The sequence below is a fragment of the Arthrobacter sp. 001422645 genome (assembly GCF_059816125.1).
On the sequence record NZ_JCBANT010000001.1, the window covers coordinates 455,333 to 569,574 of the forward strand.

General features: G+C 67.8%; 100 protein-coding genes and 1 tRNA gene (2 of these 101 running past the window's edge). 39 read left to right on the forward strand and 62 right to left on the reverse strand.

The genetic code is table 11. From position 1 onward, the window contains the following. On the reverse strand, positions 1–10 hold the 5' end (the start) of the coding sequence (locus tag AC6EUH_RS02115) for an acyl-CoA thioesterase (RefSeq protein WP_056425029.1). 536 nt of this gene lie to the left of the window's left edge; 10 of the gene's 546 nt are visible here — the first part of the coding sequence; its start codon is at positions 8–10; its stop codon lies beyond the left edge, outside the window. A 137-nt stretch (positions 11–147) separates the two neighbouring features. On the opposite strand from AC6EUH_RS02115, the gene AC6EUH_RS02120 reads away from it, so the two are divergent. Beyond that, positions 148–636: a GNAT family N-acetyltransferase gene (locus AC6EUH_RS02120; protein ID WP_499737662.1), complete on the forward strand. Its 489-nt coding sequence runs from the start codon at positions 148–150 to the stop codon at positions 634–636. A gap of 28 nt (positions 637–664) precedes the next feature. Here the strand turns inward: AC6EUH_RS02120 and AC6EUH_RS02125 are convergent, their stop codons facing one another. The 4 genes from AC6EUH_RS02125 to AC6EUH_RS02140 all read right to left on the reverse strand — a co-directional run bounded on the left by AC6EUH_RS02125 (position 665) and on the right by AC6EUH_RS02140 (position 3,115). Continuing rightward, positions 665–1,069: a VOC family protein gene (locus AC6EUH_RS02125; RefSeq protein WP_499737663.1), complete on the reverse strand. Its 405-nt coding sequence runs from the start codon at positions 1,067–1,069 to the stop codon at positions 665–667. Positions 1,070–1,120: 51 nt separating this feature from the next. Next, positions 1,121–1,663, reverse strand: coding sequence for a GNAT family N-acetyltransferase (locus AC6EUH_RS02130; RefSeq protein ID WP_499737664.1), 543 nt, complete (start codon positions 1,661–1,663; stop codon positions 1,121–1,123). Between the two features lie 19 nt (positions 1,664–1,682). Further along, positions 1,683–2,306 carry a hypothetical protein gene (locus tag AC6EUH_RS02135; RefSeq protein WP_056425022.1) on the reverse strand — a complete coding sequence of 208 codons (624 nt, stop codon included), beginning with the start codon at positions 2,304–2,306 and terminating at the stop codon, positions 1,683–1,685. A gap of 77 nt (positions 2,307–2,383) precedes the next feature. Next, entirely contained in the window at positions 2,384–3,115 is a 732-nt protein-coding gene (locus tag AC6EUH_RS02140; protein ID WP_056425019.1) for an MgtC/SapB family protein, read from the reverse strand. 243 nt (positions 3,116–3,358) lie between these two features. Between AC6EUH_RS02140 and AC6EUH_RS02145 the strand changes: the two genes are divergently transcribed. After that, positions 3,359–3,988, forward strand: a complete 630-nt coding sequence (locus tag AC6EUH_RS02145; protein ID WP_156367472.1) for a GAF and ANTAR domain-containing protein — start codon at positions 3,359–3,361, stop codon at positions 3,986–3,988. A 33-nt stretch (positions 3,989–4,021) separates the two neighbouring features. Continuing rightward, positions 4,022–4,459, forward strand: a complete 438-nt coding sequence (locus tag AC6EUH_RS02150; RefSeq protein WP_499737665.1) for a DUF1810 domain-containing protein — start codon at positions 4,022–4,024, stop codon at positions 4,457–4,459. A gap of 5 nt (positions 4,460–4,464) precedes the next feature. Here AC6EUH_RS02150 and AC6EUH_RS02155 read toward each other — a convergent pair whose 3' ends face one another. Beyond that, positions 4,465–5,571, reverse strand: coding sequence for an EAL domain-containing protein (locus AC6EUH_RS02155; protein ID WP_499737666.1), 1,107 nt, complete (start codon positions 5,569–5,571; stop codon positions 4,465–4,467). Positions 5,572–5,615: 44 nt separating this feature from the next. Beyond that, positions 5,616–5,792 (reverse strand): DUF1059 domain-containing protein, encoded by a 177-nt coding sequence (locus AC6EUH_RS02160; RefSeq protein ID WP_082492518.1) that lies wholly within the window; start codon positions 5,790–5,792, stop codon positions 5,616–5,618. A gap of 121 nt (positions 5,793–5,913) precedes the next feature. Between AC6EUH_RS02160 and AC6EUH_RS02165 the strand changes: the two genes are divergently transcribed. Then, complete coding sequence (locus AC6EUH_RS02165) at positions 5,914–6,273, forward strand: VOC family protein (protein WP_499737667.1); 360 nt, start codon at positions 5,914–5,916, stop codon at positions 6,271–6,273. Positions 6,274–6,282: 9 nt separating this feature from the next. On the opposite strand, the gene AC6EUH_RS02170 is transcribed toward AC6EUH_RS02165, so the two are convergent. Together AC6EUH_RS02170 and AC6EUH_RS02175 are read right to left on the reverse strand one after the other, a co-directional pair. Continuing rightward, complete coding sequence (locus AC6EUH_RS02170; protein ID WP_056426551.1) at positions 6,283–6,876, reverse strand: DinB family protein; 594 nt, start codon at positions 6,874–6,876, stop codon at positions 6,283–6,285. A gap of 39 nt (positions 6,877–6,915) precedes the next feature. After that, on the reverse strand, positions 6,916–7,227 hold the full coding sequence (locus AC6EUH_RS02175) for a hypothetical protein (RefSeq protein ID WP_499737668.1): 312 nt from the start codon (positions 7,225–7,227) through the stop codon (positions 6,916–6,918). Positions 7,228–7,676: 449 nt separating this feature from the next. On the opposite strand from AC6EUH_RS02175, the gene AC6EUH_RS02180 reads away from it, so the two are divergent. The 3 genes from AC6EUH_RS02180 (at position 7,677) to AC6EUH_RS02190 (ending at position 8,839) form a co-directional block, all read left to right on the forward strand. Beyond that, positions 7,677–7,943, forward strand: coding sequence for a hypothetical protein (locus tag AC6EUH_RS02180; RefSeq protein ID WP_056424997.1), 267 nt, complete (start codon positions 7,677–7,679; stop codon positions 7,941–7,943). A 67-nt stretch (positions 7,944–8,010) separates the two neighbouring features. Then, positions 8,011–8,328, forward strand: a complete 318-nt coding sequence (locus AC6EUH_RS02185; protein ID WP_499737669.1) for an ArsR/SmtB family transcription factor — start codon at positions 8,011–8,013, stop codon at positions 8,326–8,328. A 13-nt stretch (positions 8,329–8,341) separates the two neighbouring features. After that, on the forward strand, positions 8,342–8,839 hold the full coding sequence (locus tag AC6EUH_RS02190; RefSeq protein WP_499737670.1) for an SRPBCC family protein: 498 nt from the start codon (positions 8,342–8,344) through the stop codon (positions 8,837–8,839). A 97-nt stretch (positions 8,840–8,936) separates the two neighbouring features. On the opposite strand, the gene AC6EUH_RS02195 is transcribed toward AC6EUH_RS02190, so the two are convergent. The 4 genes from AC6EUH_RS02195 to AC6EUH_RS02210 form a co-directional block, all read right to left on the reverse strand. Continuing rightward, positions 8,937–9,209 carry an SHOCT domain-containing protein gene (locus tag AC6EUH_RS02195; RefSeq protein ID WP_326951768.1) on the reverse strand — a complete coding sequence of 91 codons (273 nt, stop codon included), beginning with the start codon at positions 9,207–9,209 and terminating at the stop codon, positions 8,937–8,939. Between the two features lie 91 nt (positions 9,210–9,300). Continuing rightward, complete coding sequence (locus tag AC6EUH_RS02200) at positions 9,301–9,759, reverse strand: DUF6325 family protein (RefSeq protein WP_056424988.1); 459 nt, start codon at positions 9,757–9,759, stop codon at positions 9,301–9,303. 400 nt (positions 9,760–10,159) lie between these two features. After that, positions 10,160–10,241 (reverse strand) — tRNA-Tyr (locus AC6EUH_RS02205). A 160-nt stretch (positions 10,242–10,401) separates the two neighbouring features. Next, positions 10,402–10,656 carry a hypothetical protein gene (locus tag AC6EUH_RS02210; protein ID WP_056424958.1) on the reverse strand — a complete coding sequence of 85 codons (255 nt, stop codon included), beginning with the start codon at positions 10,654–10,656 and terminating at the stop codon, positions 10,402–10,404. A gap of 200 nt (positions 10,657–10,856) precedes the next feature. Between AC6EUH_RS02210 and AC6EUH_RS02215 the strand changes: the two genes are divergently transcribed. Further along, complete coding sequence (locus AC6EUH_RS02215) at positions 10,857–11,348, forward strand: YajQ family cyclic di-GMP-binding protein (RefSeq protein ID WP_056424955.1); 492 nt, start codon at positions 10,857–10,859, stop codon at positions 11,346–11,348. Positions 11,349–11,512: 164 nt separating this feature from the next. On the opposite strand, the gene htpX is transcribed toward AC6EUH_RS02215, so the two are convergent. Together htpX and AC6EUH_RS02225 are read right to left on the reverse strand one after the other, a co-directional pair. Then, complete coding sequence (htpX, locus tag AC6EUH_RS02220) at positions 11,513–12,385, reverse strand: zinc metalloprotease HtpX (protein WP_499737671.1); 873 nt, start codon at positions 12,383–12,385, stop codon at positions 11,513–11,515. Positions 12,386–12,436: 51 nt separating this feature from the next. Further along, entirely contained in the window at positions 12,437–13,708 is a 1,272-nt protein-coding gene (locus tag AC6EUH_RS02225; RefSeq protein ID WP_056424948.1) for an MFS transporter, read from the reverse strand. 139 nt (positions 13,709–13,847) lie between these two features. On the opposite strand from AC6EUH_RS02225, the gene AC6EUH_RS02230 reads away from it, so the two are divergent. From AC6EUH_RS02230 to AC6EUH_RS02250, 5 genes are all read left to right on the forward strand, one after another. Beyond that, the gene (locus AC6EUH_RS02230) at positions 13,848–14,315 is read left to right on the forward strand and encodes a Fur family transcriptional regulator (RefSeq protein WP_499737672.1); all 468 of its coding nucleotides are present in this window, start codon (positions 13,848–13,850) and stop codon (positions 14,313–14,315) included. Between the two features lie 24 nt (positions 14,316–14,339). Then, positions 14,340–15,839, forward strand: a complete 1,500-nt coding sequence (locus AC6EUH_RS02235; RefSeq protein WP_499737673.1) for a catalase — start codon at positions 14,340–14,342, stop codon at positions 15,837–15,839. 128 nt (positions 15,840–15,967) lie between these two features. Then, positions 15,968–17,173, forward strand: coding sequence for a polysaccharide pyruvyl transferase family protein (locus AC6EUH_RS02240; protein WP_499737674.1), 1,206 nt, complete (start codon positions 15,968–15,970; stop codon positions 17,171–17,173). A gap of 7 nt (positions 17,174–17,180) precedes the next feature. Beyond that, positions 17,181–19,208, forward strand: a complete 2,028-nt coding sequence (locus AC6EUH_RS02245) for a DUF6541 family protein (protein ID WP_499737675.1) — start codon at positions 17,181–17,183, stop codon at positions 19,206–19,208. A 140-nt stretch (positions 19,209–19,348) separates the two neighbouring features. Then, on the forward strand, positions 19,349–19,984 hold the full coding sequence (locus AC6EUH_RS02250; protein ID WP_499737676.1) for a DUF2461 domain-containing protein: 636 nt from the start codon (positions 19,349–19,351) through the stop codon (positions 19,982–19,984). Positions 19,985–20,027: 43 nt separating this feature from the next. On the opposite strand, the gene AC6EUH_RS02255 is transcribed toward AC6EUH_RS02250, so the two are convergent. From AC6EUH_RS02255 to AC6EUH_RS02285, 7 genes are all read right to left on the reverse strand, one after another. Then, positions 20,028–20,633 carry a TetR/AcrR family transcriptional regulator gene (locus tag AC6EUH_RS02255; RefSeq protein ID WP_056424928.1) on the reverse strand — a complete coding sequence of 202 codons (606 nt, stop codon included), beginning with the start codon at positions 20,631–20,633 and terminating at the stop codon, positions 20,028–20,030. Between the two features lie 154 nt (positions 20,634–20,787). After that, positions 20,788–22,380, reverse strand: a complete 1,593-nt coding sequence (locus AC6EUH_RS02260; protein ID WP_056424926.1) for an amino acid permease — start codon at positions 22,378–22,380, stop codon at positions 20,788–20,790. A gap of 197 nt (positions 22,381–22,577) precedes the next feature. Then, entirely contained in the window at positions 22,578–22,985 is a 408-nt protein-coding gene (locus AC6EUH_RS02265) for a DUF779 domain-containing protein (protein ID WP_056424923.1), read from the reverse strand. 16 nt (positions 22,986–23,001) lie between these two features. Then, a complete protein-coding gene (gene adhP, locus AC6EUH_RS02270) occupies positions 23,002–24,012 on the reverse strand; it encodes an alcohol dehydrogenase AdhP (RefSeq protein ID WP_056424920.1) in 1,011 nt (336 codons plus the stop codon). 163 nt (positions 24,013–24,175) lie between these two features. After that, positions 24,176–25,699, reverse strand: a complete 1,524-nt coding sequence (gene exaC / locus AC6EUH_RS02275) for an acetaldehyde dehydrogenase ExaC (protein ID WP_056424918.1) — start codon at positions 25,697–25,699, stop codon at positions 24,176–24,178. 134 nt (positions 25,700–25,833) lie between these two features. Next, positions 25,834–27,207 (reverse strand): GAF domain-containing protein, encoded by a 1,374-nt coding sequence (locus AC6EUH_RS02280; protein WP_056424915.1) that lies wholly within the window; start codon positions 27,205–27,207, stop codon positions 25,834–25,836. Positions 27,208–27,308: 101 nt separating this feature from the next. Next, positions 27,309–28,769 (reverse strand): FAD-dependent oxidoreductase, encoded by a 1,461-nt coding sequence (locus tag AC6EUH_RS02285; protein WP_056424911.1) that lies wholly within the window; start codon positions 28,767–28,769, stop codon positions 27,309–27,311. A 175-nt stretch (positions 28,770–28,944) separates the two neighbouring features. Here AC6EUH_RS02285 and rarD point away from each other — a divergent pair, with 175 nt between their 5' ends. Further along, a complete protein-coding gene (rarD, locus tag AC6EUH_RS02290) occupies positions 28,945–29,985 on the forward strand; it encodes an EamA family transporter RarD (RefSeq protein ID WP_499737677.1) in 1,041 nt (346 codons plus the stop codon). A gap of 27 nt (positions 29,986–30,012) precedes the next feature. Here rarD and AC6EUH_RS02295 read toward each other — a convergent pair whose 3' ends face one another. The 3 genes from AC6EUH_RS02295 to AC6EUH_RS02305 all read right to left on the reverse strand — a co-directional run bounded on the left by AC6EUH_RS02295 (position 30,013) and on the right by AC6EUH_RS02305 (position 34,073). After that, positions 30,013–30,885: a universal stress protein gene (locus tag AC6EUH_RS02295; protein ID WP_056424905.1), complete on the reverse strand. Its 873-nt coding sequence runs from the start codon at positions 30,883–30,885 to the stop codon at positions 30,013–30,015. 242 nt (positions 30,886–31,127) lie between these two features. Then, positions 31,128–32,492, reverse strand: coding sequence for a 4-aminobutyrate--2-oxoglutarate transaminase (gene gabT, locus AC6EUH_RS02300; RefSeq protein WP_056424902.1), 1,365 nt, complete (start codon positions 32,490–32,492; stop codon positions 31,128–31,130). Positions 32,493–32,642: 150 nt separating this feature from the next. Beyond that, positions 32,643–34,073, reverse strand: coding sequence for a gamma-aminobutyraldehyde dehydrogenase (locus tag AC6EUH_RS02305; protein WP_499737678.1), 1,431 nt, complete (start codon positions 34,071–34,073; stop codon positions 32,643–32,645). 145 nt (positions 34,074–34,218) lie between these two features. Between AC6EUH_RS02305 and AC6EUH_RS02310 the strand changes: the two genes are divergently transcribed. The 12 genes from AC6EUH_RS02310 to AC6EUH_RS02365 all read left to right on the forward strand — a co-directional run bounded on the left by AC6EUH_RS02310 (position 34,219) and on the right by AC6EUH_RS02365 (position 55,812). Next, a complete protein-coding gene (locus AC6EUH_RS02310; protein ID WP_499737679.1) occupies positions 34,219–35,661 on the forward strand; it encodes a PucR family transcriptional regulator in 1,443 nt (480 codons plus the stop codon). A 241-nt stretch (positions 35,662–35,902) separates the two neighbouring features. Further along, positions 35,903–36,736, forward strand: coding sequence for a polyphosphate kinase 2 (gene ppk2 / locus AC6EUH_RS02315; protein WP_499737680.1), 834 nt, complete (start codon positions 35,903–35,905; stop codon positions 36,734–36,736). A gap of 25 nt (positions 36,737–36,761) precedes the next feature. After that, positions 36,762–39,527 (forward strand): cation-translocating P-type ATPase, encoded by a 2,766-nt coding sequence (locus AC6EUH_RS02320; protein WP_499737681.1) that lies wholly within the window; start codon positions 36,762–36,764, stop codon positions 39,525–39,527. Between the two features lie 95 nt (positions 39,528–39,622). After that, positions 39,623–39,880 (forward strand): hypothetical protein, encoded by a 258-nt coding sequence (locus tag AC6EUH_RS02325; protein WP_499737682.1) that lies wholly within the window; start codon positions 39,623–39,625, stop codon positions 39,878–39,880. A 145-nt stretch (positions 39,881–40,025) separates the two neighbouring features. Continuing rightward, a complete protein-coding gene (locus tag AC6EUH_RS02330) occupies positions 40,026–50,717 on the forward strand; it encodes an amino acid adenylation domain-containing protein (protein ID WP_499737683.1) in 10,692 nt (3,563 codons plus the stop codon). 64 nt (positions 50,718–50,781) lie between these two features. Next, positions 50,782–50,994, forward strand: coding sequence for an MbtH family protein (locus AC6EUH_RS02335; protein WP_056424885.1), 213 nt, complete (start codon positions 50,782–50,784; stop codon positions 50,992–50,994). Further along, positions 50,991–51,989, forward strand: a complete 999-nt coding sequence (locus AC6EUH_RS02340) for an ATP-binding cassette domain-containing protein (protein WP_499737684.1) — start codon at positions 50,991–50,993, stop codon at positions 51,987–51,989. Before AC6EUH_RS02335 ends, AC6EUH_RS02340 begins: the two co-directional genes overlap by 4 nt. Further along, positions 51,986–52,786 (forward strand): ABC transporter permease, encoded by an 801-nt coding sequence (locus AC6EUH_RS02345; protein WP_499737685.1) that lies wholly within the window; start codon positions 51,986–51,988, stop codon positions 52,784–52,786. The genes AC6EUH_RS02340 and AC6EUH_RS02345 overlap by 4 nt, the downstream gene beginning before the upstream one ends. Positions 52,787–52,788: 2 nt before the next feature. Beyond that, positions 52,789–53,616: a 4'-phosphopantetheinyl transferase family protein gene (locus AC6EUH_RS02350; protein ID WP_499737686.1), complete on the forward strand. Its 828-nt coding sequence runs from the start codon at positions 52,789–52,791 to the stop codon at positions 53,614–53,616. 31 nt (positions 53,617–53,647) lie between these two features. Then, positions 53,648–54,952 (forward strand): MFS transporter, encoded by a 1,305-nt coding sequence (locus AC6EUH_RS02355; protein ID WP_082492514.1) that lies wholly within the window; start codon positions 53,648–53,650, stop codon positions 54,950–54,952. After that, complete coding sequence (locus AC6EUH_RS02360) at positions 54,949–55,629, forward strand: FadR/GntR family transcriptional regulator (RefSeq protein WP_499737687.1); 681 nt, start codon at positions 54,949–54,951, stop codon at positions 55,627–55,629. Before AC6EUH_RS02355 ends, AC6EUH_RS02360 begins: the two co-directional genes overlap by 4 nt. A gap of 57 nt (positions 55,630–55,686) precedes the next feature. Next, a complete protein-coding gene (locus AC6EUH_RS02365; RefSeq protein WP_268753729.1) occupies positions 55,687–55,812 on the forward strand; it encodes a hypothetical protein in 126 nt (41 codons plus the stop codon). A 117-nt stretch (positions 55,813–55,929) separates the two neighbouring features. Here AC6EUH_RS02365 and AC6EUH_RS02370 read toward each other — a convergent pair whose 3' ends face one another. After that, a complete protein-coding gene (locus tag AC6EUH_RS02370; RefSeq protein WP_499737688.1) occupies positions 55,930–56,466 on the reverse strand; it encodes a hypothetical protein in 537 nt (178 codons plus the stop codon). Between the two features lie 137 nt (positions 56,467–56,603). Between AC6EUH_RS02370 and AC6EUH_RS02375 the strand changes: the two genes are divergently transcribed. Continuing rightward, positions 56,604–57,446, forward strand: coding sequence for a DUF1206 domain-containing protein (locus AC6EUH_RS02375; protein ID WP_499737689.1), 843 nt, complete (start codon positions 56,604–56,606; stop codon positions 57,444–57,446). Positions 57,447–57,478: 32 nt separating this feature from the next. On the opposite strand, the gene AC6EUH_RS02380 is transcribed toward AC6EUH_RS02375, so the two are convergent. From AC6EUH_RS02380 to AC6EUH_RS02395, 4 genes are all read right to left on the reverse strand, one after another. Beyond that, positions 57,479–58,480, reverse strand: a complete 1,002-nt coding sequence (locus AC6EUH_RS02380; protein WP_499737690.1) for a DNA topoisomerase IB — start codon at positions 58,478–58,480, stop codon at positions 57,479–57,481. Positions 58,481–58,680: 200 nt separating this feature from the next. Continuing rightward, the gene (locus AC6EUH_RS02385) at positions 58,681–60,141 is read right to left on the reverse strand and encodes an FAD-dependent oxidoreductase (protein WP_499737691.1); all 1,461 of its coding nucleotides are present in this window, start codon (positions 60,139–60,141) and stop codon (positions 58,681–58,683) included. 89 nt (positions 60,142–60,230) lie between these two features. Then, the gene (cobA, locus tag AC6EUH_RS02390) at positions 60,231–61,526 is read right to left on the reverse strand and encodes a uroporphyrinogen-III C-methyltransferase (RefSeq protein ID WP_056424855.1); all 1,296 of its coding nucleotides are present in this window, start codon (positions 61,524–61,526) and stop codon (positions 60,231–60,233) included. A 119-nt stretch (positions 61,527–61,645) separates the two neighbouring features. Beyond that, complete coding sequence (locus tag AC6EUH_RS02395; protein ID WP_056424852.1) at positions 61,646–61,942, reverse strand: putative quinol monooxygenase; 297 nt, start codon at positions 61,940–61,942, stop codon at positions 61,646–61,648. Between the two features lie 284 nt (positions 61,943–62,226). On the opposite strand from AC6EUH_RS02395, the gene AC6EUH_RS02400 reads away from it, so the two are divergent. After that, entirely contained in the window at positions 62,227–64,251 is a 2,025-nt protein-coding gene (locus AC6EUH_RS02400) for an Rv1352/Rv1906c domain-containing protein (RefSeq protein ID WP_499737692.1), read from the forward strand. A 72-nt stretch (positions 64,252–64,323) separates the two neighbouring features. On the opposite strand, the gene AC6EUH_RS02405 is transcribed toward AC6EUH_RS02400, so the two are convergent. From AC6EUH_RS02405 to AC6EUH_RS02445, 9 genes are all read right to left on the reverse strand, one after another. Then, positions 64,324–65,259: an ABC transporter permease gene (locus AC6EUH_RS02405; protein ID WP_056424849.1), complete on the reverse strand. Its 936-nt coding sequence runs from the start codon at positions 65,257–65,259 to the stop codon at positions 64,324–64,326. Then, complete coding sequence (locus AC6EUH_RS02410; RefSeq protein ID WP_056426543.1) at positions 65,249–65,974, reverse strand: ABC transporter ATP-binding protein; 726 nt, start codon at positions 65,972–65,974, stop codon at positions 65,249–65,251. The genes AC6EUH_RS02405 and AC6EUH_RS02410 overlap by 11 nt, the downstream gene beginning before the upstream one ends. A 48-nt stretch (positions 65,975–66,022) precedes the next feature. Continuing rightward, complete coding sequence (locus tag AC6EUH_RS02415) at positions 66,023–67,198, reverse strand: ABC transporter substrate-binding protein (RefSeq protein WP_056426540.1); 1,176 nt, start codon at positions 67,196–67,198, stop codon at positions 66,023–66,025. A gap of 225 nt (positions 67,199–67,423) precedes the next feature. After that, positions 67,424–68,590, reverse strand: coding sequence for an RtcB family protein (locus tag AC6EUH_RS02420; RefSeq protein WP_499737795.1), 1,167 nt, complete (start codon positions 68,588–68,590; stop codon positions 67,424–67,426). Between the two features lie 152 nt (positions 68,591–68,742). Beyond that, positions 68,743–70,167 (reverse strand): sulfate adenylyltransferase subunit 1, encoded by a 1,425-nt coding sequence (locus tag AC6EUH_RS02425; RefSeq protein WP_499737693.1) that lies wholly within the window; start codon positions 70,165–70,167, stop codon positions 68,743–68,745. Further along, the gene (cysD, locus tag AC6EUH_RS02430) at positions 70,167–71,159 is read right to left on the reverse strand and encodes a sulfate adenylyltransferase subunit CysD (RefSeq protein WP_499737796.1); all 993 of its coding nucleotides are present in this window, start codon (positions 71,157–71,159) and stop codon (positions 70,167–70,169) included. The genes AC6EUH_RS02425 and cysD overlap by 1 nt, the downstream gene beginning before the upstream one ends. A gap of 92 nt (positions 71,160–71,251) precedes the next feature. Further along, complete coding sequence (locus tag AC6EUH_RS02435) at positions 71,252–71,983, reverse strand: phosphoadenylyl-sulfate reductase (RefSeq protein ID WP_499737694.1); 732 nt, start codon at positions 71,981–71,983, stop codon at positions 71,252–71,254. Beyond that, a complete protein-coding gene (locus AC6EUH_RS02440; RefSeq protein WP_499737695.1) occupies positions 71,980–73,728 on the reverse strand; it encodes a nitrite/sulfite reductase in 1,749 nt (582 codons plus the stop codon). The genes AC6EUH_RS02435 and AC6EUH_RS02440 overlap by 4 nt, the downstream gene beginning before the upstream one ends. Positions 73,729–73,860: 132 nt before the next feature. Beyond that, positions 73,861–74,595, reverse strand: a complete 735-nt coding sequence (locus AC6EUH_RS02445) for a sirohydrochlorin chelatase (protein WP_499737696.1) — start codon at positions 74,593–74,595, stop codon at positions 73,861–73,863. Positions 74,596–74,656: 61 nt separating this feature from the next. Between AC6EUH_RS02445 and AC6EUH_RS02450 the strand changes: the two genes are divergently transcribed. Continuing rightward, entirely contained in the window at positions 74,657–75,328 is a 672-nt protein-coding gene (locus AC6EUH_RS02450; protein ID WP_056424827.1) for a trimeric intracellular cation channel family protein, read from the forward strand. Between the two features lie 14 nt (positions 75,329–75,342). After that, positions 75,343–75,771: a hypothetical protein gene (locus tag AC6EUH_RS02455; RefSeq protein WP_056424825.1), complete on the forward strand. Its 429-nt coding sequence runs from the start codon at positions 75,343–75,345 to the stop codon at positions 75,769–75,771. 141 nt (positions 75,772–75,912) lie between these two features. On the opposite strand, the gene AC6EUH_RS02460 is transcribed toward AC6EUH_RS02455, so the two are convergent. The 4 genes from AC6EUH_RS02460 to AC6EUH_RS02475 all read right to left on the reverse strand — a co-directional run bounded on the left by AC6EUH_RS02460 (position 75,913) and on the right by AC6EUH_RS02475 (position 80,467). Further along, positions 75,913–76,749, reverse strand: coding sequence for a DUF559 domain-containing protein (locus tag AC6EUH_RS02460; protein WP_056424822.1), 837 nt, complete (start codon positions 76,747–76,749; stop codon positions 75,913–75,915). A 415-nt stretch (positions 76,750–77,164) separates the two neighbouring features. Beyond that, positions 77,165–78,265: a polyprenyl synthetase family protein gene (locus AC6EUH_RS02465; RefSeq protein ID WP_056424821.1), complete on the reverse strand. Its 1,101-nt coding sequence runs from the start codon at positions 78,263–78,265 to the stop codon at positions 77,165–77,167. Between the two features lie 9 nt (positions 78,266–78,274). Further along, a complete protein-coding gene (locus tag AC6EUH_RS02470; RefSeq protein ID WP_499737697.1) occupies positions 78,275–79,669 on the reverse strand; it encodes a geranylgeranyl reductase family protein in 1,395 nt (464 codons plus the stop codon). 12 nt (positions 79,670–79,681) lie between these two features. Beyond that, positions 79,682–80,467 carry a demethylmenaquinone methyltransferase gene (locus AC6EUH_RS02475; RefSeq protein ID WP_235500064.1) on the reverse strand — a complete coding sequence of 262 codons (786 nt, stop codon included), beginning with the start codon at positions 80,465–80,467 and terminating at the stop codon, positions 79,682–79,684. 87 nt (positions 80,468–80,554) lie between these two features. On the opposite strand from AC6EUH_RS02475, the gene AC6EUH_RS02480 reads away from it, so the two are divergent. The 4 genes from AC6EUH_RS02480 (at position 80,555) to AC6EUH_RS02495 (ending at position 84,708) form a co-directional block, all read left to right on the forward strand. Continuing rightward, positions 80,555–82,027 (forward strand): isochorismate synthase, encoded by a 1,473-nt coding sequence (locus AC6EUH_RS02480; RefSeq protein WP_499737698.1) that lies wholly within the window; start codon positions 80,555–80,557, stop codon positions 82,025–82,027. A 173-nt stretch (positions 82,028–82,200) separates the two neighbouring features. Then, on the forward strand, positions 82,201–83,004 hold the full coding sequence (locus AC6EUH_RS02485) for an ABC transporter substrate-binding protein (protein WP_056424812.1): 804 nt from the start codon (positions 82,201–82,203) through the stop codon (positions 83,002–83,004). Between the two features lie 97 nt (positions 83,005–83,101). Continuing rightward, positions 83,102–83,893, forward strand: a complete 792-nt coding sequence (locus AC6EUH_RS02490) for an amino acid ABC transporter permease (protein ID WP_056424810.1) — start codon at positions 83,102–83,104, stop codon at positions 83,891–83,893. 11 nt (positions 83,894–83,904) lie between these two features. Continuing rightward, positions 83,905–84,708 carry an amino acid ABC transporter ATP-binding protein gene (locus tag AC6EUH_RS02495; RefSeq protein ID WP_056424807.1) on the forward strand — a complete coding sequence of 268 codons (804 nt, stop codon included), beginning with the start codon at positions 83,905–83,907 and terminating at the stop codon, positions 84,706–84,708. Positions 84,709–84,822: 114 nt separating this feature from the next. Here AC6EUH_RS02495 and AC6EUH_RS02500 read toward each other — a convergent pair whose 3' ends face one another. From AC6EUH_RS02500 to AC6EUH_RS02525, 6 genes are all read right to left on the reverse strand, one after another. Beyond that, positions 84,823–85,776, reverse strand: coding sequence for a hypothetical protein (locus AC6EUH_RS02500; protein ID WP_499737699.1), 954 nt, complete (start codon positions 85,774–85,776; stop codon positions 84,823–84,825). 528 nt (positions 85,777–86,304) lie between these two features. After that, positions 86,305–88,026, reverse strand: a complete 1,722-nt coding sequence (gene menD / locus AC6EUH_RS02505; protein ID WP_499737700.1) for a 2-succinyl-5-enolpyruvyl-6-hydroxy-3-cyclohexene-1-carboxylic-acid synthase — start codon at positions 88,024–88,026, stop codon at positions 86,305–86,307. Next, positions 88,023–89,804 carry an arginine--tRNA ligase gene (argS, locus tag AC6EUH_RS02510; protein WP_499737701.1) on the reverse strand — a complete coding sequence of 594 codons (1,782 nt, stop codon included), beginning with the start codon at positions 89,802–89,804 and terminating at the stop codon, positions 88,023–88,025. Before argS ends, menD begins: the two co-directional genes overlap by 4 nt. A gap of 236 nt (positions 89,805–90,040) precedes the next feature. Next, a complete protein-coding gene (locus AC6EUH_RS02515; protein ID WP_056424797.1) occupies positions 90,041–92,125 on the reverse strand; it encodes a PhoX family protein in 2,085 nt (694 codons plus the stop codon). Positions 92,126–92,259: 134 nt separating this feature from the next. Further along, positions 92,260–93,318, reverse strand: a complete 1,059-nt coding sequence (locus AC6EUH_RS02520) for an o-succinylbenzoate synthase (protein ID WP_499737702.1) — start codon at positions 93,316–93,318, stop codon at positions 92,260–92,262. Positions 93,319–93,414: 96 nt separating this feature from the next. Next, positions 93,415–94,755, reverse strand: a complete 1,341-nt coding sequence (locus AC6EUH_RS02525; RefSeq protein ID WP_499737703.1) for a glycoside hydrolase family 32 protein — start codon at positions 94,753–94,755, stop codon at positions 93,415–93,417. A gap of 99 nt (positions 94,756–94,854) precedes the next feature. Between AC6EUH_RS02525 and AC6EUH_RS02530 the strand changes: the two genes are divergently transcribed. Continuing rightward, positions 94,855–95,802 carry a phosphatase PAP2 family protein gene (locus tag AC6EUH_RS02530; RefSeq protein ID WP_499737797.1) on the forward strand — a complete coding sequence of 316 codons (948 nt, stop codon included), beginning with the start codon at positions 94,855–94,857 and terminating at the stop codon, positions 95,800–95,802. Between the two features lie 116 nt (positions 95,803–95,918). Beyond that, entirely contained in the window at positions 95,919–97,127 is a 1,209-nt protein-coding gene (locus AC6EUH_RS02535; protein ID WP_499737704.1) for an aminotransferase class I/II-fold pyridoxal phosphate-dependent enzyme, read from the forward strand. Positions 97,128–97,145: 18 nt separating this feature from the next. Here AC6EUH_RS02535 and AC6EUH_RS02540 read toward each other — a convergent pair whose 3' ends face one another. The 7 genes from AC6EUH_RS02540 to pdhA form a co-directional block, all read right to left on the reverse strand. After that, entirely contained in the window at positions 97,146–98,363 is a 1,218-nt protein-coding gene (locus AC6EUH_RS02540; RefSeq protein WP_499737705.1) for an MFS transporter, read from the reverse strand. 36 nt (positions 98,364–98,399) lie between these two features. After that, the gene (locus tag AC6EUH_RS02545) at positions 98,400–99,134 is read right to left on the reverse strand and encodes a GAF and ANTAR domain-containing protein (RefSeq protein WP_056424782.1); all 735 of its coding nucleotides are present in this window, start codon (positions 99,132–99,134) and stop codon (positions 98,400–98,402) included. 79 nt (positions 99,135–99,213) lie between these two features. Then, positions 99,214–100,536 carry a MinD/ParA family ATP-binding protein gene (locus AC6EUH_RS02550; RefSeq protein WP_499737706.1) on the reverse strand — a complete coding sequence of 441 codons (1,323 nt, stop codon included), beginning with the start codon at positions 100,534–100,536 and terminating at the stop codon, positions 99,214–99,216. Positions 100,537–100,772: 236 nt separating this feature from the next. Next, complete coding sequence (locus AC6EUH_RS02555; protein ID WP_056424777.1) at positions 100,773–101,588, reverse strand: MBL fold metallo-hydrolase; 816 nt, start codon at positions 101,586–101,588, stop codon at positions 100,773–100,775. Positions 101,589–101,723: 135 nt separating this feature from the next. Beyond that, positions 101,724–103,295 carry a dihydrolipoamide acetyltransferase family protein gene (locus tag AC6EUH_RS02560; protein WP_499737707.1) on the reverse strand — a complete coding sequence of 524 codons (1,572 nt, stop codon included), beginning with the start codon at positions 103,293–103,295 and terminating at the stop codon, positions 101,724–101,726. Between the two features lie 2 nt (positions 103,296–103,297). Then, a complete protein-coding gene (locus AC6EUH_RS02565) occupies positions 103,298–104,410 on the reverse strand; it encodes an alpha-ketoacid dehydrogenase subunit beta (RefSeq protein ID WP_056424772.1) in 1,113 nt (370 codons plus the stop codon). After that, positions 104,407–105,582 (reverse strand): pyruvate dehydrogenase (acetyl-transferring) E1 component subunit alpha, encoded by a 1,176-nt coding sequence (pdhA, locus tag AC6EUH_RS02570; protein ID WP_499737708.1) that lies wholly within the window; start codon positions 105,580–105,582, stop codon positions 104,407–104,409. The genes AC6EUH_RS02565 and pdhA overlap by 4 nt, the downstream gene beginning before the upstream one ends. 159 nt (positions 105,583–105,741) lie before the next feature. Between pdhA and AC6EUH_RS02575 the strand changes: the two genes are divergently transcribed. Further along, positions 105,742–106,206: an Lrp/AsnC family transcriptional regulator gene (locus tag AC6EUH_RS02575; protein WP_056424769.1), complete on the forward strand. Its 465-nt coding sequence runs from the start codon at positions 105,742–105,744 to the stop codon at positions 106,204–106,206. A 9-nt stretch (positions 106,207–106,215) separates the two neighbouring features. Here the strand turns inward: AC6EUH_RS02575 and AC6EUH_RS02580 are convergent, their stop codons facing one another. The 6 genes from AC6EUH_RS02580 to paaA are packed head-to-tail and all read right to left on the reverse strand — an operon-like array spanning position 106,216 to position 111,129. Continuing rightward, positions 106,216–106,995, reverse strand: a complete 780-nt coding sequence (locus AC6EUH_RS02580) for an enoyl-CoA hydratase/isomerase family protein (protein WP_056424766.1) — start codon at positions 106,993–106,995, stop codon at positions 106,216–106,218. Positions 106,996–107,034: 39 nt separating this feature from the next. Next, positions 107,035–108,267 carry a 1,2-phenylacetyl-CoA epoxidase subunit PaaE gene (paaE, locus tag AC6EUH_RS02585; protein ID WP_056424763.1) on the reverse strand — a complete coding sequence of 411 codons (1,233 nt, stop codon included), beginning with the start codon at positions 108,265–108,267 and terminating at the stop codon, positions 107,035–107,037. Between the two features lie 15 nt (positions 108,268–108,282). Beyond that, a complete protein-coding gene (gene paaD, locus AC6EUH_RS02590) occupies positions 108,283–108,852 on the reverse strand; it encodes a 1,2-phenylacetyl-CoA epoxidase subunit PaaD (protein ID WP_056426524.1) in 570 nt (189 codons plus the stop codon). 11 nt (positions 108,853–108,863) lie between these two features. Then, the gene (gene paaC, locus AC6EUH_RS02595) at positions 108,864–109,799 is read right to left on the reverse strand and encodes a 1,2-phenylacetyl-CoA epoxidase subunit PaaC (protein ID WP_499737709.1); all 936 of its coding nucleotides are present in this window, start codon (positions 109,797–109,799) and stop codon (positions 108,864–108,866) included. Then, the gene (paaB, locus tag AC6EUH_RS02600; protein ID WP_024367847.1) at positions 109,796–110,101 is read right to left on the reverse strand and encodes a 1,2-phenylacetyl-CoA epoxidase subunit PaaB; all 306 of its coding nucleotides are present in this window, start codon (positions 110,099–110,101) and stop codon (positions 109,796–109,798) included. Before paaB ends, paaC begins: the two co-directional genes overlap by 4 nt. Next, complete coding sequence (gene paaA / locus AC6EUH_RS02605; RefSeq protein WP_056424756.1) at positions 110,098–111,129, reverse strand: 1,2-phenylacetyl-CoA epoxidase subunit PaaA; 1,032 nt, start codon at positions 111,127–111,129, stop codon at positions 110,098–110,100. Before paaA ends, paaB begins: the two co-directional genes overlap by 4 nt. A gap of 186 nt (positions 111,130–111,315) precedes the next feature. Between paaA and AC6EUH_RS02610 the strand changes: the two genes are divergently transcribed. Together AC6EUH_RS02610 and AC6EUH_RS02615 are read left to right on the forward strand one after the other, a co-directional pair. Next, complete coding sequence (locus AC6EUH_RS02610; protein ID WP_235500063.1) at positions 111,316–112,383, forward strand: LCP family protein; 1,068 nt, start codon at positions 111,316–111,318, stop codon at positions 112,381–112,383. Positions 112,384–112,464: 81 nt separating this feature from the next. Further along, positions 112,465–114,242, forward strand: the 5' portion of a protein-coding gene (locus AC6EUH_RS02615) for a S9 family peptidase (protein WP_499737710.1). The gene runs 439 nt beyond the window's last position; 1,778 of the gene's 2,217 nt are visible here — the first part of the coding sequence; the start codon lies at positions 112,465–112,467; its stop codon lies beyond the right edge, outside the window.

The window sequence follows — 114,242 nt, forward strand, 5'->3', positions numbered from 1 at the left end:
GCAGATGCATGGGCATCATGTTACCCGCGAGTAACAACCCTGCCAAGGATGGAGACTGCGGTTTTGTGTCCGGTTCCGTGGACCAGCCGACAGTTGCCGGTCCCGCCACGCGGCCCCGCGGGCGCGATTGAGGACTACGCTGTCCGGATGACATCAGACCTGACCGTCAGGCCCGCCCTATTGGGTGACGCCGCAGGCATTGCGCGCGTGCACATCCAGGCCTGGCGTGAGAGCTATGCCCACCTGCTGCCGGCGGCCTCACTTGCCGGGTTGGAGCTGGGTCCGCGGGAAGAAAGGTGGCGCGAGATCATTGCCGTTGCCGCCTCGGACGTCTGGGTGGCCTGCCGCGGGACGGACATCGTCGGCTGGGCGAGCGCCGGCGCCGGGCGTGACGACGACTCGCCCCGGCCCAGGGAGCTGAACGGGATCTATGTGCTCGCCAGTGAGTACGGCTCGGGGGCGGGGCAATTGCTGCTGGACGCAGCCGTGGGCAGCGGCGGCGCGTATCTCTGGATCGCCGCAGAGAATCCTCGTGCCTTCGCGTTCTACCGGCGCAACGGTTTTGTCCCTGACGGCGCCACATCGGCGCATGAACTGGTAGGGACGGCGGTCCCGATCCTGCGGATGGTGCGCTGAGCAGTCCGCGGGGCCTCGCGGGCGCAGCTCAGTCTGTGGCGATCAGTTCGGCTTCAAAGCCGTCCGAATTCACCAGATAGGCGGCGAAGTGGTCCGGGCCGCCGGCGTGCGGATACTTCTCCGGGAAAAGTTCGCGCCAGCCATGCCCGACGGCGGCTGCCGCCAGGGCGTCCACCTGCTGCCTGGTCCCCGCGTTGAATGCCAGGTGGTTGAGCCCGGGCGCGGTGCGGTCGTGCGTCCGGCTGCTCAGGGCCGGGGATTCCTCGACGACGATGTAGGTGGTCCCCCGCCGCCAGCTGCACCCGTCCGGCCAGTCCTGGTAGGGCTGATAGCCCAGGCGGGCCAGCAGCCAGCCCCATTCGTCCTTGGCACGGCCAAGATGCGGCACCCATAGCTCGACGTGGTGCAGGGCCCCGAGGGTTTCATCAGTCACCAGGAGAGTCTCGCACGGCTGAGGACACTGGGTTTGGCGGGTGGCCGCGCCTCAGTACAAAATCCGTTGATAGAGGACGTGGTCCTGCCAGCCTCCGGCAATGTTGAGGTAGGCGGGGGCTATGCCGATCTCCGTGAAACCGGAGCGTCTGAGGATCTTCTGTGAGGCGGCATTGTGCTGGAGGGTCGCGGCCTGCAACCTGTGCAGGCCCAGCTCGTCCCGGGCCTCGTCGACGGCGAAAGCCACCGCTGCCGAGCCGAGCCCGCGCCCCGTGTAGTCCTTGTCCACCCAGTATCCGAGGTGGGCGCTGAGGAACGGTCCCCGGACGATGCCGCTGAGGGTCATCAGCCCCACAATCGCCTCGCCGTCCGTCAGGACCCACGGAACATCGGAGCCGGCGATGAACAGGGCGAGCTTGGACTGAACGCTCACCATCTGACCGTCAACGGTGAAAAACTCCTCGGCCCGCAGCGGCTCCCAGGGCGCCAGGTGGTCGCGGTTTCGCAGGTAGGCGGCGCACATAAGTTCCGGGTCGGAGGCTCTGAGGATCCGGATCCGGACGCTGCCGGCCAGGGGCGTGCTCTTACCCGTCATCTGAATGCTCCGCGCCAGCTCAACCTGGCGTGAGCCAGTACGGCTGGACCCGCTCCGCGGCCGAGGCCAATTCGTCACCATTTACCGCCATGGACTCCTGCGCCATGCCGAGGTCCGTCCACTGCGCGACGATACGCAGCTCGCCGAGCGGCGGCAAGGGCCATAGCCAGAACTTTGTGGAGGAATTGGCCTCGTCGTCGCTGCCCGATCCGCTTCCGCCCCCGGCCGTCGTCAGCACCGGTCCCGGACCCGGGTCAGCAGGTTCGATGCCCCAGTTCGGCCACTCGTCCGCCGTGGCTTTCCGCCCGTCGGGGAAGGCCACGCCGAGCCGGAGTCCCCCGCCGCCGCCGTGCGGGCCAGCGCGGAAGGAGGCTCGGTTGAAGCACCGCTCGCACAAGGCCGCCCATTCGGCGTCGGTTTCGGTTCCCCGGCGGACCGTCCACACGAGTTCGAGCACGCAGCCGGTGGAGTACACCTCCGCGCTCGTCACCGCCATCACCATCTGCGGAGTGCGCCGGAGGAACTGGCCGACACCGACGACGGCGGGAAGTTCATCCGACGGCGGTGCCGCCCACGGGGGAACCACAAATTTGGGCTGCCGCGGCCGCTCCGGCGGCACCGGAAGTTCGTCAAAGAAGGACATGCCTCATCCTTGCACCATCGTCAACCCACGCACGGCGCACCAAGCCCGAGACGCCGCCTCGGACTCGGTCCAGCGGCTCAGGATTCGTCGTCGTCGTCATCATCGTCGTCGTCCTCGCTCGAATCCGTACCCCGGACAGTGACGCTGGCGACGCCGTGCAGGTCCATGAGGGGCATAACGAGGTTGCGCAGCGGATGACGTCCGAAGAACCTCACCTCCATCGAGACCATCGGTTTCTGCTCATCCCCTGTCCTCCGGGTACGCAGAATCGAGGAACTGAACCCCATGGTGGTGGCGATTTCGAGGATCTGCCGCAACACGCCCTGGCCATCGGCGTAGTCGATGTGCATGACCCGGTTCCTGTCCACGGAGGGGATTTTGCGGACGGCCGGGGCAATCACGAACAGTGTGATGAGGTGGAAAATGGTCAGCACCACGCCCAGCGAAACCATGCCCGCCCCGCAGGCCATGCCCACCGCGGCGGAGACCCAGATGGTGGCGGCCGTCGTGAGCCCGCGGACAACGTCCCGGCCCTTGAAGATGACGCCGGCGCCCAGGAAGCCGATCCCGCTGACGATCTGGGCCGCGATGCGGGACGGGTCCAGGACGGCCCCGGGCTCCATAACGAACGCGAACCCGTAGGCGGACACCAGCGTGAAGGCGCACGAGCCAAGTCCGACCAGCACGTGGGTCCGGTATCCCGCGCTCTTCTGCCGGACCTGCCGCTCGATGCCGATCAGGGAACACAACACGAACGTTGCGAGCAGAAGGCCCGCTTCCACCAGGCTTGTGTCAGTGAAGAAGAACATGCCGCCCGCCTTCCTTGGCCGGTCAGTCTGTGGCGCCCGGCCGGAGATCACTGCCTCTAGTGCTGACTTTAGCAAGGCCGCCGCCGGTCGTCGTCGGACACTTTTTCAGACCGTTGCCGGGACGGCGTTAGCCCGTCGCCGCCGATACCCTGAAGGTTCTCTTCCTTCGGAGGTGCCCCCGCCATAGGATCGGAGAACGCCGCCGACCTTGCAATGCGGTGCGGTGAGGACTTGGGGGCCGCCATGCATGAGAACAATGCCATTTCGTCGACGTCGCAAAACATCCGCGACGCTGTCAGCACTCTGCTGGATCTCGTGCTGGACAGCACCGAGACAGGAGCCGACGTCGCCGATTTCCTGGCCGAGTTGGCCAGCCTGACGGCGGGAGAGCTGTCCCGCCCGGAACGCGAAGTTTCCTGCGGGATCACCATCAACCGTCGGAAGCAGCCCTCCTCAGCTGTGGGCAGCAGCGGAGAGGGCTCCGTCAGCAAGGTTCGGATCCCGCTTGAGCTCGACGGTGAGGACTCCGCCGTCGTCAACCTCTATTCGCCGCGAGCCGGGGCTTTCTCGGGCGAAGACCTCGCGGCCGCGCACCGGTTCGCCGACGACGCCTCGCGGGCACTGCTCCTGGCGCTCCGGATCTCACAGCTCCGGGAATCGCGTCGGGACCTGTCCGCCGCCATGCAGTCGCGGACCATCATCGACATGGCAATCGGAGCGATCATGGCCCAGAACCGGTGCGGCAGGGACGCCGCTTTCAAAATCCTCCGCAACACCTCCAACAACAGGAACCTGAAGATCCGCGACGTCGCGGCAGGAGTCGTGGCCTCCATCGCCGGCGATACCGACTTCACCGCACGCTTCGAGGAGTAACGCCCCGGCGGCAATCAGAAACAGGAGGTCACCATGGAAGATCCCTACGACCTGGAACGGTTCATCCTTGCCCAGGACGCGGGCGGAACGTACCGGCAGGCCCTCGACGAACTCCGGGGCGGTGCCAAGCGCAGCCACTGGATGTGGTTCGTGTTCCCTCAGCTCGCCGGGCTCGGGCAAAGCCCCACGGCCCGGAAATATGCCGTCACGTCCATTGATGAGGCGCGATCCTACCTCGGGCACCCGGTGCTGGGTCCGCGGCTGGTCGAATGCGCTGAAGTGGTGGCCGGGCTCGAAGGCCGCACTGCGGGGCAGATTTTGGGTGGCATCGACGAGCGGAAGTTGCATTCCTCGATGACTCTCTTCCTCCGGGCGGACCCGCTGCAGCCCGTCTTCCGCGCGGTCCTGGCGAAGTACTTCGAAGGGCTGCCCGATGCGGCCACGGACCGGCTTCTCGCCGGGCGGGCCTGACCGGATTACGCGCCCGGCGCCGCCAGCGCCGTGATCATCCGTTCCATGCGGGCGACGCCGGCGTAGCGGCCGGCGTTGTCCGTCACCAAAAGGGGCTCAAAACGGCTGGAGGTGGCCCGAGTCATGGACCGGGCCAGCGCTTCGCTCAGCGGAGTGTCCAGATTCACGCGCATCCCGGGGCTCACCAGGCCCAAGCCCGCGGCCACCGGGTCCAGCACACAAACCGGGCGGAGGTGGTCTCCGATCAGCACCACCGACTGAAGCGCCGGGCTTGTGGCAAAGGCTTCCGCGGCGAGCGCGGCGGTGGTGGCCGTCGTCGCGGATTCGAGGACGTCACGGATGACGGCCTTATGGGTCACCGGCGGTTTCGATGCGAGACGGTGCGCCAGGTCCAGGTCAATGCCGGCCCACGACGGCGCGGGCCTGGCCAGGTAGTAACCCTGCACCAGCGGCACGCCAAGGGAAACCAGGGCGTCCAGTTCCTCCACGCGCTCCACCCCCTCGGCCAGGATCCACGCATCGACCCGGCCCGCAAAAGTACCGAGCATCTCGATCAGGGCGCGTTTGGCTTCGTCGCGGTCCACATCCTGGATCAGTTCACGGTCGATCTTGATCAGCGAGGGTCGCAGCGCCAGCAAGTGCCGCAGTCCCGCATAGCCGGCCCCGGCGTCGTCGACGGCGATCAGCGCCCCGGCGGCACGCAACTGGTTCAGGTCCGGTTCCAGCCCAACGTAGGAATCGATGGGGGTCTGCTCGGTGAGTTCGACGACGATCCCGCCCAGGTTCCCCTCGTTCCGCCAGACGCTCCGGATTTCCTCGGTGGACAGCAGTTCGGGTGAGACGTTGAGGGTCAGGAAGCAGTTGGGAGGCAGGGTGGAGCGGGCTGCCAGAGCAGTCCGCAGGGCGGCCGATTCCAACTCCGCGGATTTCCCGTGGCTCCGGGCCGCGGAGAACCACACTTCGGGGTTCTTCTCGGAATAGCCGGGGAAGCGTGCCAGCGCTTCGTAGCCCACCACCGTGCCACGCGACGTGTCGACGATCGGCTGGTAGGCCGCGGCGAGGCCTTCACCGCGGCAGGCGGCCGCCAGGAGTTCGTCCCAGTCCGGGCCCACAGAAGTACCAGCGCCGGGGACGGACCCGCCTGCCGCGGGACTGCTCAACTAACCGGAACGATTGCTTTGTGCACCGACTGGACCACTTCGGTCGGCAGATCCACCAGGCCGTGCGCGGACGCGGCGTGGGCGGCGACGTTGACCAGGATTTCATCTTCCGTGCTGCAAACCCATTTGGCTTCACAACCGGGCACTACATCACCACATGCAAACGATTTCACTAAGGCTCCTTATATTCGACGGCGAACTGCACCACCCTACTGCGCCACCCGCTGGAATTCGGCGATATTAGCCATCGGCCACCGGGTGTTTCGGGCCGCTTGCACGGTGTAGTTTGGCTGCATGATCAGGATTGGCTCCATCGTCATCCGTGTCGATGACCTCCAGCGCCAACTGGACTTCTGGACGTCCGCTTTGGACTATGTGCCGCGGCGGCCTCCCGAAGAAGACTTCGTTGTCCTTGAGCCGAGGGATGGGGCGGGCCCGAACATCTCCCTGGACCGCGTCCCGGCGAAGGTCCACGTCCCGCCCCGCATCCACCTCGACCTCTATTCCGGCCAGCAGACGCACGACGTGGAACGGCTCCTGCGACTGGGCGCGAGCCGCGTGGAATGGAGCAAGCGTCCCGCGGACGCGGACTACGTCATCCTGGCCGATCCCGAGGGCAACCGCTTCTGTGTCGTGGACACCGCCGGACGGTAGCACGCCAGGCTAGGGCCGGTCCCCTGCCATCGAAGCCTGCCGGGCCGCCGCTTCGATGGTGGCGCAGTGTCCGGCCCATTCGGCCGGGGTCCGCTGCGAGAGATTAGGGTCGCCGGGCCGCTGGCCGGCCGTCCCGTCGATGAGTTCGCGCAGGATATCGGCGTGGCCCAGGTGCTGGGCCGTCTCGACGCACAGGTGCACCAGGATCTGCTGCAGGGTCACGTGCCGCCGCTCCCCCGCCCACCAAGGGACCTCGCCGGGGGCGTCGAGCGGGAGCGCGTCGATCGTCGCATCAGCGTGCGCGGCCGAGAGCCGGTGCAGTTCGATGATCTGCTCCCGGGTTTCGTCCGCGGCCACCCACAGGTCGGCGTCCGGTGCGGCGCCATCAGCGAACCACGGCAGCTCCACACCGCTCGGCCTGCCGAAGACGTCGCCAAGGTAGCCGAGTTCGACGCTTGCCACGTGCTTGACCAGGCCCAGGAGGTTGGTGCCTGTCGGAGTCATCGGCCGGCGGGCGTCGTATTCGCTGAGCCCGTCGAGCTTGCCGAGCAGGTCGGCGCGCCGCGTGCGCAGATAGCTGTGCAGAATCGCTTTGTCATCCATGAAGCGCACTATATCGGAGCACTCCGCGGGCCCCGGACCTTACAGCGGAGGGACCGCGCCGTACGACTTGGGAAGCTCATACGGGTTGACGGGGCGGTCCTCGTCCAGGGAGGACGGCTCCCTGGTGGCATAGCTCCGTGCCGTGTTCAGCTCGCGGGAACGCCGGCGCAGCCCGTAGCCGAGGAATCCCAGTCCGCCTGCCAGCAGCGCCAGTCCGACAACGAATAGACCGGTCGCGCCGGCATCGGCACTGCCGGAAGCCACGTGAAAAAGCGGCGTTGGCAGGACAACAAGAGTTGCGGCCAGGGCAACGCTCCCCACCGCAATCTGCCACGTTCCTTTGGACTTCATGGTTCCCCCTCCATTGTGTCTGTCAGGGTTCAGTAAACCGGTTCCCCGGCCAAAGCGGAAGAGGAGGCAAGGTATCGACGCGCGGCTCGATGCGGAGGAGGATTAAGGGGCAGTCACGATAAGGAGGTCAGTGATGTGCTATCAGTACAACAAGGAATTCCGGCGGGACATCAAGAAGGATGAAGCAAGGGAACCAAAAGAAACAACTGCGCGTCCGGAACCCCGGGCGAAAAGGCCTGACTTCAAGTTCTGGGCTTTCCCCCGCCGCAGCAGGGAATTTACGGTCGAGGAGCCGGCGCAGGCCGACCAAACCCGCGAGAGGGTTTAGCCCGGAAATCGACGGAAGGCTCCTCCACGAGGGGCCTTCCGCGCGAGCACGCATGCCCTGCAGGCCTACCCGACAAACGTACGGGAGACTGGAAGTCCCCGATCGCAAAGGCAGGACCACATTGATCAGTCTCCAGCAGGACGCCGAAGGCTTCATCCGCATGAAGAGGCACTTCCCCGGCAGCACGGTCATTTCCGTCACCTTCAACGACGGGTCCTCGGAGGAGTTCTCCGGCGAGCAGCTCAACGCGATCTATGACGAAGCCCTGGCCGTCTACCGGGCAGAAAATCACCTGGACGCCAAGGGATACTCCCGGGCACCGAAAAAGACGGTCCAGCCTTCCACCAAGATCGAGTTCGTCGCGGTGCACCCGGGCATGGCCAAGTAGCCGCCCGGCGAGCCCTTGACACCGCGTGACGGGCGGCCTATCGTACAACCAAATGGTTGTAGATTAGTTGAGGGATGCCGATCTTGACCGCCTGTTCCAGGCGTTCGCCGATGCCACCCGCCGGGACATCGTCGCCCGGGTGACGGCTGGCGAATACTCCGTGTCAATGCTGGCGGAGCACTACGCCATGAGTTTCGCCGCCGTACAGAAACACGTGGCGGTATTGGAGCGCGCCTCCCTCGTCACGAAGGAGAAGCGCGGGCGGGAGCAGATCGTGCGGGCGCACCACGATGGCCTACAGCGAGCTCGACGGCTGCTCGATGAGTACGAAACGATCTGGCGGCAGCGCGCTGACCGGATCGCAGACATTCTCGCAGAGGGATAGGGAGAGACCAGCCATGACCGTTATCAGTTCGCAGAAAAACGCCGAGACCCTGAGCTTCACCGTCATCGCCGAGTTCGACGCCGGCGTCGAGCGCGTCTGGCAGGTCTGGGAAGACCCGCGCCAGCTCGAGCGCTGGTGGGGGCCGCCCACCTGGCCCGCGACCTTCGATGGCCACGACTTCGTGTCCGGAGGGAAGGCCAGCTATTACATGACCGGGCCCGACGGCGAGAAGAGCCGGGGCTGGTGGCGGTTCACCGCCATCGAGGCTCCCCACCGCCTGGAGTTCGACGACGGTTTCGCCGACGAGAACGGCGATCCGATCCCCGCGATGGGCACCAGTCATGCCGTGATGCGGCTTAAGGCAGTCGGCAACCGCACGCGGATGACCATGGTGTCCACCTTCGACTCCGCAGATGCGCTGGAGAAGGTTCTCGCCATGGGCGTGGAAGAGGGGATGAAGCAGGCCCTCGGTCAGATCGACGCCATCCTGGCCGGATCCGAGGTCCGCTGACCGCAATCGGTCCGCATCAGATCCGCACAAGAACACCCCCGTAGGTGCCTTCGCCGGCACGTACGGGGGTGTTTTTCGCATCGAAGGCCCGCCGGTACTACCCGCCGAGGATCTTCGCCTTCTGCACCCCGAACTCCTGTTCCGTGAGAATCCCCTGCTCTTTCAGCGCAGCAAGCTCTTTGAGCTGCTCGATTGCTTCGTTGGAGATTCCCCCGGCTGCGGGCGGTGGCGGCGGCTGGTACGCAGGTTCTTGATACGCGGGCTGCTGCTGGGCCATCTGCGCGTCGTAGGCCTCCTGCTGCTTGGCCGCCGTCGCGGCGTCCTTCTCGGCGAACTTGTTAGCCTGCCGTCGCTGGACGCGGCCGCTCACGGCAGATGCTGTGCCGGCTACCACCGCTGTCCGTGCCATACCCCTGAGTAATCCCATAATTCGTCTCCTCTCGCATCGCGTTTTATGTGTGTCAGGCCACGGGCGGGGCGTCGAGGGCCTCGAGGGCTGCCATCACGTCCGGCGCAGGGATCCGCGTGCTCGCGACGAGCTCGCCCCCGCCGTCGCGTACGGCCGCCACGAAGGGTGCCGCCCAGATGTTCTCGTAGACAATCAGCGCGGCGACGCTTCCGGGAAGGATCGCGTCAGCTGCCTCGGCGATTTCCTCTTCGCCGAGAAGCCCGCTCTGCGCGCCGTCAAAGTAGGAGAACGACTCTGCGGGACCGCCTGGATCAGTGAGCTCGAGAACCTCGACGGCGCCGTCCTCGTTTTTCATCACGACAAGGAGATCGAAGAGCCGGATCACACCCTGCTCAACGAGCCGTATCAGTTCTTCACTGGCCCGCCCCGTCAGTCCAGCCATGGGGAACTCGAGGAGCACAAAGTCGACCGGCCCGTGGGCCTCGGTCTCCGGTGTGGTTGTCACTGGCATTCCTCCGTTCTGTTTCGAGCGCACTGTCCGGCACGCTCGTCTAAGTGTGGGACGCCGCCTGCCTGTCGGTCACCACCCGCGTCGGATGATTCCGACGGCGGGCGGCCGGCAACTACGCTTCGATGCCCAGGGGATTCTTGAGACCACTTCAGCTCTTCCGAGGAGGCCCCGCATCATCCCTTTCGGGTGAGCCCAACGCCGGTTGCGTGCCGCGCCGGAGGCCCACGCGCCCCGGCGGATTTCCCGCAGCCCGCGGGCAGATCAGGGCGAATGCGCGACGCCGATCCGCCCGGACCTGCCCTCGCGTCGGCACCTGCCCCCGAAAACCTGCCCGCGCAACCCTCCGGAGGGCAAAGAAAAAGCCTCCGGAACCTGTTGGTTCCGGAGGCTTCTCCAAGGGTGGCAGATGAGGGATTCGAACCCCCGTAGGCGTTGCCAGCTGATTTACAGTCAGCCCCCTTTGGCCGCTCGGGTAATCTGCCGAACTTCAAAGAAGATCACTCGCGGCTTCCGTGTTCAGAACCACTGTTTCCAGTTCGTTCCGCTTCCAGCAACCGCGGGCAAGACAACTTTACAGAACTTCCGCCGAAGAATCGAATCGGCGTCCCAGCGGTTCAATAAAGCGCCAAAAAGCCCGGAAAATCAGGCTTCTCCGAGGATGCGGCCGGCGAGTTTGGACTCAAACCGGGCGGCCTGCTCCTCCGTGATCTGATTCAGCTGTACGGCGCGCGCCAGGTCAGCGTGGACGCCGTCCAGTCTCGACGAGGCATCCGCGGCCGGGCTCAAGATGATCGAGGCCGCCAGCGTTGCGGCCGCCACCGACGTCGCGGCCGTCGCGAAACCGCCCGCGGCCGCCGCGGTGGAACGAATGACATAGTGGACGGCCTTGTTCTGCATGAGCTGGCACCTTTCAAGCGACTCTTCCAACTCCTGCAACTCTGCCGCGCAAAGCTTCGTTCCCGCCCTGACTCAGCTTTGAGCGGACTGTGAAACCGACCGCACGCCGCCGCCCTTCACAACACGGGCATCCGTACTAGGCTGGATTGCAGACCCAACGGCCCCTTACCGGGCACCCCCCAACCAACAGGAGGACAGTCATGGCAGGCGAATCCACATTCGACGTCGTCAGCAAAGTCGACAAGCAGGAGGTCGCCAATGCGCTGAACCAGGCCCAGAAGGAACTGGCCCAGCGCTACGACTTCAAGGGCGTCGGCGCCGAGGTGGACTTCAGCGGCGAGAAGATCCTCATGAAGGCCAACTCCGAGGAGCGTGTGCTCGCCGTCCTGGATGTGCTGCAGTCCAAGCTCATCCGCCGCGGCATCTCCCTGAAGTCCCTCGACACAGGCGAGCCCTACGCGTCCGGCAAGGAATTCCGGCTCGAAGCCACCATCAAGGAGGGCATTGCGCAGGACCTCGCGAAGAAGATCAACAAGCTCATCCGCGACGAGGGCCCCAAGTCCGTCAAGTCACAGATCCAGGGCGACGAGCTCCGCGTGACATCCAAGTCCCGCGACGACCTCCAGGAGACCATGAACCTGCTGAAGGGCTTCGACGAGGCCGACCTGCAGTTCGTGAACTTCCGAAGCTAGGCACTTATCCGCGGCGCTCGTTTCCGCACGCCGCGCCAAAGGGCTGTCGCACCGGGTCTTCCCGCGCCGGCAGCCCTTTCGCGCGTCGCCCGACACTGCGCCCGCCGCGGGACATTGCGCGCGCGGGACGTTAAGCGCGTCGCAACCCGCAGTCGGCCGCCACGTTAGCCCAGCGGCTGGCCGGCCATCCGCTCCAGCCGGCCAATGCGCTCGCTCATCGGCGGGTGGGTCGAGAACATTTTCGCCACACCGCCGGCGCGGAACGGGTTCGCGATCATCAGGTGCGAGGCGTTGACCAGCCGCTGCTCCTGCGGCAGCGGTGCCAGCTGCACGCCCTGCTCGATCTTGCGCAGGGCTGAGGCGAGCGCCAGCGGGTCTCCCGTGAGTTTGGACCCGTCCTCGTCGGCGTCGAACTCCCGGGTGCGGGAGATGGCCATCTGGATCAGCGACGCCGCAAACGGCGCCAGCAACGCCATGGCAATCGCGGCGATGGGGTTGGCGTTGCGCCGGTCCCCGCCGCCGCCGAAGATCAGGAACATCTGAGCCACCGAGGTGATAACACCGGCGACGGCGGCAGCCACCGACGAGGTCAGGATGTCCCGGTTATAGACGTGCATCAGCTCGTGGCCAAGCACGCCGCGGAGTTCCCGGGCGTCGAGGAGCCGGAGGATGCCTTCGGTGCAGCACACCGCGGCGTTTTGCGGGTTCCGGCCGGTCGCGAATGCATTCGGGGCCATCGTGGGTGAAATGTAGATCCGCGGCATCGGCTGCTGCGCCGTGGCGGAGAGTTCCCGGACAATCTGGTGGAGCTGGGGCGCTTCGGCTTCCGTCACGGGAAAAGCCTGCATGGACCGGATGGCGATCTTGTCACTGTTCCAGTAGCCGTAGGCCGTGGTGGCGACGCCAACCAGGGCCATGATCCAGATCGGCGCGGAGCTGCCCATACTGGAGGCCATCAGCGCGCCGAGACCCAGGAGCACCGCCCACAGGACGCCGAAAAGGGCTGCGGTCTTCAGTCCGTTGTGATGCTGATGCACTGTTCCTCCTGAAGTCGTCCGACTGTGGACCCACACCCGGAAAACGTCCCGCTACGGCACGGGGTTCCGCGCGTCGTACTTCAGGAAGCCAGACTGCCAGTGCGCCACGGCCCAGGCCACCGCGATGCACAACAGGCCGCCCAGAAGCAGAACCCAGCCTTCACTCAGAATTTTAGTCCCCCCGCCCGCAAGCATGTCCCCCACCCGGGGCCCGCCGGCGACCACCACGATGAACACGCCCTGCAGCCGGCCGCGCAGGTGGTCCGGCGTGGATGACTGCAGGATCGTCGTGCGGAAGACCGCGCTGACGGAGTCTGCGATTCCGGCCAGCCCGCAGCACAGGGCGGCGGGCAGCAGCCACCAGGTCACGCCGTCGGCGCCGGAGTTCCCGGCGAGCACAACGACGAGGCCGAAGCCGGCAATCGAGGCGCCCCAGCCCATCACGGACCAGACAACGGCTGCCCCCTGCCGCCGCACCGCACCCAGCGGGCCGGAGAAGAGGCCGGCCAGGAACGCGCCGACGGCGGTGGACGCCAGCAGGATCCCCACCGTGGTTTCGCCGCCGCCGATCATGACGGCGCCGATCGCGGGCAGCAGGGCCCGGGGCTGGGCGAAGATCATCGCGATGATGTCCACGACGAAGGTCATCCTCAGGTTGGGTCGAGTGCCCAGGAAGCGGAAGCCCTCGACGACGGACCGCAGCCCCGCGGGCCGCGCCCGGTCCCCCGGCGGCATGGCCGGCAGCCTCAGCAAGGCCCACAGTGCGAAGGCAAAGGTGACGACGTCGACCGTATAGGTCCAGGCGAACCCCACCGTTGCCACCAGCAGCCCGGCCAAAAGCGGCCCGGCCGTGAAGGTAAGGCCGAAGCTCATCATGCTCAGCGCATTGGCGGCCGGCAGGAGCTCCTTGCGGACCAGCAGCGGGATAATGGCGCTGCGGGCCGGCTGGTTGATGGCCTGCGCGCCGCTCTGCACCGCAACAAGGGCATACAGCACCCAGACATTCCCCAGCTGCAGCCAGGCCTGCAGGGCCAGGCAGGCGGTGGTCAGCCACAGCACCGACGAGGCCAGGAGCGCCACCGTGCGGCGGTCGTGGGCGTCCGCGATCGACCCGCCCAGCAGCCCGCCGACGACCAGCGGGACGAGGGCGAAGATGCTCAGCAGCCCGACGTACAGGCTGTCCTGGGTGAGCCGGTAAACCTCAAGGCTCACGGCCACCAGGGTCAACTGGCTCCCCAGGGCCGCGACGGCGGATCCCAGCCACAGGCGGCGGAACGCCGGACTCTCGCGCAAGGGCGTGATGTCCGCCAGAAGATTCCCCACCCGGACACTCTAGTGGCGCAGGACCGGCGGCCCGGTGACCCCGGCGAGTGACGCGCGCGACGCGACGGAAGCCGGCCCCTGCAGAGTCATAAGCCGCGCCTTATTATGATCGACTCATAATAAGTGCTTGAATGGGGGCATGACGGAATCGACGGGCACCCACGAGGCATGGGCTGCCGCCCTGCGCGCCCACGGCCGCCGGGTGACGAAGCAGCGGCTGGCAGTGCTGGCCGCCGTCGAGCATCACCCGCATTCCCCCGCCGAGAACATCCTCGCCGCCGCCCGCCAAGAACTCCCCGAACTGACCGCGCAGTCCGTCTATGTGGTGCTGGGGGATCTGACGAATCTGCAGATGTTGCGCCGGTTTGAGCCCCCGCACTCCCCTGCGCTGTACGAGACGCGGGTGGGCGACAACCACCACCACGCCGTCTGCATCAGCTGCGGGCGGGTGGAGGACGTCGAATGCGCCGTCGGCCACGCGCCCTGCCTGACGCCGCACTGGGATGAGGGCTCCAAGCCGATGACCATCCAGATCGCCGACGTGCTGTACCAGGGCATCTGCCAGGACTGCCAGCGCACCCAACAACTTCCCGCCGAACGTAAATAAGAAGAAACAAGAAATAGGAGAACGATGACTCAGCACATCTCTGCGCCCGCCGTGTCCACGACACAGTCCGGCGCCCCGGTCACTTCCGATGCCCACTCGAAATCCGTCGGCGCTGACGGCGCGATCATCCTCACCGACCACTACCTGATCGAAAAACTGGCGCAGTTCAACCGCGAGCGCGTGCCGGAGCGCGTGGTGCATGCCAAGGGCGGCGGCGCCTTCGGCACGTTCAAGACCTCCGAGGACGTCTCGAAGTACACCAAGGCCGCACTGTTCCAGCCGGGCACTGAGACCGAGATGCTCATCCGCTTCTCCTCCGTCGCCGGCGAGGCAGGGTCCCCCGATACCTGGCGCGACCCCCGCGGTTTCGCCGTGAAGTTCTACACCACCGAGGGCAACTACGACCTCGTCGGCAACAACACCCCGGTGTTCTTCATCCGCGACGGCATCAAGTTCCCGGACTTCATCCACTCGCAGAAGCGTCTCCCGGGCACCCACCTGCGCGATGCCGACATGCAGTGGGACTTCTGGACCCTCTCCCCCGAGTCCGCACACCAGGTCACCTGGCTCATGGGCGACCGCGGCCTGCCGGCCTCCTGGCGTGAAATGCAGGGCTACGGCTCGCACACCTACCAGTGGATCAACGCCGAGGGCGAGCGCTTCTGGGTTAAGTACCACTTCAAGTCCAACCAGGGCGTCAAGTCCATGACCGGCGACGAGGCCGAGGCACTGGCCGGCGCTGACGGCGACTTCTACATCCGCGATCTGCAGGAAAACATCGCTGCCGGCAACTTCCCGTCCTGGGACCTCCACGTCCAGGTCATGCCGTACGAGGATGCCAAGACGTACCGCTTCAACCCGTTCGACCTCACCAAGGTCTGGCCGCACGGGGACTACCCGCTGATCAAGGTCGGCACCATGGAACTGAACAAGAACCCGGAGAACTACTTCGCGCAGATCGAGCAGGCCGCTTTCGCGCCGTCGAACTTTGTGCCGGGCATCGCCGCCTCCCCGGACAAGATGCTGCAGGCCCGCATCTTCTCCTACGCGGACGCGCACCGCTACCGCGTGGGCACCAACCACGCCCAGCTGCCGGTCAACCTGCCCAAGAACCAGGTCAACAACTACAGCCAGGACGGCGCCGGCCGCTACCACTTCAACGCGCCCTCGGTTCCGGTCTACGCACCGAACTCCGTCGGCGGCCCGGCTGCCGTGGAGCCTGCGGTTGCCGGCGGCGGCTGGGAGAACGACGGCGAGCTGACGCTCTCCGCGCACTCCCTGCACGCTGAGGACGGCGACTTCGGCCAGGCCGGCACGCTGTACCGCGAGGTCTTCAACGACGGCGAAAAGGCCCGCCTGCTGGACACCGTCACCGGTGCCGTCAGCGGCGTCAAGACCGCTGAGATCAAGGAACGCGCCATCCAGTACTGGACGAACGTCGACGCCGAGTTCGGTGCCAAGCTGCGCGCCAACCTGGGTGCAGGCCAGGTCGAGTCCGACGCCGAGGCCGCCAACAAGGTCTGATCCTCAGGCTCGGCCGGGGGCACCCGCACCGTAGGCACCCCGTTTGGGGAAGGGCATCCCGCCGCGAATATGCGCGGCGGGATGCCCTTGGTGTATCACAACGTGGCCGCGCCGCTATAGTCGGGTAGATGAATTCGCGAATCATTTACCTGGTCGGCAGCTCCGGCCACCCCAACTTCGGCGATGAGTTCATCGCCGCTGCGTGGCTGAAATACCTGGCCGTAGCCCGCCCCGACGCCGACGTCTGGCTGGACTGCCCCCAACCCGGCATGGCGCAGGTACTGTTCGAGGGCATGCACCCGCGGCTTCGGGTCACCAACACGCTCTGGCGCCTGGTCCACGACAACGCCGAGCTCCCCGCCGAAGTGGCGGCGAAAAACATCCGCGAACGCGTTGCCGGCTTCGGCACGCCGGCCTACGATCTGGGCATCCTCAAGCTTCGGGAAGCCGGGTCCCTGCATCTCATCGGCGGCGGCTACGTCAACGACACGTGGCCGCACCACGCCGGCCTCGTCGTCGGAATGCGTGCCGTCAGTGAACTGACCGGGGCAAAGCTTTACGCCACCGGACAGGGCCTGATGCCGGCGCTCGCTCCGGCCCCCGCGGAAGCCCCGCTGTTCCGGGGTTTCGATCACGCCCACGCACGGGACCAGGCCAGCGCCGACGCACACGGGCTGGAACTGGGCCTCGACGACGCGTTCCTGGGCGTCACCGGGGAAATCGGGCGCAACGACGCCCCATCGGGACTTTATGTCTGCATCCAGAGCGACATGGCTGATCCCGGACGGTTCCAGGCCGCCGTCGAACTGGCACGGACGGAGGTCGAGACTGCCCGCCGCCGAGGGACCAAGGCTTACTACGTCGAGGCGATTCCCGGCGTCGACCATGCCGCCTACGAGCGCATGGCAGACCTCATCCCCGAGACCCGGTTCATATCATTCGCCCAGGTTTGGACCCACGGCCTTCCCCTGTCCGCCCAGCAGACCTGGGTCACCAGCCGCTTCCACATCCATCTGCTGGCGGCTGCCGCGGGTGCCCGAGGCATTGCCGTCGGCGTGAAAAAGGGCTACTACGACGTCAAGCATGAGTCCGTGGCCGCTCTGGGAAGCGGCTGGTCGCTGGCCCTGGGCAGCGACGCTCCCGCCATGCCGCAGCAGCCCGGATCCTTGCGGGGTGACCTGCCTGCACTCACGGCACGGAAACGCGCAGAGGCCGGCACTCTCTATCCGCCGCTGCACGGCCAGACCGGATCCCTGACTGCCGGGGCCGCCAAGCTCTTCAACAAAGCCGTGGCCGCCCCGCTGAAGAACAAGATCCGGGCCGGAGCGCGCTGAAAAGACCATGCTGAATGGGCTTCTTGAGCTGCTTCCACATGCTCCGACCGTTATTTTCCTTGTAGCCGCATTTTTCCTCCCGGGGCTTCTGGTGCTCCTACCGCTGAAGCCGGGCTTGCCGGCCGCCATCGCTCTCAGCCCGGCCATCACCCTGCTGATCTTTCTGGCCGGAAGCATCGTGGCGGACTCCCTGGGCGTGCCGTGGAACGCCGCCACGGCCGCCCTGACGGCCCTGCCGCCTGTCCTTGCCGCGTGGCTTGCCGGGAGGAGGCTCAGCTTCCGCACACCCCTGTGGCCCGGCGGCCTCGGCGCGCCTGCGAAACTGGCTGTTGGTGCGGGCGTGGCAATCGGTTCCATGGTGACCTGCCTGGCGCTGCTCCGCGGAATCGGCGACCCGGCCAAAGCGTCGCAGGGCTGGGATCCGATCTTCCATTTGAACGTGCTGACGTGGATCCAGGAGTCCGGCAGCGCCACGCCGTGGGGCGTCGCTCCGATATTCGGTGCCGGTCGGTCCACGTACTACCCCGCGGGCTGGCACAGCGCAGTGTCGCTGGTCCCGGGCAGTATGACGGAAGCGGCCAACCTGTCCTCGATCGTCATCGGCGGCATGATCTGGCCAATTGGCCTGATGTTTCTGGCCTCCGCAGTCCTGCCGCGGCATCCAGCGGCCTGGGCACTGACGCCGGTGTTCGCTGCTTCGTTCGTCAGCTTTCCTTTCTCCCAGCTGCTCCGCAGCGGCCAGTGGCCCAACGGCCTCTCCACGGCCCTGGTCCCCGCCACGCTCGCCGTCGGAGTCCTCTTTCTACGGCACCTGACTTCCGCGGAGCGTGCCGGAACGCCGGCCCGGGAGCGTGTGCTCCTGGCGGCTGTTCTGGCCGCAGTCCTCGGCGGCTGTGCTGCCGCGCACCCGAGTGCCGTTTTTGCCACCGCCGTTGCCATCCTCCCCTTTGTGGTCGCCAGCCTGCTGCCGCTCGTGGTGCGGGGCGCGCGTCGCCGACCTTGGCCTGCGGTCGCGGCGGCTGGAGCTGTGGTGGCTGCTGCGGTGGCGGTCTCCGCGGTGCTGGCCAACTCCCGGCTGCTCACCGGGGTGATGGCCTACAAGCGTGCCGTGCGGGCCGAAGTGCCGGATTCACTGCAACTTGCGTTCTTCGACCTTCCGAGGTTTCCGGCCTTGTCCCCGCCTGCCCCGGACGATTTCAACCTCGCGGTGGGGCTGCTGGTGATCGTCGGCGCTGCCACGGCCGTCTTCATCAGGGAGGCGCGGCCGCTGGCCATCGCCTGGCTGGCCTTTGTTGCCCTTTACGTGCTTGCTGCCGGACCCGAAAACGCACTGAGGTGGCTGACGGGCTTCTGGTATAAAGACACGCAGCGAATCGCCCCGTTCATCGCGATGACGGGCAGCCTGCTGGCGGCCCTGGCCGTCGCGGTGCTCGCGAGGGGCGCACACCGTGTAGTGTCGGCGCGGCTCCCCCCGGCCCGCACCGGCGGCAGGTGGCCCCTGCCCCAGATTGTTGTCGCCCTGTCCGTGGCCGTCCTGGCATACGGAATCTATTGGGAATCGGGGGGCTACCGCTCGGTGGATCGGGTGGCAGTGGCCGCACAGAACTACGTGGTCTCCGACAAACCGGGAACTGGCGTCCTGTCCAGCGGTGAACAAGAATTCATCGAGCGGGCGGGCGAGTTGCTACCGGACGACGCAGTGGTAATCGGTGACCCCTTCAACGGCGAAACGTACTTCTACGCCCTCACCGGACGACGCGTGGTGTACACGCAGCTGGGCGCCCCGACGGCCGGGAGCGCTGCCAAGGAGCTGCTCCGCACCGGGTTCAATCGGATCGCGACGGACAAGTCGATCTGCGAGGCCGTCCTCAAGGTCGGAGCCACACACTTTTATGAGGACGCGCCCGGTGCATCCCACGGCAGCATCAGCCTGAAGCAATGGCCGGGGTTTTACAACGTGCCGACCGACAGGGGCTTTGAGAAAGTCGCGTCCGCCAATGGCCGCACCCTCTACCGGATCACGGCCTGCGGCTAGCCGTGGTGTGCGGCCGGGGCAAGGGGCAGGCCGCCCTCCAGCGCCCCGCCACGGCGGCCGCGTGTCGGGGCTTTTTTTCGTTTTCCACATAGGGGATGTGCCGCTCGCCGTGGGGCGAGCCATGTCCCTAGGATGCATACATGACCCCATTTGCAGGCATCCCTGACGCCGCCTTCGAGTTCTATACGGAGCTGGAACACAACAACAACCGCGACTGGTGGCTTGCGCATAAGGCCACGTATGACTCCGCGGTCAAGGAACCGCTGACGGGGCTTCTGGCGGAGCTGGAACCCGAGTTCGGCGGGGCCAAACTTTTCCGGCCCAACCGGGATATCCGGTTCTCCCTGGACAAGTCTCCCTACAAGACTGCCCAGGGCGCGGTCGCCACCGTTGCCGAAGGCATGGGCTTCTACGTCCAGCTCGACGCTGACGGCCTGCTCATCGGCGGCGGATACCACACCCACACACCGGCTCAGCTGGCACGTTTCCGCAGCGCCGTGGATGCCCCCTCCACCGGGGAAGTCCTGCAGGAGATTGTCGCGCAGGTCCGCGCCCTCGGCTTCACGGTGGAGGGGGAGACCTTGAAGACGGTCCCGCGGGGGTTCGACAAGCATCATCCCCGCGCGGAGCTGCTGAAGCACAAGTCACTCGCCGCCGGAACGCACGTGGGACGTCCGGGCTGGCTCTCCACGCCGGATGCCGCTGGCGAGGTGGCCAGGCGCTGGGCGCAGCTGCGGCCGCTGGTTGAGTGGATCGGCCGCTACGCCGCGCCATAAGGCGGGCAGCCGCGTGCGGCCGGGCGGGGTCAGACGGCCCGCGTCAGATGTGTTCGCCGTCGGCGGCCAGGCGCCGGTCGAGGTTGTTGAAGAAGACCAGCATCATCAGGTCAAACGCTTTGCTGGCTTCCTCGGGTTGGTTGTTCACGACGAAATCGAACTGGAGCCCGTAGAAGGCTGCCGTGAACAGGCGGGCGTCCGTGTCCGCAAATTCCTCCCGGATGCCCTGGAGCATCAGCCAGTCCCGGGCCTTGTGATGGAGCATCCTGAAATGTTCCTGCGCTGTTCCCCGGGGTGATTCCGCCACAATGTCCTGCGCTGTCGCCTCGAACTCGAGCCTGGCCAGGTGGCGGTTGCGCTGCGCCATGGTCCAGCGCCAGGACTCCAGCAGGAACGCCCGCCAGGCTTCCCGGTCAATGTCCCGCACGTCCGTGGCCCGGATGCTGTCGAGCCGGGATTCGATGGTGCGGATGATTTCGTTGACCAGCTCCTCGCGGTGGCCGAAGTGGTACACGAGCACATAGCTGCTGACCCCCAGCCCCTCGGCCAGGCCACGGAAGGTGAGCTCCGCGAGGGTCTTGTCCATGAGGTAGTCAAGAATGGCGGCCAACAGCTCTGCCTTGCGTTCAGGTCGTGCAGGGCGGGCCATAAATCCATCATAGGGAGCGCGGGCGGAGCGCGCCTGCCGTAACCGATCCGGCGGTCAAACGCCGGGGTCGCCGGAGCCGTGCCGACTCGCTGGAACTTCCAGCGAATTCACACGTCTCCGGCGACCTCGGTGTATCAGTACCGGCGGCCGGCCGTCAGGAGCGGTTGACCGGGGCCTCGTTCTCCGCGGCGGCGGCATTGGCATCAGCGGGTGCCGCAGCCTTGGCCCTGGCGGCGCCCTTGTCTCCGGGGCCGTTGACAGAAGCTTTGGCTTCGGCGAACTTCTCGTTCAGCCGGGAGTGCCGCTGTCCGTAGGAGAAGTAGATGGCCACGCCGATCACGAGCCAGATGGCGAAGAAGATCCAGGTCTCCACTGCCAGGTTGGTCATGAGGTAGAGGCACAGGACGGCCGAGATGATCGGGAGCACCTTGCCGAACGGCACCCGGAACGCCGGCTTCAGGTCGGGGCGCTTCTTCCGCAGCACCAGGACGCCGATGCTCACCGTCACGAACGCGGACAGCGTGCCGATGTTGATCATTTCTTCCAGCAGGTCCACGTTGGTGAGTCCGGCGACAACCGCCACGGCAGCACCGCAGATGATCTGCAGGCGGACCGGCGTCGCGCGGATGGTGCTGGTCTTGGACAGCGAGCGCGGCAGCAGTCCGTCGCGGCTCATGGCCAGCACCACGCGGGAGAGGCCCATCAGCAGCACCATGATCACGGTGGTCAGGCCCACGAGGGACCCGAAGGCGATGATCTTGGCGGCGTCGGTGTTGCCCACGGCCTCGAATGCCGTGGTGAGGGTCGGGTTCTCGGCCTCGGCAAGCTGGGTGTAGGACACCATGCCGGTCAGGGCCAGGGACACCAGGATGTAGAGGACAGTGACGACGGCGAGGCCGCCAAAGATGCCGCGGGGCAGCGTCTTCTGCGGGTCCTTGACTTCCTCGGCCGAGGTGGCGACGACGTCGAAGCCGATGAAGGCGAAGAAGACCAGGGCGGCTCCCGCGAAGATGCCCAGCGTGCCGTACTGCGCCGGGGCAGCCCCGGTGAGGAAGGCGAAAAAGGACTGCTTCATGACGTCGGCGGCACCGGTCCCGCCGGTGGGCTCGGAGGCCGGAACGAACGGAGTGTAGTTTTCGAACTTCACGTAGGTGAAGCCCACCACGATCACAAAGAGGACAACGCCGATCTTGATCAGGGTGAAGATGTTGCCGACACGGGCGGACAGCTTCGTCCCCAGCACCAACAGCACGGTGAACACGGCGACGATCAGGAACGCGCCCCAGTACAGGTCCACACCGCCGAGGGAGATCGACGGAGGGATGTCCACGCCCATCAGCGCAAACACCTTGCTGAGGTAGATGCCCCAGTACTTGGCGATCACAGCACCGGCGGTGAACAGCTCGAGGATGAGGTTCCAGCCGATGATCCAGGCCAGCAGCTCGCCCATTGTCGCGTAGGTGAAGACGTAAGCGGAGCCGGCTACCGGAATGGCGGTGGCGAACTCGGCGTAGCACATGATCGCCAGCGCACACGTGACAGCGGCAATGGCGAAGGAGAGGGTCACGGCCGGGCCGGCGAAGTTTGCTGCAGCCTTGGCGCCGACCGAGAAGATGCCGGCGCCGACGGCAACGGCGACACCCATGATCATCAGGTCCCAGGAGCTGAGCGAGCGCTTCAGCTTGCGTCCGGGTTCATCGGCGTCCGACATGGACTGCTCGATCGATTTGGTCCGGAAAACGTTCATAGGAAAGTCCACAATCTCGATAACTTGTTGGAAACAGACCTATCTATCGTAGTGTCCATCCACTGGACGGCCAGATTTGTCCCACATCGTGAGACGAAAAGACGGGCCGGGCAGGTTTCCCCGCCCGGCCCGTCCGCGCCATTGCAGCGCCGCTCCCGCGCCGCTCCCGCGTCGGTTCAGCGCGTTCCAACGTCCGCTCAGACCGGCCAATCCATCAGCGTGGACCGGATCAGGAACCGTTTGCCCTCAGGTGCTTCCACCGAGAACCCGCTCCCCCTGCCCGGGACCACGTCCACGGTCAGGTGGGTGTGGCTCCAGTAGTTGAATTGTTCCTTCGACATCCAGAAGTCGATCGGCTGCGGCTGCAGGCCGTCGGAAATGTCGAACAGGCCCAGCTGCACGTCCGAGTCCCCGGTGATGAACTCCCCTGCCGGATAACACATTGGCGAGGAACCGTCGCAGCACCCGCCGGACTGATGGAACATCAGCGGTCCGTGCTGGAGCCAGAGCTTGCGCAGCAGTTCCACCGCTTCCGGGGTGAGCGCCACCCGCGAGAAGTCTTCGCCGGGGCGGGTGACTGCAGCATGGAGCTTTGCGTCAGGCATCAGAATCCTTCCTTCATCAGTACTTGATGACCACGCGGCCGTCGATCTTGGCATGTTTCATTTCGTCGAGGACGGCATTCACTTCGGAGAGTTCCCGGGTGGAGACCGTCGGATGGATCTTGCCCTGAGCGTAGAATTCCAAGGCTTCTTCCAGGTCCTGCCGGGTTCCGACAATGGAGCCCCGGACCGTCAGGCCCTTGAGCACAATCTCAAAGATCGGCGCCGGGAAGTCACCCGGCGGCAGGCCGTTGAACACAATCGTTCCGCCGCGGCGGGCCATCCCGATCGCCTGGCCAAATGCTGACGGGTGCACAGCCGTGACGAGGACTCCATGGCAACCTCCGGTTTCGCGCTGGATGACTTCGGCGGGATCCTCGTGCAGGGCATTGACGGTCAGTTCCGCACCGTGCTTCTTTGCCAGGGCGAGCTTGTCATCGGCAATGTCCACTGCGGCAACACGAAGGCCCATGGCCACGGCGTACTGGACAGCAATATGGCCGAGTCCGCCAATTCCCGAGATGGTGACCCACTGGCCGGGCCGGGCCTCGGTCATCTTGAGGCCCTTGTAGACGGTCACCCCGGCGCAGAGCACCGGCGCCACCTCCACGGGGTCCGAACCGGCCGGGATTCTGGCCGCGAAGCGCGTGTCCACCAGCATGTACTCCCCAAAGGAGCCGTCAACGCTGTAGCCGGCATTTTGCTGCGCCTCGCACAGGGTTTCCCAGCCGGTGCGGCAGTACTGGCAATCGCCGCAGGCGGACCAGAGCCAGGCGTTGCCGACGAGGTCCCCGACGGCCAGGTCCGTCACGCCTTCACCGAGGGCAACCACTTCACCGACCCCTTCGTGTCCGGGGATAAACGGCGGGGTCGGCTTGACCGGCCAATCGCCTTCCGCGGCGTGGAGGTCGGTGTGGCAGACGCCGGTGGTCAGTACTTTGACAAGCGCCTCTCCCCGGCCCGGCACTGGAACGGGGAGGGTCTGGATCTGCAGGTCCTTGCCGAATTCGGTTACTACTGCGGCTTGCATCGTCGTCGTCGTCGTTGTCGTCGTCATAGCGAAATCCTTGCGTCATCAAGCGTGGGTGCAGCTAAAAGCGTGTGCAGTGGGCCGTGTCCTTCCGCGTCGGTGCACAAGTGGTGCGGGCGGGGCGGATCCATCGTGATCCGCCCCGCCCGGGTTTTGTTGCGGCTTAGAAGAAGCCGAGCTTGTTCTCGTTGTAGCTGACCAGGAGGTTCTTGGTCTGCTGGTAGTGGTCCAGCATCATCGAGTGGTTCTCGCGGCCGATGCCTGAGGACTTGTAGCCGCCGAACGCAGCGCCCGCCGGGTAGGCGTGGTAGTTGTTGACCCAAACGCGCCCGGCCTGGATCTCCCGCCCGGCACGGTAGGCGACGTTGCCGTTGCGGGACCAGACGCCGGCGCCGAGGCCGTAGAGGGTGTCATTGGCGATGCCCATGGCGTCGTTGTAGTCGCTGAAGCGGGTTACGGACACCACCGGACCGAAGATTTCCTCCTGGAAGATCCGCATCTTGTTGTGGCCTTCGAAGATGGTCGGCTGGACGTAGTAGCCGCCGGCCAGGTCTCCGGGCATTTCGGCCCGGCCGCCGCCGGTGAGCACCTTGGCGCCCTCCTGCTTTCCGATGTCGATGTAGGACAGGATCTTTTCCAGCTGGTCGTTGGAGGCCTGGGCGCCGAGCTGGGTTTCGGTGTCCAGCGGGTTGCCCTGGATGATTTTCTCCACCCGGGCCACGGCGTCGGCCATGAAGGAATCGTAGATGTCTTCCTGGACCAAGGCGCGGGACGGGCAGGTGCAGACTTCACCCTGGTTGAAGGCGAAGAGGGTGAAGCCTTCCTGGGCCTTGTCGTAGAACGCGTCGTTGGTGTCGGCAACGTCGTTGAAGAAGATATTGGGGCTCTTGCCGCCCAGTTCCAGGGTGACCGGGATCAGGTTCTGGCTGGCGTACTGGCTGATCAGCCGGCCGGTGGAGGTTTCGCCGGTGAAGGCGATCTTGCGGATCCGGGGGCTGGAGGCAAGCGGCTTGCCGGCCTCGACGCCGAAGCCGTTGACCACGTTGAGGACGCCGGCCGGAAGCAGGTCGCCGATGAGCTCCATCAGCACCATGATCGAGGACGGGGTCTGCTCGGCCGGCTTCAGGACGACGGCGTTGCCGGCGGCGAGGGCCGGGGCGAGCTTCCAGACGGCCATCAGGATCGGGAAGTTCCAGGGGATGATCTGGCCGACGACGCCGAGCGGCTCATGGTAGTGGTAGGCGGTGGTGTCGTCGTCGAGCTGGGACAGCCGGCCCTCCTGGGCGCGGACGGCGGAGGCGAAGTAGCGGAAGTGGTCGGCGGCGAGGGGGATGTCCGCGTTGAGGGTCTCGCGGATCGGCTTGCCGTTGTCCCAGGATTCGGCGACGGCGAGCATCTCGAGGTTCTCGTCGATCCGGTCGGCGATCTTGTTCAGGATCGCGGCGCGCTCGGCGACGGAGGTCTTGCCCCAGGAGGGTGCAACCTTGTGGGCGGCGTCGAGGGCCAGCTCGATGTCCTCGGCGGTGCCGCGGGCGACCTCGCAGAATACCTTGCCGGTGACGGGGGTGATGTTCTCGAAGTACTGGCCCTTGACCGGGGCAACCCACTCGCCGCCGATCCAGTTCTCGTAGCGGTCCTTGAAAGTGACCTTCGAACCCTCGGTACCCGGCTGTGCGTAGACAGTCATTGCAGCTCCTTTGCTGTTCACGATTGAGGCGGCCAGATATCGGCGCCGCCGTTGCGTTCAGCCTAGGAGCAAGGGGGTTGCAGTCAGGTTGCAATGAAAGTGACCCGGGTCACCTGCCCGGGAGCGGTATCGGGTCAGGCGCTGAGTTCGGTCTCGAGCCGTTCCAGATCAGCGACCACCGCGGCGCGTTTCGGCGAGCGCGGCGGCAGGAGCTTCAGTGCTGCGACCCGGATCTCGACGTCGTCCCTCGCCTCGGGAAGCTCGGCGTACCTCAGGAGCGACTCGGCGCTGCCGTCCGTCAACACAGCTTCCCGGAGCAGGGAGGAGACCCGGTTCCGCAGTTCGACGATGCCAGGGGCTTCGGAGCGGGGCAGGACCGCGCCCCGGTAGATCTCCAGGGCGATCCGGTGGGCGCCGCGCTGCAGGCAGTTCAGGACCTGTCCGGAGTCCGGCACCAGGTCCAGTGGCAGCCGGTAGGGACGGGACTCCGGAACTGCACCCGGATTCAGCTGCTGGAGCACCTTGCGCAGGCGCACCATCTCGGCCCGCAGTGTCATGGTGGAAGCGTCCCCCGGGTACAGAAAGTTGCAGAGTTCCTCGGCGTTGAGGCCTTCCGGGTGCGTGCTGAGAAGGGTCAGGATCTCGCTGTGCCGGGCGGAAAGCGCCACAGTGCGCCCGTCGATGCTGAGCAGCGCCTGGTCCCGGCCGAGGAGCTGGAGGCTATTGCGGTACAGGCTGGTGGCGGCCGGCGCGTTCGGCGCAGCCGAATTACGACGCCGGGCCGGCGACGTCTGGCGCGCGGCGGCGAGCTGCAGCCGCTCCACGCGGAGGTGGGCCTGGGCCGCGGCCACGGTGGCTTCGACCAGTGAGAGGGTGTGCGGGGCCACGGCGGACTCGGTGCCGGTGATGTCCACCACCCCCAGGAGGGCGCCGGAATCCGGATCGTGGAAAGGAACGGCAGTGCAGCTCCACGGGTGGACGGAGCGCTTGTAATGTTCCGCGCCGGAGATCTGGATGCCCCGGCCCAGGGCAAGTGCGGTGCCGGGGGCGCTGGTGCCCACGGTGGCTTCGGACCAGTCGGCTCCGGGAACGAACATCATGCCTTCAGCCCGGCGCTGCATGGCGGCGTCGCCTTCGACCCAGAGGAGCCGGCCCACCTCATCCCCCACGGCCACGAGCATCCCGCTGTCGTGGCTGGGCAGGACCAGCAGCTTGTGGATGACCGGCATGATGGCGGCCAGCGGATGCTGCCGCCGGTATTCTTCGAGTTCTTCGCGGTCCATCGCCAGCGGGGCCTCGGGGTTGTCAGGGTTCGCCTGCAACTGCGCCGACCTCCGCCAGGACTCCTGGATGAGGCTGCTCAGACCCGGCAGCTGCAAGTCCTCCGGCAGCCCCAGCCCCCGTGAGTCCAGCTGTTCATGCCCGGCATTGGCGAAGTGCTGGCGCAACTGCGCGCTGACCCCGTTCTCCGGCTGGAGCGGGCCAGCCGGACGGACCAAATTCCTCATTGAACTCCCACGTCAAGCGCGACGGCATGCCGGAGGCAACCATGTCCAGTCGAGTCTACGGGGCGTTCCGGGCCCCCGCCAGAGCGGCGGCGACAGGAGGGCTAGCCGCGGGAGATCTGCACCATGTCCTCGCGGGGGACCACCTTGACGCGTTCCCGCACGATGCCGTTGGCGTCCGGGGAAGCGGACCACTCCGCGCCGAGGGCGAGTTCGCGGGCGTCGAGTTTGTTCCACCCCTCCCACGTGGTGTATTCGATCCCGCGCTCGTCCAGGAGGTCGAGGATCGCCTGCGGATCCGGGTTCTGCGCCGGCGGAAGGCTGAGCCGGTCCTCGAGCAGGAAGCCGATGGTCTCCAGCGCGTCGCCTTTGGTGTGGCCGATCAGGCCTACGGGCCCGCGCTTGATCCAGCCCGTTGTATAGATGCCCGGGACGGGATTGCCGTCGGCGTCGAGCACACGCCCGCCCTCGTTGGGGATCACGCCGCGGCGGGCGTCGTATTCCAGTTCGTCCAGCGGCGAGCCGTGGTAGCCGATGGCCCGGTAGACGGCCTGGACCGGGTAGTCGAGGAACTCCCCCGTGCCCTTGACGTTGCCGGTGCCGTCCAGCTGCATGCGCTCGAACTTGATGCCGGTGACTTTTCCCGGGTGGTCGGCGTCGTCGTGTATTTCAACGGGGCTGTGCAGGAAGTGCAGGTGCAGCCGGCGGGACGACGGTTCCTCGGCCTCGGCGTGCTCCTCGACGAGCCAGTTCGTCAGGGTGTTGACCATGGTGCGGATCTGGTTGTTGCTGCGGATGGCCTCGTCGGAGGCATCGTCGAATTCGAAGTCCTCCGGATAGAGGACGATGTCGACGTCGCGTGCGTGGGAAAGCTCGCGCAGTTCCAGCGGGGTGAACTTCACCTGCGCCGGGCCGCGGCGGCCGAATACGTGCACGTCCGTGACCGGGGAGTTCTTGAGCGCCTGATAAACGTTGTCCGGGATTTCCGTCACCAGCAGCTCATCGGCGTGCTTGACCAGCATCCGGGCGACGTCGAGGGCCACGTTGCCGTTGCCGATCACCGCGATCTCCTTCGCGTCCAGCGGCCAGTCACGCGGCACGTCGGGGTGCCCGTCGTACCAGGAGACGAAGTCGGCCCCGCCAAAGGACCCTTGGAGCCCGACGCCGGGGATGTCCAGCTCCGCATCTTTGATGGCGCCCGTGGAGAAGATCACGGCGTCGTAGAAGGACCGGAAATCGTGCAGGGTCAGGTCGCGGCCGTAGGTGACGTTGCCCAGGAACCGGATGTCGCCGCGGTCCAGGACTTTGTGCAGCGCGTTGACGATCCCCTTGATCCGCGGGTGGTCCGGGGCGACACCGTACCGGATCAGGCCGTACGGGGCCGGGTACGCCTCGAAGAGGTCGATGCTGACCTCGAAGTCGCCGTCCTTGACTTCATTGGACTTCGTCAGGATGTCCGCGGCGTAGACGCCGGCCGGTCCGGCGCCGACAATCGCAACGCGGAGCGGACGTTTGGACGTTCTGTTAGGCGAACTTTCAGGCGAAGTTTTGGCCGAGTTGGACACCGGGAGCCCTTCTGAGTCTTAGCGGCTGCGCCGGATCAAGCAGCGCACAATCCCCCTATTCTAAATGTCCGCACCCCGGTGCGGGCGCCCTGGTGCCTGACGTCGCAGGGATCTGCGCCCCGACGCCCGGAACATCGGGTCCAAAGGCAGGAATAGGCGCCCCGCGGGTGGTGTTATGGATCTTGTGCCTACCCCCGACGGATCCCACTCCCCAGCCGCACTGACCTCTCCGGGCGCTGCTGCCCCCGGCGCAAACGCGGCGAAGCGTCCGCCGGCCGCGCTCAAGGCAGTGGACACGGATACGACGGCGGGAATCATCTTCGGGATCGGCGCTTACGGCCTGTGGGGGCTCATGCCCCTCTACTTCTTCCTGCTGCAACCCGCAGGAGCTGTCGAAATTGTGGCCAACCGGGTGCTCTGGTCGTTGCTGTTCTGCGTGCTGCTGATCACCATCACCCGCTCCTGGCGGGTCCTCGGAGCAGCCTTCCGCAACCGCACAGTCATCTTCCCGCTGGCCATCGCCGCGGTCCTGATCGCGGTGAACTGGCTGACGTATGTCTACGGCGTGACCACCGGACAGGCCGTGGAGGCGTCACTGGGCTACTTCATCAACCCGCTCGTCTCGGTCCTGCTGGGTGTGGTGGTGCTGAAGGAGAAACTGCGGCCGCTGCAGTGGGCCGCCGTCGGCATCGGCTTCATTGCCGTGGGCGTCCTGACCGTTTCCTACGGCAAACTGCCGTGGATTGCCTTGACCCTGGCACTGAGCTTTGGTCTGTACGGCTTCGTCAAAAAGCGTGTCGGCCCGCGGGCTGACGCGATCACCAGCCTCACGGTAGAGACGATCGTGCTGGCGCCGGTGGCGGCCGCCGCCATGACCATGCTGGCGCTCAGCGGATCCGCGACGCTGGCCGCCTACGGCGCCGCGCACTTCTGGCTCCTCGCGGCGTCGGGGATCATCACCGCCGTGCCGTTGCTGTTCTTCGGCGCCTCGGCCCGGCGTCTGCCGATGACGACAATCGGCCTCTTGCAGTACTTCGCCCCCGTGCTGCAGTTCATCGTGGCGCTGGCCGTGTTCCATGAGCCCATGACGACGGACCGCTGGATCGGCTTCGGCGTCGTCTGGCTCGCGCTGCTGATCCTGACCGTGGACATGCTGCTCGCTACCCGGAGGAACTCCGTGACCCGCAGGCTGGCCCGCTCCGCCGCCCGAGCCTGACCCAGGCGGCGGAACGGCCTGACGCCGTCAGTCCTCGGGGCTGGTGTCGAACCGTTCGTAGTCGCGCGGGACCACAATCATCGGCACCGGCAGGGCAAGGAGCACCTTGTTGGCCGTTCTGCCGATGAACAGTTTGTTTTTCTCCGCCAGGCGGGACGAACCCACGATCATGATCTCGCCGTCGTCCCATTCGAGGTCGTCGATGGCTTCCTCGATGGTGCGCCCATGGGCGACTTCCACCGTGACCTGGTGGCCTTCCGGCAGCCGGTGTGCGGCCGCCGTAAGGACGGTGTTGGCGTGGACGTGCGCAGCGTTGATGTTTTCGCCGCTGTCCCCTTCGGCGTCAAGTTCCACCAGCGAGACCAGCCGCAGCGGGACACCGTGGCGCTCGGCGGCTTCAACCGCGACGTCGATCGCCGCCTCCGCGCCGGTGCGCTGGCCTACCGCGAGGGTCAGCCGGGTGATCGGCTCCGTGTGGCGGTAACCGCGGGGTGCCAGCGCCACCGGAACGGGCGAGGCATGCAGGAGGGCGTTGGCCGCGCTTCCGATGGTATAGCGCTTGAACAGCCCGGCGCTGGCTGCGCCCACGACGATCAGGCCGGCCTTGTATTCCACGGCGGCATCGATGAGGCCGGCGGCGTGTGAGTCGGCCTGGCGGACATGGAACCTGGCCTCGAGGTCCTTCGGGACGAGGGCCAGGCCCTCCCGTTCCGCGCTGAGCACCTTCTGCTCCGCGGCGCTGACACGGCTTCCCTCCGGGTTCATCGCGACATAGGGCGTGCGCCGGTCCACGACGTAAACCAAGTCAAGGTGCGCCCCCTGGGCGCGGGCCAGAGCAGACGCCAGCGCAACGGCGTCGGCGCCGCGTTCGCTGGGGGTATAGCCAACTACGTATCGCATGTATGAACCCCTTATGGGTCTGTGGCAGAAGCCAGCTTTGCTCCGGGGGTTCCGGGCGACGTCGGCCGGTCTGCGTTCCTGCAGTGGTAGGAACGACTCTAGCCCAGCGGGACCCGGATGTGGCGGGAACCGGCGGGCGGAAACGGCGCAAAACAAAACAGTCCGGGGGCTTAACGCAGCAGAGCCACGGACCTGTGTCCGCGGCTCTGCTGCTGTGGCCGGATTCCGGGTGGCCGAACTGCTTATGCGTGCGCCTTGATGGCCGAGGCCAGGACCTGGAGGCCGTCCAGCAGCAGTTCGTCGCTGATGACCAGCGGCGGCAGGAGCCGGATGACGTTGCCGTAGGTGCCGCAGGTGAGGATGATGACGCCCTCCTTGAGGCAGGCCGCGGCAACAGCCTTGGTCAGCTCCGGGTTCGGTTCCTTCGACCCGGCCTGGACCAGCTCGATCGCCAGCATGGCACCACGGCCGCGGATGTCGCCGATCACGGACCGGTCGGCAAGCTCCGTGGCCAGGTCCCGCAGCTTGCCGAGGGCCAGCTCCTCGATGTGCTTGGCGCGGGCGTTGAGGCCGTACTGCTCCATCGAGCCGATGGACGCCAGGGCCGCGGCGCACGCCACGGGGTTGCCGCCGTAGGTGCCGCCGAGGCCGCCCGGGTGGACGGCGTCGAGCAGGTCGGCGCGGCCGGTGATGGCGGAAAGCGGCATGCCGCCGGCGATGCCCTTGGCCATGGTGATGATGTCCGGGACGACGCCCTCGTGGTTCACGGCGAACCATTCGCCGGTGCGGCAGAAACCGGACTGGACCTCATCGGCGATGAAGACGATGCCCTTGTCCTTGGCCCACGCGGCCAGTGCCGGCAGGAATCCCTCGGCGGGGACAATAAAGCCGCCCTCGCCCTGGATGGGTTCGATGATGATCGCGGCAACCTGCTCGCCGCCGATCTGCTTCTCGATCATGGTGATGGCGCGCTTGGCAGCCTCCGCACCGGTGATCTCCGGGTTTTCCTCGCGGTAGGGGTAGCTCATCGGCATGCGGTAGACCTCGGGCGCGAACGGGCCGAAATTGGTCTTGTACGGCATGGCCTTGGCGGTCAGCGCCATGGTCAGGTTGGTGCGGCCGTGGTACGCGTGGTCGAAGGCGACGACGGCGTCCCGGCCGGTGGCGAGGCGGGCCACCTTGACGGCGTTCTCGACGGCTTCGGCGCCGGAGTTGAACAGCACGGTGCGCTTCTCGTGGTCGCCCGGGGTGAGCCGGTTCAGCTGCTCGGCGACGGCGACGTAGCCCTCGTAGGGCGTGACCATAAAGCACGTGTGCGTGAAGTGCTCTACGGCTTCCTTGACGGCGCCGACGACGGCCGGGTCGGAGGCGCCGACGCTGGTCACGGCAATGCCGGAGCCGAGGTCGATGAAGGAGTTGCCGTCGACGTCGTGGATGATGCCGCCGTCGGCGTCGGCGACGAAGACGGGGACGCTGGACGCGACGCCGGCGGCGACGACGGCCTTGCGGCGCTCGGTCAGGGCCACGGACTTGGGGCCGGGGAAATCGGCCTGGACGCGGCGCTTCTGCTCAAGACGGTACGTGATGTCATGGGCGGTGGTGGTCATGGGAGAGCCTTCCTTTACTGAATGGGGCGACGCCGGCCGGGTTCCCTGGCCGAAGCGGAGCGAGATTGGGGCGCCGGCGGGGATCAGGCGACAGCGTTATGCGTCTGTAGTTATGCGACAGCGTTATGCATCTGTGGTTATGCGACAGCGTTATGCATCTAATGCAGACATGACGTGCTTGATGCGGGTGTAGTCCTCAACGCCGTACATGGAGAGGTCCTTGCCGTAGCCGGACTGCTTGAAGCCGCCGTGCGGCATCTCGGCAGTGAGGAGGATGTGGGTGTTGATCCACACCGCACCGAAGTCCAGGTCGCGGCTGACGCGCATGGCGGTGCCGTGGTCCGTGGTCCAGACGCTGGAGGCGAGGGCGTAGTCAACGTCGTTGGCCATCTCCACGGCCTCCTCTTCGGTGCTGAACTTCTGCACCGTGATGACGGGTCCGAAGGTTTCCTTCTGGACAATGTCATCGGTCTGCTTGGCACCGGTGATGATGGTGGGCTCGAAGAAGAAGCCCTTCTCCCCGGCGCGGTGGCCGCCGGTTTCAATCCTGCAGTTCGCCGGGAGGTGCTCCACCACGGACGTCACGGCATTGAAGTGGTTCACGTTGTTGAGCGGGCCGTAGTAGTTGTCCTCGTCGTTCTGCGAACCGGTGTGCAGGGTCCTGGTGTGTTCCACCATGGCTGCGACGACGTCATCGTGGACTTCGTCCTGGACCAGCACGCGGGTGATCGCCGTGCAGTCCTGGCCGGCGTTGAAGAACGCGAATTCGGCGATGGCCGCGGCGCTCTTTTTGATGTCCGCGTCCTTGAACACGATGGCAGGGGCCTTGCCGCCCAGCTCCAGGTGGGCCCGCTTGAGGCCCTTCGCGGCGCCGGAGGCGACCGCGATGCCGGCCCGGACGGAGCCGGTGATGGAGACGAGGCCGGGGACCTTGTGCTCCACCATCAGCGCGCCGGTCTCGCCGGTGCCCAGAACAACGTTGAGTACACCGGCCGGGAAGATCTCGCCGGCGAGGCGGGCCAGGACGAGGGTGGATTCCGGGGTGGTGTCCGAGGGCTTGAGCACCACGGTGTTGCCCGCCGCCAGGGCGGGACCGATCTTCCAGATGGCCATCAGGAACGGGTAGTTCCAAGGTGCCACCTGCGCGACGACGCCGATCGGTTCGCGCCGCACGTAGGAGGTGTGGCCCTCGAAGTATTCTCCGGCGGACTTGCCCTCCATGATCCGGGCGGCGCCGGCGAAGAAGCGCAGCTGGTCGGCGCCGGCGGCGACTTCCTCGGAGGCGATCAGGGACCGGACCTGGCCGGTGTTGCGGTGCTGGGCCTCGACCAGTTCGTCGCTGTTTGCCTCGACGGCGTCGGCGAGCTTGAGCAGCATCAGCTGGCGCTGCCCCGGCGTCGTGTGCTTCCAGATTTTGAAGGCGTCCTGCGCGGCCGTCATGGCGGCGTCGACGTCGGCCGCGACCGAGATCGGAGAGGTGGCCACGACGTCGCCGTTGGTGGGATTGACGATGTCCAGCACCCCGGTTCCGGCGGGGGTGACAAACTCGCCGTTGATGAAGTTCTGCAAGGTTTGAACCACGGTGTACAACCTCTTTCACGCTGAAAAGGACCCAATGAGACTGCTCCGAGCCTATGCCAGCCGGTCAACCCCGGGGAATAGTCACCTGCACACCGTTGACGCCACATTTTAGTGCGCTTGACCAGCCCCCGGCTATCCTGAATCCATGGCCATTTCACTCGCTGCCCTGCTGGGGGTTCCGTCCCTCAAACTCGCCAAGGCGGGCCTCGCGGAGACCACCTGGCACCAGGACATTGTGTGGGTGGCCGTCACGGAGCAGGAGGACCCGCAGCGGTTCCTCAATGGCGGGGAACTGGTGCTCACCACGGGCATGCGGCTCAAGAGCGCCCCCGAACAGCGCCGCTTCGTCCGCCAGGTCCAGCGCGCCGGCGCGGTGGGGATCGGTTTCGGGATCGGCCTGACGCACGACGCCGTGCCCCCGGCCCTGATTGCCGAGGCCAACCGCTGGGGGCTGCCCGTGGTCGAGGTGCCGTATGAGACACCGTTCATCGCGATCGGCAAGCTCGTCGCCGACGCCCAGTCGGCGGACCACTTCACCAAGCTGGAGCGGCTCATCGCCGGGCACCAGATCCTGGCCCGCGCCCTGCTCACCGGCGGCGGACTGACCGAACTCCTCAAGCACCTCGGGTCCATGCTACGGACAGAGATCGTGCTGACCCAGTTCACTGCCCAGCTCTACAGCACCGTGCCGGGCAACCCCGCGCCGAGCACCGAAGGCTGGACGTCCTTCCCGATTCCCACCGGCCGCCGCGACGCGTGCACCCTGTGGGTGAAACAGCCGTTCGAGGATTCCGGGATCGTGGGCTACGCCCAGAACCTGATCAGCGTCGAACTCAACAACATGGTCAAGCAGCGCCAGTCCCAGCGCGCCCTGGCCGGGCAGGTCCTGGAGGACGTGATCCACGGGACCCTCGAGCCCAGCGAAGCGACCCGCCGGCTCGCCGGCATCGGGGTCAACAGCACCCGCAGGAACGTGGTCCTGCTGGCTGAGTCCGCTCCCCACTTCAAGCAGCTCGTGACGTCCTCCCTGCCGCAACCGCTGGAAAAATCGGTGAGCGCCGTCGTCGGAAAGGACCTGGTCGCGGTGGTCCCCGACGACGGCAGCGGCGCCAGCGCCCTGGCCAGGAGCCTTAGCGACCACCTTGCCGAGGCCGGGATCCACGCCACGATTGGGATCGGCGGGGCGTATACCAAGCCCAACGGGCTGCGCTGGAGCTACTTTGAGGCGCGCGATGCCGCCAGCCACGGCCTGCCCGTGAACGAACCGGAACGGCTGAGCCTGACGTCGCTGCTGCTGGCCAGCGAGGATGTGCCGCTGGCTGACATGGCGAACGAGTCACTCAATCCGCTCCGGAGCTTCGATGCGACCCATGGCGCCGAGCTGATGACCACGCTGGAGAGCTACCTGAACAACAACGGCTCGGTGGCCGCCGTCGCCGAGGAGCTGACGCTGCACCGGAACACGGTCCGCTACCGGCTCGCCCAGATCACTGAACTCACCGGTTACGACCCCGCCCAAACGTCGGACCGGGTGCAGCTGTGGCTCGCGCTGGCCGTTCAGCGGCTGAGCGCCCGGCACCCGCGCTGACCCTCCTTGCCCCCTCCTTGCCCACAGCAACGCGGGAAACAGCACCTCAATAGGGTCTTAGTGCCGTAGACCGGACCGCGGCCGGTCGCAAGACTGGGAGAGGCAGTACGCTGCACAAGAGCGCCCGGAAAAGGTGCCTGCGCCTCTCCGTCCCCTTCCACGGGCGGAAGTGCCAGTCCCGTCGGTGCCGCAGTTCGGCTGCCTGATTCGCCCTAGGAAGTACCCGACTAGGAGGCCGAACGTGGGCAAGAAGAAGAGCACCAAGAAGAGCGCCGACGAACCGGCGGAGGGGCCGCCCCGAACCAAGATGCCGCGCAAGGAATATGAGGCGGAGATGGCCATCCTGCAAGGCGAACTGGTCGCAATGCAGGAGTGGGTGAAGTCCACCGGAGCCAAGATCTGCATCGTCTTCGAGGGCCGCGACACGGCCGGCAAGGGCGGCACGATCAAGCGCATCGTGGAGCGGGTGAGCCCCCGGGTATTCAGGGTGGTGGCCCTCCCCACACCGACGGACCGGGAGAAGTCCCAGATGTATCTCCAGCGCTATATGGCGCACTTCCCAGCGGCTGGCGAGGTGGTCATCTTCGATCGCAGTTGGTACAACCGTGCGGGAGTGGAGCGCGTAATGGGTTTCTGCACCCCGGAGCAGACCCAGAGGTTCCTCAACATGACTCCGCTGGTGGAGAAGGCGATGGTCGACTCCGGCATCATCCTGCTGAAGTACTGGCTTGAGGTCAGCGCGGACGAGCAGACGCGTCGGCTCAAGAGCCGGATGGACGATCCGCGCAAGACGTGGAAGCTTTCGCCGATGGATCTGAAGTCCTACAAACGGTGGTACGACTACTCCCGGGCCAGGGACGCCATGTTCGCGGCGACCGACACCGCATGGGCCCCCTGGTTCGTCGCGAACAACGACGTGAAGAAGCGCGGCCGGCTTAACATCATCAGCCACCTGCTCAGCCAGGTGCCGTACGAGCCGTTCCCGGGACTCGACGTCGAACTACCGAACCGCCAAAAGGCCGGCAACTACCGCGAGCCGAGCCTCGCGGTGCGGCGCGTCCCAACCCCGTTCTGAGCAGCGCCGCCATGAGGAGGAAGTCATGAACGACAATCCCGGAACAGCAGCCGTGGCCGCGACCGAGCCGGACGCGACCTGGTACGCACTGGCACCGGCAGAGGTGGCGGCCGAACTGAGGGTGGACCCGGCCAGCGGCCTCAGCACGGCCGAGGCGCAGCAGCGGCTGCAGGAATACGGCCCGAACGCCTTGGCCGCCGCGAAGCAGGAACCGGTGTGGAAACGGTTCTTCAAGCATTACCGGGACTACATGCAGATCGTGCTCGTGGTCGCTGCCCTGGTCAGCCTGTTGATCGCGGAATACGGCACGGCGATCGGACTTGCCCTGCTGACGCTGTTCAACGCATGGCTGGGATATCACCAGGAAGGCAAGGCCGAAGAGGCCGCCGCCTCCTTGGGGCAGATGATGAAGGCAATGGCCAAGGTGCGCCGCGACGGCGTGATGACGGAGCTCCCCGCCGAGCAGATCGTTCCCGGCGACATCGTCATGGTCGACGCCGGTGACCGCATCCCCGCCGACGGCAGGGTGGTCCTTGCCGCCACGCTCCAGATCGAGGAGGGGGCCCTGACCGGGGAGAGCGTCGCGGTCGAGAAGGACACCGCACCCATCGGCGGGCACGACGTCGGCATCGGAGACCGCGTGAACATGGCGTTCATGAACACGAACGTGACGCGTGGACACGGCGAGATCCTCGTGACCACCACGGGCATGGGGTCCGAGGTAGGCCACATCGCCCACATGTTGTCCGGACAAAAAGAGGAAAAGACCCCCCTCACGAAGCAAGTCGACCGGCTCACCATCTTCATCATCATCGCGGCCCTCTTCGCGTTCGTCGCGATTGTCGTGATGGGCCTGGCCCAGGGCGACTCCTTCGCGGTGCTCTTCGGAATCGGCGTCGCGCTGGCGGTCGGCTCCATCCCGGATGCGCTCCCCGCCGTCGTCACGACGATCCTGTCGGTCGGCTCGGTCAACATGGCCAAAAAGAACGCCATCATGAAGGTCCTGCCTGCGGTGGAGACGCTGGGCTCCACATCCGCCATCAACTCGGACAAAACGGGCACCCTGACCCTGAACCAGATGACTGTGCGGGAGATCGTGACCGTACAGCATCACTACACGGTCAGCGGTGAGGGGTACAGCTTCGACGGCCAGGTCCAGCGGACCACCGGCGACGCCGAACGCGACCTCGACTACGTGATGTTCCCGTGCGCCCTGTGCAACGATTCCGATATCCAGGACGGCGAAGTCATCGGGGACCCCACCGAGGCGGCACTGTACGTCCTCGCGCAGAAGGGCGGCGTGGACGTCACGGAGTTCCGCCGGAACAACCCCCGCGTGGCGTCCGTGCCCTTTGACTCTGACTACAAGTTCATGGCCACGTTCCACCGGATGCCGGGGGCCGACGGCCGGCCGGTGATCCGGGCCTACGTGAAGGGGGCACCCGACGTCGTCCTCAACAGGTCCACGTCCGCGCGGATGCCGGGCGGCCGCGCCGAGACCCTTACCGAGGAAATGCGGGCGAAAGTGCTGGCCGCGAACGAGCGCATCGCCAGCCAGGGCCGGCGGGTGCTCGCCCTGGCGCAGCGCGAGTTCGACCTGGCAACGTTCCAGCCCTCGGGCGACCTGATGGCGCTGATGCAGGACCTGGAGATTTCGGCGCTGATTGGTGAGGTGGACCCGCCGCGCGCCGAAGCGGTGGCCGCCATCGCCAAGGCGAAGCACGCCGGCATCCGGGTCCGGATGATCACCGGCGACCACGCCATCACCGCGGCCGCGATCGCCGACGAACTGGGCATCAGGGGCCGCGCGGTCACCGGGGCCGAGTTCGCGGCGATGACCGACGCCGAGGCCGACAGCCAGATCGACGGGATCGGCGTGATCGCCCGCGTGGCGCCCGAGCACAAGGTCAGGCTCGTCGAGGTGCTCAAGCGCAAAGGCAACATCGTCGCGATGACTGGCGACGGCGTGAACGACGCGCCGGCCATCGCTGCGGCCGACATCGGGATCGCAATGGGCATCACCGGCACCGACGTCGCCAAGGGAGCGGCCAAGATGATTTTGGCCGATGACAACTTCGCCACAATCGTGGCCGCGGTGGAGCAAGGCCGGCTGGTGTACGACAACCTGCAGAAGTTCATCCGGATCCAGGTCGCCAACCTGTTCATGTTCATCCTGGCGTTCATCGGATCGTCCGCGTTCGCGATCGCCGGCACGGCGCTGCTCAGCCCGGCCCAGGTGCTGTGGATCCACATGGCAATCGTCGCCCCCATCGGCGCGGTGATGGGCCTGGATCTCGCGACGCCGGGCATCATGGACCGCAAGCCCCGGCCGTTCAATCAGCCGATCATTGTCCGGTCGATGATGGTGCGCCTGTTCATCGTGGGACTGTTCATGGCGGCCGCCACGCTGGTCCTCGTGCAGATCGGCAAGACGAGCTACGACTCCCTCGACGTCGGCCAGAGCATGGCCATCGTGGGGCTGGGGCTGATGAACATCACGGTCGCGCTCAACCTGCGGTTCCCCGAGGAAAGCGCCTTCGGGCCGTCCACGGTGTCCAACCCGAAGCTGCTCTGGGCGTTCGCCTGGGCCATCGTCGGCTCGATGCTGATCACCCAGATCCGGGTGCTGCAGGACCTTTTCGGCACCGTCCCGCTCACCGGTCAGCAGTGGCTGGTCTGCCTGGTTCCGGCTGTTGTGCTGCTGATCCTCGGCGAGCTGTTCAAGCTGATCCTTCGGGCACGGCACTCGAAGGTTACGGCCAAGGCCCCCGCTTCCGCGGTCCCCGCCTGACCACACCAACCCATCCGGTCTCCACGCAGGTCCGAATAGTTCATGACACCTTCTTGGTGTGTGGAAACTGTACGGCTACCTAACTGGAGATGAACGTGACCAAGACCCTCAAGACCGCTGCCCGGATCGCTGCTGGATCAGCACTGGCATTCTCTGCCCTCGCCGTGACTTCGATGCCGGCGCAGGCCGCCTCCGCACCTGACACCACCGCGGTGACCAGCGACGCGGCGTCCAACAACCAGCTCACATTCGGACCGCTGATCGAGGGCGGACTCGTCGACGGCCCCCTGGTGGACGGTCCCCTCGTCAGCACCGGCGGGACCGGGCCCTTCCAGTTCGGGCAGTTCCAGTAAGCCTCCCAGCACTCCCCTGATCCCCCGGCACAGCGGCCACACCGGCTGACTCGCCGGGGGATCGTTTTGCCTGAGCCCTCGGCGCGGGCCCCTGCGGGGTGCCCCGAATACGCCCACCGGCCACTCGAGATACCCGAGAAGGAACATGTCCCCGAATCCCCTGAACGCCCAGCCCGACAACTCCGGCGGCCGGCTCGATCTGAGTCCGGCCCAGCGAGGCATCTGGTACGCGCAGCAGCTGGCGCCGGAGAATCCGATGTACCAGATCGGACAGTTCGTCGAGATCCAGGGGCCGCTCGACGTGCCGGTGCTGACCGACGCCGTGGCGCGGGCCGTGGCCGGGACCGATGCCCTCAACATGGTCTTCGGTGAGGACCATGCGGGCCCCTTCCAGCTCCGGAGGCCCCATCCGGCGAGGATGGAAGTGACGGACCTGAGCGGCGCTCAGAACCCGGAGGCCGAAGCCCGCGTACTGATGGACTCGGACCTGGGCCTCGCCCGCGACGCCGTCACGGACGCGCTACTCCATACCGAACTCATCAAGCTCGCCGACGACCGGCATTTCTTCTATCAGCGGGTCCACCACCTCATGCTGGACGGCTACTCCGCCGTGCTGGTGCTCCAGCGCGTGGCGGAGCAGTACCAGCAGCTGCTGGACGGCGCGGAACCAGGCGGCGCTGCCACCGGGGACACGGGACCCGGAAACACTCGGGCCTTCGGCTCCCTCGCCGAACTCCTGGCCGCTGAGAACGCCCATGCAGGGTCCGATGCCGCCGACGCCGACCGGGTCTATTGGGAAGACCAGTTGCGGGATGCCCCGGCCGCTGCAGGACTTGCCGGCCGGCCCGCGGGTGCCGCCAGTTCGCTGGTCCGTGCCGCCAGAGTCCTGCCTGACTCGGCTGCCGCAGCGCTACGGTCTGCGGCCGGCTCCGCGCCGGCGCTGATCCTCACGACGGCAGCCCTGTACCTTCACCGGATCACCGGAGAGCGCGACGTCTCCGTGGCCCTGCCCGTGACCGCGCGCCGCGGCAAACTGGCGAAATCCACGCCGTCGATGCTCTCCAACATCGTGCCCATCCGGGTCGCCGTCGAACCCGGCTCAACAGTCCGCGACACCATCACGGCCGTGGGTGACACCCTCCGCGGAGCCGTGATCCACCAGCGCGGCCGCTTCGAGGACCTCAACGCCCACAGCGGCTACCGGGGACCCTCGGTCAACATCCTGCCCGTCCTGGACGACATCAGCTTCGGCCCCGCCCGCGGCACCATGAACATCCTGTCCACCGGCCCCATCGACGACCTCTCGGTCATCGTCCATGGCCTCGACGCCGGAACAACCGCAAGCCGCGACGGGTCCGGCGTCGAGTCCGGCACAACCGCGCCCCCGGAACCTGGACCCAGAATCCAGTTCGAAGCGAACGCCGCCCTCTACAGCACCACGCAGTTGGAGGAGCACCTGGACCGGTTCGTCCGGCTCCTCGCCGATGTGGCCACCCGGCCCGAGTCCCGCGTCGCCGCCTTGTCAGTGACCACTGCCGTCGAGGAACGCTCCCTGCTGGCGGCCGGCGACGCCGGCGACACGACCCTCCCCCGGCACACCCTCGTGGAGGAATTCCGGCACAGCGCCCGGGAGTCCGCTTCCCGGACCGCCGTCGTCGCGCCCGACGGCGAACTCACCTTCGGCGAGCTGGAAACCCGCTCGAATCAGCTGGCCAGGTTCCTCAGCAGCCACGGGGCGGGCCCCGGGCTGACCGTTGCCGTCCGGCTGGACCGCAGCGTCCTGCTGCCCGTCGCGATCCTGGCGATCCTGAAATCCGGGGCCGCGTACCTGCCGCTGGACCCGGACTACCCCGCGGGCAGGGTTGAGGGCATGCTCGAAGACGCTGCCCCGGTCCGCCTGCTGACGTCCGCCGCGTTCACCGGCGGGGACTCCGGGCATGCCGAACTCGCAACGGACGTCCCCGTCACCGTGCTGGACGCCGCCCTGATGGTGTCCTGCCTGGACGGCAAGGACGGGTCCGCGTTGGAGTGCCCGGCCGGGCAGCAGGATCTTGCGTACGTCATCTTCACGTCCGGCTCCACCGGCCGGCCCAAAGGCGTCGGCGTCGAGCACCTCGCCCTGCTGAACCTCTACACCTCGCACCGGGACAGCATCTTCCTGCCCGCGGAAGAGCGGCTCGGCCGGAAGCTCAGGGTCGCGCACACCGCCGGCCTCTCTTTCGACGCCTCGTGGGACCCCATCCTCTGGCTCATCGCCGGCCATGAACTCCACCTCGTGGACAACCAGACCCGCCGCGACCCGGAAGCGCTCAGCGGCTACCTGGCCGGCACGGGCATCGACTCGATCGAAACCACCCCGTCCTTCGCCAAGGTGCTCCTCGCCGGCGGCCTGTTCGACCAGGACACCCACCCGTCGGTGGTGGCCCTGGGCGGCGAGGCCGTGGATCCCCCGCTGTGGAACGCCCTCGCGGAGAAGGACGGGCTGGTGGCCTACAACTTCTACGGCCCCACCGAGACAACAGTCGATTCCCTCACCGCCGTGATGCGGCCCGGCACCGAACCGACCCTGGGCGACTCCGTGGCCAACAGCCGGCACTACATCCTGGACTCGGGCCTGAACCCCGTCCCCGTCAACGCCATCGGTGAGCTCTACGTCGCCGGCATCAACCTGGCCCGCGGCTACCTGGACCAGCCCGGGCTCAGCGCCGAACGTTTCGTCGCCGACCCGTTCGTCCCCGACGGCTCCCGCATGTACCGCACAGGCGACGTCGTCCGGCGGCTTCCGGACGGGACCCTCGAGTTCCGCGGGCGCATGGACGCCCAGGTCAAGATCCGGGGCTTCCGGATCGAGCTCGCCGAGATAGAAGAGGTCCTCCGCGGCCTCGACGGCGTGGAACACGCCGCTGTCGCCGTCACGAAGAACCGGGCCGGCTACGACCAACTGCTCGGCTACGTCACCGCCGCCGTGCCCGACGGCGCCGGGCTGGCCACGGCCGAACTGGACATTCCGGAACTGGACACGGCGGAACTGCGCCAGCTGGCCCGCCGGCAGCTCCCGGACTACATGGTGCCCGCCGCCGTGCAGCAAATCCCGGCCATCCCGCTGACCGCCAACGGGAAGCTGGACACGCGCGCGCTCCCCGCGCCGGAGACGGAATCCGCCGTCACCGCGCCCCGCAACGAACGGGAACGGATCGTGGCCGAGGCCTTCCAGGAAGTCCTGGGGCTCGATGCCGTAGGACTTGACGACGACTTCTTCGAACTCGGCGGGCACTCCCTGCTCGCAACCCGGCTGGTCGCCATTCTGCGGGACCGCACCGGCGCCGCGCCCGCCCTGCGGACCGTGTTTGAACAGGCCACGGTGGCCGCCCTCGCGGAGACGCTTGAGCTGGCAACCGGCAACGCGAACCCGCTCAAACCGGCGGAACGCCCGGCCGTCATTCCGCTCTCCTTCGCCCAGCGCAGGCTCTGGTTCCTGAACCGCTTCGACCCCGGATCCGGCGCCTACAACATCCCCGTGGTACTGGCGCTCAAGGGCAGCCTGGACGTCGCGGCGCTTCGGGGCGCGATCACCCAGGTGGCGGGCCGCCACGAATCCCTGCGGACCCTCTTCCCGCTGCTCGACGGCGAACCCATCCAGCAGATCCTGTCCGAGCGCCCGGTGGAGCTGCTGGCGGTCCAGTGCACCGCCGACGGGCTGGCCGGCGCCCTCACGGCTGAAACCCGGCGAGGCTTTGATGTCACGCGGGAACTGCCGTTGCGCGCCGTCCTGTTCCAGCTGGCCCCCGACCACCACGTGCTGGCCATAACACTGCACCATATTGCCGCTGACGGCTGGTCGCTGGCCCCACTCGCGCAGGATCTCTCGCTCGCCTACAACGCACTGGCGGCCGGCGCGGACACCCCTCTGGCGCCACTTCCGGTGCAGTACGCCGACTACACACTGTGGCAGCGCGACGAACTGGGCAGCGAGGACGATCCCGCGAGCGCCATCTCCCGCCAGCTCGAGTTCTGGACCCGCGAACTGCGCGGCGCCCCCGAGGAACTGCGGCTGCCGTTCGACTTCAGCCGGGGCGCGCAGGGCGCCGCCGAACCGGCGTCGTCCCTTCACCTCACCATCCGTCCGGAAACCAGCGCCCGGCTCAACGCCCTGGCACGGGAACACAACGCCAGCCTCTTTATGGTGCTGCAGGCCGCGCTCGCGGCCCTGCTCACCAAGTCCGGCGCGGGCGAGGACATCCCGCTGGGCACGCCGGTGGCCGGCCGCACGGACACCCAGCTCAACGAACTGGTGGGCTTCTTCGTCAACACCCTGGTGCTGCGGACCAACACCTCCGGAAACCCCACCGCGGCGGAGCTCGTGGAGAGCGTCAGGTACACCAACCTGCACGCCTACGCCAACCAGGACGCGCCCTTCGAACGCGTGGTTGAGGAACTCAACCCGGCCCGGTCCCAGCACCGCCATCCGCTCTTCCAGGTCATGCTCACGCTGCAGAACACGGCAGTTGCCGGGCTCTCCATGGACGGTCTCGAAGCCACCGCGGACCTCAGCCAGGAACCGGGTGGGGCCAAGTTCGACCTGCTGCTGGACCTGGCTGAAGATGACGCCGGCATCCGCGGCTCGCTTGCCTACAACCCTGCCCTGTTCACCCGGGCCACCGCCGAGCAGCTCGTGGCCGGCTTCCTGGCCGTGGCGGAGCAGTTCGCCGCGGATCCCGGAATCACCCTGGACCGGCTCCGGATCCAGTCCCCGGAGCAGCACCGGCTCGCGTTGGAGCAGAGCCTTCGGACCGGAGACTCTGCACCCGGCGCGGAGGCGCCGGAGACCGTCGTCGACGCCTTCCGGGCCACCGTGGCACGGATCCCGGACACGTCGGCGCTCGTCGACGCCGCCGGGACGGAGGCCGGCGCCAGCTTCGGCCAGCTCCACCGCCGGGTCCAGGCCCTCGCCAAGGGACTGCTGGCCTCCGGAGTGAAGCCCGGCGACCGGGTGGCCGTGGCGCTGCCGCGCACGGCCGACGTCGTCGCTGCCGCACTGGCGGTGCTGGCCGCGGGCGCGGTTTACATCCCGGTGGACCTCTCCTACCCGGAGGAGCGGATCCGGATCATCCTCGAGGACGGCGCACCCGCCGTCGTCATCTCCGGCGCACCGGCCACAGGTAGGGATGGCTCCGAGGGTCCGCGGACCCTGGACGTCGACACGCTGCTGGCAGCAGGTGCCGGCATTTCCGACGCCGCCCTGGCACAGCGCCGCCCGGCCGCCGGTGACCTTGCCTATGTGCTCTACACTTCCGGTTCCACCGGACGCCCCAAGGGGGTGGCCGTCCCGCACGGCGCCCTCGCGAACCTGTACCGCCACCACCACCGCACCCTGTACGCGCCGCGCTTCGAGGCCGCCGGTGCGGACGGCACCGTCGCCGTGGCGCACATCGCCGGCCTCGGCTTCGACGCCGCCTGGGACCCGATGCTGTGGCTGATCGCCGGCGCGGAGCTCCATCTCGTGGCCGACGAGGGTCGCGGCGACGCCGAGTCGCTCGCCGGCTACTGCCGCAACCACGGCATCGACGTTCTGGAAACGACGCCGTCCTACGCCGGCCAGCTGCTGCAGAGCGGCCTGCTCGAGGCGCCCCGGGAACAGCCCCTGCTGCTGGCCCTCGGCGGCGAAGCCGTGACCCCCGGGCTGTGGACGCAGCTGGCCGCGGCCCCGGAGGTCTCGGCCCACAACTTCTACGGCCCCACCGAGTTCACCGTGGACTCGGTGACCGCGGAGATCAGCGGCGGAACACCGGCCATCGGCCGCGGCATCGCCAATACGGACACCTTCGTCCTGGACCAATACCTGGCGCTGGTGCCGGCCGGCGTCCCGGGCGAGCTGTACCTGGCCGGTCCAGGAATGGCGCGCGGCTACGACCGGCGCCCCGCCGAGACCGCCTCCCGTTTCGTGGCCAACCCCTTCGCCGCCGACGGCAGCCGGATGTACCGCACCGGCGACCTGGTCCGCCGGAGGCCGGACGGCTCGCTCGAGTTCCTCTCCCGCACGGATGAGCAGGTCAAGGTCCGCGGTTTCCGGATCGAACTCGGCGAGATCGAGGCCGCGCTGTCCTCCCATCCGCAGGTTGAGCGCGCCGTGGCCGTGGCCGACGGCGAACCGGCCCACCGCGTGGTGGCCTACTACACCGGCACCGCGGGGTCCGAGGACTTGCGCGCCCTGGCCGCCGGTAAACTGCCCGACTACATGGTCCCGGCCGTCTTTGTGCACCTGCCCGCCATCCCCCTGACCCCGCACGGCAAACTGGACCGGAAGGCCCTCCCGGCTCCGTCCGCCGGTGCCGGCACCGGCACCGGTCCCGCCCCGGCGACCGGGGACGAACACACGATGTGCGGGATCTTCGCCGACGTCCTCGGCGTCACCGAGGTCTCGATGGGCGATGACTTCTTTGTCCTGGGCGGGCATTCCCTGCTCGCGGTCGCCATGATGGGCGGCATCCGCGAAGCTTTCGGCACCGAACTGCCGCTGCGCATGCTCTTTGATCAGCCCACGCCGGCGGGGCTGCTGGCCGCAGTCCACGGGCAGACGCGCCCAGAGGGTCCTGCCGGTTCCGTCGCAGCCCCCGGGTCCGGCACGGACACCGGGCAGCCGGACCCTGCCGCGGCACCGGTCGCGCTCACGGACTGGCTGGCCGGCGCTGATTCTGTCCGGCCGGACAGTCTGGCGCTCTCCTACGCCCAGTCCCGGATGTGGTTCCTGAACCAGCTGGACCCGGGCTCGGCCGACTACAACATCTCGCTCGCGGTGCGCCTCACCGGGGCGCTCGACGAGCAGGCGCTGGCGGCCGCCGTCGGCGCCCTGTTCCGGCGCCATGAAGTTTTCCGGACCATCTATCCGGAGACCGGCGGGGTCCCGGAGCAGGTGGTCCTGGACCCGTCCGACGGCGCCCACGGCGCCGGCATGCGCCTGACCATCAGCGCCGTCGCGACCCGGGCCGAGGTGCCCGGCCTGCTGCGGGACGACGCCGAACGCGGCTTCGATGTCCGCGCCGAGCTGCCGCTGCGGGCGAGGCTCATCCCGGTCGACTCGGCGGACGAACCGGAGTGGGTCCTGCACCTCGTGATGCACCACATTGCGAGCGACGGCGCGTCCCTGGCCCCGCTCGCCCGGGACCTGTCTGCCGCCTACGAAGCCGCCCGCGGCCAAGGCCCGGCTGTCGGCCCGGCACCGCTGCCCCTGCAGTACGCCGACTACGCCAACTGGCAGCGGCAGCAGCTCGACGGGACGGCGCTCACCGCCAAGCTGGGCCACTGGCGCAATGCCCTCTCCGGCATCCCGGCCGAAATCATGCTGCCAGCGGACCACCGCCGGCCCCGCGAATCACACCAGCCCGGCCGGCAGCTGACTTTCCGGCTGGCCCCCGCCAGCGTCACGGCACTCAACGGACTGGCTTCGGCGTCGAACGCGAGCCTGTTCATGGCGCTCCACGCCGCACTGGCCGCCTTCCTGCACCGCAGCGGCGCCGGCGAGGACCTGGTGATCGGTTCCCCCACGGCCGGCCGGACGGATCCGGCGCTGCGCGAACTGGTCGGCTTCTTCGTCAACACCCTGCCGCTGCGGGTCGACGCTGCGGGCGACCCCAGCCTGCGGACCATGCTCGGCCGGTCACGGGAGAGCATCCTGGCGGCCTTCGACCACGACGACGTGCCCTTCGAACGTCTCGTCGAGGCCGTAAATCCGGACCGCGCGCTGGGCCGCCACCCGCTGTTCCAGACCATGCTCACCGTAGACAACGAGGCGCCGGCGGTCCCGCAGCTGCCCGGAGTCCGCGTGGACACCGAGCCGGAGACAGCATCGGGCGAAGCCAAGTTCGACCTCTCCTTCACCTTCCGGCCCGACGCCAACAGCAACAACAGCGGACTCAACGGCACGCTCGACTACAACTCGGCGATGTTCGAGGAGGCAACCGCAAGGCGGCTGGCGGACAGCTTCAGCCGGTTCCTTGAACTGGCCGCCGCGTCGCCGGACACCCCGGTTTCCCTGCTCCCCATGCTCGGGGACCAGGAGGCCATCACGCTGATGGCGGCCACCGCCGGAACCCGCTCGGACCCGGCAACCGGCTCAGCCACCTCCGGCGCGGAGCCCGGCATCTTGGCGGCTCTCGCCGCCACGGTCAGGGCGACGCCGGATGCCTCCGCACTGGTCGCCGAGGACGGGACCCTGAGCTTTGCGGGCCTCGCCGCCTCGGCGTCCCTGATCGCCGCCGCCTTGGCGGGGGCCGGAGTCAGCCGCGGCGATGTGGTTTCCGTGCTGCTGCCCCGTTCACGGGGAACAGTCGAGAGCATGTTCGGCGTGCTCGCCGCGGGCGCGGTCTACAACCCGATCGACACCGAATACCCGGACGAGCGGGCGTCGGCCATCATCGAGGACGCCGCCCCGCCGGTGATCCTTACCAGCCGCACCGTGGCAGCCCGGGTGGAACAGCTCCTCTCGGAGCTGACGGAACGGCCCCGCGTGCTGGTGCTGGAAGACCTCGCGGCAGCCAAGGAGGAAGGCCCGGGCACAGCCCCGGAAGCGGGCGGGGATGCGGCGGCCGCCGGCCCGGCAGCCTTCACCGCGCCGGCCCCGCACGAGTTGGCCTACGTGATGTTCACTTCCGGCTCTACCGGCCGGCCGAAGGGCGTCGAGGTCAGCCATGGCGCACTGGCGGCGCTCCTCGGCTCGCACCGCGACACCCTGCTGGCCGGCGCACGACCCCGGCGGGTCGCCCACACGACGGGCATCGGCTTCGACGCCTCCTGGGACCCGATCCTCTGGATGGTGGCCGGCCACGAACTGCACCTGATCGGCGATGAGACCCGCCGCGACTCCCAGCAACTGGCCGCCTACTTCTCGGAGCACCGCATTAGCGCCTGGGAAACCACCCCCGGCTACCTGCGCCAACTCCTGACCGAACCGGAGTTCACCCGGTTGCTCGACACGCACGCCACCGGCAGCCGTCCCGGACGCTTCAGCCTGGCCCTCGGCGGGGAAGCGTTCGACGCCGGGCTCTGGGACACGGTCGCGGCGCACCCCGGCGTCCAGGCCTGGAACCTCTACGGACCCACCGAGGCCACTGTGGACACTGTCTTGGCCCGCGTCGATACCGGCGCACCGGTGCTGGGCAAGCCCACCGCCGGCACGCGCCTCTATGTCCTGGACGACAGGCTGCAGCACACCCTGCCCGGCGCGGCCGGAGAACTCTACATCGCCGGCCGCCAGCTGGCCCGCGGCTACCGCGGCCGTCCCGAACTGACGGCTGAACGCTTCATCGCGGACCCGTTCGCCGGCGGCGGCGAACGGATGTACCGCACCGGTGATGTGGTGTACCGGCACGCCGACGGCCGGCTCGTCTTTGCGGGCCGCAACGATGACCAACTGAAGATCCGCGGCTTCCGGGTGGAACCGGGCGAAGTGGAGCAGGCCCTCCGCAGCGCCCCCGGCGTCAGCGCCGCCGTCGTCCGCTCTATCGGGGACGACGGCGGGAACGGCGGCGGCGGTATGCGTCTGATCGGCTACATCGTGCCGGCGGCAGCCGGCCAGGGCACGGACGCCGGGTCCGAACCCGGATCCGGGCCCGACTGCGAAATCGACGTCGGCACCCTGCCGCACGCCATCCGGAACCACGTCCGCGGGCTGCTGCCGGACTACATGGTGCCAGCCGCCGTCGTCGTGATCCCGGAGGTGCCGCTGACCCCGCACGGCAAGGTGGACGCGGGGGCGCTGCCGGATCCCGGAAGCGCGGACCGTCGTGCCGGGCGCGGTCCGCGGACCCCGCGGGAAAAGACCGTCGCGGGGATTTTCGCCGGGGTGCTGTCCCTGGACCGTGCCGGCGTGGACGAATCGTTCTTCGAGCTCGGCGGCCACTCGTTCCTGGCCCGGCCGCTGATCGCCCAGGTCAACGCGGCGCTGGGCACGGATCTGACGGTCCAGTCGCTGTTCCGGGCGCCCACTGTTGAGGGTCTGCTCCGCGAGGCCGCCAAGGGTGCCGACGAAAGCGCCGCGGACAGCCTGCGCCAGCTGCTGCCGCTCCGGACCACGGGGACCAAGCTCCCGCTCTTCGCCGTGCACCCGGCCTCCGGCATCAGCTGGGGCTACGCGTCCATGCTGGGCAAGCTGGATCCGGAACGGCCGCTGATCGGGCTGCAAATGCCCGGAATGGAACCGGGCCGGACCCACCCGGTGGAGGCCGCCACGTTGACCGAACTGGCGGACGACTACATCGCCCAGCTCCGTTCCGTGCAGCCCGAGGGCCCCTACCACCTCATGGGCTGGTCCTTCGGCGGCCATCTGGTCCACCGGCTGGCCACCCGGTTGCAGGAACTCGGCGAGGACGTGGCGTTCCTGGCCATCCTCGATGCCTTCCCCGGCAACCAGGAGGACAACGCTGACGTCGGGTCCGGCCCCGGGCTGTGGGCCAGCTACCTCGACGCCCAGGGCTACGAACTGCCGGCCGAGGACATGGCCGGACTGGACGGGCAGCGCGCGCAGGAAATCCTGCGGGAACACCACAACCCGCTGGGCACGGTTCCGCTGGACTCCGTCAACGCCATGGTGGGGAACTTCCCCGAGCTGGCCCGGCTGATCCGCGACGAGCAGCCGCAAGTGTTCGACGGCGAGCTGGTGTTTTTCCGGGCCACCCGGGAGGTGCCTGCCGGTACTCCCGGCAGCGATGCGTGGCAGCCGTTCATCACCGGAACCATCACCGACGTTCCCGTGGCGGAGCGGCACTCCCAGCTGCTCAGTGACGGGGCTCTCAGCGCAATTATGCCCGCGCTGGCCATCCAACTGGGCGGCGGAGACGAATAACCAGTGATGCCTCCGCTCCACAAGAGGGGCTTTCCGAACGCCAGAACCGACAGGAAAGGTCAACGTGACGAATCCATTCGATGACAAGTCCGCAACGTTCTCCGTACTCGTGAATGAGTATCAGCAGCACTCCCTCTGGCCCGCCTTCGCGGCCGTGCCACAGGGCTGGGTGACCATGTTCGGCCCGGATACCCGCGAAGCCTGCCTCGACTACGTGTCCCGGACCTGGACGGACATGGCTCCGCGCAAGGTCGCCGAACTCGCCGCCTCGCAGTGATCCGGGTCGAGAACGTCAGTAAGAGTTTCGGCAGCTTCAAGGCCCTGGACGGGCTCTGCCTGCAGGCAGGCGAAGGAACCGTCCTGGGCCTGCTGGGACCAAACGGTTCCGGCAAAACCACCACCGTGAAGGTGCTCACCACTTTGTTGTCCCCGGACAGCGGTGACGCCCTTGTTGCCGGCCACTCGGTCCTGGCCGATCCTGACCTGGTGCGGCGGAACCTGGGCCTATCCGGGCAGTACGCCGCCGTGGACGAGAAACTCACCGCCTTCGAAAACCTGCACATGGTGGGCCGGCTGTACGGCATGAACCGCCGGAACGCCGTGGCCCGGGCAAACGAGCTGCTCGAAAGCTTTCGGCTCACCGACGTGGCCGGCAAACGCTCCGGTACCTTTTCCGGCGGCATGCGCCGGCGGCTGGACCTCGCCGGGGCCATCGTGGCCCGGCCCAAGGTGGTTGTCCTGGACGAGCCCACCACCGGGCTGGACCCCCGCGGCCGGCTGGACACCTGGGACGTGGTGTCCAGTCTCGTAGCGGACGGCACCACTGTCCTCCTGACCACGCAGTACCTCGAGGAAGCCGACCGGCTGGCGGACCACATCGCGGTCATCAACCACGGCCGCGTCATCGCCGAGGGGACCGCTGCGGAACTGAAGCAAAGCGCCGGAACGGAACGGATCGACGTCGTCATGCGCGACGCCGCAGACCTCACCGCGGCCGCGGGGGTGCTGGAGCGGGCGTCCGGGCCGGGTTCCCGGGCCGAACACGACCCGCAGAACCTGCGCGTCTCCATTGCCGCCCCCGAAGGCCACCGGCTGCTGGTCCGGGTCCTGTCCGAACTGGACGCCCGCGCCCTGCCGGTGGACGAGGCCTCCCTGCGCCGCCCCACCCTGGACGACGTGTTCCTGCGGCTCACGGGCCACGCCGCGGCGGCAACCCCGGACGCGCAGACCCCGAAAGCTTCTGCTCTGGAGAAAGTCGAGGTGCCCGCATGAGCGCCATCACGGCCGCTGCCCGGGACAGCTCCGTCATTGCCCGGCGCAACCTCATCAACGTTCTGCGCACCCCCGGGGCGCTGGTCACCGGCATCGTGCAGCCCGTCATGTTCGTGCTGCTGCTGGGCTTCGTCTTCGGCGGCACCCTCGGCGGTGACCAGTACCGCAGTTACCTGATCGGCGGCATCCTGGCGCAGACCCTGACCTTCAACGCCTCGTTCACGGCGGTCTACCTGGCCAAGGACCTCCAGCTCGGGCTGATCGACCGCTTCCGTTCACTACCGATGTCCCGCGTGGCCGTCATCCTGGGACGGACCTCCTCTGACCTGTCCACGAGCGTGCTGTCCGTGGCCGTGACGCTGCTCTGCGGCCTCGCCATCGGCTGGCGGATCACCACCGGCCCGGCATCCGCCCTCGCGGCGCTGGCCCTGCTGCTCCTGTTTGCCTTCGCAGTCTCCTGGATCGGAGCGGTCATCGCCCTGACGGCCAGGAGCGTTGAAGTCGCCCAGAGCCTGGGCCTTGTGTGGCTGTTCCCAGTCACCTTCGTCTCGGGCGCCTTCGTGTCCGTCAGCTCCCTTCCCGGCCCGCTCCGCGTGATTGCAGAATGGAATCCGGTGACCGCCGTCGCCACCGCCGCCCGCGAGCTCTTTGGTAACGCCGCCCCGGCCGGCTTCGGCACCCCGGGCGGCTGGCCCGCGGACAACGCCATCCCCTACTCGGTGCTGTGCAGCGTCGGCATCATCGCCGTCTTCGCCCCGCTGGCGATTGCGCAGTACCGCCGGATCAGCAAGCGGTGACGATGCCCGGCACCCGTGGCGCCTGGATCGAGTACGCGGCGGTGCCGTCCGCCGCGCTGCAGGACGCCGCGGCCCGTTCCAGCCTGGGTGGTTGCGGCAGGCTGTTCGGGGATCTGGGGGCATTCCTGTCGGCGCGGGAACGCGACGCCTCACTCCGGTTCAGGCGCGCGGCGGACCGGCTGGACTACGCGGCGTCCCATGCCTTGTTCCGGCTGCTGGCAGCGCGGCGGCTGGGGCTAACGCCCGCCGACGCCGCCGGGCTTGACGTCCGGCGGCGGTGCGCCGGCTGCGGCAGCACCGGTCACGGCAAGCCCTCGATCGACGGCGTCGCGCTGAGCCTGTCCCGCAGCCATGGAACCGTTATGGCGGCATCGGCTCCGGAAGGGGCAAGCCTCGGCGCGGACATCGAACGCGTCCCGGCCGAGGTGTTCGCGGGCTTCGACGACTATGTTCTCGCCCCGGAGGAACGGACCTGGCCGGACGCCGTCACCGCTGCCGAACCGACGGACCCTGACCCGGCCGACGCCGAGCTCACCGACGCCGGACGGATCCGGTTGTGGGTGGCGAAGGAGGCCGCGCTGAAAGCCTCGGGCGTGGGCCTGGCCCTGGACCCGTCCAGTGTGCGGCTGGTCCCCGCGGGCACCCGGGAGACGGCGGGCATCGGCACGTCGGGCACCTTGCGCGCGGAGTGCGCCGGGTACCCGGGGATCCATGGCCTCCTCGTCACTCCGGTTCCAGCGCCCGACGGCTACGCCGCCGCCGTCGCCGCCCCCGCCGGCCTGACCGCCCGGGCCGTGTCACTTGGCGAGATATTCGCCACTAAAGGTTAAACCGCAAACGTCAAACGTCTAACCTTTGGGTATGGCTAGCAGTATGGCGGCGACCGCCCTTCCCGAGACAGCACCTCCCGCCGTCGTGCGCGCACCGCGCGGCGTGATCATCGCCGGCGTCGTCGCGATCGTGCTGATCGGCCTCAACCTGCGCGCCGGCATCACCGGCGCCGCCGCGCTCCTGCACGACCTGCAGCAGGTCCTCGGCTACGGGCCGCTGATCGCGGCCATTATTCCCTCCATCCCCACGCTGTGCTTCGCCGTGGCCGGCGCCGCCACCTCGTGGCTCACCCGCTCCCTGGGGCTGGAGAAGGCCATCCTGCTCTCCCTCGTGCTGCTCGCGGCCGGGCTGCTGGTCCGCGGCATTCCGTCCACCGGCATGCTGCTGGCGGGCACCGTCGTCGGGATGTCCGGGCTGGCGATCTGCAACGTGGCGATGCCGTCCTTCATCCGGGTCCATTTCGCGCACCGGACGTCCCTGATGACGGCGCTGTACACGGTGACCATGACCACCGGCGCCACCGTGGTCGCTGTGCTGATCGTCCCCGTGGCGCAGCAGCTCGGCTCGCCTTCCGCCGGCGTCGGCGCCATCGGATTCCTGGCCCTGGGCGCCTGCCTCGGCTTCCTGCCCATCGCCTTGCACGCCCACCGCAACGCGCCCGCCGTCAAGGCCGGCCGGGTGTCCCCCTGGCCCCTGCTGCGGACCCGCACCGGCCTGCTGATCACGCTCGGCTTCACCGTCCAGGCCCTGCTGGCCTACGCCGTGCTGAGCTGGTTCCCCTACATGCTGGTCACACTGGGCCTCACAGCCTCCGAGGGCGGGCTGATGTTCGGCCTGATGCAGCTGGTCTCCGTTCCGGCCGGCATGGCTCTGGTCGCAATCGGCTCACGCCCCCGGATGCAAAGGACGGCCTTCTACCTGGCAACTGTCACGATGGCGGCCGGGGTCCTGTCTATGCTTGTCCTGCCGGTCGCCTGGGCGCCGCTGACAGCGGTGCTGCTGGGGTTCGGGCTCGGCATCTTCCCGCTCGTAATGGTGATGATCAGCCGCAGCGGCCGCACCACCGCCGAAACCACCGCCCTGTCCACGGTCGCGCAGTCCGCGGGCTACCTCTTGGCTACGCTCGGCCCCTTCGGCATGGGGCTGCTGCACAGCGCCACCGGCTCCTGGACGCTGCCGTTGATCCTGCTGCTGGCCGTGGCGCTGGGCCAGATCGCCGTCGGGCATCTCCTGACGTCCCTGCCCAGGGTTCCCCGGCGCCCCGAGCCGCAGTCCCCGGAGCCGCAGTCCGCTGGCCCGTCTGCGCTGGCATCTACCGCTGAGGCGCAGTCATGACACTGAGCACATCCCACCGGACGCCCCTCGTGGAGGAGGTCACCGCCAAACTGCGGGAGCTGATCCATTCAGGCGAATGGCCGTTGCAGCAGCGGATTCCGGCCGAACCCGAACTCATGGCAATTCTCGGCGTTTCGCGGGGCACCCTGCGCGAGGCGGTCAAGGCCCTCGCGCACAGCGGCATGCTGGAAGTCCGGCGCGGAGACGGCACCTACGTCCGCGCCACCAGCGAGATCTCCGGCGCCGCCCAGCGGATGTACCGGGACCACTCGCAGGTGCACATCCTGGAGGTCCGCGTCGGGCTCGACACCCAGGCGGCGCGGCTCGCCGCCCGCCACGCCACCGCGGACGACGTCGAGGCCCTGCGTGAGCTGCTCGAGGCGCGCCGTGTCGCGTGGCTGGCTAAGGACTACGCCGGCTGGGCCCGTGCCGACTGGGACTTCCATGTGCTCGTGGCGCAGGCGTCGGGCAATCCGCTGCTCCACGAGCTGTACGTCAGCTTCGGCGTCGTCTTCCACGCCGACCTTCTCCGGCAGCAGGGCCGCAGCGGCTTCAACGGGCTCCCGCACGAAGGTCACGACGAACTTGTGGACGCGATTGCCGCACACGACGAAACGGCCGCCGTCGAGAGCGTGCACCGGAACCTGAACTCCTGTGCGGAGTGGATCCAGCAGTAGGGCGCCCTCGGCTCAGGCTCCGCTAGCCGGTTCACAGGGTTTTCCCAAGGTTGCGGGATGATGCTCAGGTTCAGCGGCACCGTCCGGACACCCTGCGATGGTTTCGCGGTTTGTTCCCTGACCGTCTCCCAGGTGAGCTGGCGGCCGGCCATCATCTTCGGGTTCGTCAGCGCCGAATTCTGACCACCCGTTCCAGCGGCCGGTTCCTCCCCAGCACCGGGACCGGCACGGCGGGGCTTCCGGGCCTGGATGTCAACGCTCCGGCCCGGAAGCCCTTCAATCGTGCAAGTGCAGACGCGGTTAGCGCGCGAGGCCCTTGAAGACGTTCTTCGGGCGCTGCATTTCGCCGTGCTTGGCGCCGAGGACGATCACCAGGCCGGACAGGACCGGGATGGCCCACTGCAAAACCTTCAATTGCTGCTGTGCGGAGCGGAGGTCCTCGGACGCGCCAGGCTTGGGTTCGGTGGCGCCCTCAGCACCTTCGCTGGCGAGCTTGTCCACCTTGGCGCCCTGGAGTCCGGCATACAGGCTCACGGCGGCGCCGGCGAGGGTGACCACGGACTTGTAGACGGTCAGGCGGGCGACGCCGTCCTGCTTGGCCATCCGGCCCTTGTTCTCCCACATGATCGCGAGGCCGGAGAGGAAGTGCGCACCGAAGGCCGCCGTCTGGAACGGGGCCCACTTCTTCCAGCCCAGGCTCGACAGCCGGGTGCGTTCGGCCGGATCCTTGGCTTCCGCCGCCGCACCGTTCAGACCAATGGCACCCATGAGCGAGCCGCCGAACCAGGCGCCTGCCGTCAGGTCGTGGATGGATCGGGCAACGAGATTACCTGCCATGTTGAGCTTCCTATCGTCTGTATTCGAATCCGGAAATGTCGCCGCCTGCGAAAGGCCGCGACCCGGCTATGGTAAGCACACTTATGAAATTCTTGATACTTCGAGGGACGGAGTCCCCCGTGCGTAGACTCAACTGCATGGAATCTTCGCGGACGCCGGACGGCCAGTCAGCCGCCGGCGACGCCGTTGACGCCGCAGAAGCCGCATCGGACAGCGCGGCGCTCGACGTCGTCGCCCGCGCCGGCTTCGCCGTGATGGCGCTGCTGCACATCGTCATCGGTGCGATCGCCGTGGCACTGGTCCTCGGCGCCCCGGGCCAGGCCGAGCCCACCGGGGCCATCGAACAGCTCGCGGCCAACCCGTGGGGCCCGGCGGTCATGTGGGCGGGCTTCATCGCCTGCGCCGGGCTCTCGCTGTGGCAGTTGAGCGAGGCGACCCTCCGCGCGCGGCACCTCCCGCGCCGGGAGCGGCTCGGCAAGCTGGTGTCCTCCGGGTTCCTCAGCATCGCGTACGGGAGCGTGGGGCTGAGCTTCGCAGGGTTCGCGCTGGGCAACCGGGGCGATTCCGGCGACTCCACGCGGGACTTCAGCACGGCTCTGGTGCGGAGCCCGTTCGGAGTGCCGGCACTGATCGCTTTGGGTCTGACCATCATCGGGATCGGGGTGTACTTCGTCGTCAAGGGCGTGGGGAAGAAGTTCAAGGAAGAGTTGGCCCACTTCGAGGGGACGCACAGGGGCCATCTCATCAGCGGCCTGGGCGTAGCCGGCCACATCGCCAAGGGTGTGGCGTTGATCCTGACGGGACTGCTGTTCGTGATCGCCGCGGCCACCAACGATCCCGGGTCGTCCACCGGCCTGGACGGCAGCCTCAAGGCCTTGCAGGACCACAGCTTCGGCCCCGCGTTGCTCCTGGCAATCGGGGCAGGTTTCATCGCCTACGGGGCGTTCGCGCTGGTTCGGGCCCGGTTCGGGCGGATGTAGCGGGCGGCCGTAGGGGGCGTGCAGCGCAGCAGCTATCCCGCGGCCTTCTGCAGCGGGACGACGTCGCCTTCCTGGTATAGCAGGGCCCGGACTTCGGATTCGGCGGAGTCCAGCCGCTTCGGGTCGATGGTCTCCCCCGCGGCAAAGTGGTCCAGGACCCGCGGGTCGACGTAGCTCTTCCGGGCGATCGACGGCGTGTTGCCGAGGACCTCGGACGCATCCAGCATGGCGCGGCTGACCGCCCGCTTTCGTGCGGACACCTTGGGCTGCGGGCCGCTCTTCGCCAGGCTGGCGGCGGCCGCCACCGTCCCGCGCAGGGTGCGGAAGTCCTTGGCCGTGAAGTCCTGGCCGGTGCGCTCCTTGACGTATTCGTTGATGTCCGCGCTGGTCACAGGGTGCCACCTCCGGCCGTCCTTGTAGGCCAGCAGGCGGGCGTTGCCGCCGCGGCGCTTGAGCTGGCGCACGACGGCGGCGAGGTCGGCGTCGTGGATCCGCGACTCCCAGTTCTTGCCGCTCTTGGCCGGGAAACTAAGCCGGAGTTCGGTCTTGCGCACGCTCACGTGGACGCACAGCAGGGTGGCGAGGCCGTGGCTGCCGTTCTCGTTCGTGTAACGCTCGGAGCCAACCCGCAGCGATCCGCTGTCCAGCATCCTGAACGCGGCGGCCAGCACGCGGTCCCGGCCGAGGCCCTCGGAGCGCAGGTCCATGGTGACAAGCCGCCGCGCGGCCGGAAGGGTTTCCGCGAGCTGGAGGGAGCGGTCGAACTTCAGCCGGTCCTTCTTCTCCCGCCAGCTGGGGTGATAGATGTACTGGCGCCGGCCGACGGCGTCGAGTCCGGTGGCCTGGATGTGCCCGTTGTCGTACGGCGCAATCCAGACGTCCGTCCACGCCGGCGGGATGCCGATGCTCTCCAGCCGCTCGCGCACCGGACCGGGCGGCAGGGTGGAGCCATCCAGGTCCTTGTAGCTGAAGCCGGTCCCGGCCGCCACCCGGCGGTAGCCGCGGCCGGACGCGTTGCTGTGCCGGAGCCTCATCGGCCGGTTCCGAATCCGGAGGTTCCGGGCGCGGGGGTCCCCGGGACGGACGTTCGTGTGCGCTGCTCATCCATAACGGTAAGCCTACTGACCAAACCCCGATTTCCCCCACCACGAAACAACGCGGGGTCGCTCATAGCCCATAATCCCTTCCGGGACGGGCGCGGAGTGACCCCGCGTTGCTGTGTGGTGATGGGAGATTAGACCTCCGCGGCCACCCCGCCGCGGGAAATTTCCACCATGTCCTCGCGCGGGACCACCTTGATGCGCTCGCGCTGGATGCCGTCCGCACCGGCGTCGGCGCTGGCTTTCTCGCCGAGGGACCGCTCGTGCGCGTCCAGGGCCAGCCAGCCTTCCCAGCTGGTGTACTGCACGCCGCGGTTTTCCAGGAGTTCGACGATCGTCTCCGGTGCGGGCGCCGCGGCCAGCGGCAGGTTCTCGCGGTCCTCCAGCAGGTAGGTCACGGTTTCCAGGGCGTCGCCCTTGGTGTGGCCGATCAGGCCCACCGGGCCGCGCTTGATCCAGCCGGTGGCGTAGATGCCCGGCACGTGGGTGCCGGAAGCGTCCAGGACGCGGCCGCCGTCGTTCGGGACAACTCCCTTGCTGTGGTCGAACTCGACTTCGGGCAGCGAGGAGCCGAAGTAGCCGATCGCGCGGTAGACGGCCTGGACCGGGTAGTCGACGAACTCGCCGGTGCCTCGGGCGTTCCCCGTGCCGTCCAGTTCCGTGCGCTCGAACTTGATCCCCGCGACGCGGCCGGGGGCGTCGGCGTCGTCATACACCTCCACCGGGCTGTGCAGGAAGTGCAGGTGCAGCCGCCGGGAAGCCGTGAGCTCGGAGTGGTCCTCGGGCTGCTCGGCGATCCAGTTGGTGAGTGTGCCCACCATGGTCTTGGTCTGGTTGTTGCTTTGGATCTGCCGGTCCGATTCGGCGTCGAACTCGAAGTCCTCGGCGTAGAGGATGATGTCTACGTCCTTGGAGTGGGACAGCTCGCGCAGCTCCAGCGGCGTGAACTTCACCTGGGCCGGGCCGCGGCGGCCGAAGACGTGCACGTCCGTGACCGGGGATTCCTTCAGGGCGCGGTAGACGTTGTCCGGGATTTCGGAGACCAGGAGGTCATCGGCGTGCTTGGAGAGCATCCGGGCGACGTCGAGGGCCACGTTGCCGTTGCCGATCACCGCGATTTCCTTGGCCTCCAGCGGCCAGTCGCGGGAAACGTCCGGGTGGCCGTCGTACCAGGACACGAAGTCGGCACCGCCGTAGGAGCCCTCGAGCTCGATGCCCGGGATGTTCAGGTCCGCGTCCTTGATGGCGCCGGTGGCGAAGATGACGGCGTCGTAGTGCGTGCGGAGGTCCTCCAGCGAGAGGTCCGTGCCGTAGTCGACGTTGCCGAAGAAGCGGATGTCCCCGCGGTCCAGGACCTTGTGCAGGGCGTTGACGATGCCCTTGATGCGCGGGTGGTCCGGGGCCACGCCGTAGCGGATCAGGCCGTACGGCGCCGGGTAGCGGTCGAAGAGGTCGATGCTCACGGTGAGCTCGCCGCTCTTGACAGCCTCGCTCTTGGTCAGGATGTCCGCGGCGTACACACCGGCGGGTCCGGAGCCGACGACGGCGATGCGCAGCGGGCGGGCAGCAGTTCCTACAGGGGTGTTCGTTGACACGGCTGTGTTCCTTTGTTCTTCTGCATCCGTTGCTCCGTAGCCGCCCTTTTGAGGCCTGATAACGGCAGTTGCGGAGCAATCGACGGGTCTTAGAGGGTCAGTACGCGGGTCTTGGTAGAGCGTGTGGAGCGGGGAGTGTTCGGGGTGGTGGTGCTGTAGTCCGCGGTTTTGAAGTGCGACGGCGCGAACGGGCTGACGCGGACCACGTCACCGATCACGATTACGGCGGGGTTCGCGACGCCTGCGGCCTCCGCCTGGTCCGCGATGGTCCCGAGCGTTCCGATGGTCACCCGCTGGTTCGGCAGATAACCATTCTCTACGATGCCAACAGGCGTCTCCGCTGGCAAACCGGCGCGTCCCAGCGAGGCCGCGGAATCGCGCAACTGGCCCACGCCCATGAGCAGGATCACGGTGTGGTCGGACCGCGCCGGAACTTCCGAAAGTTCCTCGTGGCCGGTGACCACGCTGAAGCCCTTGGCCAGCCCGCGGTGCGTGACCGGGATGCCCGCGGCGGCCGGGACCGAGATGGCGGAGGTGACGCCGGAAACCACTTCCACCTCGACGCCGTGCTGCCGGCAGAACTCTGCTTCCTCGCCGCCGCGGCCCAGCACATAGGGGTCGCCGCCCTTGAGCCGGACCACACGATGGCCCTGCAGGGCTTCGTCGACGAGGATGCGGTTGATCTCGGACTGCGGGACGGGGTGGTGGCCGGGGGTCTTGCCGACCTCGATGACCCGGACGTCGGGGGCCAGTTCGGCCAGGAGTTCGCGCGGACCGAGGCGGTCCGCGACCACGACGTCGGCCTGGCCCAGAAGGCGCCGCCCGCGGACGGTGATGAGCCCGGAATCCCCGGGTCCGCCGCCCACCAGCGCCACGGACCCGGAGGTTGCCCCCGGGCCGGCAACACGGTGCCGGCGGAGCGGCAGGTCCCCCGTTTCCAGGGCGGTGGCCACGGCGTCCCGCAGGGCCATGGCGCGGCGCGGGTCTCCCCCGGCGTTCACGGCGATCTTGACGTCGTCCACGACGGCGACGGCGGGCGTCCAGGCGGCGGAAGCTTCGTGGTCGGAGGCATTGACGCACCAGATGCGCTGCGCCTCGGCGTCGGCCGCAACTTGCGCATCCACGGCGGAGTCGCCCGTCGCGGTCTGGACGAACCAGGCGCGGTCGACGTCGGAGCTGCGGTAGTGGCGCGGCTTCCAGGCAAGGAGGCCGGCGTCGGCAAGCTCGTGCAGTGCCGGGCTCGCCAAGGGGGCGACGACGGTGACGCGGGCGCCGGCGTCGAGCAGTCCCTTGGCGCGGCGGGTGGCCACCGGGCCGCCGCCGACCACCAGCACGGGGCGGCCGAGGAGTCGCAGCGCCGTGGGGTAAATGTCCTGAATTGCCATGCATCGACGATAGGGCGGCCTCATATCGCGGAACAACGGTTCGGAAACACCCGTTCACGCAGGGTAACGGCACGTCACATAGTTGCTGCCGTCCGGGGGCCTCCCGCCAGCGGTGCGGGCTACTTCACCGCGATGAGTTCAACCAGTTTGATGTCAGGGTCCTTGGACAGCAGCGTGGGGCCGTGCTCGCCGAGCGCCGCAGGGATGGCCCCGTTGAGGTGCGCCTGACGGGCTTCCTCGGTGTCAAAGGTGTCGAAGATGCCGAAGGTGAAATCGTTGACCCGGAAGGCATACCAGGTCTGTGTTCCGGGTTCGTTGAGCACTATCTCGCGGCCCCCGTTGAGGAAGTCCCAGACCTCTTGTTCCTTCCCCAGTTTTGCCTCGACCAGTGCCAGTACTCCATATTTTGGCGCCACGGCTGTCTCCTCAGAATCGGGCGGGATGGGCCGTACACCGGCCTATAGCCGTGAGTGTAGGCCTGCGGTTTCGGCGGAACAAGGGTCCGCCAGCGGACAGCGGAAAGCCCGACGGCGGGCATCGCCGTCCAGCATTTTGTGTTCTGACAAGAGCCCGCACACTCACCCGTTGTGATGAGCCATACAATTGCTCCGACCGGGCTAGCCGGTCAGTCTCAAAATGGGGGAAGGGGACTTCGTTGTCTCTGCACGAAAACGTCCGTACTCGGACGCGCCCTGGCCGTATGACCAGGGCAGTAGCCACAGCCGGGAGCATCGCACTGCTCGCCGGTCTTCTGATGGCACCGGCAGCACAGGCGCTGCCGATGGAAACGGACGCTATCGCCGAACAGCCGGCACCGGCACCAGTCGACCCGCCAGCCGCAGCACCGCCGGGGGAAGTAACGCCCGCCGCGCCGGACAACGTCAGCCTGCCGGTTATTGAGGGTGACCCTGTTGCGGGTGGCACGCTCACCTCGACGGGCGGCCGGTGGAACGGTGCCGGCTGGATCAAGTACCGCTGGATCGTCGACGGCGTCACAGTTCAAGCGGCCGACCACCCGGTTGGCGAAGCTGACGTACTTCACATTGATCCGTCAATGGCAGGCAAGGCGGTCCAGCTAACGGTGCTGGCGTCGCTGGAGGCGCAGGGGCTCGGCACCGAACTGGCAGCCACCCCGGTAACGGTTCGTCAGGGAAGCTTCACCGGTGTCAGCTGGAACAACGCCGTCATCGGCAAACCCGTCGTCGGGCAGGCACTGTCGCTGAGCGCACCCCGGTGGAGCAACTCTGCGGTCCAGGGTGCCGCAACCGGCTTCCAGTGGTACCGAGGTGCTGGGCCCATCGCTGGTGCGACCGGGCCGAGCTACACGGTGGCTGCCGCCGATGACGCTCAGAAGCTGTGGGCCAAGGTGACGCTCTCCGCGCCGGGGTTCACCTCCGTGGTACTGACTTCTGCCCAAGTCACCGCAGGGAAGGGAACCTTTGTGACGGCGCCGGTCCCGACCGTTGGCGGTATCGCCAAGGTGGGCCTGCTGCAGACTGCCAACGCAGGCACATGGGCGCCGACCGGGGCCACGTTCTCATACCAGTGGTACCGCGGAACGGCAGCCATCGTCGGCGCAGTCAGCCGTACCTACACCACCACAGCACTCGACTACGGGAAGACGCTCAAGGTCAGGGTGCGTGCAGCCAAGTCCGGCTACATAGCGCTGGACCGCTACTCCGCCGCCCGCCCGATCGCTGCCGGGACTATCGCGGCCACCAAGTCGCTGACGGTCAGCGGAACCCACCGCTATGAACGGACGGTGAAGGTCTCTCAGGGGTGGACTGCCGGTTCAACCATCCGCTACCAGTGGTACCGGAACGGCGTCGCGATCAGGGGTGGGACCGGTTACGCCCTGTATCTTGGCAGCGGCTACATCGGCGCCCGGGTGAACGTCAAGGTCACGGTATCCAAGGCCGGGTACACGACCCGCTCGGCCACTACTCCGGCAATCACCGTAGGCAGGGCATCGATCACTTTGAAGACGGCGCCAAGGATCACCGGGGCCACGTCCCTGGGTTCGACCCTGACAGCCAACGTCGGCACCTACGCGCCGGCACCGTCAGCCTACGCGTACCAGTGGTACCGTAACGGCGCCGCGATCACCGGCGCTCGTTACCGCACATACCGGTTGGCGGCGGCGGACAACGGCCGCTCCATCACGGTGCGGGTTTCCGCCGGGCGGATCTACTCAGATACGCGGGTGACCATGAGTCCGGCGCTGAAACTGCCGGTTTGGCCTGTGACGGTACTTCGTGGTGACGGCACATATCGGGTCGGAACCCAGATCAAGCCCGGACTGTACAAGGCAACGGGGATCGGCAGCGGATGCTACTGGGAGAGGCTCAGCGGCTTCTCCGGCACGTTTAGCCAGATCAAGGCCAACTACTTTGGAACGGGCCGGACGTACGTCCAGATCCTTCCGGGGGACGTCGGATTCAAGTCTCACGGCTGCGGCTCCTGGACGACCGTCCCTTCCACCGGGGCCAGGTCCACTCGGATCACAACCGATGGCACTTACCGCGTCGGCATCGATATCCTGCCTGGCACCTACTACGGATATGGGGCAGGAAAGTCCTGTTACTGGGCCTCGCTTAGCGGCTTGAGCGGCGAATTTGATGACATCATCGATAACTACTTCGGCGCGGCCCGGACCATCGTCACAATCCCGGCCGGAACAAGGGGCTTCGAAGTTAGCGGCTGCGGCACGCTGACGCGCGGCTGACAAACAGACATCAGAAAGCCCGACGGCGAGTATCGCCGTCGGGCTTTCGTTGTTTGGTATTGGCGCAGGTGCCTACCGGGTGCTGCCGGCCAGCAGGCCACGACGGCGGAGCAGCCGCTTTTCGATGGGGCCGAACACCAGCAGTTCGATCAGGATGCCGACGGCGAGGATCAGCAGGATCGCGGACATCACGATGGTCATGTCGGACAGGTCGCGGCCTTGGTTCAGCATGGAACCGAGGCCAAAGCCGATGCTGCCGCCGACCGCGATGATCTCCGCGGCCATCAGCGAGCGCCACGAGAAAGCCCAGCCCTGCTTGAGTCCGCTCAGGTAGCCGGGCAGTGCGGCGGGGAGGATGATCTGGAGCGCCAGCTGGAGCCGGGACGCGCCCAGGACGGTGCCGACGCTGCGGTACTGCGGCGGGATCTGGTCCACGCCGGAGATCAGTCCGTTGATAATCGAGGGGATAGCGCCCATGAACACCACAAAGTACACGGTGGCGTCGGTCAGGCCGAACCAGATGATGGCCGCGGGCACCCACGCCACGGACGGCAGCACCTGCAGACCGGAGATCAGCGGCCCGAAAGCGCGGCGCAGCGGGGCAACCTGGGCCAGCAGGAGTCCCACCGGCGTGGCGATGGCCACACTGATCAAGAACCCGACCAGCCCGCGCTGCAGCGAGGTCCACACCGCTTCCTGCAGCTTGCCGTCGGCCCAGAGCTGCCCGAACTGAGCGAGCACATCCAGCGGTCCGGGCACCAGGTCCTGCCGCTTGAACCCCAGGGACACATAGAGCTGCCAGATGATGACCAGCACCGCCAGCGCGGCGACCGGCAGCAGAATCCGGCTCCAGTCGATGCGCGACGTGCGGACGGCGTCGGACTGCAGCGAATCCAGCCCGGCTTCCAGTTCGCGGAGGTCCGCCGAGCCGGTGGAGGACCGGGTCAGGGCGGCGGTAATGTGGCGGGTCTCGCCGGGCTCAACCAGCGTCGTTGGCTTACTTGGCATGGCGGCGGATCTCCTCGCGTAGCCGGGCGGTGATTTCGCCGGTCAACTGGCCGGCCAGTCCGGCGTCGGTGCGGTGCTCTTCGCTGACATGCCACTCCCGCACCACGCGGCCCGGCCGGGAGGAGAGCAGCAGCACACGCTGGCCCAGCCGGACGGCCTCGCGGACGTTGTGCGTGACAAAGACGATGGTGCGGCCGGTTTCCTTCCAGATCCGCTCCAGCTCGTCGTGGAGCAGGTCGCGCGTGATCGCGTCCAGTGCCGCGAAGGGTTCGTCCATCAGGAGAAGCTGCCGGTCCTGGGCCAGCGAACGGGCCAGCGCCACGCGCTGGCGCATCCCGCCGGAGAGCTCGTGCGGGCGCTTGTCCCCCGCCCCGCCCAGATGCACGAGGTCCAGCAATTCTCCCGCCTTCGCGCGCCGCTCGGCCTTGCCGGCGCCGCGCAGCTTCAAGGCCAGCTCGATGTTCTCCCGCGCGGTCAGCCAGGGGAACAGCGCCGCGTCCTGGAACATAAAGGCGGCGCCGTCGCTCGGCACTTCAAGGGCGCCCGACGTCGGCGCCTCCAGTCCCGCCATAATGTTCAGCAGGGTGGACTTGCCGCAGCCGGACGCACCGAGCAGGGCGACGAACTCGCCCTGCCCGATGGTGGCATTGACGTCGTCCAGCACCGGGGCGCCGTCGCCGAAGCGCTTGCCCAGGTTTTCCAGTACGACTGGCATGGTCATGTCCTAACTTCTCTTGGCGGGCTGGAGGCGGGAACTGGTTGGTCAGTCCTTGCCCAGTCCTTGTGCGGAGATCTTCGTGCCGGTGGCGCTCTCGCTCAAGACACTGTTAAGGGCCGTGAGGTCGAAGAGGCCGTTGATGTCGGCCTGCTGGGTAGTGCCCGCGTCGACACCGTCCTGAAGCAGCTTCTGGTACGTTCCGGCCAGCGGGTCAACGGTGTAGGCGATGTTCTTGAGCGACCTGTCGATCACGTCGGCCGGCAGGGCGGCTCCGGCGGATTCCTTGAGGGCGGCGTTGAGGACCGTGGACTTCTCGGCGTCGGGGGCCACGTTGAGCCAGTCCACGGATTCGACGTGGCCTTTCAGCAGTGCCTTGACCGTGTCCGGGTGCTGGGCGGCGAACTTCTTGTTGACGATCAGGACGGTGGTGATGAATTCGCCCTTCTCCCACAGGTCTTTTTCGTCGACAAGGACTTTGGCTCCGGCCTGGAGCACCAGCCGGGAGGCCCACGGTTCCGGCAGCCACGCGCCGTCGAGCTTGCCGTCCTGGAACAGTTTCAGGGTCTGGGCGTTCTCGGTGGGGTTGATGGCGACGTCGCCGCCGCCGTCCGTGGTGGTCTGGAAGCCCTGTTTGCCCAGCCACGCGCGGAGGGCCACGTCCTGCGTGCCGCCGAGCTGCGGCGTCGCGAGTTTCTTGCCCTTGAGCTCCGCCGCCGTGGTGATGTTGGGTTTGACCACCAGCTGGGCTCCGCCGGAGGCGGCACCGGCGATGATGCTGATCGATTCGCCCTTGCTCTTGACGTAGGAGTTAATGGCCGGGTTGGGGCCGATGTACGTGGCGTCGATGGCGCCGGCATTGAGGGCTTCGATTGCGGCAGGGCCGGCATTGAAGACCTGGGTGCTGAGCTTGGTCTCGCCGAGGTTCTTGGCGACCAGGCCCTGGCTGACCCCGACGAGGGCAGGGGCGTGCGTGATGTTGCCGAAGTAGCCCAGCCTGAGTTCAGCAGCGGGGGTGTTGACGGCGTCGGCGGGCGCAGCGGTTTCGTTCGCGCGGGACACCGTGGATGCGACGGCGGCGCCGGCGCCGATCAGCAGCACGAGGCCGACGGCGAGGCTGATCTCCAGGGTTCGTTTGCGTTTGGGCCTGGCGGATTCGCCGGCGACGATCCGGGTGGTTCGGGGCGGGCTGCTGGACTTCGAGGGTTCTGGGGTGGCTGACATGGAAAGGGTCCTGTTCGTGGTGGTTTCGGGGTGGCCGGGCGGTTGTTCAGCGCCGGCTACATCGCCCCCGGAACGCATTGCGGGGGCCGTTGGAGAGCCGTTCCGTAGTTGTCATTGCTTCACCATAGGGACTGCCGTGAGCGCGGTTCAACGGTCCGGAAACCCGGGGTCACGCGGGTTCATGCAACGTCATATGCGGGCCGGTTAATCGGGCACCGGGACGTTTTAGTCGCCCTTGACGTTGACGAGCTGCCGCAGCTTGTGCCGGATCTTGACAAGGTCCGCAGAATCCCGCATCACCTGGTCGATCGGCTTGTAGGCGGCCGGGATCTCGTCGATGAAAGCGTCGCTGGGCCGGAATTCGATGCCCTTCATGGCGGCCTTCAGCTCGGCGAGGGTGAAGGTCTTTTTAGCGGCGTTCCTGGAGTATTCCCGCCCGGCGCCGTGCGGCGAGGAATTCAGCGACTCGCGGTTGCCCAGGCCGACGACGACGTAGGAGGCGGTGCCCATGGAGCCGGGAATCAGTCCGGGGTCCCCGGCCCGGGCCCTGATGGCTCCTTTGCGCGAGACCCAGACCGTCTTGCCGTAGTGCTGTTCCTGCGCGGTGAAGTTGTGGTGGCAGTTGATCCGTTCGGCCTCCCGGACACGACCGCCCGTCCAGGATTCAAACTGCTGGATCACCCGGTCCATCATTTCCTCACGGTTCAGCAGGGCGAAATGCTGGGCCCAGCGGAGTTCCCGGATGTACCGGTCGAATTCGGGGGTGCCTTCCTCGAGGTAGGCCAGGTCCGGGTGCGGCAGGACGATGTGCCGGTTCCGCACCGCGCTCCGGGCCTCGGCGATGTGCCGCTGCGCAAGTTTGTTGCCGACGCCGCGCGAGCCGGAATGGAGGAACAGCCACACGGTGTCCGCCTCATCCGCGCACACCTCGATGAAGTGGTTTCCGGAGCCTAGGGATCCGAGCTGCAGCTCCCAGTTCGCGGCGTACTGGCCGGGGTCGAACCGGGCGTTGGCTGCCATCCGCCGCAGCTCGGCGAGCCTCGGTACGGCGGTGGCGGTGAATCTGCGGTTGTAGTGGCCGGCGGACAGGGGAACGGCGTGCTCAATACCCTGCCGCAACCGCTTCCGGTCCGCGGGCAGGTCCTTCACGGCATACTGCGTGCGGACGGCGATCATGCCACAGCCGATGTCCACGCCCACGGCAGCCGGGATGACAGCGTGCAGGGTGGGGATGACGGATCCCACGGTGGCGCCCAGGCCCAGATGGGCGTCCGGCATGAGCGCCAGATGCGGATAGATAATGGACAGCGTGGCGGTGGTCAGAGCCTGCTCGCGGGTCTTGTCATCAAGGATCGACGCCCAGCTGATGAGCCTGCTGTTGATGACTTCCACACCGCCTCCCAGAACGATGATCGTGGTCCGGGAGGCCGGCTGGCAAGGACCGAACGCGCCGAATTCGCGGGAAGCGCTCAAGGTCGCCGCAAGTTTACGGCGACCTCGTGCGTGTCCGGCGACTCCGGAGGAGCAAGGGTGCTTGCTGAGGCCTAGATCGAGTAGCGCTCGTCCTCGTGGTCCCCCGGGTGGTCCTTGACGAGGCCCGCAGCGAGGGTGTTGCCGTCCAGGGGATCGATCACCAGGAACGCCCCCGTGCGGCGGTGGTGCAGGTAGTTCTCCAGCGGCAGCGGCGCGGCGAGCCGCAACTGGGCATGTCCGATGTCGTTGAGTTCCAGCGTGGAGGTGGGTTCCAACTGGAAGTTGGCAAGGTCCAGCTTTCCGGTCACGTTCCGGACCAGCGCCTGGACCGTGCGGGTGCCGTGCTTGACCAGCACCTTGGCGCCCTCGCGAAGCGGTTTCGGCGAGAGCCAGCACAGGGCGGCGTAGAGGTCCGCAGACGTCTCACGGATCGTGCCAGCCGCAGCGATCGTGTCACCGCGGGCGACGTCGAACTCGTCTGCCAGGCGCAGCGCGACGGACTGCGGGGCCACAGCCTCGGCGAGGTCTTCTCCGGCGAAGTCGATCCCTGTGACGGTGGTGGTGCGCGGGGCCTGGCCCGGCGTCAGGACGCTGACCTGGTCCCCCAGTTTCACGGAACCCTCGGTGATCTGGCCCGCGTAGGCGCGGTAGTCCCGGTAGCCTTCCACGTCGAGTCCCCCGGCGACGGCGTCGGGCGCCAGGGCGCCCTGCGGCCGGATCACCAGCTGCACCGGGAACCGGAAACTCTCCAGGTGGCTTTCGAGTTCGTCCGCGGCCGGCAGCGTCTCGAGGACTTCGAGCAGGGCCGGGCCGTCGTACCAGGGCGTGCGGTCCGAGCGGTCCACGACGTTGTCGCCGTCGAGCGCGGACACCGGAATGACCTCCAGGTCGGTGATGCCATCGGCGCCGAGTCCCAGCTCGCGACCGACTTTCTGCACGTCGGCTTCGATCCCGCGGAACACGTCCTCGCTGAAGTCCACGAGGTCGATCTTGTTCACGGCGACAATCACGTGCGCCACGCGCAGCAGCTGCAGCACGGAGAGGTGCCGGCGGGTCTGCTCCAGGACACCCTTGCGGGCGTCAATAAGCACGACGACGGCGTCCGCGGTGGACGCGCCGGTCACCGTGTTCTTGGTGTACTGCACATGGCCGGGGCAGTCCGCGAGGATGAAGCTGCGGCGGTCCGTGGCGAAGTAGCGGTAGGCCACGTCGATGGTGATGCCCTGTTCCCGCTCGGCGCGCAGGCCGTCGGTCAGCAGCGCGAGGTCGATCGCTTGGACACCGGCTGCGCCGGCCCCGCCGAAGCCGCGGTCCGCGGACGTGCGGGCGACGGCGTCGAGCTGGTCCGCGAGGATCGCCTTGGAGTCGTGCAGGAGCCTGCCCACCAGGGTGGACTTGCCGTCGTCGACCGAACCGGCGGTCGCGAAGCGGAACAGGGTAGTGGACAGAACCGCTGCGTCCACGGCGGTGCCGGGCAGGAAAGTGTCGGTGCTCATTAGAAATAGCCGTCCTTCTTGCGGTCTTCCATGGCTGCCTCGGAGATGCGGTCATCGGCCCGGGTGGCGCCACGTTCGGTGATGGTGGAGGCGGCGACTTCAATGACGACGTCGCGCACGGTGGCGGCCGATGATTCCACGGCGCCGGTGCAGGACATGTCACCGACGGTCCGGTAGCGGACGGTCTTGGTGATCACCTGTTCGGTATCGCGGGGCTGCGAGACCTCGCCGACGGCGCGCCACATGCCGTCGCGGGCGAAAACCTCGCGGTCGTGCGCGTAGTAGAGGCCCGGCAGCTCGATGTTCTCGCGCTCGATGTAACGCCAGACGTCGAGTTCGGTCCAGTTGCTGATGGGGAACGCGCGGACGTGCTGGCCCACGGTGTGCCGGCCGTTGTAGAGGTTCCAGAGTTCGGGGCGCTGGTTGCGCGGGTCCCACTGGCCGAACTCGTCGCGGAGGCTCAGGATCCGTTCCTTGGCCCGGGCCTTGTCCTCGTCGCGGCGGCCGCCGCCGAAGACGGCGTCGAACTTGTTGCGCTGGATCGCATCCAACAGCGGCAGGGTCTGCAGCGGGTTGCGGGTGCCGTCGGAACGCTCGGCCAGCTCGCCGGAATCGATGAACTCCTGCACGGAGCCGACGACGAGTTTGAGTCCCAGCCGCTCCACGGTCCGGTCGCGGAAGTCGATGACTTCGGGGAAGTTGTGCCCGGTGTCCACGTGCAGCACGGGGAAAGGCACCTTGCCGGGCCAGAACGCCTTGGTGGCCAGGTGCAGCATCACCACGGAGTCCTTGCCGCCGGAGAACAGCAGCGCCGGCTTCTCAAACTCGGCAACCACTTCACGGATGATGTGGATGGCCTCGGATTCCAAAGTATCCAAAGACGACAGGCGGGCCGCGCGCGGAGCCGCAGAACTCAGGTGACCCGACAGCAGAGCCGGAGCAGCAGATGCCGCCCCGGGAGTGGCATCGGGCCTTCCGGAGCTGGACGGCATGCTGCTTGCAGCATTGCCGTCCAGCGAAGGGGCGGGGGCGGCATCTGCTGTGAAGGCGATGGTGGCCGTCGTCGTCGTTATGCTCAAGTTGCTCATACGTGTAGTCCGCATTCTGTCTTGTCGGTTCCTGCCCAGCGTCCGGCGCGGGGGTCGTCGCCGGGCGCCACCTTGCGGGTGCAGGGCTGGCAGCCAATGGACGGGTAGCCCTGTGAAAGCAGCGGGTTGACGGGCAGGAGGTTATCGTCGGAGTACTGCACCAGCTGGTCGAAACTCCAGGCCGCCACCGGGTTGACCTTGACCAGGCCGTTGGTTGCGTCCCAGGTGACCAGCGGCGTGTTGGTGCGGGTGGGGGCCTCGTCGCGGCGGACGCCGGTGAACCAGAGCTCGTAGCCGGCCAGCGTGCGGCGCAGCGGGGCCACCTTGCGCAGCGCGCAGCACTGGGCGGCGTCGCGGGCGAAGAGGTCCTTGCCGAGCAGCCGGTCCTGCTGCTCCACGGTGTTTTCCGGCAGCACGTCGACCACGTTGACGCGCAGGCTCGCCGCGACCTCGTTGCGCGTCGTGTACGTTTCCGGGAAGTGGTACCCCGTCTCCAGGAAGAGCACGTCGACGCCGGGAAGCTGGTCCGCGACGAGCGCCGGGAGGACGGCGTCGGCCATGGAACAGGCGACGGCGACAGCGGGCAGCTCGAAGTTGCGTGCCACCCAGGCGATCACCTCGCGCGAGGGGGCGTCCCAGCCGAGCTCGGCGGCACCGGCTTCGGCGAGGACCTTGAGCTCGTCGTGGGTGCGGAGGACGGGGTCCACCCCCGGCGCGTGCTTGCTCACTGGAGATCCCCCTCGTCGGCGGCAAAGGCCCACTCGGCGAAGGTCTGGCCCTCGGTGTGGTCGGCCACGAATTTCCGGACCACACGCTCCACGTAGTCGGGCAGCTCCCCGGCCGTGACTTTGAGGCCGCGGACGGTGCGTCCCAGGCCGGCTTCCTCGCGGCTGTCGGACGCCAGCCCGCCGCCGAGGTGGACCTGGAAACCCGGGGTGGGGTCGCCGTCGGGCGTGGGAAGCATCATGCCCTTGAGGCCGATGTCCGCCGTCTGGATCCGGGCGCAGGAATTGGGGCAACCGTTGATGTGCAGCGACAGAGCCTGCGGGAGCTGCTCGGACTCGACGAGGTCGGCGAGGCGGCGTTCCAGCTCGGCGACAGCGGTTGCGGCCGTGACCTTGGTTTCAACGATCGCGAGCTTGCAGTATTCGATGCCGGTGCAGGCGATGGTGCCGCGGCGGAACACGGACGGCCGGGCGGAGAGGCCCAGGGCATCAAGTTCGGCGACGAGCGGTTCCACCTCGTCCTTGGGCACGTCCAGGACCACGAGCTTCTGGTGCGGTGTGGTGCGCAGCCGCTGCGAGCCTCGGGCTTCCAGCGTGTCGGCGAGTTTCACGAGCTGGCTGCCGGAGAGGCGTCCGGCGAGCGGCGTGGCGCCGATGAAGAACCTGCCGTCCTTCTGCTCGTGCACGCCGATGTGGTCGCCCGGCGTCGAGGGCTTGGGCGCGGCCGGGCCGTCGTCGAGCTTGTAGCCGAGGTATTCGTCCTCGAGGACCTGGCGGAACTTCACCGGGCCCCAGTCGGCCAGCAGGAACTTCAGCCGGGCTTTGGTGCGCATGCGCCGGTAGCCGTAGTCGCGGAAGATGCTGGTGACACCGAGCCAGACGTCGGCGGCCTGGTCCGGGCGGACGAAGGCGCCGAGGCGTTTGCCCAGCATGGGGTTGGTGGAGAGCGCGCCGCCCACCCAGAGGTCGTAGCCGATGCCAAGCTCGGGGTGGACCAGGCCCACCAGGGCGACGTCGTTGATTTCGTGGACAACGTCCTGGCTGGGGTGGCCGGTGATGGCGGTCTTGAATTTGCGCGGCAGGTTGGCCAGCTCCGGGTCGCCGATAAAGCGTTCGGCGAGCTCGTGGATCAGCGGCGTCGGGTCAATGATCTCATCCTTGGCGATGCCGGCGACGGGGGAGCCGAGGATGACGCGGGGAACGTCGCCGCAGGCTTCCGTGGTGGAGAGGTCCACCGATTCGAGGCGGCGCCAGATCTCCGGGACGTCCTCGACCCGGATCCAGTGCAGCTGGATGTTCTGGCGGTCGGTGAGGTCAGCCGAGTCGCGGGCGAAGTCGACCGAGATCTGGCCGATGACGCGCAGCTGTTCGGTGGTGAGGGCGCCGCCGTCGATCCTGACGCGCAGCATAAAGTACTTGTCCTCGAGCTCGTGCGGCTCGAGCGTGGCGGTCTTGCCGCCGTCGATCCCGGGCTTGCGCTGGGTGTAGAGCCCCCACCAGCGGAAGCGGCCGTGCAGATCCGTGCCGTCGATCGAGTCGAAGCCGTGCTTGGAGTAGACGGACTCGATACGCTCGCGGACGTTGAGGCCGTTGTCCTCCTGCTTCCACGTTTCGTTGGCGTTCAGCGGCGCGGTGCCGTCCACTTTCCACTGCCCGTGCGGCTTCGCGGCGGGGCGGGAGGTGGGGCGTTTGGTGCGGCCTGGGGCAGCCTGGTCCGGGGACGCTCCGGCTAGAGCTGTATCAGTCATGGATCGACTGTAGGCGGGCCGGAATGCCGTCTCAAAGGGTCAGAAACGCGAGGTCACCTAGGGCAACAAATCGTCACGAAGCGTCGGCGAGCCTTGAAGTGACGGGGGCTGCTGTGCATGGTGCTGCGCCGTTCAGCCGCCCGCCGCGAGGGCGGCGTCGTAGCGTTCCAGGGCGATTTCGGCGAGCACCGGCGACGGCAGCAGGGCCGCCGTGACGAGGTCCGCGCCGGCCTTAGCGAGCTGGTCATGGAAGAATCCCGGGGCCAGCAGGTAGGCGGCGATGACCACGCGGCCGCCCAGGTCCACTCCCCCCGCCGACTCCCCCGCGCCGGCGCCGCCCGCCGCCTCCTCGCGGAGCATGGCCACGGCCTCGGGGACGGAGGGCTTCGCGGAGGCGCCGTACGCGGCCACGATGCGGTTGGAACGCAGGGCGCGGAGCTGGCCGGCGAGTTCCTCGACATTCTGCGCGGCGGTGGGGTCGGAGGAACCGGCCGCGGCGAGGATCACGGCGTCGTTGTCGGTCACTCCGGCTTCCCGGAGGCGCTGGTCCAGCAGGGCCGCGAGCCGCGGATCGGGCCCCAGCGGGGCGGCGGCACGGGTGTCCGGCCGGCTCTTGACGGCCCGCGCGATATCCACCTTGACGTGGTAGCCGACGCTGAGCAGTAGCGGGACTACGACGGCGGCCTCCCCCGCCGGGAGGCCTGCCACGACGGCCGGCAGCTCGGGTTCCTGGACATCGACATAGGCCTCGCGGACGTCCATTCCCGGCCGGAGCGCGGCGATCCCGTCCCGCAGGGCGTTGACTTCGGCAGCACCCTCTGTGCTCGAGGTGCCGTGGGCGCAGGCGATCAGGATGGGGCTATTCATAGCCGTTAGCGTAACCTTGGAGCCGCCCCATCCGCCCCTCGAGATTCGACCGGGACGCTCCATGACTTTTTCCTTTAGCGCAGTCCTGATCTGGCTGGACCTGGCCGGCGTCTTCTTCTTCGCGGTGTCAGGGTCCCTCCTCGCGGCGCGGAAGCAGTTCGACATCATCGGCTCACTCCTGCTGGCCTCGATGGTCAGCCTGGGCGGGGGCGTCATCCGCGACATCGTCATCAATGCGGGTCCGCCCACGGCCTTCGTCAACCCGGCTTATTTGGCTCCTCCCCTGCTCGCCACGGTGCTGGTGTATTTCCTGTTCTCCAGCGTCCAGCGCTTCACCTCGCTGCTGGTGCTCTTCGACGCCGGCGGACTGGCCCTGTTCTGCATCACCGGGTCCCTCAAGGCGCTCGAGGCCGGCATGAACCCCATTGCGGCGGTGCTCCTCGGGGTCACGACGGCGGTGGGCGGCGGCCTGCTGCGCGACATCACTGCCAATGAGGTGCCGCAGCTGTTCGACCCCAAGGATCTCTACGCCCTGCCGGCGTTCGCCGGGGCTGCCCTGACCGTGGCGCTGTCCGTCACCGGCACCTTCAATGCGGTCACCGCGGGCGCCGTGGCTGCCATCGTTTTCGCCTTCCGGGTCACGGCCTGGCGGCGCAAATGGTACGTTCCGCTGGCCGTCCGCGGCTGGCACCGGCTTGGCCTGGATACTGGGGATGGCGGGGCTAAGGATTAGCTAGGATAAGAACCATGACTGACATGTTCCTCGAGAAGTTCCGCGCGCTTGTTCCGAAGTATCTCGAAGACGAATGGCAGGAAGAGGATGGCCTCCCGGCTGACGAGCTGGATGCGGCCCTCGCCGAGCACCAGTTCCAGGTGCCGCTGGTATTGCGGGAGTTCTACCTCGCGGTGGGCGGATGCGAGGACATCATGGAGGCGTACCACTACTTCTGGGACCCCGAAGAGCTCGAAGTTGATGACGAAGGCTTCCTCATGTTCCTCGAGGACGAGGAAGAACAGTTCACGTGGGGCTTCCGGGTCGGCGACCTCAGCGTTCCGGACCCGATTGTGTACCGCCGCAACAACGCCCGCGGCCAGTGGAAGAGCGAAGAGGGGACCTTCTCCGAGTTCGTCTTCGACATGTTCGAGTGGGCGTTCAACGACGACGACGAGGACTAGGGGCTAGGGGCAGGTTCCGCTTCCCGCGGGCTCGGCCATCGGCGGTCCGGGGGCACATTGACACGGACACGCCGCCGCCCGGCCCGGGAATCACCGGCTAAGGCTTCAAAGTAGCCCCGGACCGCCTATGCGGCCCGCGCTTCAGGGATTGAACGCACCCCGACGGCGCTGCTCCAGCACCGCGAGGACCTGTGCGAGCATCTGCTCGGGGTGGTAGACGACCAGGTCATAGCCGAATCTGAGCACCAAATAGCCTCCGACCATGCTCGCGTTGTTCCGCCCCCGGTCCTTCTTGGCCTGCCGCGGCTCCAGATGCGATTCACCATCGGTCTCCACGATGAGGCAGTCCTCAACAAGGAAGTCCACCTCCCCCACCCCGGGGATCTGGACATGCCTGCGCACGTGCAGCCCCGCCCGGAGGAAGACGGTGTTGGCGAGAACCTCCAGCAGCGAGTCGGCCCGGGGAATGACCAGGTCCAGCACCGACCTGGCCCGGGCGTTGCGGTTGCCCGGGAGTTTGCCGCGGAGGAAGGCCAAGCTGATGTCGCCGCGGCCCACAGCACACTGGACCATGACGAGCGCCTCCAGTTCCGGCAGGCAGCGCAGCGCGTGGATCAGGGTGTCGGCCAGCCCGGCCAGAGGGAGCCACGGGTGCCGTGGATGCCGGCACTGGCCATGTGCGACCGAGCCGGACGGAGCCGGCCGGTGCCCGACGCAGAGGTGCAACTTCGAGGCCGGGACCAGCGTCCACAAGCCGTGGCTCGGCGCAGCGGAGACACAGGTCAATAGCCCTCCAGCCTCGCGGGCGGCCCGCAGGACCGAGGCTTCCCGGGGCAACGCATAGTGTCCGCGGCGGATCCTCACGATGGTGCCGTCCGCCACGGCCAGGCCAATCCGATACCGGGTGAATCCGGCCCGCCCGAGGTCGGCCGTGCTGGCCGGTCCGCCCCGCGAGCCCAGGAAAGTGGCGATGTTCATTCCGCCAATGTGCCCCAGCAACGGCCGGTATTGCCGACGCAGACTGTGCCATGTGGACAACTCCTGCCGCGGCCAGGGGGCACTTCGACGCGGACACGCCGCAACCCAGCCCGGCATCCCGCAATGGGGGCCGCAAAGTGCCCCCGCTCGGCCGAAGCCACCGGCAAGCAAGCAGCAGACAGCCCACACAGACCCAAAGAACTGTGACAGTGAATTTACAAACACCCTAGACAGCGTGACATTTCTGTCATATGCTCATTCATGGGTTCATCAAATGCCTCCGGTGGACCTGATGCGAACGGAGAAATGGCCCCGGTTCCGCACAACGGATGACTCGAAACGTTGTGAGGAACCGGGGCCATTCCGTTTAAACCGGAACACCCGCGGAAAGTCACCCGGCGGGTGCACGCCAAGCTCAGCTGGCGCGGTCCACCACGGCCAGCGCGAAGTTGGTCAGCGAGTCCTTCACCACGCCCTCGGGCAGCGGCGCGAGCGCGGCAATCGCCTCATTGGCCCAGGCACGTGCCACCACCCAGGATTCCGCCGTCACGGGGTGCTCGCGGAGACCGGCAACGGCGGCAGCAAGGGCCTCGTCGGAGCTGAGGTCGCCGTCGATCAGTTTCAGGAGTTCGACGGCGGACGCGTCGCCGTCGTCGGCCCTCTTGCGCAGCAGCAACACGGGCAGCGTCGGCACGCCCTCGCGCAGGTCGGTGCCCGGGGACTTGCCGGACTTGACCTTCACACCGGTGACGTCGATGACGTCGTCGGCAAGCTGGAAGGCGACGCCCACCTTTTCGCCGTACTCGACCAGCATCGGCTCGTAGGCTTCGTCGGCACCGGAGAAGATCGCGCCGAGCTGCCCGGACGCCGCCACGAGCGATCCGGTCTTGTCCGCGATGACGGACAGGTAGTGCTCCACCGGGTCCTCATCCGGGCGCGGCCCCACGGTTTCGTGCAACTGGCCCAGGCACAGCCGCTCAAAGGTGCGGGCCTGAATGCCGAGCGCACGCGAACCGAGTTCGGAAACCAGGATGGAGGCCCGGGCAAAGATCAGGTCACCGGTCAGGACGGCGACGGAGTTCCCCCAGACCTCGTGCGCCGTGGGGGCGCCCCGGCGGAACGGCGCGGAGTCCATCACGTCGTCGTGATAGAGCGTCGCCAGATGGGTCAGCTCGACGACGACGGCGGCCTGCACCACGGCGGGCAGCGAGGCGTCGCCCAGGTGGGCGCAGAGCAGGGTCAGCAGCGGCCGGATGCGCTTGCCGCCGGCTTCCACTAGGTGGCGCGACGTCGCGTCAGCCAGCGGGTCCGAGTTGGCAATGGCTTCGCGCAGCTTCTTCTCCACGCGGGCCAGGTTGGTGGTGATCGCGGGCCCCAGTTCGGGGTCCCCCGCGATCGCCGCAAAGCCCGCCGGCAGCTGCAGGCCGGTGGCGATGGCGGTGGTGTTCAGGTCGGGTTCAGAGCTCGGCAGGCCGTGTCCGGCGTGCGTCCAGCTTTGGTCTGCGGAGTTGGTCACGGGTTAACCCTAACTTTTTGTTGCGGAAACCGCGGAGTTGGCGCCGGAGTGCGAAGACGCGTCCGCGTCGGACGCAGCCCGGTTGGACGGAGCCTGGTTGGACGGGGCCGCGTTGGGCAGGGCCTGGTTGGACGTCGCCGGGACCAACGATTCCAGCACCCGGATGACACGGTCCTCGAAGCCCTTGGCCGCGGGGTCGGTCAGGTTGGCCAGCAACCGCACCACGAACCGCATGAGTACAGGGATGGGCATGCCCGTCCGGAGAGCCAGTTTCATCACGGCCGGCTTGCCGATCAGGGCGGCAAACGCGCGGCCCAGGGTGAAGTGCGAACCCCACTGGTCCCGCACGTAGTCCGCGTACCGGGCGAGGTGCGCATCGGCGTCGCCCTTGGCCCAGCCGGCGGACGCCGAGCGTGCGGCGCCGTCGATGATGAATTCGGCAGCGAAACGTGCGGACTCCATGGCATAGGAGATGCCTTCGCCGTTGAACGGGGAGACCATGCCGCCGGCGTCGCCGAGCAGCAGCAGGCCCGGCGAGTAGTGCGGCGTGCGGTTGAAGCCCATGGGCAGCGCGGCGCCGCGGATCTCGCCGACCTGGTTCTCCGGGGTGAAGCCCCACTCGGAGGGCATGCCAGCGGTCCATTCGCGCAGGACCTGCTTGTAGTCCAGCTTGCCGAATTCCTTGGACGAGTTCAGGATGCCGAGGCCCACATTGGAGGTGCCGTCGCCGACGCCGAACACCCAGCCGTAGCCGGGCAGCAGCTTGCCATCGCGGCCGGGAAGCTCCAGCCAGCCTTCCATCCAGTCGTCGTCGTGCCGCGGCGACGTGAAGTAGGTGCGGACGGCGACGCCCAGCGGCCGGTCATCGCGCTTCCGGATCCCCAGCGAGACGGCGGTGCGGGTCGAGTTTCCGTCCGCGGCGAGCACGACGTCGGCGGTGAAGTCCCGAGTTTCGCCGGTCTTGCGGCCGGACTCCTCCAGCAGGGCGGCGCGGACGCCCGTCACCCGGCCATCTTCGGAGTGCAGCGCCTCGGTGACGCTGTGCCGTTCCAGCACGACGGCGCCCGCGGACCGGGCGTGCCGGGCCAGCTCCTCATCGAACCCGAGCCGGGTCCGGATCAGTCCGTACTGCGGGAAGTCGGAGACCTCGGGCCAGGGCAGCTCGATGCTGCGTCCGCCGGCAAGCAGGCGCAGGCCCTTGTTGCGGCGCCAGCCCTCCGTTTCGGGGTGGGGCAGTCCAAGTTTCTGGATCTCCCGGACGGCGCGGGGGGTGAGCCCGTCGCCGCAGACCTTTTCGCGCGGGAAACTGGTCTTTTCCAGCACCGTGACGTCGATGCCTGCGTTGGCCAGGTAGTAGGCGGCAGTGGACCCGGCCGGACCGGCCCCGACAATCAGTACTTTCACGGCGGCGATGGACTAACGGGCGGGCCGGGTGTTGCGGCGCAGCCTCGCCACCGGTCCGGTGTGGGCTGCAAGTGCCTTCGCACCCGCGGCAGGGTCGGACTCAGCGCCGGGCTTGACGGCGCGGTGCACGGCGACGATGCCGCCGCTGAGGTTGCGGTAGGTGACGTTGTCCCAGCCGGCTTCCTGGAGCCAGGCCGCGAGGTGGTCCTGGTCCGGCCAGGCGCGGATGGACTCGGCGAGGTACACGTAGGCATCCGGGTTGGAGGAGACCTTGACGGCGATCGCGGGCAGCGCGCGCATGAGGTATTCGGTGTACATGGTGCGCCACAGCGGCACCACGGGCTGGGAGAACTCGGCGATGACCAGCTTGCCGCCGGGCTTGGTGACCCGCAGCATCTCGGCGAGGGCCTTCTTCGGCTCGTTGACGTTGCGCAGGCCGAAGGAGATGGTGCTGGCATCAAAGGTGTTGTCCGCGAACGGCAGGCGGGTGGCGTCACCGGCGATGAAGTCGATGTCGGGGCGGCGCCGCTTGCCGACTTTGAGCATGCCAAGCGAGAAGTCGCAGGCGATCACGTCGATGCCGGCGTCGGCATACGGTTCGCTGGAAGTGCCCGTGCCGGCGGCGAGGTCAAGGACCCGCTGGCCCGCCTTCACATCCATGGCTTCGACCACAACCTTGCGCCAACGCCGCGTCTGCCCCATCGACAGGACATCGTTGACGACGTCGTATTTAGGGGCGACGTCGTCAAACATCGTGGCTACTTCGTCCGGACGCTTATCCAAGGATGCTCGGTTCACCCTGACATTGTCTCAAATGTTCGGCACACCCACGAACCACGCCCTGAGCAGGGAGTCCGGTGGGCGCGGGAGTAGTGTTATCTCACTATGACCAGCGCGTTCCGTACCAGAATTATCAGAACACTTACAGTGCCCCTCGATGCAGAATCATTTCCCGGGGGGCTGCCGTCGTTTCTGGTCCGTGACGACCTGCTCTGCTGGACCCGCCGCGAAGCGGGCCTGGTCGGCTTCGGCGAAGTGGCCCGGTTTACCGCCACGGGACCCGAGCGTTTCCTCGAGGCAGACATCTGGTGGCGCCATCTGGTCCTTGAGGCCGAGATTGAGGACGCGGTGGAACGGCCCGGCACCGGCCCGGTCGCGTTCGGTTCCTTCGCCTTCTCCAAAGCCTCCGCCCACGCGTCGCGGCTGATCGTCCCCGAAATCGTCGTCGGACTGCGCGACGGCACGGCCTGGCTCACCCAGCTGACGTTCGACGACGTCGAACTCACCGAGGCCGGCGCGCGCGCGGCACTCACCCAATGGATTGACGGCGGCTCTGCGGCTGGTGCCCTGGCCGGCGCCGGCGCCCTGGCGGACGGCTCTTTTGTTGACAGCTCCGGGGCGGGCGCCGACCCGGCCGGGGACGGCACCGCTTTCAGTGCAGCCGGGGGTGCGGCGGGCACGACCACCGTGCAGGCGGGCCGCGCCGTCGTCCGTCCCCTGCCGCTGGCCGCCGGGGCAACGCTGCACACCGGATCGCTGGGCGAGGACGACTGGATGGCCGCCGTCGCCTCCGGGGTCGAAGAGATCCGGTCCGGGGCGCTGGAGAAACTGGTGCTGGCCCGGGACATCGTGGCGACCCTGCCCACCGGCGTGAATGCCGCCCAAGTGCTGCGTGAGCTGTCCGCGCGGTACCGCGAATGCTGGACCTACGGCGTCGACGGACTGGTGGGCGCCACGCCGGAAATGCTGATCCAGGTGGAGGGCCGCACCGCGCAGGCCCGCGTCCTGGCCGGCACACTGGACCGCCGCGACGCCGACGGCATGGACGGCTCGCCGCTGGAGTTCGCGGAACGGGTGCTGGCGGGGTCCGAAAAGCAGCGGCACGAACACGACATCGCCATCCAATCCCTCACCACCCAGCTGGCGCCGTTCTCGGAAGCGATGAATGCGCATAGCGAACCCTTCATCCTGGAATTGCCCAACGTCTGGCACCTCGCGTCGGACGTGAAGGCTGAGCTGACCGAGGTGGAGGGCCATGTCCCCACGTGTCTCGCCCTGATCAACGCCCTGCATCCCACGGCAGCGGTCTGCGGCACACCGACCGCAGTGGCCGGCGCCCTGATCCGCAAACTGGAACACCTGGACCGCGGACCCTACGCCGGACCGGTCGGCTGGCTCGACGCGGCCGGCAACGGGGAATGGGGCATCGCGCTGCGCGGCGCCGTTATCGAGTCCCCGACGACGGTGCGGCTCTATGCCGGCTGCGGCGTCGTCGAGGGCTCCGTCCCGGAAGCTGAGCTCGCGGAGACCTGGGCGAAGTTCCGGCCGATGCTGGAGTCCCTAGGCATCAACAGCTAGAGTCCGGGATAGGAGACATGTTCCGGCCGTTTCACCTTGCGCTAGTCTCGAGAATAGTTATCCAATGGTGAAACTAAGTTTCCTGTGATGCACATCTCGTATTCGGCGATACACTATAAGCCGATTTAGTCACGCCTGCTCCTGCAATAACCTGCAACAAAAGGGAAGAAACCATGCAGCTCAAGTCCCTCGCCTCGGCAAAGTTGGCCGCCAAGGCAGCCGCAATCCTCGCCGCCGGCGCTCTCACGCTCACGGCCTGTGGTGGCAGTTCCACCCCCGCAGCCACCTCAGAGGGCGGCGTGCAGCTCATCAACGCCGGCAAGCTGACCGTTTGCTCGGACGTTCCCTACGAGCCGTTCGAATTCCAGAAGGACGGCAAGATCGTCGGCTTCGACATGGACATCGCGGCAGAGGTGGCCAAGGACCTGAAGGCCGAACTCAACGTTGTGGACAGCTCCTTCGAGGCTATCGAGACCGGTACCGCACTGACCCAGTGCGACGTCTCCATTTCCTCCGTCTCCATCACGGACACCCGCAAGTCGGTCATGGACTTCTCTGACCCGTACATGGACGACGACCTGACCCTCGTGGCCAGCGAGGCTTCCGGGATCACGGACCTGGAGAGCGCCAAGGGCAAGAAGGTGGGCGTCCAGCAGGCGACCACCGGCGCCAAGTTCGCCGCCGAGAAGGGCCTCGACGCCCAGCAGTTCGAGGACACCGGCCTCCTGGTCCAGGCCCTGCAGGCCGGCACCATTGACGCCGCCCTGGGCAACCAGTCCGTCCTCGCCTACGCCGTCAAGGATGACCCCAAGTTCAAGCGCGTGGAGAACTTCACCACCGGCGAGCAGCTCGGCATCGCCATCAAGAAGGGCAACACCGCGATGGCCACCCAGGTCAACAGCACGCTCAAGCGCCTGACCGATGACGGCACCTTGAAGAAGTTCGAGACCACTTGGTTCGGCGAAGCCGCCAAGTAGCCAGCACCCGGCCTGAGACCTACGCAGTTGAGGCCCCGTACCGCTGTAGAACAGTCCGTACGGGGCCTCACGTGCGCGAAACGAATGTGAGAACACCATGGCAATGACCGCACGTCAACGAGCCAGAGTCAGCCTGTACGTCCAAGCCGGAATCTTTGTGGTGGCGATGGTTGCCCTGATCCTGGCCACGGACTGGGAGACCATCAGCACCAGCGTCTTCAACTTCGGCAAGATTGGCCCGATGTTCCCGGACATCATCCTTGTGGGCCTCAAGAACACCCTGATCTACACGGCCCTTGGCTTTATGGTGGGCCTGTCCGGCGGCCTGCTGCTGGCGCTTATGAAGCTCTCCTCCTTCCCGCTGTACCGCTGGCTGGCCACGGGCTACATCGAGTTCTTCCGCGGGATCCCGGCCCTGCTGGTGTTCATCGCCTTCGGCTACGGCGTCCCGCTGGCCTTCGGAGTCTCCTGGAACGTGACCGTGGTGGCCATGATCTCGCTCGGCATGGTGGCGGCCGCCTACATCGCCGAAACCCTGCGCGCCGGACTCCAGGCTGTGCCCAAAGGCCAGATGGAGGCCGCCCGTTCGCTGGGCATGCCGCAGTGGCGGGCCATGATCTCGATTGTCATCCCGCAGGCGTTCAGGATCGTCCTGCCGCCGCTGACCAACGAAGTCATCCTGCTGACCAAGGACTCCTCACTCATCTACGTGCTGGGCCTCACCGCCTCGCAGTACGAGCTGACGAAGTTCGGCCGCGACGGCATCTCCAGCCTGGGTGCGGGCCTCACGCCGCTGCTCGTGGCCGGCGCCTTCTACCTGGTGATCACCATCCCGCTGAGCCTCTTGGCCCGGAAGTTCGAAAGCCGCTCCGCGCGGACGAAGCGATAGGCAGGACAGTCATGAACGACGTCGTACAGAACGCCGATGACCGCAGCGGGGCCGTGAAGGCCGCCGGCGTGTCCATCACGGATCTCCGTAAGTCCTACGGATCCAACGAAGTACTCAAGGGCATCAGCCTCGAGGTGAAGCCCGGCGAGGTGGTGTGCCTGATCGGCCCGTCCGGCTCCGGCAAGTCCACCCTGCTCCGCTGCGTCAACCTGCTGGAGCAGCCCAACGTGGGCAGCGTCCATGTGGGCGGCTTCGAGGCAACCGACCCGGATGTGGACATCGACAAGATGCGCCGCAAGGTGGGCATGGTCTTCCAGCAGTTCAACCTCTTCCCGCACCTCAGCGCCCTGGGCAACTGCACCATCTCGCAGACCAAGGTGCTCAAGCGCAGCCAGGCGGACGCCTCCGCCGTGGCGATGCGGAATCTGGAGCGGGTGGGCCTGGGACACCTTTCCGACCGCTTCCCTGACGAGCTCTCCGGCGGCCAGCAGCAGCGCGTGGCCATTGCCCGCGCGCTCAGCATGGACCCCGAGCTGATGCTGTTCGACGAGCCCACCTCGGCCCTGGACCCTGAGACCGTGGGCGACGTGCTGGCCGTCATGCGGAACCTGGCCAAGGAGGGCATGACCATGCTGGTGGTGACCCACGAGATGGGCTTCGCCCGCGAGGTTGCCGACCGTGTGGTGTTCATGGACGGCGGCGTCGTCGTCGAGGAAGGTGTGGCGGAGCAGGTCATCAGCGCCCCCACCCATGCCCGCACCAAGGAATTCCTCCGCCGGGTGCTCGACCCGACGCACATCGACATCGCGGAGTAGCTTCCGCACGCCTGCGCGGCGGATTCCGCCGGGCGACCCGCAAAAGCCCTGACGCTGCCGTATTCCGGTAGCGCCAGGGCTTTTGCGCCTCATGGGGCCGATTGCGCATCGCAGTCACCGGGCAGACCGCGCACGACGACGGGGCACTCCCGCCGCTGCCAGCTTCCTTTCGAGTTGCCCGGCTGCCATCAGATCGGCCCAGACCCAGCGGACCACGCCGTTTCCCAATGCCCTGATTCGGTTCTCCCGTTCCTTCTCGTCGACGACGGCCTGGGAGACGGTCCGGCCCTTGAGGTATTCGGGCCTGACGTACTTTTCGACTCCGTCGAACTCGCCAGCCACGCGCACGCCGTCCCAGTAGTAGTCCGTGTAACCGACGAGTCCTAAGACATCACGCACCTCGTGCTGGAGTTCCGGCGCTTCGAACCCGGCCATCCACATGATGGCCCGGCTGTATGACTCGCCGGCAGATCCGGACCGCGGATCAGCGAACTCCACGGCCGCCCGGATCCGCTTCGAGGCTGCCGCGGTGTAATTGCCCTCGATTCCGGCCAAGAGCTGCTCCTTAGAGAGGGCCGGAAGACGTTGCGCAGCATCCGCTTTGAGCACATGGTCCACGGGCACTACTGCCTCGGCAAACGGTGAGAAGGCCGCGAGATCCAGCACGGTACGAACTCGCCCGGTCACCAGCAGCCCGTCCCGCCGGACACAATTCATTCCGGCGGGTGGGACGTAGTGCCGCACCACCCCCGCCCTAGAGCGTCCGCCGTCGTTTTGCAGCGTCAGTGCATGCACCGGTTGCTGCATTCCGACGGTCGGAATGCGCCAGACCGACGCTGCGGAGTGCCATGAAAAGATCGTCGGAGCAACGAAGGTCTCGGCCGCAGCACTGACACGGACCCGGTACTGTTCCCAGGGGTTCAAGGCCCGCCAGGCGCCGCCGTCGACATAAATACCCCGCCGCACCCGGACCAGCGAGCCCGAGCGGCAACGGCTGGCCAGCTCCTTGGGCGTCAGGCCCTGCTGGATGTGCTCGCGGGCAAGGATCAACGTAGGGAGCTCGTTCATGGAACGAAGGTGCCAGCCCCGCGGCAGCGACTCTATCCCCCAGCCGCACCATGTGGACAACCCGACGCGGTTCACGTTGTGCGACCAGGCCGCGCCCCGCGCGACCCTCGTTCCCGCTCCGCGACGCGCCTCCTGCTGTGCGGTACGCGAAAGCCCTGACGCGGCGGGTATACGGGCGCGCACGGCAATTTGCGGAGCGCCAAGCTGAGAGCGCATCGCCAGGTGCGATACGCGTCGGCCGGCACGTTCCCTCGTGGACGGGCCAGATGTGCGACGCGGTTCCCGTTCTGCGCGGCGCGAAAGCCCTGACGCGGCAGGTATACGGGCGCGCAGGGAAATTAGCGCCGCGCCAAGGTAGAAGAGCGTCGCCAGGTGCAAGACGCGTCCCAGGGCACTTCGCGCGGCGCACTGCTAGGAGAACGTCGGCATCCCTCACCCGGAAGCACAGCATCCGCGGCGTATTCGGACAGCCGCTACGTGGATCCACGTAGCGGCTGTCCGTTTCCGTAGCGATTTCCCGGCGAGGGACTATTCCGCGGCGAGGACTCCGGCCACGGCAGCACCCACGGCTGCCCGGACGCGCTGGTGCAGCTCCCGCAGCCCGTGCCGCTCCGTCCTCACCTCGATGATGCTGCGCCCCTGCCACGGCTCCGCCAGCGCCGCGGCGAGCTCCGCCGTCGTGCTGACCGCACGGTGCGCGACGCCGTAGGCTGCCGCGAGGGCCGCAAGGTCCACACCATGCGGGGTGCCGAAGAGGCGTTCGACGGCGGTTCCGTACCGGCCCGCGGCCTCGACGGCGCCGTGTTCCAGCAGGCCGAAGATGGCCCCGCCGGCGTCGTTGAGGACGACGATCCGCAACGCAGGTTCCTCTTCCCCCGCGCCGAGGAGCAGCCCGCCGGCGTCGTGCAGGAACGTGACGTCGCCCAGCAGCACCGTGGTTTCCTGCCGGCCGCCCAAGGCGATGCCGGTGGCGGTGGCCAGGGTCCCGTCGATCCCGGAGAGACCGCGGTTGGCGAAGACGACGGCACCCGGCTCCGGAGCGGGCGCGCCGGCGAGGTCGACGTCGCGGATGCCGTTGGACGAGCCGAGCACGAGCTGGCCGCGGGAATGTTCCCAGACAAGGGCGCCGACCGCTGGCCCGGTGGCCGCGGCGGAGCCGGACAGCACCTGGTCAACGGCGTGCTGGGCGGCGGCCCCGGCCAGGAGCCAGGCATCCAGCCACGCCGCGGAGCCCCGGCCGGCGAAATCGGCCAGGTCCCCCAGGTTGTCTAGCGGGAGTTCGGTGCGGCGGCCCGGCTCGTACCAGGCCACGGTCACCGGCTGGTACAGGGCGGAGGGAATGTCGGCGCGGGCCAGCAGGGCACTCACCGGGCGCGAGAGGGTGGGCCGCCCGAAGAGCACCACCCGCTCGATGGGCTGCGCCGACTCCGGACCGAACGCGTCGAGGACAATCCGGTACGGTCCCACCGCGTTCGGCCCGAACCTCGCGTTGGAGGACGGCTCGGCCAGCAACGGCAGGCCGTGTGCGCGGGCGAAGGCCTCGGCTACGGGCCCGGCGTCGTGCCCTGCGAGCACCACGGTGCGCCGTTCCGGCAGGCCGGGAGGGGCCGGCGGGAAATCGAGGGCCAGCGGGCCGCGGGGCGCGCGGTACACCCGGCGGCCGGACTCGGGCGGCAGCTGGTCGCCGGGGGCGGGAACGAGGGGGTCGCGGAAGGCCAGGTTGAGTTGCACCGGCCCGGGCGGGGTGTCCTCGAAGGCCCCGGTGGCGGCGCTGAGCGCGGTCTCGACGGCGCGCCGCGGGTCACTGCCGGCGGGCACGTCGGCGGCGAAGCGGACGTGCTCGCCGAACAGGTCCAGCTGCACCGTGGTCTGGTTGGCGCCCGTCCCCCGAAGTTCCTCCGGACGGTCGGCCGAGACCACCACGAGCGGAACCGCGGCGTGGTTGGCCTCCATCACGGCCGGCAGGAGATTCCCGACGGCGGTTCCCGAGGTGGTGAGGACGGCTGCGGGCGCCCCGGTGGCCAGTGCCAGCCCTAGGGCCGTGAAGCCGGCATCCCGTTCATCGATCCGGACCAGCAGTTCGACCCGTCCGGCGGCGTCGGCTTCGGCCAGGGCATAGGCCACCGGGGCGGAACGCGAGCCCGGTGCCACCACCACGTGGCGCACTCCTTCGAGCAGCAGGGCGGCGACTGCGATCCGTGCGGAATCCAGTGCGCTCAGCTCCTCCGCATTCAGCTCCCCTGCGCTCACATGTTCTCCGGCGTCTCGATGCCGAGCAGGTCCAGTCCCTCGGACAGCCGGCGCAGGACCAGGGCGCAGAGGGCCAGCCGCGATTCCCGGACCGAGTCCTCGGACTTCAGCACCGGGCACTGGTCGTAGAAGGACGTGAAGAGCTGCGCGAGTTCGAACAGGTACGTGCACAGCCGGTGCGGCTCCAGCACCTCGCGCACCTTGTGCAGCGTGGCGCCGTACTCAAGGAGGTGCAGGGCCAGTGCGCGTTCGGCGGGCTCGACGACGGCGATCACCGTCGCCGGCGTGCCGCCGTCGCTGTCGGTCCCGGCCGCGTTGGTTCCGGCAGCACCGGTTGCAGCCGTGTGCTGCTCAAGCACCCCGGCCTTGCGCAGGATCGAACGGATCCGCGCGGCGGCGTACTGCACATAGGGACCGGTGTTGCCGCTCAGGGCGAGCATCCGGTCGAAGTCAAAAACGTATTCAGTGTCGTGCCCGACGGAGAGGTCGGCGTACTTGACTGCGCCGATGCCCACCTGACGGGCGGTCACGGCGCGTTCGTCCTCCGTGAGTTCGGGCCGGCTGGCGTCGATGACGGCGCGGGCGCGGTCCACGGCTTCTTCCAGCAGGGCCATCAGTTTGACCGGGGCTCCGGAACGGGACTTCAGGATCTTCCCGTCCTCCCCCAGCACGTTACCGATCTGGACGTGCACGGCTTCCACAGTGTCCGGCAGCCAGCCGGCGTCGCGGGCCGTGGCCATGACCATGCGCAGGTGCATGTTCTGCGGGGCGCCCACGACGTACAGGACGCGGTTGGCCGCGAGCTCGCGGACCCGGTAGCGGATGGTGGCGAGGTCCGTGGTGCCGTAGCCGTAGCCGCCGTCGGACTTGCGGATGATGAGCGGCATCGGCAGGCCGTCGCGGCCGGTGAATCCGGCGGGGAAGGTGCACAGGGCGCCGTCACTGATCCGGGCGATGCCGCGGTCCTCGAGTTCCTGGCACAGCTGTGCCAGATGGGCGTCGTAGGAGCTTTCGCCCGCGATGTGGTCGTCGGTGAGGCTGATCCCCAGCATGGAGTAGATGGCGTTGAAGTAGCGCTTGGACTGGGCCACAAGCCGCTGCCAGACGGCGAACGTCTCCTGGTCGCCGCCCTGCAGCGCCACCACGCGGAGCCTTGCGCGCGTGGCGAAGCCTTCCTCGTCGGTGGCGGAGGCGTCGAACTTGGCGCGGGCGGCCTGGTAGAAGGCGCTGGGGTCATCAACCAGCAGTGCCGCTTCAGGGGAATCCTCCCCGACCTCCAGCCAGTGCTCGATCAGCATGCCGAACGGGGTGCCCCAGTCGCCGATGTGGTTCTGCCGGATGACCGTGTCCCCCAGCGCCTCGAAAACCTTCACGAGGCTGTCCCCCACCACCGTGGTGCGCAGGTGGCCGACATGCATTTCCTTCGCAACGTTAGGGGAGGAATAGTCGACGACGACGCGCTGGGCCTCCGCCGGCGGCGCGGCCTGGACGCCTGGAGACTCGGCATTGAGCAGCTCTTCGATCCACGTCCCGTCGAAGGTCAGGTTGATGAAGCCGGGTCCGGAGATCTCGACGGCGGTGCAGATCCCGTCCAGGTCGAGGGCCTCTACGATCCGGGCGGCGGCGTCCCGCGGCGGCAGGCCGACCTTCTTGGCCAGCGCCATGGCGGCGTTGATCTGGATGTCCGCGAACTGCGAGGGCCGGACCACGGGATCCGTCCCGCGGTACTCTTCGCCGAACGCGCTGGCAATTGCTGCCTGGACTCTGGGGACAACCATTTCGGCCGGATTATTCACACTGTTCAAATTATCAGTTCCGCCAACCCCCGACGCTCCCTCACATCCGGTGGGCAATTCCGGAACGCCCCCGCAGATCTGGCCGCCACAAGACGAACGCTCCCTCAGATCTTGCCGCTACAAGAGGAACGCTCCCCCACTTCCTGTCCGTCAAGCAAGAGGAAGTGAGGGAGCGTCACCCAACAAGTCCCGAAAAGTGCGGGAGCGTCAGGAAGGAGCTAGTCGTCGGTGCGGAAGACCTGGACCACCGACGGGCGCGGGGCGCGCGCCTGGCCACGCGCCGGCGTCGCCCCGGCCGGAACGTAGTCCGGGAAGAAGGACAGCTGTGCATCGAAGGTGCCGTCCTCGCCCGGGTGCTGCACGGAGACGAAGACGGTGCGTTCCTGGTCGTGGATGATGGGCCCGCAGGTCTCCCCGTCGCGCGGGACGGCGAGGAACTGTTCGACGCGTCCGCGTTCGGCGCCGTCGAGGGTGACCTTGAACAGCCCGTCGGCCTTGCCGATTCCGGAGGGGGCGCCGTCGGTGGAGATCCAGAGGTTGCCGACCGAGTCGAACGCGAGGTTGTCCGGGCAGGAAATCGGCGAGACCTTGTCCACCGGGTAGCCGGAGAAGTAGGTGACATCGCCCTGCGCGGGATCGCCGCAGACCATCAGCAGGTTCCAGGTGAACGCCGTGGAAGTCTGGTCGCCGGTCTCGGTGATTTCCACGATGTGTCCGTCGCGGTTTTCGTTGCGGGGGTTGACCTCGGTGGCGCTTTCCTTGCCGATCTTGCCGCGGTCCGAGTTGTTGGTGCAGGCGACGTAGACCTTGCCGGTGTGCAGGCTGGGCTGCACGTCCTCGCAGCGGTCCATCTTGGTGGGGCCGACCTTGTCGGCAGCCACGCGGGTGTACACGAGCACTTCCTCGACGGACATCCCGGTCACACAGGACTTCCCGCCGACGACGAGGGGCAGCCATTCGCCGGTGCCGTCGAATCCGCCGTCGGACGGGACCGTGCCGGTGCCGGTGATCTCGGACGCCGGGGAATTGCCGGCGAACCGGGCTACGTACAGGTCCCCGGCCGAGAGCAGCGTCATGTTGTGCTTGCGGTCGCCTTCGCGGTACTTGCCGGCGGAGACGAACTTGTAAAGGTAGTCGAAGCGCTCGTCGTCGCCCGAGTAGGCCACGACATGCCCGGATTCGGCCACGATCACGTTGGCGCCCTCGTGCTTGAAACGGCCCAGCGAGGAGTGCTTCTTCGGCGTCGACGTCGGGTCGAAAGGGTCGACCTCCACGATCCAGCCGAAGCGGTTGGCCTCGTTTTCGTAGCCCGCGGTGCGGGTATCAAACCGCGGATCGTCCAGTTCCCACTGCCGGGCCGTGGGCTTGTTGGTGAGTCCGTAGCGCTTGTCTTCGGCGGAGGTGCCGGGCGCGACGAAGTACCCGTTGAAGTTTTCCTCGCCGGAAAGGATGGTGCCCCAGGGGGTGGTGCCGCCGGAGCAGTTGCCCAGCGTGCCGAGGATGGTGCGGCCCGCCGGGTCCGCCTTGGTGCGGACCAGCGGGGAGCCGGCCACCGGGCCGGTGAGCTCATAGGCCGTGTTGTTCAGGTAGCGGCGGTTGAGCTTGGCACCCTTGATGTAGCTCCAGGGCTTGTTCTTGTTCTTGCGTTCCAGCTCCACCACGGAGAGCCCGTGGGCCGCGGCGCCGATCGCCCGGACATCCGCGGCGGGCAGCGAAGCCGGGAACATGATGGTCTCGTTCGTGTATTCGTGGTTGGTGAACAGCACCGCGCGGCGGCCCTTGCTGCCGGGGAGCTCGAGGATGTCGGTGTAGTCGTTGTTGTAGCCGAACTGCCGGGCCTGCGCGGCAGCGCTCTGGTTGCCGAGGTCGAAGTCCGGGGCATCGTTGAAGATGGGGTCGCCCCAGCGGATCACGGGCTGCCAGGTGAAGCCTTCCGGAACGGTGAAGGCGTCGACGGCGGCGTCCACCGGGGCGATGGCGGCGAACCGGAGCTTGGACGCGCCGAAGCCGTTCTTGGCTGCCGCGGACAGGCCGGGGCCGCCGTCGGCCGCGGCGGACTCCGCCGACGTCACGGCCCCTCCGAATGCGACGGCGAGCGCCCCGGCCGCGCCGAAGCCCAAGGCCGCGCGGCGCGACATCGTGGCGGACGCGATGTCCCGGAAGTAGCTGTTCGAACTGGTGTTGCAGACCTCGCCCGAGCAGGCGTTGTCGCACTTGAGTGCGCAGGTGACGGGGCTCCGCTTGCCTTTGGTGTGGCCGAGCATGGGGAGCAGGGAGAACTTGCGTCCGGAGGAGACAGACATGGAGAGACCTTCCACGGGGGTGGGTTGCGGGCCTCCCCACCGTTCCAGCCGTGTCCAACGCGCAGGAGTCTTCCGGATGAAGTCCGGGTGAACTCCCGCCAGACGTGAAGGAGCATCTCAGCAGGCGTGGCGTCTCAGCGGGCGGGGGAGGCGAGCACCGCGTGGACGCGGCGCAGACGGTCCAGCCACCAGTCCCTCCGCTCCGGCGCGGCGGCGTACTCCGCCAGCAGGCCCGGATCGGCGGTGACGCCGCGGAGGCGGATGGCGCCGTCGTCGGGAACGAGGGAATCCCGGGTGACATCGGCGGCGAGCAGGGACACGGTGCCCAGCCCGCAGGCGTACGGAAGTTCGGGCAGGGCGGCGGCGAGCGCCAGCCCGGCGCGGATTCCCACGGACGTGTCCAGGGCCGAGCTGACCACGGCGGGGAGCCCGGCCTGCGCCACGATGTCCAGCGCGCGGCGCACGCCCCCGAGCGGCGCCACTTTGACCACGATCAGGTCCGCGGCGCCGGAGCGGGCCACTCTGAGCGGATCGTCCTCCTTGCGCACGCTCTCATCCGCGGCAATCAGCACAGGGACGCCGGCAGCCCGCAGCCGGCGGCGCACCTCGGCGAGGCCGGCGATGTCGGGGACCGGCTGTTCGGCGTATTCCAGTCCGACGTCGGCCAGCCTGGTGAGTGCCGCGACGGCGGTCGGCACGTCCCAGCCGCCGTTCGCGTCGACCCGGATCGCGGCGTCCGGCAGCGCGGCGCGGACGGCGGCGACGCGGGCCACGTCGTCGTCCAGGCTCTGCCCGGGCTCGGCCACCTTGATTTTGACGGCGTCCACCCGCCCGAAGCGGGCCAGAATGTCCGGGACCCTGACCGCGCCGATGGCGGGGACCGTGGCGTTGACAGGGATGCTGCCCCGAAGCGGGGTCGGGAAGCCTTGCCAGCCGGCTTCGACGGCGGCGGCGAGCCACCGGGAGGCTTCCTGATCGCCGTATTCCGGGAAGGGGCAAAACTCGCCCCAGCCGAGCGGGCCTTCCAGCAGCAGGGCTTCGCGTTGGAGGATGCCCCGGAACTTCACCCGCATGGGCAGGCTCACCACATGCGCGACGGCGAGGAGTTCCTCGAGTCCGGGCAGCGGTCCGGCGGACAACGGGGCATGGTTTCCGGGAGCATCCGGCGACGGCGGGGCCGAGTGGGTGGGCATGGGATTCACTGTACCGGTGCTGCGTGCCGGGCCGCGGGCCCCGGCACGCAGCACCGGGCCAACCCGGACCACCCGCCCACCGCGGGCATCCGGACGCTAGGAACGCCCCGGGTGCCGGAGCTCCCAGACGTCCGCCGCTGCGCCCTGCGGCAGTTCCAGCTGCCAGTCCTCGCCGGGGCCCGGGTAGGCACGCAGTGTGGTGGGCACCGAACCGTGGCGGTACACCTCCACGATGGAGGCATCAATAAAGATCCTGAGCTCGTCGCCGCCCGCCACCGCGTCGGCGAATACGGTCCGTCGCTGCCCCGCGGAATTGAGGACGAGCCGGAGGGTGCCTTCTCCGCCGCTCACCCGGATTTCCGCTTCAGGCGGCACCGCCAGGGTGCCGGCGGCCCCGCGGTGCAGCCGGGCGCCGCGGTAGGCACGAAGTTCGGCCGCGGGTTCGACGGCGAGGACGCCGCCGTGGACCGAGAGCTGGCGGGGGAACGTCAGGATCCCGGCCCAGCCGGCGTCGTCGATCTCTTCCGGGCTGCGCCCGGGGCTCCCCTCACCGTCCTCCAGTTCAGCGGACCAGCCCCAGAGCAGCGCCCGGTCGTCGAGGGCGAGGATCTGCGGGGCGTAGAACGCCGGTCCCAGATCCGCTTTGCCTCCCGCCGCGGGCGTGAACACGGGCAGCCCTGCTCCGTTGGGTGCCAGCGAGCCGAGGAGGTAGCCGACGCCGTTCGGGTGGTCGTGGTGGTCTGCCGCGAGCCACAATGAGGCCATCAGGAGCCAGGTTTCCGCCCCGGACGAGTCCGGGACCCGGACAAGCTGCGGGCACTCCCAGATCTCCGCGGGCAGATGCCGGGCGGCGAGGTGGTCCTCCGTGCTGAACCAGATCCCCTCGTACGTCCACCGCCGGACGTCATCGGCGCTGTAGAGCAGCACGGCCGCGTGGCCGGACGTCAGCCCGGCGCCCTGGAGGGCGAAGCGGCGGCCCTGAAAGTGGAACAGAAAGGGATCGCGGACGGCGGTGACCTGCGGGTCCGGTGGAATCTCCGCCGCGACGTGGCCCTCCTGCGTCCAGGAGCGGAGTGCCGCGTCCGCCCGGGCCAGGACCACACGCGAATGGCTTCCCTCGGTGTCCACGCCGGAGTACACGGCGGTGGGGACGCCGTCGTCGTGGGTCACCACACCCGACCAGCACCCCAGCGCGTCCGGTCCGCCGGGCTGTGGCCGGAGCGCCACCGGTTCCTCGTCCCAGCGGACCAGGTCCGGGGAGCTCAGGTGTCCCCAGCAGATGCGCTGGTGCCGGGCCGAAGCGGGGTTGTACTGGAAGAACACGTGAAAGCGGCCGTCGGTGTAGCACAGGCCGTTCGGATCGTTGATCCAGCCTTTCGCGGGCCTCGGATGGAAGTGGGGAAAGGCCGGGTCCGGATGCTGCGCCGCGGTGTCCATGGCCAAAACACTACCCGCGCGCGGGCAGCAGGAGCCCTCAGAAAGTTCGCAGAGTTCTGTGGGAACCTGATACGGATGAGTTTTCGGCAGGACCACAGCATGCACGCGGCCTCGGACTACCCGCAGCCGCCGTCCCCGCGCGCCCCGGGCACGCCCGCAAGCAACGCCGGCCGCCAGGGCAGGGGCGCCGGCGTCCTCTTCCTGTTGGCCACCCTCGTCAGCATGGCCGCACTTGCCGCGACCTACTACTTCTTTGTCCGCACCACGACGGGCCAGTTCATCGACGAATCCGCGCTCGTGGAAGCAGTCGAAATCCACGGGGCCGCCGGAAAGGCCGCCAACAAGCTCCTGGACTGGCTGCCGGCGCTGTCCCTGCTGCTCGCCACGGTTGTGGTCCTTTTTGTGACCGTGATGCGGCGGCGCTGGGCGGCGGCGGGGATCGCTGTGACAGCCTGCGTGGGCGCCAACGTGGCCACCCAGATCCTGAAGGACATCGTTCCCGTCCGGCCCTACCGCGGGATCGAAACCCTGGAACTGAATTCGCTGCCGTCCGGACATACCACCCTGGCCGCGTCAGCCGCGGCAGCGGTGTTCCTCATGGCGACCCCGCGCTGGCGTCCGCTGGCCGGGTTCCTGGGCGGCAGTTTCGCCGTCGCCACGGGGCTGTCCACTCTGATCAACCAGTGGCACCGGCCCGCGGACGTGGTCGCGGCCTTCCTCGTGGTGGCGGTCTTTATGCTCCCGGCAGGCTGGCTGATCATCCGCACGGGACCGCGCTGGAACGTCTGGGACGGCTACGGAGAGCACTGGGCCTCTTCCCGCTTGTGGCTGGCGCTGCCACTGCTGGCGGGACTCGCCGCGGCCGCCGTCGCTGCCTTCTCCCTGCTGGGCGCTGCGGCCTGGCAAGGCCAGAACAACAGCGGCAGCAGCACGCACTATTTCTGGGCCGGGACCTCGCTCATTGCTATGGCGGGCTACTTCGCCACGGCCGCCGGCGTATGGCTGTTCGGCTATGCGGCACGACGGCGGAACCCGCCCCGGCGCTGACCGGCCGTTTACATCCGGCCCGCCGGGGGCCAGAATTAGTCCCGCACAGCCACTGGCTCGGCAGCGCGTTGGCCCGGCCGTCCACACGGTCAGCTGCCACGTCTCGAGGAACTGCCATGAGCACTGATTCTCCGGTTTCACGGCGCGCCACCACCCTCGCGTCCGTACCGTCGCAACAGCGGATCAACACGTTCCTCCGCGACTCCGTCTACGCCCGGCGCCAGCATGCGCCGGGGATCTGCGACTTCGCCCTCGGCAATCCCCATGAGATGCCGCCGCCCGCCTATGTCGAAGCCCTGGCGGAAGCGCTGACGCCCCGCAATGAGCGGTGGTTTGCCTACAAGACGAACGAGCCGGAGGCGCAGGCCGCGGCGGCGGCATCCCTGCAGCGGCTGCTGGGGCTGCCCTTCGAGCCGGCGGACATCCACCTCACGACGGGCGGCTTCACCGCGATTCCGCTGGCGCTGAAGGCCGTCGCCGACCCCGGGGATGAAGTCATCTTCACCCTGCCGCCCTGGTTTTTCTACGAACCGCTGGCGATCGAGGCCGGGCTGGTGCCCGTGAAGATCCGCTGCGACGCCGAGACGTTCGACTTCGATCTGGCGGCGCTGGGGGCGGCCATTACGCCGCGGACCCGGGTGGTGATCGTCAACACGCCCAACAACCCGACCGGCAGGATCTATCCGCCCTCGCTCCTGAAGGACCTGGCGGACATGCTGGAAGGGGCCTCGCGCAGCAACGGGCGGCGGGTCTACCTGCTCTCCGACGAGCCGTACAACCGCATAGTCTACGACGGCGCCCGGTTCCACAGCCCCGCCGAATACTATCCGTACACGCTTCTTTCCTACTCCTATGGCAAGACCCATCTGGCGCCCGGGCAGCGGATCGGTTACCTCGCGCTGCCGCCCACCATGCCGGACCGCGGCCCGCTCCGGGAAGCGCTCACCGCCTTGCAGATGGCGATGGGCTGGATTTACCCCAATGCCCTGCTGCAGTACGCGCTGCCGCGGCTGGAACAGTTCTCGATCGACGTCGCCGAGCTGCAGCGCAAACGCGACCTGATGGTCGACGCGCTGGCCGGGATGGGATACCAGGTCACCCGGCCGGACGGGGGGTTCTACCTCTTCGTCCGCACCCCCGCGGACGACGACGAGCAGTTCACCGCTGCCCTCGCGGACCAGGATGTCTTTGTCCTGCCGGGGACCTTGTTCGAGACCCCGGGCTATTTCCGGATCTCGCTTACCGCGTCAGAGGACATGATCCAACGCGCCCTGCCGGTCTTTGCCGCGGCGATCCAGCGTTTCGGCGGGACGGCCCGTCAGTAGTTTCGGCGGGACGGCCCGTCAGTAGTTTCGCCGGTGCTTCAGCTTGGGGATGGTGACGGCGAAGACCGCGGCGGCAGCGAAGCCGAGCACTCCGGTGGCGGCCACTCCGGCTCCGAGCGAGGCCACGGCGGTCACGCCTGAAAGCAGCACCGGGCCGCCGGTGGCCCCGGCGTCGGCCATGAACCGCCAGATGCCCAGGAACTGGCCCCGGCCGTTGTCGGGTGAGAAGTCGGCTCCCAGCGTCATGTTCAGGCCTGAACTGATGCCGTTGCCGAAGCCGATCAGGAGTGACGCGAGCAACAGGCCCGCGAAGCCGGTGCTGAGCGGGATCAGCAGCATGGCCGTGCCCATGATGAGGGTCGACGGGATGGCCACCCACAGCCGGCCCTTGCGGTCCATCAGTTTGCCGGCCGGATAGAAGACCAGCATGTCGATGGCGCCGGACAGCCCGTAGATCAGCGACGCCTGTGTCGCGTCCATCCCGAGGTGCTCGGCCCACAGCGGGATGACCACCTGCCGGGACGCACGCAGTGCGCTGAGCAGCAGCACGCCGACGCCCACAGTCAGGAAGACCCCGGCATGGGAGACGGCGACGCCGCGCAGCGTTGCCTGCTGGACCGGGACGCCGTCGTGCGCGGCGGGCTTGGCTACGAAGTCCGGGATGGTGATGGACAAGACGGCGGCCGCGGCCATGGCCACGACACCCACCCAGTAGGCGCCGGTGATTCCGGAGAACTGCATCACGGCGGCGCCGATGAACGGTCCGATGAAGATGCCGATCCGGTTGACGCCGCCGAGCGTGGACAGCGCCCGGGCCCTGATGATCACCGGTACCGCCTCGGTCAGGTATTTCTGCCTGGCCAGGCTGAAGACGCTGGCGGCCATGCCGACAACAACCATGGCCGCCGCCAGCAGCCAGAGTCCGCCGGACAGCAGCGGGGACAGCGCCGCGGCGGCCAGGGCGACGGCGCTCCCAACCGCCGCGCCCACCATGGCCCAGCGTTCGCCGAACTTCAGGGTGATGAGTGAGGCGGGCAGGTTGAAGAACCAGGAGCCGAGGCCAATGAGGGTGACGATCAGCGCGGCGACGGCCACCGAGGCGCCGAGGTCGCGGGCCGACAGTGCCACCACGGGCAGGATGGCGCCCTCGCCGATGCTGAACAGCAGCGCCGGGCCGAAGGCGGGGACGGCGATGCTGCGGAGGGTGAAGGGGGCGGCGTGGCTGGTGGTGGTCATCCCCTTCATCCTAGGGCGGACGGCGTGCCGGGGCGGTCAGGCGTCGAAGTGCGTGCGGACTTCGTCCGCAGTGAGGTTCCGGAGAACCTCAGCCGCGACGTCCCGGAGCTTCTGGTTCCGGTTGCTGGAAACGCGGCTGAGGATGCTCATGGCTTCCTCCTGGGAACAGCGGTTCTGGGCCATCACCACGCCGCAGGCAAGATCAATGGAGGTGCGGTGTTCCATGGCGGCCTGCAGATCCTCGGCGCGGGACTGCGCGGTGCCGATCCGGACCGCCAGGCGGAGGGAACGGCCGGCGAGGTCGGCAAAGCCGGAGGCGTTGGCAATAATGTCCTCGGTGAACAGCCCGGTGTCGGAGCCGAAGAAGTTCAGGGCGGCGATGGCGTCCTCGCCGATTTCCAGCGGCACGCCGAGGGTGCTGCGGACGCCCTGTGCGGCGAGCTGCACCTGGTAGTCCGGCCAGCGCGGATCGGTATCGACGTCGGCGAGCAGCACCACAGACCGGGTCCGCAGGGCTTCGATGCAGGGGCCGTCGCCGAGGCTTTGCTCGATGCGGTCCAGGATGACGGCCCTGGGGCTGCTCCCCGCAACGGTCATGGTCTTTTTCCGGCGCTGCAGGGTGACGCCGCATTCGATCTCGGCGCCGGCGGCGTGGCTGAGTGTGGCCGCGGAAAATTCAGCGAGGCGGCCGAGGAAGTCCTCGACGTTCTCCGTTCCCATCAGGAGGTCCTGCAGCTGCAGGGCGGCTTCGTCCCCGGCGTTGTTGATCATCCCTAAAATGTAGGGCGGACCCCCGCCCGGCACAACTTCGCCCCGTGTCGTTACCGGTCGTGGCCGCAAACCCAAGTGCCTAGACGTAGCCGTCCACGATTGCGGCGGCGATCTCGCGGTAGGCCCGCCGGGTTTCCGGGCGGAGGACATCGAGGGTGACCAGGTCGCCGTCGGCCACGCCGCGGTCGTGCGGCACGGCGATCAGCTGGCGGCAGATGCCGGACAGGTGGTCCTCGATCGCGTCCTTGTCCACGCGTGAGGACACCTCGTCCTTGTCCGTGATGACCACAACGGCGTTCCGGGCGAGTTCCTCGTAGCCATGGCTGGCCAGCCAGTGCAGGGTGCTGCGGGCGCGCTTGGCACCGCTAACCGCGTAGCCCGCCGCGATAATCAGGTTGTCCGCGGACTGCAGGATGCCCTTCATGGCGTTGTGCGTGACGCCGGTGCCGCAGTCGGTCAGGGCCACCGAATAGTAGCCGGAGATGAGCTTGCGGATCCGCAGGTATTCCTCGGCGGTCAGCGAATCGGAGACCTCGGGATCCTGTTCGCCGGCGATCAGGTGCAGGCGGCCGGCGTGGTGCATGTACCGGGCCAGCGCGGTGAGGGAATCGATGGATTCGATGTTCTTCAGCAGGTCCGTGATGGTGCGGGGGCTCTGCTGCTGGTAGATGCCCTCGCCGAGGGCCCGCTCGACGAGGTCGCCGGAATCCGGGTTCGCGTCGATGGCGCACGGCGGGTCACCGCGGAACTCCGCCAGGGTCAGGCCGACGCCCACCGTCGTGGAGGTCTTGCCGATGCCGCCCTTGAGGCTCAGGACGGCGGTGTTGTAGCTTCCCTGGAGCTGGCGGGAAATGCGCCGCGCCAGCTCGTCCTCTTCACGCTGCCGGGCGCTGGGACCCAGGTTCAGTCCGCCGCCGGTCAGGGAGTAGAGGGCTCCCCGGAAGCCTCCGACAGGCCGGGGCTTCTGCTCGCGGACGAACAGACCCGGGGAGCTGATGAAATCGGGGGCCGGGGCGGTCAGGGCCGCGGCCCGGCTGGCGGAGCGGGTGGCCCGCGCCGGCGGGGCAGGCACGGCGGGGGCGCCGCCGGGCGCCGCCGGCACAGCCGAACGGCGCGACAGGGGCGCGGCCATTTCGAAGGCGGCCGACTCCGTCTCGGAGTCCTCGAGCGCCTCCTCGTCGGACGTCTGCACGTCCACGCCGGCCGCCGGGCCGGCGCCCTGCGTGGCCGACGCCGGCGGGGTGGCCGGCGGCTGCGGTGCGGCAGGGACCTGCCGGATCAGCGGGACGGCGCCGGTCGCGGCGTTTCGTTCGTCGGCTGCTTCAGCGGCCTCGGCCCAGGAATTGCGGCGCGGCGGACGCGCCGCCTGGGTGTCGACGGCGTCGGAGGGTGTGATCGGCATGGTTCCTGTCCGGGCGTCGGAGTCCTCACCCCGGCGGCGGTCACGCCGGCGCCGGAGTTCGGGTTGCTCTGCCTCTGCGGCAGCGTTAACTGTGTTGTTGTCCACCGGATCGGGCATATTGGTCCCCCCTGGGACTCACAGCGCAGGCGGCTGCGGTGCTCGTTTGATTTGGTCCAAACTGCAATTCTAGGGGCAGTCGTGCGTACCCTTACCATCGGCGCCCCCAAGCCGCGGACTCAGTGGTGTGCGCGGGTCTCCTGCAGGCGCCTGATGAACCAGCGGGACTGCTCCGGGCCGTACGGCAGGATCGGGACGGCCTTGGTGGCGTCGTCCGGGGTTTCCCGGGTGGCTTGGGTCGCCTGCCGCACCGCCGTCGTCATGGTGTTGGCCATGGTCTTCACGAACTGGTCGCTGCACGGCTCCCCGTGGCCCGGAACCAGGAATTCGTAGCGGTGCCGCAATGCGGAGACGTGCCGGAGGACGTCTGCCCACTCTTCGGGGTAGGAATCCTCAAAGGACGGGTGTGAGCCCTGCTCCACCAGGTCCCCGGCGTAGAGGGTGGTGGCCGTTCCCACGAGGAGGTCGCCGTCGGTGTGTCCGTGGCCGAGGTAGAAGAAGGTGACGGTCTGGCCGCCGAGGTCCACGAGGACCGGCTGGTCTTTCACGATGGCGTTCGGGACCACGAGTTCGGTGTTGTCTCCCTCGCCGGCCGCCATTTCCGGCTCATCGGCCGCGACGGCGGGGCGCTGGCTGTCGCCGTTCTCGTCAATCTCGGCGGCGCAGTTCTCGTGCGCCCAGAACTCGGTCACTCCGGCGTCGGCGAACACCGCGTTGCCGAAGAAGTGGTCGTAGTGGGCGTGGGTGTTGACGACGACCAGCGGCAGCTGCGTCTTTTCCCGCACGGCGTCCAGGATCTCGCGTCCCTGCCGGGGTCCGCTGCCGGTGTCGATCACCAGTGCGCGTTCGGAGCCGACAACCAGGCCGGTGTTGAGCAGGGAACCTTGGGTGGTCAGGACGTAGTTGTCCGGGCCAACCTCGAGCCATCGTGACATTAAATCTCCGTATTCCGGCGTTGATCCGGCGTCGTTGGTGCGATGTTTCTGCCCTCGATTGTACCCACCGGAGCTGGCCGGAAGCTGGAAGCCGGACCGCGCGGGCGGTCTATCCGCCCGCGCGTCCGTGCCCGGCTACAGGTCCGCGAGCACCGAGCCCGGGTTCTCGATCGCGTCGGCCACGTAGCGCAGGAAGCCGCCGGCGGTTCCGCCGTCGCAGACACGGTGGTCGAAGGTGAGGGTCAGCTCGGTGACCTTACGCACGGCGAGTTCGCCGTTGACCACCCAGGGTTTGTCGATAATGCGCCCCACACCGAGGATTCCCACCTCGGGGTGGTTGATGATCGCGGCGGAACCGTCCACCCCGAAGACCCCGTAGTTGTTCAGCGTGAACGTGCCGCTGCCCAGTTCCGCCGGGGTCGCCTTGCCGTCGCGCACGACGGCGGTGAGCCGGCGGATCTCGGCGTCCAGTTCGCGGGCGCTGAGTTTGTCCGCGTTGCGCACCGACGGCACCATCAGGCCGCGATCGGTCTGGGCCGCGAAGCCGAGGTTGACGCCGTCGAACGCCACAATTTCCTGCGACGCTCCGCCGGCGGTGTCCTCGGTGGTCACGATCCGGGTGTTCAGCTCCGGGAACTTCTTCAGCCCGGCGGTGACGAACCGCGCGATGAACGCCAGCAGGCCCGGGGTGTGGTGCGGATCCGCTTTCTTGAGCGCGGCCCGCATGTCCACCAGCGCGGTGGCGTCAACATCCACCCAGACCGTCGCTTCCGGAATCTCGGAACGGCTGCGGGTCATGTTCGCCGCCACGGCCTTCCGCACGCCGCGGACGGCCGTCCGCCCGGTAACGCCCAGCCCGGTGCGGGCATCGGTGTCGCCGGCAGCCGAAGCCGCAGGTGCCGCCGGCGTCTCCGCAGGCGCCGCCGGCCGCTCACCCGCAGCGGGCTTGATGACAGCCTCGACGTCGCGCCGCATGATGAGCCCGCTGGCCCCCGAACCTTGGAGTTCCCCCAAATCAACCCCATGGTCCCGCGCCATCCGCCGGACAAGCGGAGAAATAACAGCCCCCAACTTCCCGGGAACCCGGGTCCGCATCAGCACCAGGTCATCGGCGGCCTTCTCAGCCGCAGAAACCTGGGCCACCGGTTCAGCCACGGCAGGCACGGCAGCCCGCCTAGGAGCCCGAGTCCGCCGAGCAGCCCCATGCCCGCCAGGAGTCCCATAACCGATCAGGACGTTGCCAGAACCGGCCTTCTCCTCCTCGCGATACACCTCAGCCGCAACAGCGGCAGCAGAAACGGACGGCGAGCCAGCAACGGCACCAGCCGACGCAGGCAATGCCGCCCCGGGAGTGGCATCGGGCCTTCCGGAGCCGGCAGCATCGTCCGCAGGACGAATGCTGTCCGGCGAAGGGGCGGGGGCGGCATTGCCTGTGGCGGCGACTGCACCGGACGCGGCGCCACCAACAGGAGTCACCGAAATTAGCGGCTTCCCGACGTCGAGCGTCTGGCCGGGCTCGCCGTGCAGCACGGCGACGGTGCCGGCATACGGGGAGGGCACTTCGACCATGGACTTGGCCGTCTCGACCTCGGCGATCGGCTGGTCGACGCGGATCTCGTCGCCCACGGCCACGAGCCAGTTAACGAGCTCGGCTTCGGTGAGGCCTTCGCCGAGGTCCGGGAGGAGGAATACTTTCGGTTCGCTCATGGTCAGTCTTCCCACTGGAGGTCGTCAACGGCGTCGAGGATGCGGTCCACGCCGGGCAGGTAGTAGTGCTCGAGCTTGGGCGCCGGGTACGGGACATCGAAGCCCGTGACACGGCGGATCGGCGCAGCCAGGTGGTGGAAACAGCGTTCCTGGACCCTGGCCACGATCTCGGAGGACACGGACGCGAAGCCGTGAGCCTCGGCGATGACCACGGCGCGGCCGGTCTTGCGGACCGAGGCACAGACCGTCTCGTCGTCGAAGGGCACGATCGAGCGGACGTCGATCACCTCGAGCGAGCGTCCCTCCTCGGCGGCCGCTGCTGCGGCGGCAAGCGCCGTCGGGACGGACGGTCCGTAGGCGATCAGTGTCGCGTCGGTGCCGGGGCGGGCGACGGCGGCACGGCCCTCGGAGGACGTGCCGCGTGCGGTGTTCTCGGCGTGTTCGGCGCGGAGGGCGTCCAGGTCCACCTGGTCCTTGGACCAGTAGAGCTTTTTCGGCTCCATGAACATCACGGGGTCATCGGAGTCGATGGCCTCGCGGAGCATCCGGTAGCCGTCGGCGACGGTGGCCGGGGTGAACACCTTGAGCCCGGCGGTGTGGGCGTAGTAGGCCTCGGAGGAATCGCAGTGGTGCTCCACTCCCCCAATGCCGCCGGCGTAGGGGACCCGGATGACCATGGGCAGTTTGACGGCGCCCTTGGTGCGGTTGTGCATCTTGGCGACGTGGCTGACGATCTGCTCGAACGCCGGGTAGGCGAAGGCGTCGAACTGCATTTCGATGACCGGGCGCATGCCGTTCATGGCCATGCCGACCGCCATGCCGACGATGCCGGACTCGGCCAGCGGGGTATCGAAGCAGCGGTCCTTGCCGAAGGTCTTGGTGAGCCCGTCGGTGATCCGGAAGACGCCGCCGAGCATGCCGACGTCCTCGCCGAAAACCAGGACCGAGGGATCCGTGTGCATGGCGTCCGCCATGGCAGAGTTCAGGGCCTTGGCCAGGGTGATGGTCTGCGGGCCGGCCTGTTCGGCCACAACCGCCGCCTTCGCAGCGGCACGGGCTGTGGCGGCACTGACGTTGCCGTTCGCCTCGGACGAGGTGGTGATGGTGGGGCTCATTTTGCGGCCTCTTCCCGGGAGAGTTCGTCGGCAAGCAAGGCGGACTGTTCCTTTAGCTGGGGCGTGGGGGTGGAGAAGACGTACTTGAAGAGATCCTGCGGTTCCACGGGGACTTCCTCGCTCAGGCCTTCGCGGAGCTGGGTGGCTACGGCTTCGGCCTTCTCGGCGATCCCGGCGGCACGCTCGTCGTCGAGCAGTCCGCGGTCCGTCAAATAGGTCTCCATCCGGCTCAGCGGATCCTTGGCCACCCACTGCGCCACCTCACTGTCCTGGCGGTACCGGGTGGCGTCGTCGGCGTTGGTGTGGGCCTGCATGCGGTAGGTGTGGGCTTCCACGAGCAGCGGGCCGGAGCCTTCACGGGCGAGCCGGACGGCCCGGCCCAGCACGGCCAGGAGGGCGACGATGTCGTTGCCGTCCACGCGTTCGCCAGCCATGCCGTAGCCCACGGCCTTGTGCGCCAGCGACGGCGCGACGGACTGGTGCGCGAGCGGCACGGAGATTGCGTACTGGTTGTTCTGGACGAAGAACACCACCGGCAGGTGGAAGACCGCCGCGAAGTTCAGTGCCTCGTGGAAGTCGCCTTCGCTTGTGGCACCGTCGCCGCACATGGCCAGGACCACGGTGTCCTCGCCGCGCAGCTTGGCCGCGTGGGCCACGCCGACGCCGTGCAGCAACTGGGTGGTCAGCGGGGTGGATTGGATGCCGACCTTGTGCTTGGTGGGGTCGTAGCCGCCGTGCCAGTCGCCGCGGAAGAGCGTCATGGTCTGGACGGGATCGACGCCGCGGGCCATCACGGCCACGGAGTCGCGGTAGGTGGGGAACATCCAGTCGCCGTCGGACAGGCAGAGGGCGGCGGCAACCTGGCAGGCTTCCTGGCCGTGGCTGGACGGGTAGACGGCCATCCGGCCCTGCCGGACCAGGGCGGAGTTCTGGTCATTGACCCGGCGGCCGACCACCAGCTGCTCGTAGGCGGCCAGCAGTTCCTCGTCGCCGGGGAGGGCGTACTCGTGGCCCGGCTGGGTGCCCTGCTCGGTGTGCGGGTTCAGCGTGCCGTCCGGTCCCACCATCTGGATCTGGTGCCGTGCCGGCAGCATGTAGTCCTCGACTGTGATGCCGAACTTGCGTACCGCCTCGCTGGCGGCGTCTTCCGGCGCTTCTGCGGAGATCGTCATTGGTCCGTCCTTCTGTAGCCACTATTCACTCCCAGTATGCCGCCGGACGATGTTTCGTATCCAGCTCCAGCTTAAATCGTGGAGAAGTCCAGAAAATTGGCCTATTCTGGAAGACAAACTGTAAGTGTGAGCTGGATTACCGGTGGGGGTTGTGGACAAATGGCAGAGCCCGATGCGGAACAGTCGGCGGTACCGCTGGATGACGTGGACCGGAACATCATTGCGGAACTCACGAGGGACGGCCGGATGTCCGTCACGCAGGTCGCGGAGAATGTCCACATCTCCCGCGCCCATGCCTACACGCGCATCTCCCGGCTGACCGGCGAGGGCGTCCTGACCAAGTTCACGGCGCTGGTGGATCCGATCAAGGCCGGCCTGAAGTCCTCCGCCTACGTGACCCTCAAGGTCCGGCAGCATTCCTGGCGGGAGCTCCGGGAACTGCTGCGGGCCATTCCGGAGGTGCACCACATCGCCCTGGTGGGCGGGGACTTCGATGTCATCCTGCTCGTGCGCGCCGTGGACAACGTCGATCTGCGCCGGGTGATCTTCGACCAGCTGCAGTCCATGCCCGGGGTGCTGGACACCCAGACGTTCCTGGTGTTCGAGGACCTGGACACCCGGTAGCCGAGCCGTTTACCCCTTGAAAACCGGCGTCCGCTTCTCCTGGAACGCCCGGAACCCCTCCGAGTAGTCATCGGTCTTGCAGAGACGGGCCTGCTCGGCGTTTTCCTCCTCCATGGACTCCCAGAGGCCCAGCCGCTGGTCCCGGATGTGGGCCACAAGTTCCTTGCTCGCGTTGAACGCGCTCGTGGCGCCGGTGGCTGCCTTGGCCACGATGGCGCGGGTGTTCTCCAGCAGGTCGGCCGCCGGCATGGCCCGGCTGAACATCCCCTGGGCCACCGCTTCCGCGCCGGTCATCAGCTCCGCCGTGTAGATCAGGTCCAGCGTCCGGTGCATGCCGAGCCGCTCGGTAAAGTACCAGTGGCCGCCGGAATCGAGCGTGGCACCCAGGTTTGCGAAGGGCGACCCGAACTTGGCGTTTTCCGCCACGTACACCACATCCGTGGCCAGCAGCAGGCCCAGCCCCACCCCCAGGCAGGCGCCCTGGGCCGCCGCGAATGTGGGGGCCGGGAAGGCCGTCATCTTCTTCAGCAGCGGCTGCAGGAGCCCGCCCAGGTAGCCCTGGACGTCGTCCGTTTCCGGGGTGACCCCGGCGATGTCCCGTCCCGCGCAGAAAGCGCGGCCCTCTCCCCTGAGCAGCAGCGCCCGCACCTCACCGCGCGAGGCGGCGGCAGCGGCGTCGTCGTACGCCCGGGACAAATCCCTGAGCGCCTGCTCGTCCAGGGAGTTGAGTTTGTAGGGGGCGTCCAGGACGATCTCGGCGATGCCGTCGGCGATGGAGAGGGAAATCATGGGGCTCCTCGGTGGAGTGGGTGCGGTGCGGCGGGCGGTTTAGACGTCGAAGTCGACGGTGACTTCCGGCGTCGTGGGGTGGGACTGACAGGTGAGGACGTAGCCCTTGTCCAGTTCGTCCTGTTCGAGTGCGTAGTTCTCATCCATCGTGACGGCACCGGTGACCACCTTGGCGCGGCAGGTTCCGCAGACGCCGCCGGCACACGCGAACGGCACGTCCGGGCGGACCCGCAGGGCCGCGTTCAGGATCGATTCGCGGGCGTGCGTGGGGCTGGCCACCTCGCCCTGGAGGCCGTCCAGCTTGAAGGTGATCTTGTACGTGGCCTGGGACTCGTCCACAATCACCGGACGCCCGGCGTTGCCCTCGGGGCGGTCCGGCTTGCCGGTGGTGAACAGTTCGAAGCGGATGTGGTCCGGGTTGACGCCGCGCTGGGCCAGGGTGTCCCGGCACAGCTGGACCAGCTCGAACGGGCCGCACAGGAACCACTCGTCGACGTCGTCGGCATGGATGGCGGTCCCCAGCAGGGCCTGCAGCTTCTCCGCGTCGATCCGGCCGCTGAGCAGCGGGGCGATGCGCTGTTCACGGGAGAGAACATGGTGCAGGGCGAGCCTGGACGGGTACTTGTCCTTCAGGTCGGCGAGCTCCTCGAGGAACATCACGTCCATGGCGGCCTTGTTGGCGTAGACCAGGTCGAAGCGCGTGTCCGGATGCGCCGCGAGCAGGGTGCGGGCAATCGCGATCACGGGGGTGATGCCGGAACCGGCGGCGATCGCCACGAAAGAGCCGGACTCCCCCGCCAGGGCGTTCGCCATCTCGTCCGGATGGTTCATCGAGTTCATCAGGTTCTGCTCTTTGCCGTCCCGGCCGTGCTTGGACACGAACGCGCCCATCGGGCTCATGACGTCCAGGACGTCGCCGGCCTTGAGCTCGGCGTTCGCCCAGGTGGAGAACAGCCCGCCCAGGTCCTTCTTGATCGCGACGCGGATCTCGCTGCTGCCGTCCGCGAAGCTGCGCGGCTCGGCGCAGATCGAGTAGCTGCGCCGGATTTCCTTCGGCTCGCCCGATTCATCCGGCAGGGTGGTGCGCAGGGCAACGTACTGGCCGGGGAGGTAATCGAACTGGCCGGCGAGCTCTGCCGGAACACCGAAGGTCACCTCGATGGCATCGTCGGTGAGCCGGCGGACCTCATCGACCGTGAGCGGGTGGAAGGACGCGCGGCGGCGGCCGGTGGCTGCAGCCGATTCAGCGGCGGTCTGGCGGACAACAGTCATAGGAGCACCTGTTCCTTACAAAACTTTGAAGTAGTCGAACGGTTCCTTGCAGTCCTGGCAGACGTACAGCGCCTTGCAGGAGGTGGAGCCGAAGCGGGTGAGTTCCTTGGTGTTCAGCGATGAACACTGCGGGCATTTGACGGCGAGGGACAGGCGGACCGGCCCGGCGTGCCGCACGGCGTTGGAATGACCGGAGGGCGGAGCGATGCCGTACTCCTGCAGCTTGGCCTTTCCGGCCTCGCTCATCCAGTCCGTGGTCCAGGCCGGCGAGAGGACCATGTCCACGTTGACGCTGGGGTAGCCCTCGCGGTTGAAGGCGGCCGTGAGGTCGTCGCGGATGGCGTCCATGGCCGGGCAGCCCGAGTAGGTGGGCGTGATGGTGATATGGACCGTGGGGACCATTCCGCCGTCGTCCGCGTTGGGTTCCTTGGTCACCTGGACGTTGCGCAGGATCCCCAGATCCTCGATGGTGAGCACCGGAATTTCCGGGTCGCAGACCGTGGCGGCGAGGTCCCAGGCCTTCTGCTCGGGAGTCTTCTGCTCCGCAGGCCTGGCCTCGGCGGCCGTGGGGTGGCTGACGTACATTTCCATGGTGGTTACCAGCTGGCTCCGGGGTACTCGCGGGCGAGCACCTGCATTTCCGCGAGGATGTAGCCGAGGTGCTCGGAGTGCAGTCCCTTGCGTCCGCCGCCGGGGGCGGGCTGGACCTTGGGAACGTCCAGTTCGGCTTCCGCGAGGACCTCGCCGGTGAGGCGGTCGAAGTCGGCGCGGAGGCTGGACGGTTCGACGGCCGCGCCACTCGCGCTGAGCCGGGCGGTGAGCTCGTCGTCGCGGAACAGCTCGTCCACGTACGGCCAGATGACCTTGAAGCCGTGGATCATCCGCTCGCGGGACTCGTCCGTGCCCAGGGCCAGGCGCAGCACCCACTGGGCGCTGTGGTCGCGGTGGTAGTCCACCTCTTTGACAGCTTTGGCGGCGATGCCGGCCAGCGTGGCGTCGGTGGACTGCGTCAGCCGGCGGTAGAGCTCGAACTGGTAGTAGCTGACGACGAACTGGCGGGCGATGGTGACGGCAAAGTCGCCGTTCGGCTGCTCGAAGATCTCCGCGGACCGGAATTCGTGCTCGCGGCGGAAGTAGGCGAGGTCGTCCTCGCTCTTAGCTGTGCCGTCCTCTCCGAGAGCGCCGCCGGCGTAGCTGAGGAAGGAGCGGGCATGGCCCAGCTGGTCCAGGGCGATGTTGCCCAGGGCGATGTCTTCTTCGAGCTCCGGGGCGCGGGAGATCCAGTGGCCCAGGCGCTGCGCGAGGATCAGGGCGTCGTCGCCCAGGCGCAGGGCAAACTCGGCGACGTCCTCGTCCGGCTTCGCGGTGCCGCGGCTGACGGCCAACGCGATGTCTTCCGGACGGAGGGCGTTGCCGGGGGTGATGCGGGTGGCGCTGGCCGTGGCCTCGCCGCTGCCGCTGGCTCCCTTGACGCCGACGTTGAGGTCGCCGTGGCCGGATGTTTCTGCTGCCGTATCGGGTGAGGTGCTCACAGGTGCTTCACGCCCTCGCTCTTGGTGTAGTACGTCGCGTGACGGTAGTCCTTGCCCTGGGGCGACTCGAAGAACGAGCCTTTGGCGTCCGGGTCGCTCGAGGCGATGGCGTCGGCCGGGACCACCCAGATGGAGACACCCTCGTTGCGGCGGGTGTAGAGGTCGCGGGCGTTGCGCAGGGCCATGGCGGCGTCCGGCGCGTGCAGGGAGCCGGCGTGGACGTGGGACAAGCCGCGGCTGGAACGGACAAACACTTCCCAGATGGGCCAGACGTTTCCTGCGTGCGGTTCGGGGGTGGTCATGCTGCGGATTCCTTCTCTGCTTGCTTGCGGCTCTGCTTGGCCGCGTAGGCGGCGGCGGCTTCGCGCACCCAAGCGCCGTTGTGGTGGGCTTCGCGGCGCCGTTCCAGGCGCTGGGCGTTGCAGGGTCCGCGGCCGGCGAGGACTTCGTGGAATTCCTCCCAGTCCAGCGGGCCGTGCTCCCATTTCTTGGTGTCCTCGTTGAAGCGGATGTCCTTGTCCGGGAGAGTGAGCTCCAGGACCTTGACCTGCTCCATCATCATGCCGACGAAGCGGTTGCGCAGTTCGTCGTTGCTGAAGCGCTTGATGTTCCAGGCCATGGACTGCTTGGAGTTGGGCGAATCGTCATCCGGCGGGCCGAACATCATCAGGGCCGGGGCGTACCAGCGGTTCACCGCGTCCTGGGCCATCTGCTTCTGCTCCGGGGTGCCGTGGGAGAGTTCCAGCAGGATTTCGAAGCCCTGGCGCTGGTGGAAGGATTCTTCCTTGCAGACCCGGACCATGGCGCGGCCGTAGGGGCCGAAGGAGGCGCGGCACAGCGGCACCTGGTTGGCGATAGCGGCGCCGTCGACCATCCAGCCGATGGCGCCCATGTCCGCCCAGGTGCGCGCGGGGTAGTTGAAGATGGAGGAGTACTTGGCCTTGCCGTCCATCAGGTCCTGCATCATCTGGTCGCGCGGCTGGCCGAGGGTCTCGGCGGCGGAGTACAGGTACAGGCCGTGGCCGGCCTCGTCCTGGACCTTGGCCATCAGGATGGCCTTGCGCTTGAGGCTGGGCGCGCGGGAGATCCAGTTGGCTTCCGGCTGCATGCCGATAATCTCCGAGTGCGCGTGCTGCGAGATCTGGCGCAGGAGGGTCTTGCGGTACGCCGGAGGCATCCAGTCGCGGGGTTCGATCCGCGAGTCGTCTGCCATGACTTTGTCGAAGTAGGCCTGGCCTTCAGCGTCGCGCCGGGCCACATCTTCGGGGCTCTGTTCGTGCCGTGCCGATGTTGGTTCTCCGGGCACTGACTGCAGGGTCTGCGATGCCATGGTTGCTCCTATGCATTTCCGATAAATAATTACCGACCGTTCGTTCAGGATATGCGGAAGGCGGGAGATGCGTCAAGCACCCCGGCCCTCCTCTGGCCCACATGACAACGGCCGGCTTCACGACCGTCATCGACCCGTTATCGCGGTTTCCGCCCCTTTGCCCCACCCCGGTGGTAACGTCCGGCCATGGGAACGTCGCCGGATCCAGAGGAAGCAGCGCCGGGCCCAGCCACGGCACCTGGCGGGATGCACCGCCGTCGGACACTGACAATCGCCATCATCGCCGGGCTGGTGGTGCTCGCCGTCGCCGCTGCCGCATTCCTGCTGAACCGGCCGCGGGCCCAAACCGCGGCCCCGGTGGAGACATCCGCCCCGACCCCGGCGGTCACCCCCAAGCCCACACCGACGCCGACCCCGGATCCGCCTCCCGTCGCGCTGAACATCCTCCTGATCGGCAGCGACAGCCGCGTTAACGCCCGGGCCGCGGCGGCATCCGGCAAGGTCTCCGACCAGCGTGCGGACGCCCTCGTCTTCATCCATCTCCCGGCAGACCGCCGGAACGCCTATGGCATCTCCATCATGCGTGACCTGTGGGTGGACATCCCCGGCTACCGCTCGGCCAAGGTCAACGCCGCACTCGAGCTCGGCGGGGTGCCCCTGATGACACGGACTGTGGAGGCTTTGCTGGGCCAGCGCATTAACCACACCGTGATGCTGGACTTCCAGGGCTTCGCTGCCATGACCGACGCCCTCGGCGGCGTCGACGTCACCATCAAAGAGCCATTCACCGGCACCATCGACAACTTCGTTCATTTTCCGCGGGGTGTGAACAGGCTCAACGGGCAAAAGGCGCTGGCCTTTGTCCGCGAGCGCCATGCCTTCGTCGACGGCGACTTCCAGCGGGTCCGGAACCAGCAGACGTTCCTCAAGGCCGTGATGGCCAAGATGGCGGCCGAAGGCGGGCTGAAAAACCGGGACACCGTGAAGAAGGTGGTGGCGAAAGTCCTTCCCCACGTCACGGTGAATCCGGGACTCACTGTGCTGACGCTGGAACGCCTCGCCTTCAGCCTGCGCAACACGGCCCCGGGCAAAGGCGTGTTCTTCACGCTCCCCACCGGCGGCTTCGGGACCAGCTTCGACGGCCAATCCATCATCCTGCAGGACCTTGCGGCCACGGCCGCCGTCTCCGCCGCGCTGGCTTCCGGCACCCTGGGAAAGTACGTCGCCGCGAACAAGTTGCAGAACGGCAACTGACGGGCCGAGCCGCAAGAGCCGCCGGGCCGCTGCGGCCAGGCGGGCGGCGCGCGCCCCTTGCCCTGGCGGTAGATTGGAGAAATGACCCAGACTCCCGCGCAGCTGTCCCCCCAGCCCCCTGTTGCCAAGAAAATCCCCGCCCTCCGCACGCACCACGGCGATGCCTTCGAGGACAACTACGAATGGCTCCGGAACAAGGAGTCCGCGGAGGTCGTGGAGCTACTCAAGGCTGAGAACGCCTACCAGGAGGCAGTGACCGCCCACCAGGGGCCGCTGCGCGAGGCCATCTTCCAGGAGATCAAGGGCCGCACCCAGGAAACGGACCTCTCCGTTCCCAACCGCAAGGACGGCTGGTGGTACTACACTCGCTCGGTGGAGGGCCAGGAATACGGCATCCAGTGCCGAGTCCGGGCCGAAGATACCGGGGACCGCGTTGCCGACTGGACTCCCCCTGCCGTCGAGGTCGGCGTAAACATTCCGGGCGAGGAGATCCTGCTGGACGGCAACGTCGAGGCGGCGGGCAAGCCGTTCTTCGCCGTCGGCGGTGCCGCCGTGACCATCGACGGGAACCTCTACGCCTATGCCGTGGACAACGCCGGGGACGAGCGGTTCACGCTCCGCATCAAGGACCTGCGGACCGGCGACGTCCTCCCGGACGTGATCGAGAACGTCTTCTACGGCATCTCCTTCTCCCCCGACGGCAGCCGGATCTTCTATACCGTGGTGGACGATTCCTGGCGGCCGTACCAGGTGAAGTCCCACGTGCTCGGCACACCTGTCAGCGAGGATGAGGTCATTTACCAGGAGGACGACGTCGCCATGTGGCTGGGCTTCGAGCTCTCCGCCGACCGGCGCCACCTCGTCCTGAGCATCGGCTGCTCGGAATTCAGCGAGACCCGGCTGCTGCGCTTTGACGCGCCCGACGCCGGGCTCAGCACCGTCATCTCCCGCGAGGAAGGCATCCTCTACGAGGCGGAGCCGTTCCTGCTGACCGACGCCGCGGGCGCCCAGACCGAGGCCATCCTGGTGACCCACAACAAGGACGCCATCAATTCCATGGTCTCGCTCGTGGACCCGGCCGAGCTCGCCAAGCCGCTCGCCGAGCAGCACTGGACCACCGTCGTCGAGCACTCCGACCAGGTCCGCGTCAACGGCGCCGGCGTCACCTCGACGCACTTGGTGGTGTCCGTCCGCAAGGACACGATCGAGCGCGTGCAGGTCCTGCCGCTGGCCGGCCTGGGGACGCCGGAGCAGGGCGAGCCGGTGGAGCCGGCCTTCGAAGAGGAGCTCTACACCGCAGGCGTCGCCGGGTCCGACTACGAGGCTCCCGTGATCCGGATGGGCTACACCTCCTACTTCACGCCGTCCCGGGTCTACGATTTTGTGCTCCCGACGGCGGAGCTGCCCGCCGGCGAACTGCTCCTGCGCAAGGAAAGCCCGGTGCTGGGCGGCTATTCCGCGGCAGACTACGTGGCCACCCGCGAGTGGGCGGTCGCCGCGGACGGGACACGGATCCCGCTCTCGGTGCTGCGCCACGCCTCGGTGGCGCAGGATTCGACGGCGGCCGGCCTGGTGTACGGCTACGGCTCGTACGAGATGAGCATGGATCCGAGCTTCGGCATCCCCCGGCTTTCCCTGCTGGACCGGGGCATCGTGTTTGTGATCGCCCACATCCGCGGCGGCGGGGAACTGGGTCGGCACTGGTACGACACCGGCAAGAAGCTGCAGAAGAAGAACACCTTCACGGACTTCATCGCGGCCACCGACTGGCTGGCGCAGTCCGGCTGGGTGGACCCGGCGCGGATCGCGGCCATGGGAGGTTCGGCCGGCGGACTGCTGATGGGCGCGGTCGCCAATCT

Excerpts from the sequence above, each read along its gene's own strand:
- AC6EUH_RS02120 (WP_499737662.1), top strand. The coding sequence starts at position 148 with ATGACATCAGACCTGACCGTCAGGCCCGCCCTATTGGGTGACGCCGCA.
- AC6EUH_RS02130 (WP_499737664.1), bottom strand. The coding sequence starts at position 1,663 with ATGACGGGTAAGAGCACGCCCCTGGCCGGCAGCGTCCGGATCCGGATC.
- AC6EUH_RS02135 (WP_056425022.1), bottom strand. The coding sequence starts at position 2,306 with ATGTCCTTCTTTGACGAACTTCCGGTGCCGCCGGAGCGGCCGCGGCAG.
- AC6EUH_RS02140 (WP_056425019.1), bottom strand. The coding sequence starts at position 3,115 with ATGTTCTTCTTCACTGACACAAGCCTGGTGGAAGCGGGCCTTCTGCTC.
- AC6EUH_RS02145 (WP_156367472.1), top strand. The coding sequence starts at position 3,359 with ATGCATGAGAACAATGCCATTTCGTCGACGTCGCAAAACATCCGCGAC.
- AC6EUH_RS02150 (WP_499737665.1), top strand. The coding sequence starts at position 4,022 with ATGGAAGATCCCTACGACCTGGAACGGTTCATCCTTGCCCAGGACGCG.
- AC6EUH_RS02165 (WP_499737667.1), top strand. The coding sequence starts at position 5,914 with ATGATCAGGATTGGCTCCATCGTCATCCGTGTCGATGACCTCCAGCGC.
- AC6EUH_RS02170 (WP_056426551.1), bottom strand. The coding sequence starts at position 6,876 with ATGGATGACAAAGCGATTCTGCACAGCTATCTGCGCACGCGGCGCGCC.
- AC6EUH_RS02175 (WP_499737668.1), bottom strand. The coding sequence starts at position 7,227 with ATGAAGTCCAAAGGAACGTGGCAGATTGCGGTGGGGAGCGTTGCCCTG.
- AC6EUH_RS02190 (WP_499737670.1), top strand. The coding sequence starts at position 8,342 with ATGACCGTTATCAGTTCGCAGAAAAACGCCGAGACCCTGAGCTTCACC.
- AC6EUH_RS02200 (WP_056424988.1), bottom strand. The coding sequence starts at position 9,759 with ATGCCAGTGACAACCACACCGGAGACCGAGGCCCACGGGCCGGTCGAC.
- AC6EUH_RS02210 (WP_056424958.1), bottom strand. The coding sequence starts at position 10,656 with ATGCAGAACAAGGCCGTCCACTATGTCATTCGTTCCACCGCGGCGGCC.
- AC6EUH_RS02215 (WP_056424955.1), top strand. The coding sequence starts at position 10,857 with ATGGCAGGCGAATCCACATTCGACGTCGTCAGCAAAGTCGACAAGCAG.
- AC6EUH_RS02230 (WP_499737672.1), top strand. The coding sequence starts at position 13,848 with ATGACGGAATCGACGGGCACCCACGAGGCATGGGCTGCCGCCCTGCGC.
- AC6EUH_RS02235 (WP_499737673.1), top strand. The coding sequence starts at position 14,340 with ATGACTCAGCACATCTCTGCGCCCGCCGTGTCCACGACACAGTCCGGC.
- AC6EUH_RS02240 (WP_499737674.1), top strand. The coding sequence starts at position 15,968 with ATGAATTCGCGAATCATTTACCTGGTCGGCAGCTCCGGCCACCCCAAC.
- AC6EUH_RS02245 (WP_499737675.1), top strand. The coding sequence starts at position 17,181 with ATGCTGAATGGGCTTCTTGAGCTGCTTCCACATGCTCCGACCGTTATT.
- AC6EUH_RS02250 (WP_499737676.1), top strand. The coding sequence starts at position 19,349 with ATGACCCCATTTGCAGGCATCCCTGACGCCGCCTTCGAGTTCTATACG.
- AC6EUH_RS02255 (WP_056424928.1), bottom strand. The coding sequence starts at position 20,633 with ATGGCCCGCCCTGCACGACCTGAACGCAAGGCAGAGCTGTTGGCCGCC.
- AC6EUH_RS02260 (WP_056424926.1), bottom strand. The coding sequence starts at position 22,380 with ATGAACGTTTTCCGGACCAAATCGATCGAGCAGTCCATGTCGGACGCC.
- AC6EUH_RS02265 (WP_056424923.1), bottom strand. The coding sequence starts at position 22,985 with ATGCCTGACGCAAAGCTCCATGCTGCAGTCACCCGCCCCGGCGAAGAC.
- adhP (WP_056424920.1), bottom strand. The coding sequence starts at position 24,012 with ATGCAAGCCGCAGTAGTAACCGAATTCGGCAAGGACCTGCAGATCCAG.
- exaC (WP_056424918.1), bottom strand. The coding sequence starts at position 25,699 with ATGACTGTCTACGCACAGCCGGGTACCGAGGGTTCGAAGGTCACTTTC.
- AC6EUH_RS02280 (WP_056424915.1), bottom strand. The coding sequence starts at position 27,207 with ATGAGGAATTTGGTCCGTCCGGCTGGCCCGCTCCAGCCGGAGAACGGG.
- rarD (WP_499737677.1), top strand. The coding sequence starts at position 28,945 with ATGGATCTTGTGCCTACCCCCGACGGATCCCACTCCCCAGCCGCACTG.
- AC6EUH_RS02295 (WP_056424905.1), bottom strand. The coding sequence starts at position 30,885 with ATGCGATACGTAGTTGGCTATACCCCCAGCGAACGCGGCGCCGACGCC.
- gabT (WP_056424902.1), bottom strand. The coding sequence starts at position 32,492 with ATGACCACCACCGCCCATGACATCACGTACCGTCTTGAGCAGAAGCGC.
- AC6EUH_RS02310 (WP_499737679.1), top strand. The coding sequence starts at position 34,219 with ATGGCCATTTCACTCGCTGCCCTGCTGGGGGTTCCGTCCCTCAAACTC.
- AC6EUH_RS02320 (WP_499737681.1), top strand. The coding sequence starts at position 36,762 with ATGAACGACAATCCCGGAACAGCAGCCGTGGCCGCGACCGAGCCGGAC.
- AC6EUH_RS02330 (WP_499737683.1), top strand. The coding sequence starts at position 40,026 with ATGTCCCCGAATCCCCTGAACGCCCAGCCCGACAACTCCGGCGGCCGG.
- AC6EUH_RS02345 (WP_499737685.1), top strand. The coding sequence starts at position 51,986 with ATGAGCGCCATCACGGCCGCTGCCCGGGACAGCTCCGTCATTGCCCGG.
- AC6EUH_RS02350 (WP_499737686.1), top strand. The coding sequence starts at position 52,789 with ATGCCCGGCACCCGTGGCGCCTGGATCGAGTACGCGGCGGTGCCGTCC.
- AC6EUH_RS02355 (WP_082492514.1), top strand. The coding sequence starts at position 53,648 with ATGGCTAGCAGTATGGCGGCGACCGCCCTTCCCGAGACAGCACCTCCC.
- AC6EUH_RS02360 (WP_499737687.1), top strand. The coding sequence starts at position 54,949 with ATGACACTGAGCACATCCCACCGGACGCCCCTCGTGGAGGAGGTCACC.
- AC6EUH_RS02365 (WP_268753729.1), top strand. The coding sequence starts at position 55,687 with ATGATGCTCAGGTTCAGCGGCACCGTCCGGACACCCTGCGATGGTTTC.
- AC6EUH_RS02370 (WP_499737688.1), bottom strand. The coding sequence starts at position 56,466 with ATGGCAGGTAATCTCGTTGCCCGATCCATCCACGACCTGACGGCAGGC.
- AC6EUH_RS02375 (WP_499737689.1), top strand. The coding sequence starts at position 56,604 with ATGGAATCTTCGCGGACGCCGGACGGCCAGTCAGCCGCCGGCGACGCC.
- AC6EUH_RS02380 (WP_499737690.1), bottom strand. The coding sequence starts at position 58,480 with ATGAGGCTCCGGCACAGCAACGCGTCCGGCCGCGGCTACCGCCGGGTG.
- cobA (WP_056424855.1), bottom strand. The coding sequence starts at position 61,526 with ATGGCAATTCAGGACATTTACCCCACGGCGCTGCGACTCCTCGGCCGC.
- AC6EUH_RS02400 (WP_499737692.1), top strand. The coding sequence starts at position 62,227 with ATGACCAGGGCAGTAGCCACAGCCGGGAGCATCGCACTGCTCGCCGGT.
- AC6EUH_RS02405 (WP_056424849.1), bottom strand. The coding sequence starts at position 65,259 with ATGCCAAGTAAGCCAACGACGCTGGTTGAGCCCGGCGAGACCCGCCAC.
- AC6EUH_RS02410 (WP_056426543.1), bottom strand. The coding sequence starts at position 65,974 with ATGCCAGTCGTACTGGAAAACCTGGGCAAGCGCTTCGGCGACGGCGCC.
- AC6EUH_RS02415 (WP_056426540.1), bottom strand. The coding sequence starts at position 67,198 with ATGTCAGCCACCCCAGAACCCTCGAAGTCCAGCAGCCCGCCCCGAACC.
- AC6EUH_RS02425 (WP_499737693.1), bottom strand. The coding sequence starts at position 70,167 with ATGAGCACCGACACTTTCCTGCCCGGCACCGCCGTGGACGCAGCGGTT.
- cysD (WP_499737796.1), bottom strand. The coding sequence starts at position 71,159 with ATGCCGTCCAGCTCCGGAAGGCCCGATGCCACTCCCGGGGCGGCATCT.
- AC6EUH_RS02440 (WP_499737695.1), bottom strand. The coding sequence starts at position 73,728 with ATGACTGATACAGCTCTAGCCGGAGCGTCCCCGGACCAGGCTGCCCCA.
- AC6EUH_RS02445 (WP_499737696.1), bottom strand. The coding sequence starts at position 74,595 with ATGAATAGCCCCATCCTGATCGCCTGCGCCCACGGCACCTCGAGCACA.
- AC6EUH_RS02450 (WP_056424827.1), top strand. The coding sequence starts at position 74,657 with ATGACTTTTTCCTTTAGCGCAGTCCTGATCTGGCTGGACCTGGCCGGC.
- AC6EUH_RS02455 (WP_056424825.1), top strand. The coding sequence starts at position 75,343 with ATGACTGACATGTTCCTCGAGAAGTTCCGCGCGCTTGTTCCGAAGTAT.
- AC6EUH_RS02460 (WP_056424822.1), bottom strand. The coding sequence starts at position 76,749 with ATGAACATCGCCACTTTCCTGGGCTCGCGGGGCGGACCGGCCAGCACG.
- AC6EUH_RS02480 (WP_499737698.1), top strand. The coding sequence starts at position 80,555 with ATGACCAGCGCGTTCCGTACCAGAATTATCAGAACACTTACAGTGCCC.
- AC6EUH_RS02485 (WP_056424812.1), top strand. The coding sequence starts at position 82,201 with ATGCAGCTCAAGTCCCTCGCCTCGGCAAAGTTGGCCGCCAAGGCAGCC.
- AC6EUH_RS02490 (WP_056424810.1), top strand. The coding sequence starts at position 83,102 with ATGGCAATGACCGCACGTCAACGAGCCAGAGTCAGCCTGTACGTCCAA.
- AC6EUH_RS02495 (WP_056424807.1), top strand. The coding sequence starts at position 83,905 with ATGAACGACGTCGTACAGAACGCCGATGACCGCAGCGGGGCCGTGAAG.
- AC6EUH_RS02500 (WP_499737699.1), bottom strand. The coding sequence starts at position 85,776 with ATGAACGAGCTCCCTACGTTGATCCTTGCCCGCGAGCACATCCAGCAG.
- argS (WP_499737701.1), bottom strand. The coding sequence starts at position 89,804 with ATGGTTGTCCCCAGAGTCCAGGCAGCAATTGCCAGCGCGTTCGGCGAA.
- AC6EUH_RS02515 (WP_056424797.1), bottom strand. The coding sequence starts at position 92,125 with ATGTCTGTCTCCTCCGGACGCAAGTTCTCCCTGCTCCCCATGCTCGGC.
- AC6EUH_RS02520 (WP_499737702.1), bottom strand. The coding sequence starts at position 93,318 with ATGCCCACCCACTCGGCCCCGCCGTCGCCGGATGCTCCCGGAAACCAT.
- AC6EUH_RS02525 (WP_499737703.1), bottom strand. The coding sequence starts at position 94,755 with ATGGACACCGCGGCGCAGCATCCGGACCCGGCCTTTCCCCACTTCCAT.
- AC6EUH_RS02530 (WP_499737797.1), top strand. The coding sequence starts at position 94,855 with ATGCACGCGGCCTCGGACTACCCGCAGCCGCCGTCCCCGCGCGCCCCG.
- AC6EUH_RS02535 (WP_499737704.1), top strand. The coding sequence starts at position 95,919 with ATGAGCACTGATTCTCCGGTTTCACGGCGCGCCACCACCCTCGCGTCC.
- AC6EUH_RS02540 (WP_499737705.1), bottom strand. The coding sequence starts at position 98,363 with ATGACCACCACCAGCCACGCCGCCCCCTTCACCCTCCGCAGCATCGCC.
- AC6EUH_RS02545 (WP_056424782.1), bottom strand. The coding sequence starts at position 99,134 with ATGATCAACAACGCCGGGGACGAAGCCGCCCTGCAGCTGCAGGACCTC.
- AC6EUH_RS02550 (WP_499737706.1), bottom strand. The coding sequence starts at position 100,536 with ATGCCGATCACACCCTCCGACGCCGTCGACACCCAGGCGGCGCGTCCG.
- AC6EUH_RS02555 (WP_056424777.1), bottom strand. The coding sequence starts at position 101,588 with ATGTCACGATGGCTCGAGGTTGGCCCGGACAACTACGTCCTGACCACC.
- AC6EUH_RS02560 (WP_499737707.1), bottom strand. The coding sequence starts at position 103,295 with ATGAGCGAACCGAAAGTATTCCTCCTCCCGGACCTCGGCGAAGGCCTC.
- AC6EUH_RS02565 (WP_056424772.1), bottom strand. The coding sequence starts at position 104,410 with ATGAGCCCCACCATCACCACCTCGTCCGAGGCGAACGGCAACGTCAGT.
- pdhA (WP_499737708.1), bottom strand. The coding sequence starts at position 105,582 with ATGACGATCTCCGCAGAAGCGCCGGAAGACGCCGCCAGCGAGGCGGTA.
- AC6EUH_RS02575 (WP_056424769.1), top strand. The coding sequence starts at position 105,742 with ATGGCAGAGCCCGATGCGGAACAGTCGGCGGTACCGCTGGATGACGTG.
- AC6EUH_RS02580 (WP_056424766.1), bottom strand. The coding sequence starts at position 106,995 with ATGATTTCCCTCTCCATCGCCGACGGCATCGCCGAGATCGTCCTGGAC.
- paaE (WP_056424763.1), bottom strand. The coding sequence starts at position 108,267 with ATGACTGTTGTCCGCCAGACCGCCGCTGAATCGGCTGCAGCCACCGGC.
- paaD (WP_056426524.1), bottom strand. The coding sequence starts at position 108,852 with ATGTACGTCAGCCACCCCACGGCCGCCGAGGCCAGGCCTGCGGAGCAG.
- paaB (WP_024367847.1), bottom strand. The coding sequence starts at position 110,101 with ATGACCACCCCCGAACCGCACGCAGGAAACGTCTGGCCCATCTGGGAA.
- paaA (WP_056424756.1), bottom strand. The coding sequence starts at position 111,129 with ATGGCATCGCAGACCCTGCAGTCAGTGCCCGGAGAACCAACATCGGCA.
- AC6EUH_RS02610 (WP_235500063.1), top strand. The coding sequence starts at position 111,316 with ATGGGAACGTCGCCGGATCCAGAGGAAGCAGCGCCGGGCCCAGCCACG.